At 40.5% G+C, this 100,704-nt stretch carries 74 protein-coding genes, 3 tRNA genes and 3 rRNA genes (1 of these 80 cut by a window edge); 32 read left to right on the top strand and 48 right to left on the bottom strand.

Annotated features, from left to right (window positions below; translation table 11 throughout):
- From KJA58_RS04755 to mnmE, 4 genes are all read right to left on the bottom strand, one after another.
- On the bottom strand, positions 1 to 2,785 hold the 5' portion of the coding sequence (locus tag KJA58_RS04755) for a DEAD/DEAH box helicase (protein ID WP_213358273.1). The gene continues 1,022 nt to the left of window position 1, outside the view; only the first 2,785 of its 3,807 coding nucleotides appear in the window; the start codon lies at positions 2,783 to 2,785; its stop codon lies beyond the left edge, outside the window.
- A gap of 40 nt (positions 2,786 to 2,825) precedes the next feature.
- Positions 2,826 to 4,055 carry a branched-chain amino acid transport system II carrier protein gene (gene brnQ / locus KJA58_RS04760; RefSeq protein ID WP_425513816.1) on the bottom strand — a complete coding sequence of 410 codons (1,230 nt, stop codon included), beginning with the start codon at positions 4,053 to 4,055 and terminating at the stop codon, positions 2,826 to 2,828.
- Between the two features lie 109 nt (positions 4,056 to 4,164).
- Positions 4,165 to 4,800 carry an endonuclease III domain-containing protein gene (locus tag KJA58_RS04765; RefSeq protein WP_213358275.1) on the bottom strand — a complete coding sequence of 212 codons (636 nt, stop codon included), beginning with the start codon at positions 4,798 to 4,800 and terminating at the stop codon, positions 4,165 to 4,167.
- Positions 4,801 to 4,802: 2 nt separating this feature from the next.
- The gene (gene mnmE / locus KJA58_RS04770) at positions 4,803 to 6,146 is read right to left on the bottom strand and encodes a tRNA uridine-5-carboxymethylaminomethyl(34) synthesis GTPase MnmE (RefSeq protein WP_213358276.1); all 1,344 of its coding nucleotides are present in this window, start codon (positions 6,144 to 6,146) and stop codon (positions 4,803 to 4,805) included.
- Positions 6,147 to 6,480: 334 nt separating this feature from the next.
- On the opposite strand from mnmE, the gene KJA58_RS04775 reads away from it, so the two are divergent.
- From KJA58_RS04775 to secA, 3 genes are all read left to right on the top strand, one after another.
- Positions 6,481 to 7,377, top strand: coding sequence for a phosphatidylserine decarboxylase (locus tag KJA58_RS04775; protein ID WP_213358277.1), 897 nt, complete (start codon positions 6,481 to 6,483; stop codon positions 7,375 to 7,377).
- Positions 7,378 to 7,451: 74 nt separating this feature from the next.
- A complete protein-coding gene (locus tag KJA58_RS04780) occupies positions 7,452 to 8,777 on the top strand; it encodes a tetratricopeptide repeat protein (protein ID WP_213358278.1) in 1,326 nt (441 codons plus the stop codon).
- Positions 8,778 to 9,026: 249 nt separating this feature from the next.
- Positions 9,027 to 11,927 carry a preprotein translocase subunit SecA gene (gene secA / locus KJA58_RS04785; RefSeq protein WP_213358279.1) on the top strand — a complete coding sequence of 967 codons (2,901 nt, stop codon included), beginning with the start codon at positions 9,027 to 9,029 and terminating at the stop codon, positions 11,925 to 11,927.
- Between the two features lie 57 nt (positions 11,928 to 11,984).
- Here the strand turns inward: secA and KJA58_RS04790 are convergent, their stop codons facing one another.
- From KJA58_RS04790 to KJA58_RS04820, 7 genes are all read right to left on the bottom strand, one after another.
- On the bottom strand, positions 11,985 to 12,506 hold the full coding sequence (locus tag KJA58_RS04790) for a hypothetical protein (RefSeq protein ID WP_213358280.1): 522 nt from the start codon (positions 12,504 to 12,506) through the stop codon (positions 11,985 to 11,987).
- Between the two features lie 72 nt (positions 12,507 to 12,578).
- Positions 12,579 to 14,078, bottom strand: coding sequence for a ribosome biogenesis GTPase Der (der, locus tag KJA58_RS04795; RefSeq protein WP_213358281.1), 1,500 nt, complete (start codon positions 14,076 to 14,078; stop codon positions 12,579 to 12,581).
- 108 nt (positions 14,079 to 14,186) lie between these two features.
- On the bottom strand, positions 14,187 to 15,419 hold the full coding sequence (locus KJA58_RS04800; protein WP_213358282.1) for a CCA tRNA nucleotidyltransferase: 1,233 nt from the start codon (positions 15,417 to 15,419) through the stop codon (positions 14,187 to 14,189).
- A gap of 41 nt (positions 15,420 to 15,460) precedes the next feature.
- The gene (gene clpX / locus KJA58_RS04805) at positions 15,461 to 16,732 is read right to left on the bottom strand and encodes an ATP-dependent Clp protease ATP-binding subunit ClpX (protein ID WP_213358283.1); all 1,272 of its coding nucleotides are present in this window, start codon (positions 16,730 to 16,732) and stop codon (positions 15,461 to 15,463) included.
- Between the two features lie 8 nt (positions 16,733 to 16,740).
- Positions 16,741 to 17,343: an ATP-dependent Clp protease proteolytic subunit gene (locus KJA58_RS04810; RefSeq protein ID WP_213358284.1), complete on the bottom strand. Its 603-nt coding sequence runs from the start codon at positions 17,341 to 17,343 to the stop codon at positions 16,741 to 16,743.
- Positions 17,344 to 17,546: 203 nt separating this feature from the next.
- The gene (gene tig, locus KJA58_RS04815; RefSeq protein ID WP_213358285.1) at positions 17,547 to 18,881 is read right to left on the bottom strand and encodes a trigger factor; all 1,335 of its coding nucleotides are present in this window, start codon (positions 18,879 to 18,881) and stop codon (positions 17,547 to 17,549) included.
- A gap of 47 nt (positions 18,882 to 18,928) precedes the next feature.
- Positions 18,929 to 19,000: transfer RNA gene (locus tag KJA58_RS04820), tRNA-Gly, on the bottom strand.
- A gap of 213 nt (positions 19,001 to 19,213) precedes the next feature.
- On the opposite strand from KJA58_RS04820, the gene KJA58_RS04825 reads away from it, so the two are divergent.
- The 5 genes from KJA58_RS04825 to KJA58_RS04845 all read left to right on the top strand — a co-directional run bounded on the left by KJA58_RS04825 (position 19,214) and on the right by KJA58_RS04845 (position 29,600).
- The gene (locus tag KJA58_RS04825; RefSeq protein WP_213358286.1) at positions 19,214 to 22,714 is read left to right on the top strand and encodes a DEAD/DEAH box helicase; all 3,501 of its coding nucleotides are present in this window, start codon (positions 19,214 to 19,216) and stop codon (positions 22,712 to 22,714) included.
- 4 nt (positions 22,715 to 22,718) lie between these two features.
- On the top strand, positions 22,719 to 23,819 hold the full coding sequence (locus KJA58_RS04830) for a rod shape-determining protein (protein WP_213358287.1): 1,101 nt from the start codon (positions 22,719 to 22,721) through the stop codon (positions 23,817 to 23,819).
- A complete protein-coding gene (locus tag KJA58_RS04835) occupies positions 23,816 to 25,609 on the top strand; it encodes a phosphoenolpyruvate carboxykinase (GTP) (RefSeq protein ID WP_213358288.1) in 1,794 nt (597 codons plus the stop codon). The genes KJA58_RS04830 and KJA58_RS04835 overlap by 4 nt, the downstream gene beginning before the upstream one ends.
- 170 nt (positions 25,610 to 25,779) lie before the next feature.
- Positions 25,780 to 28,380 carry a CT620/CT621 family type III secretion system effector gene (locus KJA58_RS04840; protein WP_213358289.1) on the top strand — a complete coding sequence of 867 codons (2,601 nt, stop codon included), beginning with the start codon at positions 25,780 to 25,782 and terminating at the stop codon, positions 28,378 to 28,380.
- An 11-nt stretch (positions 28,381 to 28,391) separates the two neighbouring features.
- Positions 28,392 to 29,600 (top strand): CT620/CT621 family type III secretion system effector, encoded by a 1,209-nt coding sequence (locus KJA58_RS04845; protein ID WP_213358290.1) that lies wholly within the window; start codon positions 28,392 to 28,394, stop codon positions 29,598 to 29,600.
- Between the two features lie 62 nt (positions 29,601 to 29,662).
- Here the strand turns inward: KJA58_RS04845 and KJA58_RS04850 are convergent, their stop codons facing one another.
- The 10 genes from KJA58_RS04850 to KJA58_RS04895 all read right to left on the bottom strand — a co-directional run bounded on the left by KJA58_RS04850 (position 29,663) and on the right by KJA58_RS04895 (position 39,406).
- Complete coding sequence (locus KJA58_RS04850) at positions 29,663 to 30,715, bottom strand: hypothetical protein (protein ID WP_213358291.1); 1,053 nt, start codon at positions 30,713 to 30,715, stop codon at positions 29,663 to 29,665.
- Between the two features lie 86 nt (positions 30,716 to 30,801).
- A complete protein-coding gene (locus tag KJA58_RS04855; RefSeq protein ID WP_213358292.1) occupies positions 30,802 to 31,806 on the bottom strand; it encodes an NAD(P)H-dependent glycerol-3-phosphate dehydrogenase in 1,005 nt (334 codons plus the stop codon).
- Positions 31,803 to 33,143 carry a UTP--glucose-1-phosphate uridylyltransferase gene (locus KJA58_RS04860; RefSeq protein WP_213358293.1) on the bottom strand — a complete coding sequence of 447 codons (1,341 nt, stop codon included), beginning with the start codon at positions 33,141 to 33,143 and terminating at the stop codon, positions 31,803 to 31,805. The genes KJA58_RS04855 and KJA58_RS04860 overlap by 4 nt, the downstream gene beginning before the upstream one ends.
- A gap of 45 nt (positions 33,144 to 33,188) precedes the next feature.
- Positions 33,189 to 33,554 (bottom strand): hypothetical protein, encoded by a 366-nt coding sequence (locus KJA58_RS04865; protein ID WP_213358294.1) that lies wholly within the window; start codon positions 33,552 to 33,554, stop codon positions 33,189 to 33,191.
- A gap of 3 nt (positions 33,555 to 33,557) precedes the next feature.
- Entirely contained in the window at positions 33,558 to 34,859 is a 1,302-nt protein-coding gene (locus KJA58_RS04870) for a type III secretion protein ATPase (RefSeq protein WP_213358295.1), read from the bottom strand.
- Positions 34,856 to 35,407 (bottom strand): FliH/SctL family protein, encoded by a 552-nt coding sequence (locus KJA58_RS04875; RefSeq protein ID WP_213358296.1) that lies wholly within the window; start codon positions 35,405 to 35,407, stop codon positions 34,856 to 34,858. The genes KJA58_RS04870 and KJA58_RS04875 overlap by 4 nt, the downstream gene beginning before the upstream one ends.
- A gap of 74 nt (positions 35,408 to 35,481) precedes the next feature.
- Positions 35,482 to 36,639, bottom strand: coding sequence for a hypothetical protein (locus KJA58_RS04880; RefSeq protein ID WP_213358297.1), 1,158 nt, complete (start codon positions 36,637 to 36,639; stop codon positions 35,482 to 35,484).
- A 132-nt stretch (positions 36,640 to 36,771) separates the two neighbouring features.
- Positions 36,772 to 37,587, bottom strand: a complete 816-nt coding sequence (locus KJA58_RS04885) for a NifU family protein (RefSeq protein WP_213358298.1) — start codon at positions 37,585 to 37,587, stop codon at positions 36,772 to 36,774.
- The gene (locus KJA58_RS04890) at positions 37,587 to 38,750 is read right to left on the bottom strand and encodes an aminotransferase class V-fold PLP-dependent enzyme (protein WP_213358299.1); all 1,164 of its coding nucleotides are present in this window, start codon (positions 38,748 to 38,750) and stop codon (positions 37,587 to 37,589) included. Before KJA58_RS04890 ends, KJA58_RS04885 begins: the two co-directional genes overlap by 1 nt.
- Positions 38,717 to 39,406 carry a 2,3-bisphosphoglycerate-dependent phosphoglycerate mutase gene (locus KJA58_RS04895; protein ID WP_213358300.1) on the bottom strand — a complete coding sequence of 230 codons (690 nt, stop codon included), beginning with the start codon at positions 39,404 to 39,406 and terminating at the stop codon, positions 38,717 to 38,719. The genes KJA58_RS04890 and KJA58_RS04895 overlap by 34 nt, the downstream gene beginning before the upstream one ends.
- A 172-nt stretch (positions 39,407 to 39,578) precedes the next feature.
- Here KJA58_RS04895 and KJA58_RS04900 point away from each other — a divergent pair, with 172 nt between their 5' ends.
- Together KJA58_RS04900 and KJA58_RS04905 are read left to right on the top strand one after the other, a co-directional pair.
- Positions 39,579 to 40,277, top strand: a complete 699-nt coding sequence (locus KJA58_RS04900; RefSeq protein WP_213358301.1) for a pseudouridine synthase — start codon at positions 39,579 to 39,581, stop codon at positions 40,275 to 40,277.
- Positions 40,278 to 40,334: 57 nt separating this feature from the next.
- Positions 40,335 to 40,886 (top strand): hypothetical protein, encoded by a 552-nt coding sequence (locus KJA58_RS04905; RefSeq protein WP_213358302.1) that lies wholly within the window; start codon positions 40,335 to 40,337, stop codon positions 40,884 to 40,886.
- Here KJA58_RS04905 and KJA58_RS04910 read toward each other — a convergent pair.
- Entirely contained in the window at positions 40,883 to 41,476 is a 594-nt protein-coding gene (locus tag KJA58_RS04910; RefSeq protein WP_246485732.1) for a biotin--[acetyl-CoA-carboxylase] ligase, read from the bottom strand. The genes KJA58_RS04905 and KJA58_RS04910 overlap by 4 nt on opposite strands.
- Before the next feature lie 99 nt (positions 41,477 to 41,575).
- Here KJA58_RS04910 and KJA58_RS04915 point away from each other — a divergent pair, with 99 nt between their 5' ends.
- Positions 41,576 to 42,706 carry an FtsW/RodA/SpoVE family cell cycle protein gene (locus tag KJA58_RS04915; protein WP_213358303.1) on the top strand — a complete coding sequence of 377 codons (1,131 nt, stop codon included), beginning with the start codon at positions 41,576 to 41,578 and terminating at the stop codon, positions 42,704 to 42,706.
- A 4-nt stretch (positions 42,707 to 42,710) separates the two neighbouring features.
- Here the strand turns inward: KJA58_RS04915 and KJA58_RS04920 are convergent, their stop codons facing one another.
- The 4 genes from KJA58_RS04920 to KJA58_RS04935 form a co-directional block, all read right to left on the bottom strand.
- On the bottom strand, positions 42,711 to 44,732 hold the full coding sequence (locus KJA58_RS04920) for a cation-translocating P-type ATPase (protein ID WP_213358304.1): 2,022 nt from the start codon (positions 44,730 to 44,732) through the stop codon (positions 42,711 to 42,713).
- A 23-nt stretch (positions 44,733 to 44,755) separates the two neighbouring features.
- Positions 44,756 to 45,505 (bottom strand): VIT1/CCC1 transporter family protein, encoded by a 750-nt coding sequence (locus KJA58_RS04925; RefSeq protein WP_213358305.1) that lies wholly within the window; start codon positions 45,503 to 45,505, stop codon positions 44,756 to 44,758.
- Positions 45,506 to 45,526: 21 nt separating this feature from the next.
- Complete coding sequence (serS, locus tag KJA58_RS04930; RefSeq protein WP_213358306.1) at positions 45,527 to 46,810, bottom strand: serine--tRNA ligase; 1,284 nt, start codon at positions 46,808 to 46,810, stop codon at positions 45,527 to 45,529.
- 104 nt (positions 46,811 to 46,914) lie between these two features.
- Positions 46,915 to 48,273, bottom strand: a complete 1,359-nt coding sequence (locus KJA58_RS04935) for a hypothetical protein (RefSeq protein WP_213358307.1) — start codon at positions 48,271 to 48,273, stop codon at positions 46,915 to 46,917.
- A 225-nt stretch (positions 48,274 to 48,498) separates the two neighbouring features.
- On the opposite strand from KJA58_RS04935, the gene KJA58_RS05205 reads away from it, so the two are divergent.
- From KJA58_RS05205 to KJA58_RS04950, 3 genes are read left to right on the top strand one after another with little or no spacing between them, the layout of a single operon-like run.
- Positions 48,499 to 49,140, top strand: a complete 642-nt coding sequence (locus KJA58_RS05205; RefSeq protein WP_246485733.1) for a DUF8085 domain-containing protein — start codon at positions 48,499 to 48,501, stop codon at positions 49,138 to 49,140.
- Between the two features lie 56 nt (positions 49,141 to 49,196).
- Positions 49,197 to 50,555, top strand: coding sequence for an alanine/glycine:cation symporter family protein (locus tag KJA58_RS04945; protein WP_213358308.1), 1,359 nt, complete (start codon positions 49,197 to 49,199; stop codon positions 50,553 to 50,555).
- A gap of 30 nt (positions 50,556 to 50,585) precedes the next feature.
- Complete coding sequence (locus KJA58_RS04950; RefSeq protein WP_213358309.1) at positions 50,586 to 51,038, top strand: YbhB/YbcL family Raf kinase inhibitor-like protein; 453 nt, start codon at positions 50,586 to 50,588, stop codon at positions 51,036 to 51,038.
- On the opposite strand, the gene KJA58_RS04955 is transcribed toward KJA58_RS04950, so the two are convergent.
- The 4 genes from KJA58_RS04955 to KJA58_RS04970 all read right to left on the bottom strand — a co-directional run bounded on the left by KJA58_RS04955 (position 51,035) and on the right by KJA58_RS04970 (position 55,121).
- Positions 51,035 to 51,697, bottom strand: a complete 663-nt coding sequence (locus tag KJA58_RS04955) for an SET domain-containing protein (RefSeq protein ID WP_213358310.1) — start codon at positions 51,695 to 51,697, stop codon at positions 51,035 to 51,037. The genes KJA58_RS04950 and KJA58_RS04955 overlap by 4 nt on opposite strands.
- Positions 51,698 to 51,725: 28 nt before the next feature.
- Positions 51,726 to 52,526, bottom strand: coding sequence for an MBL fold metallo-hydrolase (locus tag KJA58_RS04960; RefSeq protein WP_213358311.1), 801 nt, complete (start codon positions 52,524 to 52,526; stop codon positions 51,726 to 51,728).
- On the bottom strand, positions 52,523 to 54,973 hold the full coding sequence (locus tag KJA58_RS04965; protein ID WP_213358399.1) for an FtsK/SpoIIIE family DNA translocase: 2,451 nt from the start codon (positions 54,971 to 54,973) through the stop codon (positions 52,523 to 52,525). Before KJA58_RS04965 ends, KJA58_RS04960 begins: the two co-directional genes overlap by 4 nt.
- Before the next feature lie 74 nt (positions 54,974 to 55,047).
- A tRNA-His gene (locus KJA58_RS04970) sits at positions 55,048 to 55,121 on the bottom strand.
- Between the two features lie 480 nt (positions 55,122 to 55,601).
- On the opposite strand from KJA58_RS04970, the gene KJA58_RS04975 reads away from it, so the two are divergent.
- From KJA58_RS04975 to rrf, 3 genes are all read left to right on the top strand, one after another.
- Positions 55,602 to 57,151: ribosomal RNA gene (locus tag KJA58_RS04975) — 16S ribosomal RNA — on the top strand.
- Positions 57,152 to 57,379: 228 nt separating this feature from the next.
- A 23S ribosomal RNA gene (locus tag KJA58_RS04980) occupies positions 57,380 to 60,318 on the top strand.
- A 117-nt stretch (positions 60,319 to 60,435) separates the two neighbouring features.
- Positions 60,436 to 60,550, top strand: a 5S ribosomal RNA gene (rrf, locus tag KJA58_RS04985).
- The 16S, 23S and 5S rRNA genes sit together here, the layout of an rRNA operon.
- Before the next feature lie 372 nt (positions 60,551 to 60,922).
- On the opposite strand, the gene nqrF is transcribed toward rrf, so the two are convergent.
- From nqrF to hctA, 4 genes are all read right to left on the bottom strand, one after another.
- Positions 60,923 to 62,215: an NADH:ubiquinone reductase (Na(+)-transporting) subunit F gene (gene nqrF, locus KJA58_RS04990; protein WP_213358312.1), complete on the bottom strand. Its 1,293-nt coding sequence runs from the start codon at positions 62,213 to 62,215 to the stop codon at positions 60,923 to 60,925.
- Positions 62,216 to 62,334: 119 nt separating this feature from the next.
- Positions 62,335 to 62,694, bottom strand: coding sequence for a preprotein translocase subunit YajC (gene yajC, locus KJA58_RS04995; RefSeq protein ID WP_213358313.1), 360 nt, complete (start codon positions 62,692 to 62,694; stop codon positions 62,335 to 62,337).
- A gap of 101 nt (positions 62,695 to 62,795) precedes the next feature.
- Positions 62,796 to 64,031 carry a 23S rRNA (uracil(1939)-C(5))-methyltransferase RlmD gene (gene rlmD / locus KJA58_RS05000; RefSeq protein WP_213358314.1) on the bottom strand — a complete coding sequence of 412 codons (1,236 nt, stop codon included), beginning with the start codon at positions 64,029 to 64,031 and terminating at the stop codon, positions 62,796 to 62,798.
- 133 nt (positions 64,032 to 64,164) lie between these two features.
- Entirely contained in the window at positions 64,165 to 64,530 is a 366-nt protein-coding gene (gene hctA / locus KJA58_RS05005) for a histone H1-like protein HctA (RefSeq protein ID WP_213358315.1), read from the bottom strand.
- 293 nt (positions 64,531 to 64,823) lie between these two features.
- Between hctA and KJA58_RS05010 the strand changes: the two genes are divergently transcribed.
- A complete protein-coding gene (locus tag KJA58_RS05010) occupies positions 64,824 to 67,562 on the top strand; it encodes a hypothetical protein (RefSeq protein ID WP_213358316.1) in 2,739 nt (912 codons plus the stop codon).
- Here KJA58_RS05010 and hemG read toward each other — a convergent pair.
- Genes hemG through alaS form a run of 5 tightly spaced genes read right to left on the bottom strand, consistent with a single transcriptional unit; the run spans position 67,557 to position 77,118 of the window.
- A complete protein-coding gene (hemG, locus tag KJA58_RS05015; protein WP_213358317.1) occupies positions 67,557 to 68,834 on the bottom strand; it encodes a protoporphyrinogen oxidase in 1,278 nt (425 codons plus the stop codon). The two genes, KJA58_RS05010 and hemG, sit on opposite strands and share 6 nt — an antisense overlap.
- Positions 68,831 to 70,219, bottom strand: coding sequence for an oxygen-independent coproporphyrinogen III oxidase (hemN, locus tag KJA58_RS05020; protein WP_213358318.1), 1,389 nt, complete (start codon positions 70,217 to 70,219; stop codon positions 68,831 to 68,833). Before hemN ends, hemG begins: the two co-directional genes overlap by 4 nt.
- Entirely contained in the window at positions 70,200 to 71,192 is a 993-nt protein-coding gene (gene hemE, locus KJA58_RS05025; protein ID WP_213358319.1) for a uroporphyrinogen decarboxylase, read from the bottom strand. Before hemE ends, hemN begins: the two co-directional genes overlap by 20 nt.
- 47 nt (positions 71,193 to 71,239) lie before the next feature.
- Positions 71,240 to 74,521 (bottom strand): transcription-repair coupling factor, encoded by a 3,282-nt coding sequence (gene mfd, locus KJA58_RS05030; RefSeq protein ID WP_213358320.1) that lies wholly within the window; start codon positions 74,519 to 74,521, stop codon positions 71,240 to 71,242.
- Positions 74,497 to 77,118, bottom strand: coding sequence for an alanine--tRNA ligase (alaS, locus tag KJA58_RS05035; RefSeq protein ID WP_213358321.1), 2,622 nt, complete (start codon positions 77,116 to 77,118; stop codon positions 74,497 to 74,499). The genes mfd and alaS overlap by 25 nt, the downstream gene beginning before the upstream one ends.
- 416 nt (positions 77,119 to 77,534) lie before the next feature.
- Between alaS and tkt the strand changes: the two genes are divergently transcribed.
- Positions 77,535 to 79,526 (top strand): transketolase, encoded by a 1,992-nt coding sequence (gene tkt, locus KJA58_RS05040; protein WP_213358322.1) that lies wholly within the window; start codon positions 77,535 to 77,537, stop codon positions 79,524 to 79,526.
- Positions 79,527 to 79,551: 25 nt separating this feature from the next.
- Here the strand turns inward: tkt and KJA58_RS05045 are convergent, their stop codons facing one another.
- The gene (locus KJA58_RS05045; RefSeq protein WP_213358400.1) at positions 79,552 to 80,424 is read right to left on the bottom strand and encodes an AMP nucleosidase; all 873 of its coding nucleotides are present in this window, start codon (positions 80,422 to 80,424) and stop codon (positions 79,552 to 79,554) included.
- Between the two features lie 145 nt (positions 80,425 to 80,569).
- Here KJA58_RS05045 and efp point away from each other — a divergent pair, with 145 nt between their 5' ends.
- Together efp and KJA58_RS05055 are read left to right on the top strand one after the other, a co-directional pair.
- Entirely contained in the window at positions 80,570 to 81,142 is a 573-nt protein-coding gene (efp, locus tag KJA58_RS05050; protein ID WP_213358323.1) for an elongation factor P, read from the top strand.
- 40 nt (positions 81,143 to 81,182) lie between these two features.
- Positions 81,183 to 81,422, top strand: coding sequence for a hypothetical protein (locus KJA58_RS05055; protein ID WP_213358324.1), 240 nt, complete (start codon positions 81,183 to 81,185; stop codon positions 81,420 to 81,422).
- A gap of 17 nt (positions 81,423 to 81,439) precedes the next feature.
- On the opposite strand, the gene KJA58_RS05060 is transcribed toward KJA58_RS05055, so the two are convergent.
- The 3 genes from KJA58_RS05060 to KJA58_RS05070 form a co-directional block, all read right to left on the bottom strand.
- A complete protein-coding gene (locus KJA58_RS05060; protein WP_213358325.1) occupies positions 81,440 to 82,330 on the bottom strand; it encodes a metallophosphoesterase family protein in 891 nt (296 codons plus the stop codon).
- A 12-nt stretch (positions 82,331 to 82,342) separates the two neighbouring features.
- Complete coding sequence (locus tag KJA58_RS05065; RefSeq protein ID WP_213358326.1) at positions 82,343 to 83,911, bottom strand: TCP-1/cpn60 chaperonin family protein; 1,569 nt, start codon at positions 83,909 to 83,911, stop codon at positions 82,343 to 82,345.
- Positions 83,912 to 84,002: 91 nt separating this feature from the next.
- Positions 84,003 to 84,073: transfer RNA gene (locus tag KJA58_RS05070), tRNA-Cys, on the bottom strand.
- A gap of 141 nt (positions 84,074 to 84,214) precedes the next feature.
- Between KJA58_RS05070 and murF the strand changes: the two genes are divergently transcribed.
- The 7 genes from murF (at position 84,215) to murC (ending at position 93,334) form a co-directional block, all read left to right on the top strand.
- Entirely contained in the window at positions 84,215 to 85,564 is a 1,350-nt protein-coding gene (gene murF / locus KJA58_RS05075) for a UDP-N-acetylmuramoyl-tripeptide--D-alanyl-D-alanine ligase (protein WP_213358327.1), read from the top strand.
- 243 nt (positions 85,565 to 85,807) lie between these two features.
- Positions 85,808 to 86,725 carry a phospho-N-acetylmuramoyl-pentapeptide-transferase gene (gene mraY / locus KJA58_RS05080; RefSeq protein WP_246485734.1) on the top strand — a complete coding sequence of 306 codons (918 nt, stop codon included), beginning with the start codon at positions 85,808 to 85,810 and terminating at the stop codon, positions 86,723 to 86,725.
- The gene (murD, locus tag KJA58_RS05085; RefSeq protein WP_213358329.1) at positions 86,722 to 87,996 is read left to right on the top strand and encodes a UDP-N-acetylmuramoyl-L-alanine--D-glutamate ligase; all 1,275 of its coding nucleotides are present in this window, start codon (positions 86,722 to 86,724) and stop codon (positions 87,994 to 87,996) included. Before mraY ends, murD begins: the two co-directional genes overlap by 4 nt.
- Entirely contained in the window at positions 87,993 to 88,748 is a 756-nt protein-coding gene (locus KJA58_RS05090) for a lytic transglycosylase (RefSeq protein ID WP_213358330.1), read from the top strand. Before murD ends, KJA58_RS05090 begins: the two co-directional genes overlap by 4 nt.
- Positions 88,749 to 88,771: 23 nt before the next feature.
- The gene (gene ftsW, locus KJA58_RS05095; RefSeq protein ID WP_213358331.1) at positions 88,772 to 89,899 is read left to right on the top strand and encodes a putative lipid II flippase FtsW; all 1,128 of its coding nucleotides are present in this window, start codon (positions 88,772 to 88,774) and stop codon (positions 89,897 to 89,899) included.
- Positions 89,835 to 90,887 carry a UDP-N-acetylglucosamine--N-acetylmuramyl-(pentapeptide) pyrophosphoryl-undecaprenol N-acetylglucosamine transferase gene (locus KJA58_RS05100; protein ID WP_213358332.1) on the top strand — a complete coding sequence of 351 codons (1,053 nt, stop codon included), beginning with the start codon at positions 89,835 to 89,837 and terminating at the stop codon, positions 90,885 to 90,887. Before ftsW ends, KJA58_RS05100 begins: the two co-directional genes overlap by 65 nt.
- Positions 90,888 to 90,901: 14 nt before the next feature.
- Positions 90,902 to 93,334 (top strand): UDP-N-acetylmuramate--L-alanine ligase, encoded by a 2,433-nt coding sequence (gene murC / locus KJA58_RS05105; protein ID WP_213358333.1) that lies wholly within the window; start codon positions 90,902 to 90,904, stop codon positions 93,332 to 93,334.
- A 103-nt stretch (positions 93,335 to 93,437) separates the two neighbouring features.
- Here the strand turns inward: murC and KJA58_RS05220 are convergent, their stop codons facing one another.
- The 5 genes from KJA58_RS05220 to mqnC all read right to left on the bottom strand — a co-directional run bounded on the left by KJA58_RS05220 (position 93,438) and on the right by mqnC (position 97,533).
- Positions 93,438 to 93,815, bottom strand: coding sequence for a KH domain-containing protein (locus KJA58_RS05220; RefSeq protein WP_213358334.1), 378 nt, complete (start codon positions 93,813 to 93,815; stop codon positions 93,438 to 93,440).
- A 194-nt stretch (positions 93,816 to 94,009) separates the two neighbouring features.
- Positions 94,010 to 94,804 (bottom strand): cell division protein FtsQ, encoded by a 795-nt coding sequence (locus KJA58_RS05115; RefSeq protein WP_213358335.1) that lies wholly within the window; start codon positions 94,802 to 94,804, stop codon positions 94,010 to 94,012.
- Between the two features lie 62 nt (positions 94,805 to 94,866).
- Positions 94,867 to 95,895 carry a tRNA (adenosine(37)-N6)-dimethylallyltransferase MiaA gene (gene miaA, locus KJA58_RS05120; RefSeq protein WP_213358336.1) on the bottom strand — a complete coding sequence of 343 codons (1,029 nt, stop codon included), beginning with the start codon at positions 95,893 to 95,895 and terminating at the stop codon, positions 94,867 to 94,869.
- Between the two features lie 12 nt (positions 95,896 to 95,907).
- A complete protein-coding gene (locus tag KJA58_RS05125; RefSeq protein WP_213358337.1) occupies positions 95,908 to 96,240 on the bottom strand; it encodes an STAS domain-containing protein in 333 nt (110 codons plus the stop codon).
- A 225-nt stretch (positions 96,241 to 96,465) separates the two neighbouring features.
- Positions 96,466 to 97,533: a cyclic dehypoxanthinyl futalosine synthase gene (gene mqnC, locus KJA58_RS05130; RefSeq protein ID WP_213358338.1), complete on the bottom strand. Its 1,068-nt coding sequence runs from the start codon at positions 97,531 to 97,533 to the stop codon at positions 96,466 to 96,468.
- Between the two features lie 85 nt (positions 97,534 to 97,618).
- Between mqnC and KJA58_RS05135 the strand changes: the two genes are divergently transcribed.
- From KJA58_RS05135 to KJA58_RS05150, 4 genes are all read left to right on the top strand, one after another.
- Positions 97,619 to 99,247: a hypothetical protein gene (locus KJA58_RS05135; RefSeq protein ID WP_213358339.1), complete on the top strand. Its 1,629-nt coding sequence runs from the start codon at positions 97,619 to 97,621 to the stop codon at positions 99,245 to 99,247.
- Positions 99,248 to 99,252: 5 nt separating this feature from the next.
- Complete coding sequence (locus KJA58_RS05140) at positions 99,253 to 99,891, top strand: HAD family hydrolase (RefSeq protein WP_213358340.1); 639 nt, start codon at positions 99,253 to 99,255, stop codon at positions 99,889 to 99,891.
- Positions 99,892 to 99,961: 70 nt separating this feature from the next.
- Positions 99,962 to 100,324 (top strand): ribosome silencing factor, encoded by a 363-nt coding sequence (rsfS, locus tag KJA58_RS05145; RefSeq protein ID WP_213358341.1) that lies wholly within the window; start codon positions 99,962 to 99,964, stop codon positions 100,322 to 100,324.
- A gap of 15 nt (positions 100,325 to 100,339) precedes the next feature.
- On the top strand, positions 100,340 to 100,704 hold a 365-nt coding region (locus KJA58_RS05150), incomplete at its 3' end, for a beta-ketoacyl synthase N-terminal-like domain-containing protein (protein WP_281412037.1).

Here is a 100,704-nt window from a genome sequence, read left to right on the forward strand (position 1 = left end):
TGAACATAGAATCTGAAGGCAGGTAATTAGGTAAAATAGTGTCAATAAGGCCTTTAAATTCTAAAATATTGTTTTCTACAGGAGTGCCTGTTAACCCTAATTTCATGCGCGCGTTTAATCGAGCAAGAACTTTGTGTGTCTGGCTGTTTTTGTTTTTAGCCATGTGGATTTCGTCGAACACAGCTACGGTGAAGTTTTTATTAAAGAATAATTGATAATTTTGTCTTAGTGTTCCGTAAGAGGTGAGCACTAAATCTACATCAGGTAGGGAGGAAGGCTTTTCTGGGCCGTGGAAAGAAGCCGTTCTCGCGTTAGGGAGATTGGATTTTAAAATATGTTCCCAATGAGATAACACACTCGTTGGACATACAACTAAAAAAGAAGGTCGAGACTCTTCGTCACAGCTAGTTTGAAATACTATGTCAAGTAAAGCTACGGCTTGGTGTGTTTTCCCCAATCCCATTTCGTCGCAGAGTAATCCGGACAAGCGGTTTCCATACAAGAACCATAACCACAGCAGTCCACTTTCTTGATAGGGTCGCAATTTGTGGTTCACAGAAAATTTATCTGTGGGTAAGGGAGGAAGACAAGAGTCTTTAATTTGTGTTAGTTGTTTAAAAAATTGTAAATCACAGTCTGCTGCTCGTACGTTAGGGGCTAGTCTTAGAGAAGCTAAGGCGTCTAATTTGAAAATGTCTGTAGCAGAGGCTGTGATCGAATTAGTTTTAGGTGAAAAATTCTTTGGTAGAAATTGAGCAAGAAACTGGAAGAGTAAGTTATTTTCTAGATTTAAAAATCCAGCATCAGAAACTAAGAAAGGTTTTTTCTTTTTTAAAGCCAATAAAACTTTGCTTAAGGGGAGCTCCCCTATGTTGGTTTGTAAAGTAAGCTCTAGTTGCAGAGACCTGTTTTCCGTTGTTGACGAAATGCTGGTAACAATTAAGTTATACTTTTGGGGAAGCTGTAACGATTTATCGCTTAGTTGAAAGAAAGAATGTATTGGCAAAATTTCTGTCATGAAGTGAGAGACTTTGTCTGAAGGAATTGTTCCGACATAAGAACTCATGGGCTGCAATTCTTCGGGTATTAGAGAAAAGCCTTTGCCTTCACGGTACAAATAGGAGCCAAAGAGATGATAGGACCCTTTAGAGTAGTCTTTTAGAGTTGGAGTCAAGGATAACTCGGAAGTTTTGTCGTTGAAAGAAACCTCCAGAAGCAGCTTTTCCGATAGTTCTGCTTGAGAGAAAAAGTTTCGAACTTTCGCTAAAGAGTCAGAATTTTCCTCTATAAATTTATGAACATCTTTAGCTTCGACTGTTGTTCCGTCTTGTACTGGTGTGGATAAACTGAGTTTGGGGAAGAACCCATATCCTGAGAAGAAAATCCATTGATCAAAAATAATTTCGGTAGTCTGAGATTCGGTTTCATCCAATTGATAGCGAAAAAGTAGAGTCCCTTGCGATGTCACAGAATAAGTTAGCTCTCCAGGATATTCCTTCTCTTTGTGAACAGTGAATCCTTGAGCTGTTATTTTTTCTCCGTAGGTGTTTAAAAAGTGGTCGACATCAGAAGCTTTCACAATAAGATCTTTCTCTTTTAAAGGAAGTTCTGTGATAGCTACCAACCCTTTCTCCGGGACATGTAATAAGGAATTGCTGATAACTAAGGCGTTCGCCAAATCTCCTGGAGTCGTAAGGTAAGCATTAGCGACCAGAGAGGCGTCTCTTAAAAATTGCATTTCGTAGTGAACAGGAGATGGTGTTTGCTCATATGGTAAGATGGAAAATAATTTTTGCTTTAACTGGCGGGGAAGAATTTCTATTTTGGAAAAAGGTAATGTTAGTTGATTGTCGACGTGACGAACAATGCCTTTTCCTAAAATGTACCTTGTATTTCCGATAGAGATGCTGGGGTTTTCTAGCAGTTTTTCTGGAAGAGGTTCATAGAGCTTCTTACACTGCAGCACTACAGGGTTTTCAGAAATTCGAATGTCAGACAGGGTATAATTTTTTGGCCAGTAAGGGAGGTTAGTTTTTTCAAACAAAATATTAGGAAAAACTTTTTCTGCGAAAGAAAATGAAAGCAAGGAGCCTTTTAAGAAGAAGAAAGGTGATTTTATGGAGAAAATGAAAGGTTGTTTTTCTTCATTTTCTTCTAGTTCTAAAATACCTGTTTTCAATTGATACAAGTAAAAGTGTTTAGCTAAAAAGTAATGAGGGGATAAGGCGTAGTCTATTTCTATTGATGTGTGACCTTCTCTCCAGGCGGAGATTTCTTGCTTAGAAAAAGCTTCTAAAAGTAAAGCTGATAGGGGCGGAGGTGTTGAAGACTCTTTAGAAAAGGTGTCTAGGAGAGCAAAGGCTTCAGAATTACTACAGGATATGAAAAGGGAACATGAGGTGTCGTTAAAGGAGAATGAATGGTTAGGTTCTGGATGTATCGCGATGTTGCGCTCAAATAAATGGTAAAATAGTTGATTCCAAAAAGAGCTTTTAAAAGCCGAGTGTAAGGGAGAAAGGAAGGAAAGTTCTTCTAAAGCTAAATAAGAAGCTAAGGGGTGGAAGCAGTCTTCTCCATCAGGACAGTTGCAGTAAGTAAATATTAGGTCTTCGGGATTCGTTAGATCAAATTTTAAAAAAGAAGTCCAGAATCCGTCAGGAGATTCATCGGAGGGGAAGTGGACTTCGTAAGAATTTCTGATGAAATCAATGATTACGTTATCTCTGTGCGAGTCTAATTGTTCATGAGCCTCACAAGCATGAGCCAGTAAAGAATTTAAAAGCATACGACGTTTTTTTGAAAAATCTGTTGTTTCTCAGAAGATTTTATAGGCATCTTGTTATCAATTCGAGAGCGAGGATCGCGTAAAAAAGAATAGTCCCAACATGGCGCAAGTTCCACAACTTATGACAGATGCTTCCTATAGTTAATCCTATAAGCGCGGGGTAGCAAAACTGCAAGATCGGCAGAAGTAGGTCGCTTATATTATCAAAGTTTAGAGTAGATACTAAGTAAGTTGGAATCAGGGTTAAAACAACCGCTACAGAGAAGGGGGTGTTTTTGGGTAAGCAACTCCTTCTCATAAAGTCTGCAAAAATTCCCGTTAGAGCTATCTCTGTTGTCAAGCAGGCTATGAAGATTCCAAAGGCAGGAATGTATGCTTTATTTCCTAGTGTTAAGTAACAAATTTTTCCGAGACAATCTCCTTTTGGAAGGTATAGAAGAAATCCTGAATGTCTGGAAGCTAGGGCCGAGAATCCAATATAAACTACAGCTAAGAAGAGGCATGCGAGGAGAAAGCCGAGGAAGATAGTCTTTTTAGATTTTTTTCCAAGGGCACGGAACTCTAGAAGTGTATCATCACACTCTTGTTTTGGGTTACTTTCTTGTCTTGATAGCTCTCGTAATGAAACTATGAGAATAGAGCTAAAGAAGAACGATGCTAGGAGATCCATTGTATTAAATCCCTCGACAAAACCAGAAACAAAAGCTTGGGAGCGGGAGGGATAGAGAGCGACTAATTCTGGTGTATGGGCCTCTTGTAAGAGGCCTTGTAATACAGTCCAGCCTAAAGACAAAAGCATTACAGGGGAAAAAATATAGCCAAGCCAGGCTACGAGATTCGAAAGCTTACTCGAAAATAGAAAAATAAGAACACAACAAAGGAAGCTAAACCAAGGTAAGGAAGGTAGCAGACTCGTTTTTGCGGAAAAGGATGCTAATGTTGAGTAAGAAATAGCGATAGCTCTCGGAATCCCTCCGAAGGGGCCTATGAGACAGAGGATAGCGATGAAGATGAAGGCTCCTGGAACTTTTCCTATAGAGTAAAAAAATTTCTTATAATCCCCAGAGTAAAGAAGTATGCTTATCAAGCCTAAGAGAGGCACTATAACGGCAGATACTATCATACCCAAGCTTGCGCAGAAGTAGTGAGGATAATTAACGGCTCCAACAATGATGGGAAAAACGGTGTTTCCTGCGCCGAAAAACATTGCGAAGACCGTTCCAGCAATAGATAAAAAAGAAACCGATGCTACTTGTTTTTTCTTTTTAATATTTTTGCTGGAAAAGCCCATAAGATAAAATTCGAATAAAAAGTGATTTACGGAGGAGTTTACTCTTTCTAAGGTTTAAAAACAAAATAAAACGGGAGAGCAGAGCGAGTCAACCAGTCAGGTTCCTTTTCGATAGATAGGAGCATATAGGACATAAGGCTTGTTGATGCCCTTTTGCTGGGCAATATTTTCTAGCAAATAAAATTAGTTGGAGGTGTAGTTTTTTAGAATTTTTTAGCCCAAAAAATTTTACTAAATCTTTTTCCACTGCAAACGGTGTTTTTGCTTTAGTGATGCCCCACCTTTGGGCTAATCTAAGAATATGAGTATCTACAGGAAAGGTTGGCTTGTTGTATAGCACGCTTAGAAAAACTGACGCCGTCTTTCGACCAACTCCGGGGAGGGATGTTAGTTCTTCCAGCGTTTTTGGGGGCTCACTATGATGATCTTGAATCAATCGTTGACTTAGCGCTAATAAGTAGGAAGCCTTTCTTTCTCCAAGTCCGCAAGGTTTTATTAGGGAGTATAATTGTTTTTGGGTCAGTGTGGACATGGTTTCTGGAGATGGAGCTTTTTGAAAAAGTTTTGGAGCTATTGTGTTGACGGCTTTATCAGTTGAATTACCAGACAATAAAACAGAAACAAGGAATTGAAAGGGAGTTTCCCATCCAGTAAGAGATGGTTGAGGGTCCGGAAATAAACATTCGAGCTTGTTTAGAATAAATTGTTTTTTGGATAAAGGCATGATTATTTACCAATACAAAACTGGCTAAAGATTTCTCCTAAGACTTCTTCCGTAGCTTCTTTCCCTGATAAGACGCCGGTTTCCTGAAGGGCTTCTCTTAATTCTAAGGCAATAAATTCAGGCTCTATACCAGATTGATATGCTCGAAGCGCTGTCTGTAGTTTTTCTGCTACTTTTTTTAAAATATTGTAATGTCTGGAAGAAACCAAAAATACTCTGGAGCTGGTTTGCTGAGAATTTGTGTGCAGCCACTCGCTTATAGCCTGTTTGCATTCACGAAGCCCTTGTCGAGTTTTTGCTGATACCGAGAATTGAGGGATGGTTATTCTAATCCTGGGTATTGGATGATTTAGGTCTGCCTTATTCCAAATAAGGAAGGATGGTTTTTCTTCCAGAATGGCGGGCAGGTCGGCAGTTTCATCCGCAGGGTCTGCCACCCACAGGATGAGCTTTGCGGTTTCCATCGCTTGAAAACTTTTTTGTATTCCGGCTTTTTCTACAGGGTCTTCGGCGTTTCGAGTGCCAGCGGTATCCACAAGCTTAACGGTTTTCCCTCCAATAGTCCAAGATTCGCGTAGCATATCTCTTGTGGTTCCTGGTATGTCGGTTACTATGGCTCGATCTTCTTCAAGAAAAGCGTTCAGTAGCGAAGATTTGCCTGCGTTGGGGTTTCCGGCTAATACGATGGTTGCTCCTTGAGAAAGTTGTTGTCCTTCATTGAAGCTGCCGAGTAGCTCTTGCACAGAGAGGAGAGCCTCAGAAATCCACGCTAGAGATTGATCTGACATGGAGAAGTCTTCGCCTTCCTCAGGAAAGTCTGCCTGTACTTCGAGAAAAGCGAGGGCTTGTATGATCAGTTGGGATATCTGGGATATTTTTTTTGAAAAAGCCCCTTTTAAATGATTTTGAGCAATATCGAAAGCTTCTGAGTTTTCTGCGGCTATAATATTTTGTATAGCTTCTGCTTGTATGAGGTCGATTTTTCCGTTGAGGAAAGCTCTTTGCGTAAATTCTCCTGGAAGGGCTGCACGAGCTCCAGCGTGAAAAAGGGCTTCTAAAATTTTTGTAGAGGCAAAGTATCCTCCGTGGCATTGAAATTCTACGGTGTCCTCCCCTGTAAAAGATTTTGGGGCGCGCATAACGAGGACCAGACACTTGTCAATAATTTTTCCAGAGGGAGCTAAAGCAGAACCGAGATGTACAGAATGAGAATGGTATTGGGATACTGGACCAGAGAACACTATTTCGGAAATTTCTATAGCTTTTGGGCCGGACACTCTTACTACAGAAATGCTAGCTTCTCCAGGGGCTGTAGCTATGGCTGCAATAGTCTCGTTAAGTAGCATGGCGGAAGTTTTATTGTTTTTGAGCCTAAAAATATTTACGTGACAACCTGCATGGATTAGAGTTGCGACTTAGAGAGAGCAGCGGCAACAGCCCCTGAACACAGTTGCGGGGGATAAGATGCAGATCGAAGTTAATCTAAAGTGTTATTCCCTGAGACATTTTAGCTTACAGCAGCATTATTGGACAACAAGGTGTATTGATGGAGCTTAGGGGTCGATAAAATCTTTTTATTTTCAACAAATTTTATGATCTTGGAAACTAATTGTAATAATAGTTTTGAATATTTTCTGCTTTAAAACTATTATCAGAGATTGGGTTTTTCTAAAGGAAGGTATGGACCAAGGGCACTGTTACGTTGACAGAGAAAGTAAGAAAAGACTGATAGAACCCGTTTACTTTGAAAGAACTATGAATGCGGTTTATGGGTCTAGGATCGGACGCTGGCTTGCTAATGTAGCTTCTTCGTATTTGATTTTCTCTCGCTTTTATGGGTGGTTGCAGAGACTTCCTATAACAAAAAAAAAGATCGTTCCTTTTGTGCGTCGATATGAGGTAAATGCCGAAGAGTGTACTAAAGAGTTATCCGCATATCGATCCTTTGATGATTTTTTCACCAGGAAGTTGCGACCAGAGGCGAGGCCTATAGTCCAAGATGAAAATATTGCTGTGGCTCCTGCTGATGGGCGGTATTTAATATACAAGAACGTGTCCGAATTTGGAGAGTTTGTAGTTAAAAGTAAAAAATTTTCTTTAGAAAATCTTTTGGGAAGAAGAAAAGATTTAGTAGAAGAATATTCTCAAGGAGCGATGGTTATTATCCGTTTGGCTCCTTTCGATTATCACAGGTTCCACTTTCCTTTTGATTGCGTGCCCTCCCAAAGTCAGCTTATCTCAGGGAAATTGCATTCTGTGCACCCTCTAGCTATGCGGGATTACTTTGTTCATTTTTGTGAGAATAAGAGGATGCTGACAGTTTTGGACAGCAAAATGTTTGGCAAGGTGTTGTACTTAGAAATTGGAGCTATGAATGTAGGAAGTATCCATAACACCTTTATTCCAGGCAAACTGTATCGTAAGGGTGAAGAAAAAGGTTTTTTTTCTTTTGGAGGCTCGTCTATTATCCTGCTGTTTCGGCCAAATGTAATTACATTTGACGAGGATCTGGTGTGTAATTCTCGGATGGGCTTGGAAACTTTTTGTAAGGTAGGGCAATCTTTGGGTTTTTACTAAAAGCACGTTTTTTAGAGACATTAAAGATTTTTTTTGTTATCGCAAGAGCAGAGTTTTATCTGGATTGGCAGATTATGTGGATAATGGTGTCGTGGACCTTGGTGGGGGGGCTAGTGCTGGCTTTACTTGCTAAAGCCTATTCCCGCGTCGTTACCTTTCGCAAATACGCTGTCCGAGCAATCAAAGAGATTCGGTTTTGTATCGGAATTAAAGATTGGGGGGTGGCGGAGCAGAAGCTGCTTCCTCTTCTAAAGAAGCGGCGGTTCCGCAGGCAGTACCTTATTGACTATGTTAGAATCCTCCGAGAAACGGGGCGGTTCCGTGAGGTTGATGCGTACTTGGATCAGATTCAGAGGTTTGATGCCAAAGATTTTCGATACTATCTAGAGCTAGGATATAGAGACTATCGTAAAGGTAGTTACAAAACAGCCGCGCAACTTTTTTCAAAGATTCGAAAAGAAAATTTGGAAGAGCAGGACGTTGCTAAGTACGCTTCAGCTCTAGTTCATTTGGGGGAGTTGGATCTCGCCTGTAATTTGATAGAGCCTCTAGTTTCCCCTTTATCTCCTCAAGAAACCTTCATTGCTTTAGGACACATCTATTTTGCCTCTAAACGATACGAGGACGCGGCAGAGTTTTACTCAAGAGCTTATTCTTTGGGGTATTGTTCTTCGGATATTATTTATAAGTTTGCCCAAGCTTCGAGATTGATCTCTGATTATGAAAAAGCCAAGATTCTTTTTAGGTCTCTTTTAAAAGAAGCCTTTTATAGAGATGAGGCCTTGTTCAATATAGGACTCTGTGAGCAAAAAATGGGGAGACAGCAACAGGCTCTTCTCATTTATCAAAGTAGTCCTCTATGGAAAAGGGGTGATGCTTTGTTGATGCGGCATGCGGCAGCAGCAGCAATGGCGGTAAAAAACTATCCACTTTCTGAGAGTTGTTGGAAGTTAGCTCTCAAGTGTCCCACTTATTCTGGTAATCCAGATTGTTGTTTCGATTATGGATTGAGCCTGTGTCGACAAAGAAAGTTTGGCGAAGCAGAGACGATGTTTCTAAAGGCTGTGGCGCTGTTTCCTGAACATTTGGGTGCGCTGAAAGCTTTAGCGTGGTTGTCAGGAATAGGATTAGCAACTTTAGTGGCTCCGGAGGAAGGTCTTGCTTTTGCAAGAAAAGCTGTCGGGGTGACTCGCAATACGGAAACTCTTGAGTTGCTGAGTGCTTGTGAGGCCCGTTCAGGCTGTTTTGATGTGGCTTATGAGATACAAACATTCCTCTCAAATTCTGATTCTTCCCAGGAGTCTCGGCGACGCCGTTCTCAGATTCTGAGAAACCTTCGTAGGAAGCTCCCACTAAATAATCAGCTTATCTCAGAGTTTAGTGAGTTGCTAGCCGCTTGATGTAATTTTTTTTGAGAAAAAATTTCTTTCAAAAGATTTTTTTCAGACAGTAGTGTAGGATGGGCTTTTGGTTTTCCGATTTTTTAAAGGCCCCTTTTAGTCTTTTCTTTTCAAGATTCACAGGGAACTTTTCATCGTCTTATTAAGGAAAATGCGTTATGGTAGGTGGAAATTGCAAAACTTTTGGGTACTTCAACAAGCTAGTGCTCATGAGTATCGAACTTCAAGTAAATATAGCGTAATTGGGACATGTTGGGCTTCGTAAAACAATTTTTTGGTTCTTCTCAAGAGAGAACTTTAAAGAAATTTCAAAAAATAGTGGAGAGGGTTAATGCCTTTGATCAGGAGTTTACTCGATTATCAGATGAAGAATTACAGGGGAAAACTCTGGAATTTAAAAATCGAATCTCTCAAGGAGAAACTCTAGATCAGCTGCTTCCAGAGGCCTATGCCACGGTAAAAAATGTCTGTCGACGTTTTGCTGGGGTTCGAATAGAAGTTTCTGGCTACCGCCAGGAATGGGATATGGTTCCTTATGATGTACAGATTCTCGGCGCTATAGGAATGCATAAAGGTTTTATAACTGAAATGCAGACAGGAGAAGGGAAGACGTTAACGGCTGTGATGCCGTTGTATTTAAATGCCCTTAGTGGACGCCCCGTTCACCTGATTACAGTCAATGATTATCTAGCAAAAAGAGATTGTGAATGGGTGGGTTCCATACTTCGTTGGTTGGGTTTAACTACAGGGGTGTTAACTTCTGGGACGCCTTTAGAAAAGCGCAAAGAGATATACTTAAATGACGTCGTTTATGGGACGGCCTCGGAGTTTGGTTTTGATTATTTGCGAGATAATTCTATGGCTTCCACTGCTGCAGAACAGGTTGGAAGAGGTTTTTATTTTGCTATTATTGATGAAGTAGACTCTGTTCTAATTGACGAAGCTCGAACACCTCTTATTATTTCTGGCCCTGGGGAGAAACAAAATCCAGTATATCACGAGCTTAAAGATAAAGTTGGTGAGTTAGTTCGTGTACAAAGAGATTTTTGTAATGCGAAGGCTCTTGCTGCTCGGACAGGACTAGAAAAGTTTCTTGCTACAGACGTTTTGCCAAAAAATAAAAAAGTTTTGGAGGAAATCTCAGAACACTGCCGCACCCTTTGGTTGGTTAGCAAAGGAATGCCTCTTAACAGGGTTTTACGAAGAGTTCGAGAGCATCCGGATCTTAGAATGTTGATTGACAAGTGGGACGTACATTACCACGCTGAGCAGAATAAGGAAGAGGCTTTAGAGCAGCTCTCTCAGTTGTTTATCATAGTTGATGAAAGAAATAATGACTTTGAGCTGACAGATAAGGGCATGCAGAAATGGGTAGAAGGTCTCGGGGCTAGCGATCATGATTTTGTTATGTTAGATCTAGGCGAGATTTTTTCTTCCATAGACGCTGATGAGAAGCTATCTCCAGCAGAAAAAATGGATAAGAAAATAGCCGTATCAGAGGAGGATACTCAGCGTAAGTCTCGAGCACATGCCCTAAGACAGTTAATCCGAGCTCATCTGTTGATGGAGAAGGATATAGATTACATTGTTGAAGATAATGAAATAGTTATTATCGATGAGCATACAGGTCGGCCTCAAGCAGGAAGAAGATTTTCGGAGGGGCTTCATCAGGCAATAGAAGCAAAAGAGCAAGTTCCTATTCGAAAAGAATCTCAGACCTATGCAACTGTCACTTTGCAAAATTATTTTAGGTTGTACGAAAAGCTTGCTGGAATGACGGGAACAGCCATTACAGAGGCAAGAGAGTTTAAAGAAATTTATGGCCTTTACGTATTGCAAGTTCCTACTTTCAAACCTTGTTTGCGGGTAGATTTCGATGACGAGTTTTACATGACGGATAGAGAAAAATACAGTGCTATTGTCAATGAAATTCTTTCCGTTCATGAGAAGGGGAACCCTATTCTGATTGGAACAGAGTCTGTTGAAATTTCAGAAAAACTGTCTAGAATCTTAAGACAAAAACATATTCCTCATACGGTTTTAAATGCCAAAAATCATGCTAAAGAAGCAGAGATTATTGCCGAAGCTGGAAAGCGCGGAGCGGTGACTGTTGCTACCAATATGGCGGGGCGGGGTACAGATATTAAGTTAGACAAAGAAGCTATAGATGTAGGTGGCTTGCATGTTATAGGAACCACTAGACATCAGTCTCGTCGAATAGATCGTCAGCTTAGAGGTCGCTGCGCTAGATTGGGAGATCCGGGAAGCGCAAAATTCTTTCTATCTTTCGAAGATCGTTTGATGCGTTTGTTTGCATCTCCCAAACTCAACGCTTTAATTCGACATTTTCGTCCTCCAGAAGGGGAGGCTATGTCGGATCCTATGCTCACTCGTTTAATAGAGACAGCACAAAAGCGGGTAGAAGGTAGGAATTACACTATGCGTAAGCATACCTTAGAGTATGATGATGTAATGAATAAACAAAGGCAGGTAGTGTATGCCTTGCGCAATGAAATTATTCATGCGTCAGATGTTTTACTTCTGGCTAGAGAAATCCTCGAAGAAGTTGGTAGTGTCATAAGTTACGCTTTATATGATGAGAGAGCAACTACGGGTTTTCAAATGCCAAAAGCTTTAGCTTGGTTGTACCACGCCTTTCCCGTGGATGTGGATATTGATCATCTTAAGTCTTTACGCAGCCCAGAACGTGCCGGAGAGCTGTTAACAGAGCTTTTGGGAAAAACATTCAATACTAAGATGAGTGAAATCATTAATGGATTGGCAGCATCAGGAGAGGTAGCGGATCCTCAAGCACTCCTGGGAGATGTTGTTCGTTCTCTGATGGTATTTCATTTGGATGCACAATGGAAAGATCATATTGTTGATATGGACCTCTTGCGAACAGAAGTAGGGTTACGTACGGTAGGACAAAAGGATCCTCTATTAGAATTCAAACAAGAATCCTTCCTTTTATTTGAAGCTCTTGTTAGAGATATTAGGGTAGATATTGCTAGACATTTGCTCATGCTGGAATTAACCATAGAAAAACCCAAAGAGAAAGTTATTCCTACAGTGGCAACCTCTTTTAACCGATCTTATAATGAAGTTATTCCTACGACATTAACGTTTGCTCCTTCTGGTGAGGAGTAGAGATTCTGGGAAGCTCTCTCGGAGTGAGAGGCCTCCTCTGTCACTTGGGAATAAGATTTAATTAAAGATGTGCCATTCAGACCACCCCTCAGGGATGCTGTAGTTTCGTATCCAGAAGGTTCGTCGATCATCGGCTATAAAGAACTGCACGTAATGGTCTAGAATGGTTCGTATGGAAATGATGATGTTATCTAGACTGGAATTTGCTTTTGGAAAGTCTTTGGGGCCGTTGAATAATTGTTCTATGCCTGAGGTGATTATATAATCTGTGCGCAGAACAGCGTTAAAGTCTAGGCTTTTTATAGGTAACTTTTCTGGGGGAATTTGAAACCATGCAGACCACGTATCCCCTAAGGTTCGAGTATAGGCTAAGCAATTAGAATTGATATAGAATTGTCTTGTTTCGGGTAGTATAGCGTTCCCTAGTACGATAAGTAGATCGCTATCTTCTTCTTGATTTTCTTCTATGTACACACCGGTTTCTGTGTAAAGGTCTAAGGATTTGGACTCATCAGAGTTTTTGCTGAGGTGTTCTTCTAAGTAGGGATCGTATTCTTCTTCAAAGGAATTGTAAGTCATGGTAAAACTCTCTAATTAATAAAATTAATTTTTTAGTTGGTTAATACCAATAATTACAATTAGAATCAAAGTTTAATTATATCTTTTTGGTTTTTCTTTTAATTCTATATCAAAAGGAACGCCGTGGAAATTAAAAGCATCTCTTAGATTGTTTCTCAGATATTGTTCATAGGATTTAGTTAATAAAGATTTAGAATTAATAAACAATAAAAATAATGGAGGAGAAAAGCTTTTTTGCACCCCATAATAGACACGTAATCTTCTTTTAGCGATTAATTGCGGTGGATGTTTTGCTAAAGTATTAACAAGAGTTTTATTTAATAGAGATGTTGGAATTTGTCTTGTGGCTATTCCATATAGTCCCTGGACTGCAGCGAAAATTTTATCTAAATTACGGCGTGTTTTCGCGGAGACGCACAAGATTGGAGCTTCTTGTAAATAGGGATCGGATGCTCGTAGATCGCGAATGTAATGTTCCATTCGGACCTCTTTTACCATATCCCACTTGTTTACTAGGATGATAAAAGGCTTTTTTGCTTTAGCGATGGAAGAGAGAATTCTTTTATCATGGGAAGAAAGCTTTAGTGTTCCGTCTATGACTAACAAGCAGATTTCAGACCTAGCAATAGCTTTCTCTGATCTTGCTGAGGATATCCATTCTACAGGATTTTTTATACTTTTAACTTTTCTTAGCCCAGCCGTATCGATAAATAAGTAGTCACCAGTTTTGTGTGAGTATAAAATATCTACGTTATCTCTTGTCGTTCCGGGAGAGTTATCTATTAGACAACGCTCTTCGTTGAGTAAAGCGTTAATCAGAGATGATTTTCCGACGTTTGGTCTGCCTATAAGAGCTACTTTAACTAATGTTTTTTTATGGGGAGACAAGCTTCTTTGTATGGGGGAGTCAAAGCCTAAATCTGAAAGTTTTTCAAAAGCACTCTCTTGGGATTCATCAATACTTTCTGTGTCAAGAGAGGGGGCTATAGACTCGTAGTCCATGGGTTGGGAGAGTGTTGTTTCAGAAGCTTCTTTTTGTAGGCCGGAAGTATCGTCTTGGATTAATTGTTCTTTCAGAATGGGAGAGGAGAGTTTTGTTATGGTGCGAATCAAAAAATCCATATGTCGGCCGTGGGCGGCGGAAAGAGCTACAATATTTTGAAACCCCAGGCTGTAAAACTCGTATAAGCGTTGTTCATCTTTTTTTGAATCTGCTTTGTTTGCTACTAAAACAACAGGTTTTTTTAGGGGGAGGAGCATCTTTGCTATTCTAGCGTCCTCTTCGGTAATTCCGCAGCGAATATCGGTGACGAGAAGAATAAAGTCGGCTTCTTCAGCGGCTATAAAAGCCTGTTTAGCGATATCTTTTTGGAATTTATCCGGGGAACGTTGATCTACTCCTCCGGTATCAATTAGGAGGGTAGAAAAATCGAACCTTTTGGTTTCAGCTACCAAACGATCTCTAGTAGTACCTTCTTCTTCGCTGACTATAGCTAAAGACCTATTACACAAACGATTAAACAGGGAGGACTTTCCAACATTAGGCCTTCCCAGGATAGCAATGCGTAACATAAGAGATTCCAAGATAAGAGTATAAAATCTATGAAAATGATAAGAGTTAAAAAATTAAATCTGAAGCATTAAAATTGATAGTTTAAGAAAGTTTTTTAGATAAAGATCTTACTTCCAAAAACCGTGAGCTTTAAGTAGGTGTAAAATTTCTTCTTTGTTTTGACAATTTTTTTCTATAGATAGAGTTTCTGCTTCTTTAAGAAGGTCTCCAAGGAGTCTTCCAGGAGCAACGCCCCTAGCGATCAGGTCTGCGGCAACGACGACGGGGCGTTTCGTTTTTATACGCATGGTGAAAGGATAGAGTTCTTGTTTTAATCTAGATGTCTTGGCTGTAAAATCTTTTCTTGATTCTTCCTGCGCAAGAAGAGCTCCGTAAAGAGGAAGGAAAAATTCTGCTTTTGAGGAGGCAAAAAAATGTGCCCAAAAAACTCTGTTAATATTTTTTTTGGAGAATTCTAGGAAAGCCTCATCCCACGCTTCTATGAGATCCAGCTCCTTGGAAGATACTTTTAATCGAAGGAAGATCGCTTTTTTGTCCGCGGTGGATAATCCCGCAAATAATGGAAGATAATAGAGAATAGGTGGGAGGGGCGTTTCTAATCGCTCCAAACACCTCATAGCCTTTTTCACCGAGGTTAGGGGAAGAGTCTTTAATTCAGGAAATACTGTTTGTAAAATTTTTAGTTCTTCTAGGAGAGCCACAGCTTGATAAAGGTTTGGAAATGTCGCGATCTTTTTTAATTCTTGCCATATCCGCTCTGGAGATACTGAAGCTGTGAGAGTATCTACTTCTTTCAGGATAGCCTTTCGTGTTGAGGGTTCTATAGAAAATCCTAACCGAGAAGAAAAGCGTGCGGCTCTCAGAATTCGTAATTTATCTTCTGTGAATCGTACTCTAGGGTGTCCTATAGCTCTAATAATTTTTCTTTCGATGTCTTTAATTCCATCAACATAATCGAAAATTTTGTCTGTGAAGGGATCGTAGAAAAGCCCATTAATGGTAAAATCCCGCCGCAGGGCATCTTCCTTCATGGAAGAAAAAACTATTCGGTCGGGATGCCTGCCATCCGAGTAGCTTCCGTCAGAACGAAAGGTGGCTACTTCAAATAGTGCCCCGTCCTGTTTTACAACGATGATGCCGAAGGCAGCTCCAATAGCGATGGTATCTGGAAACAATGTTGAAATCAGGACAGGTGAAGCGTTTGTAGCTATGTCGATGTCTCCTATAGGAAGACCCATGATCATATCGCGAACACAACCGCCGACGAAAAACGCCTCGCAATCGGCATTTTTTAGAACCGTTATAATTTTTTTTGCCGATTCAAAGCGATCCGACATCATCAGATTCAACCAAAAAGCTTCGTTATCTTAACTAGACTTTACTATGCAATAGCCCGTGGTGTCCTTCGAATAACTTCGGGAAGTTCATTGTTAATAATAGTCTCTTCCCTGATGCAAATCTTTTCGACCGTAGGGTCAGAAGGTATCTCAAACATTAAGTCTCTCAAAAGATTTTCTAAGATCATTCCGAGAGCCCGAGCACCAGTTTTCACTTGCTTAGCTTTCTTAGCTATAGCATACAGGGCTTCTTTCTCAAAGATTAACTTTACGTTTTCTTCCGCAAACAGTTCAGTGTATTGTTTGACAATAGCGTTAGTTGGCTCTGTGAGGATAGCAACAAGCTCATCTAGAGATAGCTCTTCACAATTAACAATACAGTTAAACCTCCCAATAAACTCAGGGATCATACCAAAAGCAATCAAATCTTCTGTTTCGACTTTAGACAATAAATGGTCTTTATATTCCTGAGACAGAGTCGTACTATCATCGGTGAATCCGATAGCTGTTTTTCCTAGGCGTTTAGCAATGATCTTGTCTAAGTTAACAAAAGCTCCACCGACGATAAAGAGCATATTTTCTGTATTTACACGGATACACTCCTGATTGGGGTGCTTTCTCCCGCCTTTTGGTGGTACATTAGCTACGGTGCCTTCGATAATTTTTAACAAAGCTTGCTGTACGCCTTCACCTGAGACGTCTCTAGTGATAGAAACGTTCGCTGTTGTTCTTCCGATTTTATCTATTTCGTCAATGTAGATGATACCTCTTTCAGCCAAAGCAACGTCATAGTCTGCAGCTTGAAGAAGTCTCAATACGATATTTTCTACGTCTTCTCCTACATAACCAGCTTCTGTGAGTGTCGTAGCATCAGCTATCGTAAAGGGGACATCAAGAATTTTAGCTAATGTTTTAGCAATTAAAGTCTTCCCTGAGCCTGTAGGGCCAAGAAGAAGAACATTAGATTTCCCGTAACCGACAGTTTTATTTTGCAACAGAGCGCGTATCCTTTTGTAGTGATTGTAGACGGCCACAGCTATGGTTTTTTTTGCTCTTTCTTGTCCTACAACATATTTGTCTATGCAATTTTTTATTTCTATAGGAGTTAGAACCTTGAGATCCTTGGTCTCAGCAGAAGAAGAGTCGTGTCCTGCAGAACTCTTCTCCGGCACTGCTGAAGGTTTTTTCTCTAAAATTCCCGAGCACAATCTGATACAATGATCGCAGATGTATACTGACGGTCCTGCTATAAGTTTCTCTACATCTTGTTCTGAACGACCGCAAAAAGAACAGAGCGTCAAATTTTTTTTATTCATAGATAAGCTTAAGGTAAAAGGTCTTTGTCTTTTGCTGAAGTAACTACTTTATCTATAAGGCCATAGGCTATGGCTTCTTCAGCTCCCATAAAAAAGTCTCTCTCAGAATCAGCTAAAATTTTTTCTACCGATTGCCCAGTGCATTCGGATAAGATTTTGGAAAGATGCTTTTTTAAAGTTAAAATTTCTGCAGCTTGTAATTGAATGTCTGCTGACGTTCCCATAATTCCTCCGGAGGGCTGGTGAATCATCATACGACTGTGGGGCAAAGCGTGTCTTTTTCCTTTCGTCCCTGCTGAGAGAAGAAGCGCCCCCATAGAAGCTGCTTGACCTATACAATAAGTATTTACATCGCACCCGAGGAAGCGGATAGTGTCATAAATGGCTAATCCTGCAGTGATGTATCCTCCAGGAGAATTAATGAATATTTGGATATCTTTTTTAGGATCTTCGGACATTAAAAATAGCAGCTGAGCAATGACTGTGTTTGCCAGAGGTTCGGTGATTTCTTGACCAATCATCACAATACGATCCTTGAGGAGCCGTGAATAAATATCCATTGCACGCTCGCCTCTTCCCGTATCCTCTACAACATATGGAACTAAAGTCATTCTTCATCCTCTCACAAAATTGTTAAGGGGGTTTGCGTTTTGCAAGAAAACCCCCGGGGATTCTTAAGAACTCTTCATTACCGGACTCCAGAATTGCTAGAAAAGATTTTCTGCAAGAGGTCCTCTGGCAACAAAAGTTCTCTTTAAAATCCCGAATTCTATGATTAAGGCCTTACAGGGTCAAGTTTTTTCCTGAAGAAACCTTACGTAGCAGCTGGCGATGGGAGGGAACAGCATTTTTTCAAAACATGTTCCATAACTTTTTGGTAAGTTAAACGCTCCCGTGCTGTTGCTACCAACTCTTTCAATACGTCATTAGTTATAGCGTCTTTTGGGGGATTAATGCCAAATCGTTCACGAGAACACAGCTCTAGAGCCATTTGAAGCTCTTCCCTTGCAATTTGTAATTTTTCTTGTTGGAAGACGCCGTGGATTAAGAAAGACATCTTTACGATACGAGTAGCTTCTTCTTCCGCTTCCTTCTGTATTTCTTCCTTGCGTTCCTCAAGTTCTGCATCGGAACAGTACTGAATTAAGCGAGCATTCAATAACTTTTCTCGAACAATAGCGTCCAATCGACTTTTGTATAGGGTCTCAGGGAGTTCGAACGTAACGGCGTCTGCTAAAGCTTTTTCTGCTGCAGCTAACTTCTTAGCATGCAAATCATTTTTTGCTTTATTTGTAAGTTGGATTCGTAACTTTTCTTTCAAATCTTCTAGAGACTCAGCATGCACTTGGCGTGCTTTCTCATCATCTAATTCAGGAACCTCTACCTCTATGATAGAATTAACGGTGAAAATTAGAGTGTCTCCTCTGAGGAAGGATTTGATGTCCTCAGACTCTATTTTTTCAACAATTTTTGCTCCTGTAGCAACGTTGAGGAATTTATCTCTGAAAACGTCGCTCATCTCATCTTGAGATAATTTGAAATATTTGTTCTCGAAAACGGGGACTAAAGAGTCCTCCTGGCCGTCAGATCCTTCAGAAACATGTAGAGACAGGGAAATAAAGTCCCCTTCTTGAGAGTTTCTTGTTACAGGAGTCTTCGTTGCAAAAAAGTAGGCAACATTTTCGAGTCCCAAGCGCATATCTTCTTCGGAGACAGAAGGTTCCTCGGGGAAAGCTTCTGCTAGAGAAAGTCTATCTAAATCTACGTTTGGAACAACAGGGAAAGACTCATAGCTCACAGCAACTTCAGCGCCCTGTTCATTGAGGCTTTCGATTCTTATGTAGCGAAAAGCGTGTTCTGATAAAGGGGGCTTCTTAGCGAGATTACAAAGAGACTGATAGGCGGCTCTAATGACAGCTTCTCTTAATCCTTTGTCTAAAGAGGAGGCGTACTTAGAAATCACAACGCTGTCAGGAGCTTTCCCTTTGCGGAAACCTGGCAGGGTAATACTTTTTTTTATATCCTTTATGGTCTTTTTTCTTAGGTCTTCTAGAAGTTTAGGAGAAACGATTACGGAAGCGGTAACGACACATCCAGGCTTTTCTTCTAAGTTTATAGAGAAACTCTCGTTTTCAAATTTCTGAGACACTTAATCACCTTTTATTGTGTAAGAGAGGACTTTTTTCTCAAAGCGAAAGCGGGTGATGAGGCTTGAACTCACGACCTTCACGTTGGCAACGTGGCGCTCTACCACTGAGCTACACCCGCACTAGAAACAAACGCTGTAGGGAGACCATACTAGTGATTTATAGAGTTTTTAGCAAATGTTAGCGTTATTAAAATGTTTGATAAAAGTTTTTTGGTATATTGCAGGGGTAAAAGTGCACTAAAATTTTTCGTTGATTTACACTGTACAAACGAGTACAAGTAAGCAAATTCTGTAAATGCTATTAAAGTTAAAGACTCCAGATTAGAGGGGAAATGCTCAATTTTCGCAAATTACGACGAGATTTTTCTGCAAACGTTCTTCAAGAAGGAAGGGAATTGTTCGATCAAGGAACGGTTCTAAACGGTAAAATCCTGTCTATGGACGGCGAAACAGTTCGGATAGGAGCTCAAGTTCGAGGCCCTTATGATAACGTTTATGAGTGCGAGATTGAGGTGGATAGAAATGAATCAGATACTATCGATTCGAATTGCGACTGCTCCTACAACTACGATTGCCAGCATATCGTAGCCTTACTTTTTTATTTAGAGCAAAATTTCAATGAAATGGTTGTGGCTTACGCCAAAGAAACCGATCTAGAGAAAGATGGCGCTATCGAGGAAGATGTAAAAAGAGAGCTTCAAGAAACTTTCGAAGAGGCTGCAAGTAGAGAGGAAGAAAGAAAAGATCGAGAGCATCAAAAAGAAATTTTAAGCGAGTACATTCATGCTTCTCAAACGCTCAGTGCTAACCCGTTCTTTTTGCCTTTGGAATATCTGGAAAGAGATTCAGCAGAATTGGCAGTACTGTTTACCGGAAACTCCTCTGAAGAGGTTTTTTCTTCAGGTCGCATAGAGTTTCAGTTGGTGCTGAGGATGCCTTGTCGTTCAAAGCCTTTTTACGTCCCAAATATAAAAGTTTTTCTAGAAGGAGTGCTTTATCAGGAGCCAATAGTGTTAAGTGGTAGACGGTTCTTCTTTACTATGCAGTCTTTTTCTCCTTCTGATCGAAAGATGATTGATTTGTTAACTCGGTATGCCAGATACGCTAGTGTGAATAGTGACGAGCGATTGTTAAAGTCTGCTCAACTTTCTTCGGCTTCTCTTGGTGTGATTTTGGCCAAAACATTTGAGCATCAGCTGGCAGAGCGTAGTGGTCAGTCTTCTGAGAGAGAGAGCTTTTCGGGAATTTTTTGTGGCAATTTAGAGGAGCCTCTTTGTTGGTCAGCTACGCCAGCGAAAATGAAATTCCACTTAGATCTATTCGATACTCCGTACAAAGCTGTCCTCATGACTCCCTCCCTTATAGTTGATGAGGAGGAAATTCAGCCGGAGCAAGCTCTTCTATTGGAGTCAGACGCCCCTGGTATCATTTACAAAAATGTGTACAGGAGGTTTTCTTCTCAGATTAAGCGAACACATCTAAGATCGTTTGCTCAGTTGCGAGACGTAACTGTTCCTGAACCATTATTTGGGTCTTTCAGAGAAAACGCTTTGCCTGTCTTCAGGGAGTATGCTGAAGTTTCCAATGTTAATGTTTTGAATTCGTTTGTAACTCTGCCTTTCGTAGAGGAAGTGAAGGCTGTCTGTGACATGAGCTATTTAGATGGGGAGTTGGAGGCCAAGCTACATTTTCTTTACGGTTCGTTGAAAATTCCTGCGTCACCACTGTCCTTACAGTACAAGGATATTTGTGCCTTTGTTAAGGAGGAAGGGATTTTATCAAGAAGTTTAGTAGAAGAACGAAAGATGATAGAAGAAGTCTTCTCTGGCTTTATTTACGATGAGCGCGATGGAGCTTTTCATGTTAAAAGTGAAAAGAAGATTGTCGAGTTTATGACGGAAACTATTCCCAACAACCAACATCGTATAACGTTCAACTGTCCAGAAAATCTTTCTGAGCAGTTCATTTATGATGAGACGGTGTTTGATTTACATTTTCGGGAAGGAAGCGATGTAAACCACTGTGAGGCTGAACTGAAGGTCAATGGGCTGCTCAAAGGCACGAGCATGGACTTATTGTGGGATTGTATTAGTGCTAAGAAGCGGTTCTTGGAGCTGTCTCCTAAGGCAGGACAGGTTAAGGTTGCCGGTAGAAGAAGCAAAACAGCAACAACATCTAGATTGCCGTGTATTTTGGTGCTGGATTTGGAAAAAATCGCCCCTGTTGTACAGATTTTCAATGAACTAGGGTTTAAGGTTCTCGATAATTTTGTTGAGAAATGTCCTTTGTGGAGTTTGACGGGAGTATCTGCAGAGCATTTTTCTGGATTGCCAGTGAATTTCACTATGAGTGATAAGTTGTTGGAAATACAGAAACAAATTCGAGGGGAAGTAGAATTCTCTTCTCAAGAGGTGCCCACGCAAATTCAAGCTACGTTGAGAAATTATCAGACAGAAGGTGTGCGCTGGTTGGAAAGGCTCCGAAAAATGCATCTCAACGGCATTTTAGCTGATGACATGGGGCTTGGAAAAACTTTGCAAGCTATTATTGCGATCACTCAGAGTAAAATGGAGAAAGAAGGAGGGCCTTCGTTGATAGTATGCCCAACTTCTTTGGTATACAATTGGAAGGAAGAGTTTCGTAAATTTAATCCAGATTTTAAGGTCCAGGTTATAGACGGAGTTCCTTTGCAGCGTAGGCGACAGTTAGCTGCTTTACAAGATTACGATGTTGTTATTACTTCCTACAACCTGTTACAGAAAGATGTAGAGGTTTATAAGGATTTTGTTTTTGACTATGTGGTTTTAGATGAAGCTCATCATATCAAAAACAGAACTACACGCAATGCTAAGTCTGTCAAGATGATTAAAGCCAACCACCGCTTGATATTGACAGGAACGCCTATAGAAAATTCCTTAGAAGAGTTGTGGAGCTTGTTTGACTTCTTAATGCCTGGCTTATTAAGTAGCTATGATCGGTTTGTTGGTAAGTATATTCGTACAGGCAATTACATGGGGAACAAAGCGGATAATATGGACGCTTTGAAAAAGAAAGTGGCTCCATTTATTCTTCGTCGAATGAAGGAAGATGTCTTGGAAGACTTGCCTCCTGTTTCGGAGATTTTGTATCATTGTCATTTAACAGAGTCTCAGAAGGAGCTTTATCAATCGTATGCTGCTTCAGCCAAGCAAGAGCTTTCTCGGCTTGTTAAGCAAGAAGGATTTGATAGGATTCATATTCATGTATTAGCTACACTTACCAGGCTTAAGCAGATTTGTTGCCATCCGGCCATTTTTGCTAAGAATGCTCCAGAGCCTGGAGATTCAGCGAAATATGACATGTTGATGGATTTATTGGGGTCTCTGGTAGATGCCGGTCATAAGACAGTCGTATTTAGTCAGTATACGAAGATGTTAACGATTATTCGTCAGGATTTAGAGGCAAAAGGTATACCGTTTGTTTATTTGGATGGTTCTACCAAGAACAGGCTAAGTTTAGTTAATCAATTTAATGAAGATCCGTCATTAGCAGTATTTTTGATCTCCTTGAAAGCTGGAGGGACGGGATTAAATCTTGTCGGAGCAGACACAGTCATTCACTACGATATGTGGTGGAATCCAGCAGTTGAGAATCAAGCAACAGATCGTGTGCACAGAATAGGTCAAAGTAAATCCGTTTCTTCTTACAAGCTGGTAACGTTGAATACCATTGAAGAGAAGATTTTAAGTTTACAAAATAGGAAAAAGAGTCTTGTCAAGAAAGTGATCAACTCGGATGATGAGGTCATTTCCAAGTTGACTTGGGAAGAAGTTTTGGAATTACTGCAGATATAACATTATGATTTCCCACAGAAATCTTTCCAAGATTCGGAATCTTTCTAACCGTTTATACAACAAAACGTTGTGTCGGTTTGATAAGGTCTTCAATTTTTTTTCTGGTAACATAGGTATTGACTTAGGCACTGCGAACACTTTGGTCTATGTCAGAGGGCGAGGTATTGTTCTTAGTGAGCCTTCCGTAGTAGCTGTGGATGCTAATACCAATGAAGTTTTGGCTGTAGGACATAAAGCTAAGGCCATGCTGGGTAAAACGCCTAGAAAGATTATGGCCGTTCGCCCCATGAAAGACGGGGTTATTGCTGATTTTGAGATAGCTGAGGGGATGCTTAAAGCTCTCATTAAAAGGGTAACGCCTGCCAGGAGTATGTTTCGTCCTAAGATTCTTATAGCTGTTCCTTCAGGAATTACTGGAGTAGAGAAGCGTGCGGTCGAAGATTCTGCCATTCATGCTGGGGCTCAAGAAGTTATTCTTATTGAAGAGCCTATGGCTGCAGCAATAGGGGTGGATCTCCCTGTCCACGAGCCTGCCGCTAGTATGATTATTGATATTGGTGGTGGAACAACGGAAATAGCCATTATTTCTTTAGGGGGTATCGTAGAATCTCGATCACTCCGTATAGCGGGAGATGAGTTTGACGAGTGTATCATTAATTACATGCGGCGTACATACAATTTAATGATAGGACCTCGTACTGCGGAGGAAATTAAAATTACCATAGGTTCTGCGCACCCTCTTGGTGATCAAGAGCTTGAGATGGAAGTTCGCGGTCGGGACCAGGTTGCTGGTTTGCCCATCACCAAGCGTATCAACTCTGTAGAAATCAGAGAATGCTTAGCAGAACCTATTCAACAAATTATAGAGTGTGTGCGTTTAACTTTAGAGAAATGCCCTCCGGAGCTGTCTGCAGATCTTGTAGAAAGAGGAATGGTTCTTGCTGGTGGAGGAGCTTTAATCAAGGGTTTGGATAAAGCTTTGACAAAGAATACAGGTCTTTCCGTTATCACAGCGCCACACCCGTTGCTCGCTGTATGCTTAGGGACGGGAAAAGCTTTAGAGCATTTAGATAAATTCAAAAAGCGAAAAGGAAGTATGGTATGAGTACAGAAGAGCTCATTCATCATGAGGGGTTGAAAGCTTGGATTTCTGAAGTGGCGGCTCTCACTCAGCCAGATTCTGTTCATATTTGTTCGGGTTCTCAGGAGGAATTTGATGCTTTAACTGCTGAGATGGTTAAGAGCGGGGAGATGATTCCTCTGAATTCAAGTAAAAAACCTGGATGTTTTTTAGCTCGGTCTGCTCAAGAAGATGTTGCAAGAGTTGAAAAACGAACATTTATATGCACCTCCACTAAAGAAGAAGCTGGGCCAACGAATAACTGGGAAGATCCAACGGTTATGAGAGAGAAGCTAACAAAGCTTTTCAAGGGCTGTATGAGAGGCAGGAAGATGTATGTAGTACCTTTCTGCATGGGGCCTTTAGATTCAGAATTTTCTATTATTGGAGTGGAAATTACAGATTCTCCTTATGTCGTTTGTTCTATGCGCATTATGACCCGCATGGGTAGTTCTGTATTGAAGGCTCTTGGCACTTCTGGAAAATTTCTTCGATGTTGGCATAGTGTTGGAAAACCTTTATCTCCTGGAGAAAAGGATGTTCCATGGCCTTGCAATCCAGAAAACATGTATATAGTCCATTTCCAAGATGACGCGAGCGTCATGTCTTTTGGAAGTGGATATGGCGGAAATGCTTTGTTAGGGAAGAAGTGTATCGCGTTAAGGATTGCTTCCTATATGGCTAAGACTAACGGGTGGTTGGCTGAGCATATGTTGATCATTGGAGTCACCAATCCTGAAGGTAGGAAGAAGTATTTTGCAGCTTCATTCCCAAGCGCTTGTGGAAAGACAAATTTAGCTATGTTACAACCAAGGATTCCTGGGTGGAAAGTAGAATGCATAGGCGATGATATTGCATGGATTCGGCCAGGGAAAGACGGAATGTTGTATGCTGTAAATCCGGAATATGGATTTTTTGGTGTTGCGCCAGGAACATCGGAGAAAACAAATCCAAATGCTTTAGCCACATGTTCTAAGAATACTCTCTTTACTAACGTTGCTTTGACAAAAGACGGAGACGTATGGTGGGAAGGGCTTACGGATACTCCTCCAGAGGGCCTAATTGATTGGCTGGGAAAAGCTTGGACTCCAGGAGGGGCTCCGGCTGCTCATGCCAACTCTAGATTTACCGCGCCACTGCAACAGTGTCCTTCCTTAGATTCCGCATGGAATAGTGCTGAAGGAGTGCCTTTATCAGCAATTATCTTTGGAGGAAGGCGTTCGGATACAATTCCTTTAGTGTATGAAGCTCTTTCATGGCAACATGGAGTAGCTATAGGAGCAGGAATGTCTTCGACTACCACAGCAGCAATTATTGGAGAGCAAGGAAAGTTACGGCATGATCCCTTTGCCATGTTACCGTTCTGTGGTTATAACATGGGAGATTACTTTGCTCACTGGTTATCCTTTGCTAACAACACGAATTTAAAATTACCTAAGATTTTTGGCGTTAATTGGTTTCAAAAAGATGCCCAAGGTAATTTTATTTGGCCTGGGTTTAGCGAAAATCTTCGAGTATTGGAATGGATGTTCAAACGTACAGATGGAGATGAAACTATAGCGCAAGAGACTCCTATAGGGTATTTGCCTGCGAAAAAAGCTTTAAATTTAGACGGGTTACAACTGGAAGATTCTTCTTTGCAGAAGCTTCTGACAGTAGACACTGTCGGTTGGAAGCAAGAGGTGGAGAACATTCGTGAATATTTGAAGCTCTTTGATTCTCATTGCCCTAAAGAGATTTTGGGAGAGCTTGATAGAATATATTCTGCTTTATAGAGTTTTTTAGGAAAAAGGCTCTTTTCTAAAAGCGAAGATTTTTTTCTTCGCTTTTTTTGTTTTAAAGTTACTAGTCTTTTGAGTTTTGTGTTTTTGTTTAAACAAACTTCTTTTTTTCTATTATTTTTATTAATTAAAATAAATAAAAATAGACAAGATAGTTTGGTTTTATGGCTATTGAGCCTAATTATATTTATTACAATAAGAGAATAACAGAATCCTTATTGGGTAATCCTGTTAACTTAAGCGCTAATTTATCTAGGGAAGCGATTCTTTTTCATCAGCTTAATGAAAAGGCTGTTAGTCTTAAAAGTGCTCTAGGATTACTGGAGAATACGATCAGTTTTTATAAAAAACCAGACCCCATTTATCAAGTTACAGAATCCTTTTCGTTAACCAATGATCTTCGAGAGTCCTTACTTCAAGCAGATCAAAGCGTATACGTTAAAGACTCTCAATCGTCGGGATCTTCTTTGTCTCATGTGACAGCATTTCAAAACATCAATAGTAGAGAACTTTCGTACAAAGACAAAAACATAGTCGAGGAGCCAAATAAAGTTTCTGCAGCTGTTTTCATTAATGGCTTAGAAAAAGCTTTTGATTTTTGGACCTCTGATCCTGCTAAAGGAGGGATAGCGCCTTCTGGACAGAAAGAAAGGACTATAGTAACCAAATATCAACAAAAGTTAAAAACTTTGGAATTAGAGTGGGCTTCTATTAATGAGAATGGTGAGAACACTCAATGGTACAAGGATCTATATGCAATCCCTGGTGATTTTATCAAGGAGATAGAGGCTCTGCAGAAGAGTATTCATGAAATTATAACAGAGATAATGAGCCTTGAAGGTAAGAAGCCTACAGTAGAAGAAATAGAAACTTTACAAGAAAAAGTAGGAGCTTTTGAAACTATTCCAGCTTCAGTTAATGAAGACTTGGTAAAGCTCATAGGAAAAAAAGTTACTGTGGAGCTTTTAAAGCCCATCAACGAGCAAATGATAGCTTTTGGAAAAAAAGAGTATCCTAATGTCAATAAGATTAGTGTCTTTTGGCAAGATCTTATGGGCGTGTATCAAGAAATGCTAGCAGCGACTTATCCTGGAGTTGAAGACCTTACAGAAAAGATTTCTGATAACGTAGAATGTATTGATAAGTCCAGAGATTGCATAGGGAAGATCAATAACTTTGTCACCTTATTGAAAGATTTTCTAACTGTAGCGTGGACCCAACCTGGAAAAGAAGACAGTTTTTACGGTAATGCCAGGTACGGAAGCCTTGTCAACAATTATATGTTAATGGGGGATGTATTAAAGCTGCTTTCTGATGGAATAACTAATGATGAAAATTCAAAATGGCCGGATGAAGTTCAAAAGGTATTAAAAGAGTTTCTCAACGCAGCCGGTAGTAGTGACGGGAAGTTTTCCATAGCAAGAACTAAGGAAAATGCCAACATTTCTTGGTCCAAATTTATGGGCGCCTTGTTTGCCTACTATGCTTGTGTAAGAGGGACTGCTTCAACAAATTCTAAACACAGTAACGAATTAGATGCAGAGGTAAAGTACTGGAAAAATCACAACGAAAACCAGTTTGCTAAGTTTGTTCTGCAGGGAGTAGAAGAGGCAAATAATGCTTACCTTAGCATGGTGGGGCAGAATAACAATAGTGGAAAATTCATGTCGTTATCTTATTTTGGGGTGAGGGTTTTTGATGAGACAACAACAGCAGAAGGAGATAAAATAAATCCGCGGTTTCTCCAGCAATTGATGGATTTGGTCAAAAACGATACTACAATTAATTGGGGAGGGTTTCAAGCTATCAAGGATGCAGGAGATAAAGCTGTAGCAGAGATAGAAGCTGAGATTAAGAAAAAAGAAGCGGAGAATGTAAATTTTCTCAAACAAAAAGATCAATTAGTTCCGTCTGCGATGAACTATGCAGAAAGCATGTTGGAGTATCAAAAAGCTTTTATTAGCACCTCTCCTTTACAAACCTCCTACGTTAGTCTTTTGCTAGATAAATATTTCCCTGAGCAGAATCATGTTTTGAAATTAATTGGCGGTCAGATGGTCTTTTCTAATAGGGCTGCTAAGGATTTGAACAAGATTATACAAGACATTACGATGTTTCAGGCTTCGGATGTTTATTACTCGTTATCCTTGTATTTGCGTCAGATGAATTTGCAGGTTGTGGATAATGCGAAAGGAAAGGCTGAAGCGGTTAGGGATAAGGAGTTTGAGAGAACTCAAGCAGATCTAACCAGATGCTATTACATTGATAAAAAGATTGGCGAAATAATAGAAGAGGTAAAAAAAATCTCAGGAGAGGATGATCCCGATCCGGTTAAAAGGAAAGAATTTCTTTATAAGCTGTACCAGTATAAGAACCAGGTAGCTTCTTTACGTCAGAACCTTTGTAACTTAAAAGTATTTTTGCAAGGAATGACTTTTGAGGATGTACCAGAGCCTGGTGCTACGGATAAAGCTTTCAAGGTTTCTATTTATGGTGAACCTTCAGAAACATGGCTTCGTCAGCTAGCTACCTTGGAAAGTTTTGTTGTTGAGGGAGGGAACAAGGGAGAAGTTCCTGGGGGCGAGCAACAGTTTTTGAAAAGTGTTGAAGCTGAAGAACAAAACTACACAACATTTAACCAAAACCAGCAATTGGCTCTGCAAATGGAAACATCTGCTATCCAGCAAGAGTGGACCATTGTAACAACAGGTTTGAGTCTTTTAAACCAGATATTTTCCAAAATCATTCGACGAATTAAATCATAATGCGGGGGATTATGAATAACGATTCTATTAGAAACACATCTGCGACCTCTCGGTTTCCAAAAGTAGAAGAGATGATTAGTCATGTGGATAAGGGCATTCATTCTGAAGTTATCGGAATGGTGGTGGACTACAGTAGATTGCAGCATTATGTTAAAAATCTTAATGAGCTTGTAGTTGTTTTAGAGGGTGCTCAACAAAAGGGTGTCGTAGCAGATAAGCAAGTGGCTAAGAAAGAGTTTTTTAATAATTCAGCGCAATTATCTTCTGTAGCAGTTGTTGCAGAAGAACTTTCTAAAAGGAAGCAGCGTAAAGAGATACAAAAAGCCTTTGAGAAGCATCAAAAACGTTTAGAAGATCTTAGATCGATAACAGCGCCGCAGGCGCTTACGACGGCAGCTCCGATATTTGATGTTCCAGAAAAATCAATTATTACACAGATGCCGTTCCAGTCTGCTTTCGCCTATATTGTTTTGGATAAATATCTTCCTGCACAGGAAGAAGCTCTTTATGCGCTTAGTTTAGAACTTAATTTAGCGGGATATGCTCAAGCTTTGTTCAACCCTGTGGTAGAAACTATTAAAAGTTTCAACTCTGCACCAATTTTCTATAATTTTGGGTCTTACCTGGCGCAAACCATGGGTATGGCTAACTTCAAGGATGGCTACGAAAATGTTTTAGAGAAATATCAAGAAGAAAAGAATTGTGTTGCTACCGATTTAAATTCTATTGAGAATGCTAGTGAGTATTTAAATTCAATTAAAAGAAAAGTGAATGCAGAACCCAATCTGACTCCTGCGCAAAAGTCCGAGCTGAACAAGATATGTGATGAGTATTTGAAGTCTTTAGATGTTTGTTCTAATCAGCTGAAGTCTCTTTTGGTATACCTTAACGGATTAGGATTTATTCGTGGTGCTAGTATTTATGATCCTTCTTATACAGTGATAGGACAAGAATTTTCCTATGTACAAATCCAAGATTTGGAAAATACCGTCGTTGATGGAGATGTTAACGTAGGTACAGGAGAGATTAGCGGAGGACTGCTGACAGTTTTCAATAAGATGGTTTCTGATGTCCAAAGTTATGGTGATTTAGCTCAGACACAACAACTAATGTTGCAGCTGGAGCTTACCGCTATGCAACAAGAGTGGACATTGGTTGCCGCTTCTTTGAAATTACTTAACGGGATGTACAAGGGTTTAACGTCTTCTATTAAGGGGTAGAAAAGAAGTTCTTTGAAAGTCGATAAGGCAGCAAAAGAAGAGATCATTTGCTGCCTGTTCGCTTAGAAGAATATACCGCCGGAGAGATTACAAGCTCTTTGGTATCCCCATCTAGCTTCTACATTGCAGTAGGTTTTGTCTGCGATGAGGTAAGTAACACCTCCACAGATGTTCACTCTATTAAAGTTTTTGAGATTCCTTGTTTTGAAGAAAAAGTTGGTAAACTTTTTTTCTAAGCTAGAGAAACTGATCTCTGGAGCTTCCCATACAGTATTTCCTGTGCTTACAGCTATGTAGGGGATTAGACAATCATTAAAATAGGTGGTGAGACCTATGTTGAAAGCCCATTCTGAGTATCGAATATCGCCTCCGTTGGTGCTGTCAAAGAATATTTCTGGATTAGCCTGATCGTGGACGATGACGTAATCTACGGGACAGGAAGATCGACGATAATCAGCTCCGATGCTTATTAGAGAGACGCCGTCTTTCCATATGACTTTTTTTACGCCGAAATCCCAAGCGATGCCGTAGTTGCTCTTTACTTCGACTAGTCCATTAGTGACTTGCGATTCAGAGGCTAGAGGCGTTTTAGTAAAGTCTCTGTAAGCATTAAGAGGTAACCTATAATAAGTTGCTAGTCCACCCAATTTTGCTGTAAAGGAGAGGTCTAGAAGAGGGAACTGAGCAGGGGAATAATCCTGGAAAGCGACTGTAGCGAATAAGGAGCTAAAGGATACCGAACAGTTTACAGCATTGTAGGTAATATTCTTTGTTGTAGATGTAATTTGAGTGGGGGCAGGAGGCCCTCCAGCTGCTGACGAAGTTGTTGATACAGAGGTTACTACGGGAACGTTTTTGACGGAGGCGCTTTCAGAAAAAATATAGTCGCCGTCGAATCCGAAACGAAAGTTTCCTCCGATGAGAGCGAAAGGATTTATGTCTGGGCAAAGTCTGATCTGCTGACAGCTTGGAGGGTTTGCTGTATAGGGAAGGATAGGGTCGGCAGGATTACCAGCGGGCATGGCTTGTAGAGGCCCACTAGCGAAGATCCCGAAGAAGCTTAAAATGGGGCTAGCTTTTCGTAAAATCCAGGGTCTCAACGGTCTATACAGCATTTTGATGAACATTCTCTTTTCAGTATCCGTGATGCTATCTTTACCAGATGCAGCGAAATAGTACAACGAAAAGTGTAAATTAAATTTTATAAATATTCTTCTTTGGTGTCTCTCTGCATTAACAAAGCGACACCTTCTGCAGGGTCTAAACCTTTGTATAGGACGTGATAAATACCCGAGGTTATAGGCATAGAGATACGATGATGTTCAGCGATTTGATGAGCAGATACGGCCGTATAAGATCCTTCCACAACCATTCCAATTTGTTGCTTAGCTTTTTCTATAGGTACACCTTCAGCGATCAATTTGCCAAACTGATAATTTCTGCTGAGACTGGAGAAGCAAGTTACACATAAATCTCCTAGTCCTGCCAACCCATTGATAGTATCGGACCGACATCCTAGAAGGGTTGCACATTTGCGGATTTCATGTAGACCTCGGGTGATCAATCCAGATTTAGCATTATCTCCAAAACGGAATCCATCAGAGATACCGCATGCGATGGCAATAACATTTTTTAACGCTCCTCCGAGAGCAACGCCTTTGATGTCTGAGTTAGGATAGACACGGAACTTTGGTGTCGAGAAAGCGGAATGTATTTTAGTTAATGTGTCAGTAGAATAGGCGCTTACAACGACTGAACAAGGGCACCCCTGGAGGACTTCAGAAGCTATAGAAGGGCCGCTTAGGTATCCTATGTAGGGACGAGCTTTTTCGCCCAATTCTTCGAGTAAAATTTCACTTAGTAATAACCCTGTATTTTGTTCTATTCCTTTGGAAGTAATAACGAAGGGAACATCAAGGTGTTTGATAGCTTTGATTCTTTTTGCTAAGGAGCGGATACCCGCAGAGGTTACCCCTTCGATAATCATATCTGCTCCATGGAGAGCTTCTTCGAGATCCGTAGTAAAATTAACGGTGTCTGGTACAGCGACATGAGGTGCTTTAGGATGAGAGCGATGGGTGTTTAAGTGATCGACGAGGGAGGGATTTCGAGACCATCCCGTTACCAGAAATCCTTTTTTAGAAAGCAGTACGGTTAGGCAATACCCCCAAATGCCCATTCCGAGATAAGCTATTCTTTGTGTCATGTGGCCTCAATAAAAGATTCTTTGAAAAAAGCTTTATTTTGTCTCTGAGCAAAACTAGAGTGAGAAGCATAATAAAAACTGGCTTCCAATTCAAACGTTGTGTTTGGTGTAACGTCTTTACCTGTGGCGTCACGATACAACTGTCGTTCTCTGGTGTTTAAAGCTTGGCGTACGGTTTCCGGGCTATGGTTTCCTTTTAGATTTTTGAGAGGAGCGAAGCAAACATCTCTAGGGTATACTAAGGTAGAGCAGCGATTGCCGTAGCGGAAAAGATCAAAAATAAACTCTTCAAACTTCCATGCTTGTTCGTCTGAGATCTGTCCTCCAGAAAATTTTTTTGTATATTTACAAGCCTTATGGATGGGTAGGGGGGCTTCTGAAGCTGTTTTGATGAAATCCATCGATAAGCAATAGAGGCCGATGTTTCCTAGGGGATATTTTAATCTGCCTTCACTATTTTGAGCGAAGCGTTCTTGGTCAGGGATTTCAGAATACTCTATGACGGTAGTTTTATTGGTTGCAGAGTCTATCGCTAGTACGCCGATGTCTTCTGTTGGATGATTTCTCAGTACGGTTTTGATTGTGACGTCGTTATTTTCTAAAAAATGGTAGCCAAATAATTCCGGGTCGAAAGGGAGCGCTAGGGGATTATCTATAGGGATGACGCTGACCATTTCTATGCCTTCGGCTTTCCATTGGTCCCAAAGACCAGAAGATAACATCATTTTTGCGAAACAACCGTTACCGTTAGGGCCTAAGGCTATGCTATTGCAGTCGTCCAAAAATAATTTTCCATCTAGATCTAAGAGAGGCCAAAGAGGTTGTTGAAAGAAAGAAACTTGATGAGGGGACAATCCAAAATATTCGTGAGAGTCAAAATACGCTCGTGTTTGTTCGTTATTAATGGGAGAGGTCATAAAGGCCAAAGGGAGCTTCTGCTTGGATAGATGACTAGCAGCTAGAACTTTTTCTGCTATCATTTGGAAGAGAGTCTTGTTTTTTACTGCAGAAATAGGGAAGAGGCCTTTTGGGCCCTTACATTTTAATCGAGAACCTTGTCCTCCAGCAAGAACAACGCACCCGACACGTTTCTCTTTCAATAAACCATTACCAATCCTTTGGAGGTTAGGATCTTTCCCGGATAAGTCAAACGTCTGAGGAGGGGAGAACGCAATCAAAGATGGAGGTTGAGAAAGAGTCTCCAGTTGTTGATGAAGGAAAGAGATATCTAGATTCTCTAGCTGGTGATGAAAAAGTGTTAGATCTTCGGATTTATTAATTTGATCTAGGAGATGATTCTGTGAAATGTCTTCAAGCTTTTTATACAAATGGGTCATTGTAATATACTGTTTAGCAAGAATGTTATAGTTGAGTCCTTGCATTCAGAGGCGGTTTTTCTTTTTGCCGTATTTCCTTTGAGAAAAATTCTCGAAAATTCTTTTTTGTTTTAATTGTTTTTCTAGAAAAGTCTGGTGCTCAGAAAAACCTTGCTTCAATGTTTTAATTTCTCTGTGAGCAGTTCTTTCAAATGCTCGTAGATCTCTCAAGAACCCGTCATAATGAAGAGTTTTTTCTCCTGAGAGAAAGCTTCGCTCTCTATCCTTTAGAGTTTCGTGTATCGTTGCACAAACAGTTTGCAACTGGTTCTCTAGAGCATTTTTTTTGTCCAAAACTTCTTTGGAATTATACAGGCTACCGAATATTTTTATTCTAGACAAAGTAATGAGAAATTGTAACTTTTTTTTCATTCGTTACCAGCTAAGCTTAGTTAAGCGTTGAACGGTAACCCTATAAGGAGATTCTTGCTCTTCCGTCTGTGTAGCGAATTGTTTGAGAGCGGGAAGCATTTGCAACGCTTGGTCCAAATCTGGATTAGTTCCTTGGGTATAAGCGCCAAGTTGGATAATGTCGAGATTTTCTTTGTATACTTTGAGTAGAGACAAGATTATGTTGACTTTGGCTTGGTGTTCAGGAGTTGTTAGCTGGGGGAAGGCTCTCGACAAACTTTTTAGTAAGTCTATGCGAGGGAAAGAAGTCAGACTTTGTTCTTGCGAGGAAAGTGTTATGTGACCATCGAGCAAAGATTTTGCATAATCGACAAAAATGTCTGGGATATCCTGGTAACAAAGCACCGAATATAAAGCCGTTATAGACCCGTTCGAATAGTTTCCTGCTCTTTCGATAAACTTTGCTGTCTGATGAAACACTGATGCTGGGTAGTGATGCTGGGCGGGAGCTTCTCCGAGAGCAAGTCCTATTTCCTGTAGAGCTGCTCCGTAGCGGGATAACGAGTCCATAGTGAATAGCACGTTAAAACCTTGTTGGCAAAAATGTTCTGCTACTTCAATAGCTGTTGTTGCTGCCAAAGCTTTGGTTGTAGCAGGCTCCGATGAAGTAGCGATAACAGCAATGGTCCTCGACTTTTTAGGCGACGATGAAAGCCTTTTTAGAAATTCACATACTTCTCTGTTTCGCTCGCCGATCAAGGCGGTGACGTAAACATCTGCTTCTGAATGTCTAGCGATAGAAGAAAGTAGGGATGTTTTGCCTTGCCCAGGCTCAGAGAAAATTGCCACGCGTTGTCCTTTTCCTAGAGTTAGAAACGAGTCTATAAGTTTGATTCCTGTAGGAAAAACTTTTTCAACGGGAGCTCGATTTTGTGTTAAAGCAGAATTCTTCAGTTGATATGAATTGTATTTGGGAATCGTAGGGCCTTTGTCTAAGGGGGAACCGAAAGCGTTAATGGTTCTGCCTAAAAGAAAATCAATATTAGGTTTAGGTATAGGAGTTTGGGATGGAATAACTTCTGCCCCTGGGTGTAAGTAATGGGTCTCAGAAAAAGGCATCAGTAGAGATTCTGTTCCTCGGAATCCTATGATTTGTGCATGAATTTCTTGGGAGAATTTGTTTCTGATCTTACAGTGCTCGCCAGTGAAACCTTCTAATCCAACAGCATGGATAATGGGTCCTCTAACACAGGATACTCGACCACACTTTCTAATGGGAGTCCAAGTGTTGAGGAGATTAAGTTCTTTCTGAAGGAGGGCTTTCATGAGTTCAACAGGGTTAATAGATTGTCTAGTTCTTCAGAAAGGTTCTGATAGAGTAGAAGAGACCCCATACTAATTTTACAGGATTGATCCGGGAGGCTTGCGTCTGAAGAGAAGGATACTCCTTGTAGTTCTTTGAGGCGGCCTTGAGTTTCCAGCCATTTGGAAAGAGAAGAGTAATCCTTGGGCGAAAGAGAAATAATAATAGAGGATTTTTTATTTTTTGAAGAAAAGTTGTTCAGGATGGATATGAGAAGGAGCTGCAATTCTTCTGGTTTTTCTAATTTTTTCCTCAAAAATTTTTCGCAAACAAGGATTGCTAGTTTTACTAATTCTGGCTTTAGTTTTTCTATTAATGAGTTTGTCGAACAGATCATGTGGGTGGTCAGTTTCCCCAACAGTTTTGTTAGGGCTAACAGTTCTTCTTCTTTTGTGTTTTCTTTGGTTATGGGTGAGTGTTCCGCATTAGAAGGGCTTTCACTAGAAGAAAGAATCTGTCTCGGAGTATTTGGGATTAAAGAAGTATCGCTATCCTGTTGGCAAGCATCCATAAAATCCCTCCCCCTTTTTTTTGATAAAAGTTGCTGGCTTTTATTCTTTTAAGATCTTTATCAGAGCTACACAACTACAGTTTTTTATTAGAACTTCTGAGGATCTCTTCACGCTTCTCTTCAGGAAGAGCCATGAGGATAGCGTTAGCTCTCTGGGAGTCCAAATAGGAAAGTAGAAGGGAAATTTTCCTCGGGTGTTCGTTATGAATTACCTCTACCAATTTAGTCATATTTATTTCCCCAGTTATTTTTGCTCTTTTGTGCAAATATCTTTCTGTGATTCTTGTAAATAAATAAGAATAAGCAGCGATAAGAATAGCTACGCTCAATAGTAAGTAAACAGATCCTATTACCCAAGGAGGAGCAAAATTTGAAGAACTTCTAATGGGAAGAATAGATGTTGTGTCTATGAATAAGCTAGGGAGGACACCATTTGCTAAGCAAAGATCTTCTGTGTACAGTTGAATCAGCTCTTTTTTCTTTGTAAAATCCTCAGCTTTTAATGTGGATACAGCTTTGTGGTCTAGTGAAAGAGTTATGAATCCTTTTAATTCCTCCCTACTATTTGTTGTATGAGAAGCTGTTTCCTTTACTGAAGTGATATGTGGTTGGAGGAAAACAGAAAGAGAAAAACTATTTCTGGGGAAAATTTTCTCGCATTGTTTGGATAGGCTAGAAATTATAAGTTTCTCTACGAGGTCTTTTTCTTCTACTTTGGTGCTGAGCTTGCCCGAATACACTGTGCCATTTTGATCTGAAATGACGACATTTTCTGGGTTTAAACTAGAAATAGTACTGCACAAGTAGTGTGTGATAGAATTCACCAGTGATGAGGAAAGAACTCGAAAATCTGGTTTGGTCTGAACGATAACAGAAATCTGGTTGGGCCCAGATTTTTCTTGGAAGGATGTTTCCTCCTCCTGTGAAGAAAAGGGAAGAGCTACATGCACAGATTCGATAGAATCGAAAGTAGAGAGTTCTTTTTCAAGGCGGGCTTTTAGTGCTAAAGTTTCGACTGTATTTGGATCTTTGAAAGGTGAAAAAATAGACAACTTCTCCCAAGAAGAATGATGCTTGGATTTGGAAGATTCTGTAGAAACTGGAGAGTCGACTGTTTTAGTGTTTATCCGTAAGCAAAGAAATAGAACAGAAGCTGTAGCAACAACGCCCATGGTTGTTGACAGCCATGATCGGATTTTATGGAAGAGCTGAGAATAACGTCTCTCGATCATAGAAATTGATTTATTAATAACAAGTCTTTGTTTTCTGTAACAAAAACCCAATAAATTGACAATGTATCGAGTAGAAAGATTAATTTTTATTAATCTAGAAACTGTTGGAATCTCGACAATAAGAATCTGTTGCTAATGTAATTGAGAGTCCTTTGGAGAGAAAAATAGAGAATCTTCCTTAACTTTTACTGTTATAGAAGAATGTACGTGGGCTTGCAGAAGGTGGAGGATAGAGTTCAGTGTAGTCCCTACGGCAGAAAAACATCCCGAGCAGTTTCCTGAATAAGAGATAAGAACTTCGTCGCCTACAATATCCTCAACGGACAAGCTACCCCCGTCCATAGCTAGATAAGGTGCTATACGTTGCTCAACAACACTTCTGAGAATTTGAAGCCTATCTTCTTTAGAGGCCGTTGCCCATTGTTCGTCTGATAATGGATTTGCATCTTCTTGATCGAGGAATTCTGGAGTGCTGTAGGTAAATCCAGGCACGGTGATATCTGAACATTGTTCAGAAGCTGAGTCCATAGCATCTATGACAAAATGTATAAGGGGCTGATATTCTTTGGGAATAGAATTTTTTTCTGAGGAGTCTCTGAGGTGCTCTTCTATGGCGTTCACGCCTACTTTATAGGATTCTGTGTAAAGTTTGGATGTTACTAATTCACACGACGCTTCAGCAACAGCTATGAGTAGAGCGTGTCCAAAGATTTGAAACTTGGCATCCAAAATTACACCCGTTTCATTGTCTACTAGCCAATAAAGCGTTACGACATTGCCCATGAGTCGATGTCCCTGTTTGCCGATGACGAGGCGAGCATTTTTTGCTTCTGCATCTTGAGATGAGAAGATCCCAGAACAAAATGGAGAGCAAATTTTCTTGAGAATTTTTCGACTAAAAATGCTTGGTAAAAAACCGGGAAACAAAGAAGGAACAGAGGAAAGCATTAAAGAGCACCTTTTGTAATAGTTGTTAGGTGAGCTATATTTTTTTTGATTTCGTTAATGACGGTCGATAAATCTGTTGCAGAAAGGCTTTCATGTAGAGAGAATCCTATAGAAGAATGACAAAGTAGAGGAGGTATTCCGCAACTTTGCAAGACTTGAGATAAAGGTTGAAAGTTTTCATAGCCCATAGCAACGCAAATTCGAGAGTTTTGTAAAAGAAAAGCTAACGCCTCAGCGGGAACGTCAGGAAACGCAGCCAAAATAATGTTTGGTAAGCGATCTATGGTGTCATCGAATAAGTATTGTACTTCTGGGATCTCCTTAGATAGAGAAAGTCGGAACTGGTGATTCAAAGAACCCGTTTTCAATGCAAAAGAGCTTAGTTTTTCTGTCCGCTCTTTGCATGCATTAGAAAAAGATAAAATGGTTCCCAGAGAAAAATTTTGTAATAAAGATTGAGTGTCAGGAAGGATAGGAGAGAGTATTTTACTCAAATGATGGCGAAAGAAGCATCCTCCGACAGCACCGGAACAGCCCAAAGGGAACCCTGAAAAGGTAATAATATCAGCATCAAAAATATCCTCGCTTAAAGGTATTTTGCCCAAAGCATGAGAAACATCTACATGTAAAAGAATATTACGTTCTTTACAGATAACTTTGATTGCTTCTAGAGGTTGGATGACGCCTGTTAGTCCGTTAGCTAAAGATAAAGAAACCATCAATGTTTTCGGAGACAGTGAGTCGATGAAAGACTCTTCTGTAATAATCCCATTTTTGTTTGGTATCATCCAGTCATAAGAAGCCCCTTCAATATGTCTACGACATATGGCTGTGATTAATGTTTGTTGATCATGCGAAGGGACAAGAAAATGCGAGCGCCCTTGAAACAATTGTGAGTGTAAGAGCAAGGAAGAGATTATACTAGAGATGCTTTGGGAGCTTGGTAACGCATAGCTGAATCGAAAAACTTCTTTCGAAGCGGGAACTAGTGTTCGAATGTTCTCTTCGCTTTTTTCTAGCAAATCTTGGATGGAGTGCCCCTCCTCTAGAGAGAAAACGTCAGGTGATGAGGAAGCTAATAGTCTAGAAGCTTCTGTAGGTGGTCTGGCTACTTCGTTGTTTAACCATATTACGGGTTTGGAAGAGCTATTTTTGTGAAACATTGATTTTCTCTTGTATACACGATGGGTTGTCCTGTTGGGACTTCCAAAGAGAGTACTCCTTCTCTACTTAATTTTTCTATATCCATGATGATGGATCTTAAAGAATTACCATGTGCAGATATCAAGACATTTTTTCCGGAGTCTAGGAGGGGTATGATAGTTTCTACGAAGTAAGGAATGGTTCTTTTGGCGGTGTCCTCTAAGCTTTCTCCTGCAGGAGGGGGGACATCGTAGCTGCGTCTCCATAGTTTGACTTGTTCTTCTCCGTATTGCTCTGCCGTTTCTTTTTTATTTTTGCCTTGAAGATCTCCATAGTGGCGTTCATTTAGCGCATTATTTGCGATGAGGGGGATCATGGAGGCTTTTTCTTGGGGATTATCGAAGGCGCTTTGTTTTTTAAGCTCAGCTTCTTCGTGGATGATGTAAGGGGTTTTTTTAGAAGAATGTTTTGTCATTGCTAAAAGAGCTGTCATTATGCTCCGTATAAGCTTGGATGTGAAAATATAGTCCACAGGAAATTCTTGAATAATGGAGCCTGCTTGAAGGGCTTCCTCTACACCTGTAGCACTGAGAGGCACATCAACCCAGCCTGTAAATAAATTTCTTTCATTCCATGCAGATTTTCCATGGCGCAGTAGAATCAATTTTGAGGACATGACCAAACTCCTGTTGACGCTAGGATGCATAAAAACAAACAGTTAGTTTTTAGGCAAGGGTTAAGAAAGCTTTAGAGCGTGGTAAAAAATTTTTTTAGAAGGATATGATGGCATTCTATTTGCCGTCTTAGGCAAAATATATGCATTATCTTATTTGTTACTAGGAAATCGCATGGCCAAGTTTCGTCTAAATAAGTTTTTAGCTTCCGCAGGAGTGGGGTCTAGAAGAAAATGCGATGATCTAGTGTTTTCTGGACAGGTAAAGGTTAACGGAAAAGTAGCCGAAGGCCCCTTTGTTGTCGTTGATGAAAAAGATCGAGTCGAACTTCGAGGTCAGAGGGTTTTCCCTGAAAATAAAAAAGTATACTTCATGCTCCATAAGCCTATGGGGTATCTGTGCTCTTCAGAAAGAAAGTTTGCAGGAAGTAAGCTGGTTATTGACTTGTTCGCTCACCTACCTTACCGAGTTTTTACTGTTGGCAGATTAGATAAAGAAACTACCGGACTAATTTTAGTCACCAATGATGGAGATTTCGCCAACAAAGTCATCCATCCTTCCTTTGGTATTACCAAAGAGTATTTGCTAAAAGTTGCCCAAGATGTTTCTCATGCACAGCTACAACGGTTGTCAGAAGGCGTCGTGATGGACGGCAAACATGTAAAACCTGTTTCTGTCAAAAAAGTCCGAAAAGGGACTCTTAAGGTCGTTGTTAATGAAGGGAAAAAACATGAAGTTCGGATTCTTGCGGAAAATGCGGGGCTGAGTTTGCTAGAGCTTTCTCGTATTCGTATAGGAAACTTGGTTCTTGGGGGGCTTCCCTACGGAGAGTATAGAGAACTAACGGACGCAGAGCTTGCTGTTTATTTCTAAAAGCAAGAATTGTTATACCAAAGGAGAAGTTCTGGTTTTTTCTCGGATCGTCTGCTCATGCTGGTAGTGGTTGCTTTAGTTTCGTTTATTATAGGATTATTATTTAGTTCGTATTGTCGGCTGTACTTGGCCTTGTGTTGTATCACGGACAGCTGGTCTCTGTTGGTAGGCCACGCGATTAAAAAACGTGAAGCACTGATTTCCTTATGTCGTTTGTCTGCAAACCCTGTAGTTCGCTCTCAATACCTGGATAGGTTATTGCAGGAGGAACAATTTCTCAAGAATTGCATTAGCCTAAAAAAAAGAAATTTTTTGAAACAAGCTAGAGAGGCTGTGCCTACTTTTCATGAGATGGAGGCAGAATTCTTGAATAGAACAAAAAATTTGTATTCTCTCCTTGAATTAGCCTTAGGAGAGAGCTTTTCTCAGAAACAGTTTAAAGAGCTTTCAGAGAACTTTTGGGCCGCAGACAATTTATTTTCTTTTGAAACGACAGTTTTTGAACAAGCTGTTGAAAAGTATGAAGACTTACGAACAAAACCCACTTTGCAGCTAGCAAAAGAGGTTTTTCGATTTTCTTCTGTACCTGAAGTAAAATTTAATCGTTAAAAGCCTATGATTTCTTTTATGACAGGTTTAATATGAGTCCGAATCAGCAAACTTAAATGTGATAAAATGCTCTCAGGCTCATAACAGGAGTCTGTTTCTAATAACAAAGAAGTGGCCGGCTGGCCAACATTTTGTAGATCATCTTCAGAAGAGTTTACGTTTAAACCAATACCTAAAATTACTCCAGTTGAAGAGCCTAGGGGAACTGTTTCACAAAGAATGCCTGCTATCTTTTTGTGTTCGACGAGAACATCGTTTGGCCATTTAATGTGCGGTTTTTTTATGCCTAAGGAATTAGCGAGTGCTACAACAGCTTCTGCCCCAGGGCGGACAAGGAGTGCTATGTCCAAGTTCTGCGATGGAATAAAAAAGCAAAAAGAGGCTGTTATGTCCTTTCTAGTAGAAGACCAACTTTTTCCGTATTGCCCGCGCCCTCCTGTCTGGTCCCAAGTATAAACCACTGTGAGCGCTTCCTTGTTTAGTTGAGGAAGAAGTTTTTTAGATAAATCATTGGTGGATTCTGTGGTCGCAATTTCATAAAAGATAACTTCCATGATGACGAGGATAAAAACTAGTCTATCTTTCGTCAATGCTATCTTTCTTTCGAAGAAAGAACAATGAGATTGATGTTCCTTCCCGTTATTTATAGTATAGAGAATATCTGGCTAGTCTTTTCCTTTTAGATCTTTATGCTGAGCTTTAAATCCCTCCGTCACTTGAATTATTGGAGTATAGTTGTCATAAGTTTTCTTATGGTAGTAAGTCTTATTGTTGTCTCCTCCATGGATCCAGCCTCCCTTGGAAGCAGCGTTTTTCTTACAACAAAGACTTGTGTCCAGATGAGACACTTTGCTATCGGTTGGATTGTCTTTTTCTTATGCTCTTGCTTTGATTATTCGAAGCTTAAAACGTGGGCTTTCCCTGTGTATCTATTGACATTACTAAGTTTAGCTGGGTTGTTTTTAGCCCCAGCAGTTCAAAATGTGCATAGATGGTATAGGATCCCTTTGATTCATATGAGTTTTCAGCCTTCTGAGTATGCTAAATTATCTGTAGTCATTATGTTGGGGTATGTTTTAGAGATTTCCAAATATTCAATTTCTTCGAAAAGGACAGCTTTGGTAGCGTGCCTCATAGTGTTTATCCCTTTCGTCCTGATTCTTAGGGAGCCGGATCTGGGGACAGCTCTTGTACTGTGTCCCGTGGCATGGGGAATTTTTTATTTGGCAAATGTTTACCCTCCTTTGGTTCGGATTAGCGGTTTCATAGGAGGTAGTTTATTTTTATTTACCTTGTTGGTGTTTACGGGTGTTATTCCTCATGAAAAGGTAAAGCCTTATGCCTTGAAAGTTCTTAAGGAATACCAGTATGAAAGATTGAATCCTGTTAACCATCACCAACGAGCATCGCTGATTTCCATAGGATTAGGAGGTGTCTTTGGAAGAGGTTGGAAGTCTGGAGAGTTTGCTGGTAGGGGGTGGTTGCCTTATGGCTATACAGACTCGGTCTTTCCTGCTCTAGGAGAAGAATTCGGTTTGGTCGGTTTAATCGGGCTGCTCGGCCTTTACTATTCTTTAATCTATTTTGGATGTCGGACAATAGCTGTTGCTTCGGATAATTTTGGTCGGTTGTTGTCTGCAGGAATCACAGTGTACATATCCATGCATATTTTAATTAATATCAGCATGATGTGCGGTATTTTACCGATAACAGGAGTTCCTTTGGTCCTGATTTCTTATGGAGGATCCTCCGTGATAGCCACGATGGCCTCATTGGGTTTACTGCAGAGTATTTATGCAAGAAGGTTCCGTTCTTACTAAAGGGTCAGTTCTTGAGGAGTCGAAGAGCGTTTAATCCCACGATAACTGTGCTGCCTTCATGAAGGATTACTGCTAACCATAATGGAATAATACCTAGTGATGCCGGAATAGAAACAAAAAAGATTATAGAAAGAGCTAAGGTAATATTTTGAGACACGATGAAACGTGTTTTCTTAGCTTTCCTTAGTAGTTTGGGAAGAGAAGATAAAGTATTGTTGAGTAATACAATATCCGCGGCGTCTATTGCTGCAGCGTTGCCCGCTTCGCCCATAGCAATACCAACAAAAGACTTGGCCAAAGCTGGAGCGTCATTTATGCCATCACCTATCATCATCATCCGGTTAGATTTTGCTAAAGTTTCAATTTTTTTTAATTTGGCTTCTGGAGTTAAACTGGCGTAAATTTGATCGATACCAAGAAGATTGGCCGTATTCTTCGCACTAATGGCATGATCCCCTGTCAACATTACTACTTTTAACCCGTTGTCAGCTAAACCTTTCACAGCTTCTTGAGCATCAGGTCTGAGAACGTCTTTACAATAGAAAATAGCAGAAAAAACTCCTACAGTAGCTAAAGAGCATATTTCCCCACGTTTTTTGGCATCAGAGACGAGAGTTTCAATTTGAGCTAAATTCTCTGGGGCAACATTTTTAATAGCAGTTTCTATTCGCCCAACAAAAACTTTTTCTCCATTGACGCAGGCTTGAACACCTTCCCCTGGCTTAGTTACATATTTTTCTAAGATGGTTGGAGGTATATTTTGTTTTTCTATAAAGCTTTCTATAGCTTGTGCTATGGGATGGGTAGTTGATTGCTCCACACCCCGTACAATGGATAGAAACTTGGTCTTGAAGGAATCTTCACCAAAGAAGTCCCACCCAAGACAAGTTAGCTGTCCTGTCGTCAGTGTTCCAGTTTTATCCATTGCAACCATGCTACAAGCTAAAAGGCGATCTAAAGTAACGCCGCCTTTAAGAAGAATGCCCTGTCTAGCACAGGAGTTGACAGCACTTAGGTACGCTATAGGTACTGCTATAATGAGTGCGCAAGGGGACGCTGCTATTAGAAAGGCCAAAGCACGATAGATGGAACAATTATTTAAATCTTCAACGTTGATAAAAGGCATGGAAGTTAGTAATGGCACCAACAGAGCTATTCCTAAGGATATCGTAAAGATACTAAGAGCATATACGGAAGAGTATTTATCTAAACGTTGCTGGAGCTGGGGTTTTGTTTTTTGTGCTCGAACGACAAGTTGTATAATGTGTTCTAATGTGGAATCTGCTCCAGTTTTTAGCACGCGTAGATCAAAGGAGCCTTCTAAATTTCTAGCCCCAGAGGGAACGGAAGAGCCTTCCTTGCAAAAGATGGGAACTTTTTCTCCTGTTAAATGTGTAAGATTTATTGAAGATGAGCCGCGGACAATAACTCCATCCAAAGGGACTATTTCGCCGCTTTTGACATGGATAATATCTCCGACTTGAATAGACTTTATTGTTTTTCTTTTAAGAATACCTTCGTCATTAAAAATCCACGCTGTCTGTGGTGAAAGTTGCTTGAGAGAAGAAAGAGTACTTTTGGCTTTTTCAGAAACAGATTCGCCCAAAGCTTCTGAAATGGAAAATAAAACTAGTAATAAAGCGCCTTCCAAGCTACTCCCTATAAAAATAGATCCAAAAGCTGCTACAGTCATTAGAACGTCTATATTAAATTCTCTTTCCGCTAGGTCCTCAAAAGACTTTACAATGGCAGGGGTGCCAGCTAGGAAAAAAGTAATTAAAGTAAAAAGATGAGAGAGATGGAGCAAGTGAGTTGCGCTCTCGGGAAAGAACCCCCGGCTGACATATAGAAAAAGAGCAGTCAAATAAGTCGATAACGATAGTAAGGAGGTTTTGAGAGGTAAATTTTTACTCAAAGATCTACCAGACCGAGAAAGTAGAGGACTTTTATCTTCAGACATTCCAGAATCTAGGAAATCTGTCATGAGTTCTGGAGAAAAGGGGGAAGGAAATAGTTTTTTAAACACAAAAGCTCCCAAAAAATTTGAAATTACGCTCCAAAAATTTTCAATAAAGAATACCCAACGCCTAGCGAGGTAATAAAGATAGCTGCTCCCCAGACAGTTTCATTAATGGCGCGATTAGCTATTATTCTAGCTTTGGCGAAGGAGAGAAGGGCTACGGCTAGTACGGAGGATGAAAGTGCTAGCAAAGGATGTTTCAATAACATCAAGGGGAGAAAAATACCTAAACCTAAACAACCCCCGAGAATCGTGGATAAAGACTGAGCTAGGGGATGAGGGAAAGTCTCTAGATCTATATTCAACTCTTCTCTAATCATAGTGTCCAAAGTAAGTTTGGAGTCTGAACTGATGTACTCAATAATTTCTTTTAGTAGAGGTTCCTTAAAACCTTTACTGGAAAAAATAGACTCTAGTTCTTCTTTTTCACATTCGAAATTGTTTTCTATTTCATTTTTTTCTTCATCGATGGATCGATGACAAAGTTCTATGTAGGACCACGCATTTTTAGCTTTCATGCAGGCATGGAAAAAGATAAATGCCAGGCCCATAGAAAGCATTAAGGGAAGATGCTGATTTTGAGGTGTGTTGGAAAAAAGAAAAAGTATTCGTAATAGTCCTAAAAAAAAGGCTAATCTGCAGACATCTTTCAAAGTGCTGTAAGCAAAGCCATGGCGGGTACTGTGAGGCTCTCCCTTACAAACGGCATGCCGGTCCTTAACAATTTTTACATGATCTTTTGCGTTGTGAGATCCAAAATGGGAGTGTGGTTTATCCATAGCAAGTCCTACAGTATAGTATTAATTGGTTGGAGTTAGCAGTGCTTTATTGCCTAGATATGGACGAAGTACTTCAGGAATAATCACAGATCCATCTTCTTGTTGGTAATTTTCCAAAATAGCAACAAAAAGACGGGGCGTAGCTAAGCCTGATCCATTTAGCGTGTGTACAAAATTCATCTTGCCAGCTTGATTTTTGTATCTGGTATTTGATCTTCTAGACTGATAGTCCCCGCATTTAGATATAGATGATACCTCGTAATAAGAGTTTTGTCCTGGCAACCACACTTCGACATCTATGGTCTTTGTTGCTGTAAAAGACATATCGCCTGTAGATAAAAGTGAAAGTTGATAATGTAGGCCTAGTTCTTGAAGTATCTCTTCTGCTACTCCTAAAAACTTTTCAAAAACATCATCTTCTGTTTCTGGTGTAGCAAAAGAAAACATTTCAATTTTGTGGAATTGATGCATACGTACAAGTCCCCGCTCATTGGCCCCCGCAGCTCCTGCTTCCTTTCTAAAACAAGGGGAAAAGGCTGCATACATTAGAGGAAGATCAGAAAGTTCGAGCACCTCATTTGAGTGAAATCCGTTTAGAACAACTTCAGCTGTTGGAATGAGAAATAGCTGCTTATCTCCATTTTCTACGGGATAATACTGCCCGTCAAATTTCGGAATTTGACCGGATCCGAATAAAATTTCTTGCCGAACGGCTAGAGGTGGCAGCCACAGAGTAAATCCTTTGGAATGTTGTTTGTCCAACATATATGACAACAAAGCCCACTCTAAACGAGCGCCTAATCCACGATAGGCTGGCCACCCGGAGCCTGTCGTCTTCGCTGACAAACGAAAGTCCAATAAATCTAGTTTTTGATTTAGTTCAAGATGGTGGAGAGGAGTGAAAGTAAAATTAGGCTTTTCTCCCACGGTTTTAATAACTTTGTTCCCCTCTTTTCCTGGAGAGATAGGAATGCTTTCTTCTGGAATGTTAGGAATTCGAGCTAACATGTCCATCAGCTCTGCCTCAGATTGTGTTAGGGAGTCTTCTAAAGATTTAATTTGATTAGATAGCAAATCTACCTGTTCTAAAAGTGCTGGCAGGGCCTCCGGGTTTTCTTTTTTGGTAATATGAATTTTCTCTGAAAGGACTCGCTTTTTGGCTACAAGACCTTCGGATTCTGTTTTTAGAGAGCGAACGGTTTTGTCTAAAGCTAATAAAGGAGCCAGGGAAATAGAAGAGTCTTTCGATCGTAATCGAGTTTCATATTCTTCTGGGTTCTTTCGAAGCAAACGGATGTCCAGCATATAAATCCCTTCAATCTAAACTAAAAAACAAGGTTCTGATTATAAGAGAAAGTATATAGCTAACAACAGCTTTTTCCTCAGAAGTTTACATAATCCTCAAAAGGTTATGCATAAATGCTTACGGAGCCGTTCAAATGGATGCGAACAAAAATTGTGTCTGAAAAAACATTCAGTCCACCAAAGGTGCTAGCAGTTTCAACAAAATCAAGAACAGTTCCTTTAGGAAGTAATTGCTTTTGAAGCATCTCCTTTTCTGTTTTCAATCCTTTTGCTAACAATGAAAGTGTGGCGGAGAACACCTGTCTAAGACGAGGCTCAACACCAACTATGGTGCTAGGAGTTATTGCTGCAAGCCCAGTGGTCAAGGCCGGAAGACCTCTAATATCGCGCTCCAAATACTCTCCACTACTGGAGTAGAAAGCCGAAATTATATGTCCTAACTCTTCAGAAGAGAGATTTTGAAAACTCCAGAGAAGAGCTGCGGCTTCATTTGGAGAAGAAATATTCATCAGAGAAGCCAGGCGTACAAGAGTCATGTCCGCTTTGGTTTGTCCTTCAAAACCAAGCTTATTGGCGCGGAAGCTCAAATAACGAGAAAAGGCTTCTTCCAAGGTGGAGTTTTGTTGGAGGTAAGCTGAAAAGACTTGTAAGTTTTGATAAAATTCCTCTCGAGGGATCCCAGCTCCGAAGGCATCCAAATTGTAGAGGCATGCATCTAAGAGGACCACTGGGTACTTAGTTCTGCTCAATTGGAGTAGCTTTTTTGACGGAGATTTAGTCAAAGACAGAAGATCGCCGTAATTATCTAGTTTTCTTAGGGAGAGGAAAGCATCTTTTTGCTCTTGAGATAAACGGCTGTAAGAGGGACTCAGCTCTGGAAAAGCTTTTAAAACGAGCATAGCCTTGTCGTAGAAAAGAGCCGGATCATTTTCTGTAAAATAGGGCTGGAATAATTGTCTTGCTTTACGCGAGTATCCAATGTTCTTAAGAACCAAAGATGTTTCTAGAATTTTAACCGAATTATCAAAAGCCTTGGGAGAATTTAGATATTTGACCAGTTGCTTATGCAGAGATTGGAATAATTTGAATGATGGTAAAGCTTCGGTTGGTTTTATCAGTCGAGTTAAGGTGACGTATGACAGACGAGAACCATTCAAAAGAAGGTGCAAATAAATAAGAGATCGGATGGTATCATCAAAACCCGGAGACTCTCTTTCAAACAAAACTTCTGAAGGATGTTGAGAGTTCTCCTCAAAACTAGAGCGTTGGGAGGACAAATTTGCAGGCACGTCCGCAAGCCAAAGAAGCTCAGGATATTGTCGAAGCTTTTGCTCGATCCAGAGTTCAGATCCAATCTTTGTTACAGCTTTTTTTGGAGCAGGGTAAGAGGTGCTAGGAATAGAAAAGGAAGGGAGAGGGACGGTTACTAGTGCCAGGGAAAGACCGCAAAGAAATCTGAACATATCAAAAGAGCCTCTTTTAAATCGACCGACTCCCTAGTTTTAAGCAGAGCCAAATTTAGGGGAGCTATCCTTCATAACAAAATGGCCAATATCAAATCAACTCGAGAAAAACAAGTAATCTTTTGCGTATAAAAATATTTTTATTTTCTCGCTAATTGACTAGTCGAACGATTTTTTTTTCGGAAAGTTGGTATAATTTTTCGAAATTTGTTAGAAAATGGTCTTATGAAAAGCAGTCTAAATGCCAGCTTATTGTTTATTCTTTGTTCTAGCGCCTTGTTGCTTGCCGGATGTGTGAAATCTGATAAGATAGGAGGTTCCACGAAAACCTCTTCTTCTGGTACAATAGAGCGCGTCGAAGGTAAGCCTTTGTCCAAAAAATTTGGGATGACAAGGCTTCTTTCTAGATCTCGAAGAAAGAAAAAGGGGAAACATACCTTGACTGGTAAGTTTAAGGATTACTCGGCTAGTGTTTCTGAGCAGGATAAACGCGACATGAAGTTTGTCGTGTCCTCTGCTGCCGAAAAATCCACAGTGTCCCTAGCCCTGTCTCAAGGGAAAATTTTAGAAGCTTTGGATAGGATTCAAGAAATACATCCTCTGACTCTTCTAGAAACTCTGGCTTCTGACCCCTCCCTAGTCGAAGGACTCGAAAAAATGAGAGGACGAGATTGGGTTTGGAATCTCTTCACGGAAAAATTAGGGGAAGCGTTTTCTATGGCCGCTTCTCAAGGGCTGCTTTCTTCTAGCAACATAGAATCCTTTTCAACAACCCTAGGGTTGGACACCAAGGTTGTCTCCGATCTTGTTCAAGGGGAGAACTGGTCAGGTCTTCTAGACGCTGCAATGACAGCTCAGAAAGCTTAAAAGATTCTCCCCAAGCCACACATAAATATAAAGTAAGTCAATTCAAGAGAAAAGCAATGTACTTTTTAGATGCTCTTAACGAGATAATTTCTTCTTATATCATATTTCCCTTAATTCTATTCTTAGGGGGAGCGCTAACCATAGGATTTCGCGGGGTTCAGTTCACTAGAGCCTTTCAAGGATTCCGGTTTATGCTTAACCAGGAAATGGAGAAAACTGGGGGCACAGGAAATGTTTCTCGTTATGAAGTCATAGCTACAATTTTAGCAGGAAATTTTGGAACGGGAAATATTGTTGGAATGGCGATGGCTCTTAGTTGTGGAGGTCCCGGAGCTATTGTCTGGATTTGGGTCGCCGGTATGCTCGGTTCCGCTTTGCAGTTTTTTGGATCTTATATAGGAATAAGATATCGATACCTAAACTCCCAAGGAGAGTTTTTGGGTGGGCCTATTGGCTGTTTGGTAAAAGGGCTTCAAAGCAAAATGTTTGCGGCTCTTTTCTGCTTTTTTATGATAATTACGGCTTTTTCTGCTGGTAATATTGTTCAAGTGAGCTCCGTAGTATCGTTGTGTTCTAAAGGGTCTCCTCTAACAGCTCTTGTTGTCGGGCTGTTAATTATGCTTTTGGTAATCCCGGTCTTGGCCGGAGGAAATACTAGGGTGATGCGTTTTTCAGCTAAAATAATTCCCTTTGTGGCTGGATTTTACTTCTTCTCCTGCTTATTGGTGATTGGGATTCATGCGGGCAGAATTGTTCCGGCTTTAAAGGAAATTTTTACTTCAGCTTTGGGAGTTAAGGCTGTTGCTGGAGGATTCGGGGGATATTCTTTATCAAGGGTTCTAGCTACAGGTGTTAGCAGAGCCGTTATGGCTACAGATTGCGGAAGTGGAATGGTTTCAGTTTTGCAGTCTAACTCTAGATCTCGTAATCCTGTTATCGATGGTCTTGTTACCCTAGTCCCTCCAGTTATTGTTTTGATTGTTTGCTCGATAACAACATTAACTTTGATTGTTTCTGGAGCTTATGCTTCAGGGGAAACAGGAGCTTTTATGGTCGTTAAAGCTTTTTCTGACTCCCTAGGATCTCTCGGAGTAGCAATCGTTACTTTAGCTATGGCTTTGTTCGGATTTACGACACTATTAACCTGGTTTGTTTGTGCTGAAAAAGGATTGTCTTATTTTTCTTCCAGTCAGACTCTTAATTTTCTGTTGAAAATACTGTTTATTGGTCTCATTCCTCTAGGTGGACTTATGGATGCTCGGTTTGTTTGGGTTTTAGGTGATATAGGCTTTACAGGAATGGTGTTTTTCAATTGTTTGTCAGTTATTGGACTGCTTGGTAACATCATGCCTTTGAAACAGCAGCTGGAAGACCTTTCCAAGGCTGCTACTGCAGTTATGGATGAGGGTTCTTGAGGTTAAGGGTGAATAGAGGAGGGAGGTATTATGCAGCTTAAAGCTCTGTCGTTTCCTCACGGAGGGGATATACCATCAAAACATACTTGCCAGGGGATAGAAGTTTCTCCGGAGCTAGTTTTTTTAGACGTTCCCAAAGAAACTAAAACTTTGGCTTTGATTATGGAAGATCCTGATGTCCCAGAACATATTCGGGAAGATCGATTGTGGGTTCACTGGGTGATATATAATATCTCTCCAGATACCAAGGGCATAAAAGAGGGAGAAGTCCTACCGGCTTGTTTTGGCGTAAATACCTCAGGAACTTTAGTATACCAAGGACCCTGTCCTCCAGACAGAAAACACCGGTATTTTTTTACTTTGTATGCTTTGGATTGTATTTTAAATCCAGAGCCTATGATGACTAGAGACAGGCTTATTTTGCTCATGGATGGACACGTGCTGGCTAAAGCAGAATTGCTTGGGACCTATGAAAAATTTTAGAGTTCTCTGGGTACGAATTCTATCCGCTTTTTTCTGTGTTTCCAGTACAAAGGGCCGTAGTGATAGCAGATTTCTTCTCCCGCTTTTATCGGTTTAATGGACCGAATAATAACGTGAAAGAGCCCATCGTGGAAGACGCCTATGGCTTCTGCGTTTGGGTTGTCGCTATGATTGATAAATCGGGTAAAGTTGCCGTGGTTTCCACTGTCAATAGTAAAATATTTTATCGTAAATAACGGTAAAGGATAACGAAAACAATAGTCGTTTTCATCCATCCAGACAGCTTTCCGCCTCCTTAGTATGCCTGTGTACTCTCCAATGTAACTCCAGGCGGGGATGTTTTTTGAAGCAAAGACCCCGTACCCTATGTAGGAATCAATCCATGAAATCACAAACGAGTTAAAGGACGGAAACTCTAGCTCTTTTTTATGAAATTTTCCTAGCCATTTTGAAGATAAGGAAACTAGATGCTTTCGTTCCGCTTTTTTACAAAGCTGCCTCACAGCTGATTCTACTTTCCAGTCAGAGAAAGTCAGTTCGGAAAGAAATTGGAAATTTAGAAGTTCCGCGGCGCGACCCACTGGATAGGAAGATCCGTTGTCAGGTCCTCCACCGAAAGAAACATTAATGAAATCAAGGTCTGTTGCTCTAGAGAACATTTAATAAAGGATTGGTTTTCTATGGCCATTATAGAGCTGAGATTAATTTTGTCGATTTTTCAAAGAATAATGGTTCAGAAAGTTTATCTTGGTAGGCAATTTTTGGAATTACCTTCGTTGTCTTGGATAGGTAAAAACAGACTTTATCAAAAGCTATTTGCTCAGTATTTGTTTCGGCCGACAGATGAGCTAGGTATAATTCTTTTAACTTGGGCGATGTTATGTGAGAAAGCAATTTACCACATTCATCATTGGAGAGGTGGCCCAATCTACTCAATACTCTGTTTTTGTATACAGAAGGTCGGGAAGATCGAAGTACCAAGTCTGGTTCATGGTTGGCTTCCACCACCAGATAGTCGCAATCCATAAGGTCTGTTATGAGCAGGGATGTAACAAATCCAGTATCGGTGCAGAAACCTAAGCGTTCATTTTGATAAGAAAAGACAAAACCTACCGGGTCTACGGCATCATGACAGACGCTGAAAGATCGGATGGTTAAATCTTGAAACTTAAAAGTATCCCCAGTGGAAAATATTTTGAATTGAGGGTGAAATTCCAGAGAACGACACAGAGCTTTTGCTGTTTCTAAATTAGCTATTATCGGTGTGCCGAACGTCTTTGCAAAACTTTTTATTCCAGAAGTATGGTCTATGTGTTCATGTGTTACCAAGATTGCATGAATATCTTCTGGGTGTACACCTAGCTCTGATAGCTTGGGAAGTACGGAATTTTTGCTGATTCCAAGGTCTATCAAAATTTTACAGTCGGCAGTCCCTAGGAAAAAACTGTTTCCTTTAGAACCTGAAGCTAGGGGGCAAAAACCTATCATTGTAAGTGCTCTGGGGGATGTAATCGTGATAAAATTTTTCTAGGCTTAGCCCCCTCTGAAGGGCCTATAACTCCGGCTTCTTCTAATTGGTCCATCAAGCTAGCTGCTCTGGCATAGCCAACTTTTAATTTTCTCTGTAAGAAAGTTGTAGAGGCGTTACCTGTTTGTAAAATTAAATCTTTTGCTTGTTGAAGAAGGGGGTCTTTTTCAGAAAAATTTACGTCACAACTAAGATCAGAAATATCAAAAGAGGGAACGACATAATTTGTGGGAAATTTTTTGCAGAGATCTTGTATGACTCTGTTGATATCATCATCACGAATATAGGCGCCTTGAGCCCGAATGGTCCCAAAGCTTGAGGGGGAAAGGAACAACATGTCTCCATTTCCCATTAGAATTTCTGCTCCAGGCTCGTCTATGACTATTTGACTATTGATTCTGCTGGAAACTTTGAAAGAGATTCTTGAGGGGAAGTTAGCCTTGATTAATCCAGTAATGACTTCTCTAGAAGGTCTCTGGGTAGCTAGGATAAGATGTATGCCAACAGCTCGGGCCATTTGGGCTAGCCTAACAATAGGTGTTTCAACATCTTGGGATGATGATAGAAGTAGATCAGCTAATTCATCAATTATTCCAACAATAAAAGGCATTTTTGACGGAATCTCTAAGTCCAAAGATCCTTCTATTTCTTCATCTACGGTACGAGAGTTGAAAGATTGAATGTTTCTTAGCCCGAGGCGTCTAAGAATTTCGTAGCGCTGCTCCATTTCTTTGACAAGCCATATTAATGCAGAGTGCGCATCTTTAGCTTCTGTTACGACGGGAGACAGCATGTGGGGTAATTCAGAATATCCTGTAAGTTCCACTTTTTTAGGATCAACAATGACTAGTTTGATGTCCGATGGGTGCGTTGTCATAATAATGGACATGACGATAGCATTGATGCAGACAGACTTTCCTGAACCGGTCGTTCCAGCAATGATTAAATGAGGCATTGTCGCTAGATCTGCCCAGAGATTTTCTCCATTTGCCTTCTTCCCAAGCAAAAGGGGAATTTGAAGCCTGGTTGAGGACTTCCTGTAATCTTCTAGTAAATCTCGAAAACTAACTTCTTGAGGATAGGGGTTGGGTATTTCTATTCCTACAGCGGCTTTTCCAGGAATGGGAGCTATGATCCGAATGCTAGAAGCTTGTAAATTGAGAGCGATATCATTTTCTAAAGCTTTAATTTTTTGAACTTTTACACCCGTTTGAGGCAGGACTTCAAAAGAGGCCAGAGTTGGTCCAGAGCAGATATTTCCAAGAGAAACTTCTATGCCAAAGCTGGACAGAGTATCGTGCAATACTTGGGCCTTGTTTTTCAATTCTTCTTTTAAAGAGAGATTAGAGTTAGAAGTTTTTTTGCTGAGCAGGTGGCAGTCCGGAAGAAATTCCTCTGGGTGACGTAAAGGGGTGGTTTTTTGAGCGGTTATTTTGGGTTGAGGGGTGAGTGGCAGAGGAGTGATTTTAGAAGAATCGGATGGAAAAGGGGTTTTGGGGAAGCTTTTTGTTAGGTCGTGTTTTTTATTTTCTAGAGAAGATTTTCTGGCTGGCGAACTTTGAATAAAACTGTTTAAAGATCTTTCTTGTGGATGAGGTGTAATTAGAAGTAGAGGATCTTTTGGCTTACTGGATGTAGGGAGGGGAGTGCAAGGGGGGGGCGAGGATTCTGATGAAGGAAGGATAGTTGGAATCAGTGGGTTGCCGATTTGCTTAGAGGTAATTTTTATAGAAGGTTTTGGTAGATACTTCCTTTTGTCTAAAAGGTTTGACATAACTTTTTTGAGAAAAGAGAGCAGGGAGTAAAGGCGTTTTTTTACAGAGCTTCCCAGGTTTTTTTTTTTGGCAAAAGCCAGGCCATTACTCAGGTAAAGGATTGCTCCAACTAGAGAAGTTGAAAAAAGTACGGCAGTTCCTACTCTGCCGATTAGGTGCTTTACGCAGATAGATTGTCCTGTATAGGCAATGTAGAACGGGATTCCTCCTAGATAAGAAACGGGAGAATCTAAGCCTATAGAAAATCGAGGTAACTTATTTTCCAAATAAGAGGGTAGTACAGCTGTGGGTGAGGCCATAGACAACAAGAAAGACAAGGATATAAGGGCTATAACTAAGGCTAGGTGTTTTTTTCTAATTAGGTGAAGGGGGGTTTTCTTAAAGTTGAGTACGGAGAGGAGAAAAAGGTATGGAGGAAAGGCTAGGGCTGCGGCTCCGAACGAGTATGTAAGGATTGTGCTTAAGGACCATCCCAGTAATCCTATCCAATTCTGGGTGCATGGTTGATTTGGGTGAAAACTAATCAAGCTCAAACAGGAAAAACAAGACCAAAACAGATAAATAATAGCTTTAGCTAGGGGAGGGAGAGAAGGAAGAATAGAGAACTTTGGGGCTTTTTTTTCCTTAGACATTGTTCGCCTTGGCATAAATAACCGCTCTTGTTGAGTTATAGCAATAAAATCAAAAGAAAAAAAGCACAAAGGAGGGCGAGCGACGGGGCTTGAACCCGCGACCTTCGGAACCACAATCCGACGCTCTAACCAGCTGAGCTACGTTCGCCAAGAAGTTAAATCAAGGGCATTCTAAGGTTTTCTTTTAGATAATTCAAGGAAAAGAAGAGTTTTAGGAAGAAAACCATTGTTGTAGTTAGGTAAAGGTTTTTGCTAAAGGAAACATTAAAGTGGATGAAGAAACGCTAAAAAATTTTTGATAGCAAAGCGTTAAGTGGTTGAGCGGATGTTTTTTTTTGATGCTGATATGTTTTTTTCTTCCTTGCAGGGTGTTTTGGGCGGGGTTTTGGTTTTTTTTGCAAAAAAATCTCAGCATTGTTGTTGCATAAATAAATGGCGTTGTTGTAATATCTCGATTTCTTCTTCGCTGCGATTCAAGCAGAAAGAGAAACACCTCCTCAAGAGAAGGAGTGGCGGCAGCAAGGTTGTCGTCTAAGTCTTGACAATGCAAATGAGATAGAATGCAGGCCAATATATAGAATGCTTGTGAGGATTTTTTAAAAATCCGTCGATTAATTTGATTTATTTTTTTTCTGAGAATTTGATCTTGGTTCAGATTGAACGCTGGCGGCGTGGATGAGGCATGCAAGTCGAACGGAACAACAGCTTGCTGTTGTTTAGTGGCGAAAGGGTTAGTAATACATAGATAATCTGTCTTTAACTTGGGAATAACGGTTGGAAACGACCGCTAATACCGAATGTGGTGCGCAAAGGAGTCTTTAGCGTATTAAAGAAGGGGACCTTCGGGCCTTTCGGTTGATGAAGAGTCTATGGGATATCAGCTTGTTGGTGGGGTAAAGGCCTACCAAGGCTATGACGTCTAGGCGGATTGAGAGATTGACCGCCAACACTGGGACTGAGACACTGCCCAGACTCCTACGGGAGGCTGCAGTCGAGAATCTTTCGCAATGGACGAAAGTCTGACGAAGCGACGCCGCGTGTGTGATGAAGGCTTTAGGGTTGTAAAACACTTTCGCCTGGGAATAAGGGATTTTGGCTAATATCCAGAAAACTTGAGCGTACCAGGTAAAGAAGCACCGGCTAACTCCGTGCCAGCAGCTGCGGTAATACGGAGGGTGCTAGCGTTAATCGGATTTATTGGGCGTAAAGGGCGTGTAGGCGGAAAGGAAAGTTGGATGTTAAATCTTGGGGCTCAACCCCAAGCCAGCATCCAATACTATCTTTCTAGAGGGTAGATGGAGAAAAGGGAATTTCACGTGTAGCGGTGAAATGCGTAGATATGTGGAAGAACACCAGTGGCGAAGGCGCTTTTCTAATTTACTCCTGACGCTGAGGCGCGAAAGCAAGGGGAGCAAACAGGATTAGATACCCTGGTAGTCCTTGCCGTAAACGATGCACACTTGGTGTGGATGGACTCAACCCCATCCGTGTCGTAGCTAACGCGTTAAGTGTGCCGCCTGAGGAGTACACTCGCAAGGGTGAAACTCAAAAGAATTGACGGGGGCCCGCACAAGCAGTGGAGCATGTGGTTTAATTCGATGCAACGCGAAGGACCTTACCTGGGCTTGACATGTATGCGACCGCGGCAGAAATGTCGCTTTCCGAAAGGACGGATACACAGGTGCTGCATGGCTGTCGTCAGCTCGTGCCGTGAGGTGTTGGGTTAAGTCCCGCAACGAGCGCAACCCTTATCACTAGTTGCCAGCACTTTGGGTGGGAACTCTAGTGAGACTGCCTGGGTTAACCAGGAGGAAGGCGAGGATGACGTCAAGTCAGCATGGCCCTTATGCCCAGGGCGACACACGTGCTACAATGGCCGGTACAGAAGGTAGCAAGACCGTGAGGTGGAGCAAATCCCAAAAGCCGGCCCCAGTTCGGATTGTAGTCTGCAACTCGACTACATGAAGTCGGAATTGCTAGTAATGGCGTGTCAGCCATAACGCCGTGAATACGTTCCCGGGCCTTGTACACACCGCCCGTCACATCATGGGAGTTGGTTTCACCTTAAGTCGTTGACTCAACCTTTTTAGGAGAGAGGCGCCCAAGGTGAGGCTGATGACTGGGATGAAGTCGTAACAAGGTAGCCCTACCGGAAGGTGGGGCTGGATCACCTCCTTTTAAGGACAAGGATGGTTGTTTTTAACAACCTGACTAGGTTGGGCAAGTGTTTTATATCCCTCATTCTGTCTCTTTTGCGTTGTCAAGTGTTGCTTTCTTTACATTTGAGAATATTGTGATTAAGTATGTTATGTAAATAATGGTATCAAGTATTTTCACATATAGTAGTAGACGTTTAAGAATACAGTTTATGGTGAAAAGTTGACTTGCATGGATCAATAATTTACAGGCCAAGTTATTAAGAGCTATTGGTGGATGCCTTGGCATCGACAGGCGATGAAGGATGCGTTTACCTGCAGTAATCCTCGGCGAGTTGGTATAAGCTATGACCCGGGGGTATCCGAATGGGGAAACCCGATAGAACTAATATTCTATCATCATGCGTTGAATACATAGGCGTATGAGGCGACACCTGCTGAACTGAAACATCTTAGTAGGCAGAGGAAAAGAAATCAAAGAGATTCCCTGTGTAGCGGCGAGCGAAAGGGGAAGAGCCCAAACCGCATTTAATGCGGGGTTGTAGGGTCGATAACGTGAGATCTTAAGTTTTAGCTGAATATTTCTGGAAAGTTGAACGATACAGGGTGATAGTCCCGTAAGCGAAAAAACAAGAGACTCTATTCGATTCCTGAGTAGGACCAGACACGTGAAACCTGGTTTGAATCTGGGGAGACCACTCTCCAAGGCTAAATACTAGTCGATGACCTATAGCGAACCAGTACTGTGAAGGAAAGGTGAAAAGAACCCTTGTTAAGGGAGTGAAATAGAACCTGAAACCAGTAGCTTATAAGCGGTCGAAGGCCTATGGCTTCTTTTAGGAGTTACGGCTGACGGCGTGCCTTTTGCATGATGAGCCAGGGAGTTAAGTTAAACGGCGAGGTTAAGGGATATACGTTCCGGAGCCGAAGCGAAAGCGAGTTTTAAAAGAGCGTTTAGTCGTTTGATTTAGACACGAAACCAAGTGATCTATTTATGACCAGGTTGAAGCATGGGTAAAACTATGTGGAGGACCGAACTAGTACCTGTTGAAAAAGGTTTGGATGAGTTGTGAATAGGGGTGAAAGGCCAATCAAACTTGGAGATATCTTGTTCTCTCCGAAATAACTTTAGGGTTAGCCTCGGATATTAAGCTTTTGGGGGTAGAGCACTGAATTCTAGCGGGGGTCTACCGACTTACCAACGGAAATCAAACTCCGAATACCAAAAGCGAGTCCGGGAGATAGACAGCGGGGGCTAAGCTTCGTTGTCGAGAGGGGAACAGCCCAGATCGCCGATTAAGGTCCCAAATTTTATGCTAAGTGAGTAAGGAAGTGGTGATTCTAAGACAGTTGGAATGTTGGCTTAGAGGCAGCAATCATTTAAAGAGTGCGTAACAGCTCACCAATCGAGAATCATTGCGCCAATAATAATCGGGGCTAAGCATAAAACCGACATCGCGGGTGCACATTTTTGAGATGTGCGCGGTAGGAGAGCGTAGTATACAGCAGTGAAGATGTATCGTAAGAAGCGTTGGAGCGTATACTAGTGAAGATCCATGGCATAAGTAACGATAAAGGGAGTGAAAATCTCCCTCGCCGTAAGCCCAAGGTTTCCAGGGTCAAGCTCGTCTTCCCTGGGTTAGTCGGCCCCTAAGTCGAGGCGGAAACGCGTAGACGATGGAGTAACAGGTTAAATATTCCTGTACCACCTAAAACTATGGCAATGGAATGACGGAGTACGTTAAGCACGCGGACGATTGGATGTGTCCGTAGCACAATGAGGCTGGTTAGTAGGCAAATCCGCTAACATAAGGCTAGGTTGTGATTAAGGGAAATCTTCGGAGGAACCGATAGTGTGGCGCAAGGCTTTCAAGAAATAATTTCTAGCCGTTGATGGTGACCGTACCAAAACCGACACAGGTGGGCGAGATGAGTATTCTAAGGCGCGCGAGATAACTTTCGTTAAGGAACTCGGCAAATTATCCCCGTAACTTCGGAATAAGGGGAGCCTTTTGGGGTGATTGTCTTTACGGCATGAGCTCTGGGAGGTCGCAGAGAAATGGCCCAGGCGACTGTTTAACAAAAACACAGCACTATGCAAACCTCAAGGGGAAGTATATGGTGTGACGCCTGCCCAATGCCAAAAGGTTAAAGGGATATGTTAGTCGTAAGGCAAAGCATTGAACCCAAGCCCTGGTGAATGGCCGCCGTAACTATAACGGTGCTAAGGTAGCGAAATTCCTTGTCGGGTAAGTTCCGACCTGCACGAATGGTGTAACGATCTGGGCACTGTCTCAACGAAAGACTCGGTGAAATTGTAGTAGCAGTGAAGATGCTGTTTACCCGCAAAAGGACGAAAAGACCCCGTGAACCTTTACTGTACTTTGGTATTGATTTTTGATTTGTTATGTGTAGCATAGCCAGGAGACTATGAACATCTCTCGTCAGGGAGATGGGAGTCACCGTTGAAATACTGGTCTTAACAAATTGGGAATCTAACGTTGCTCCATGAATCTGGAGAACGGACATTGCCAGACGGGCAGTTTTACTGGGGCGGTATCCTCCTAAAAAGTAACGGAGGAGCCCAAAGCTTATCTCATCGTGGTTGGCAATCACGAGAAGAGCGTAAAGGTATAAGATAGGTTGACTGCAAGACCTACAAGTCGAGCAGAGACGAAAGTCGGGCTTAGTGATCCGGCGGTGGAAAGTGGAATCGCCGTCGCTTAACGGATAAAAGGTACTCCGGGGATAACAGGCTGATCGCCACCAAGAGTTCATATCGACGTGGCGGTTTGGCACCTCGATGTCGGCTCATCGCATCCTGGGGCTGGAGAAGGTCCCAAGGGTTTGGCTGTTCGCCAATTAAAGCGGTACGCGAGCTGGGTTCAAAACGTCGTGAGACAGTTTGGTCTCTATCCTTTGTGGGCGTAGGATACTTGAGAGGAGCTGTTCCTAGTACGAGAGGACCGGAATGGACGAACCAATGGTGTGTCGGTTGTTTTGCCAAAAGCATAGCCGAGTAGCTACGTTCGGAAAGGATAAGCATTGAAAGCATCTAAATGCCAAGCCTCCCTCAAGATATGGTATCCCTATGAGACTCCATGTAGACTACGTGGTTGATAGGTTGGGGGTGTAAGCACAGTAATGTGTTTAGCTTACCAATACTAATATGTCCATCGACTTGGCCTTTTTATCATAAACGAAGCCTAGTAGGCTTTGTTGTTGAGTTAAATGATCAAGTGTAAGTCTCCATCATAGACTTTCTTAAGCGTCTATTAGTATACGTGAAAACGATACCAGAATTAGCTTGGTGACAATAGAGAAGAGGACACACCTGAACCCATTCCGAACTCAGAAGTTAAGCTCTTTATCGCCGATGGTACTGTACACAAGAGTATGGAAGAGTAGGTCGTTGCCAAGTTTTCTTTTTTTTATTCCTAACTGTTTCTAGTTAGTTCGAAAGAGAGGTTTTCCCTCTCTTTTTTTTTGTAGTGTTTTTCCGAAAACTAGTCTCCTAAAGGCCTATTTTTTAGCGTTCTATAAAGAAACGTTTTTCTTCGGCTTAGCCTTGAAAATATTTTAAAGCATGTGCTTGTTCTCCCTTTAGTTCGAAAGAGAGGTTCCCTGTTTTTAGAGAACGTTAAACCTTTTTATTTTTAGAATTTTTTATAAAACGGAAGACCTGCTATTTATCGCTTTTCCAATATACATCCGTCGTAATCAAAAGCTTTTTCGAATGGGAAGGGAAGTAGGAAATACTGCCAATAGAAAAAAGGAGCTTGTAAAAGCTCCTTTAACTTCCGAAGTCATCAAGAACTATTGACGATCTTTCTACGCCGTAATCGTCTAGTAATTTTAAAATGCTGCTGTTGTGAAGGGGTGGTCCACAAACATAGTATAAATAATCTTCTGGATTGTCTAGTTTGTTTAACTGTCCTAGTTCAAAGGCTTTGAAAAGAAAATTGGTTTTTACAGGATCTTTAGTATCCCATCCAGCCTCTATATCTTCTGGTAATGGAGAAGAAAGGACTAGGTGATAGTGAAAGTTAGGAAAAGAAGCTTCTAAATCTTTGTATTCTTTTTCATAAATATTTTCTTTTAGTGACCTGGCTCCATACCAGAGAGTGATGTCTCTGGAACTATTTTTATTTTTAAGAAGATCCATGATGTGGCTTCTGCCAAAGGAAGATCCAGCTCCGCCTATAAGAAAAATTAACGGTCGGCTATCTTCCTTCATGAAAGACTCTCCATAGGGTCCAGAAATGAGAATCTTATCACCTGGCTTCAAAGAGAAAATATAAGAAGAACAGACTCCCCAAGGGATATTTTCTTCAGGATAATTATTAACGAAGGGTGGAGTAGCTATCCGGATATTGAACTTGAGTATAGGAGATTCTTTTGGATAGGAGGCCAATGAATAAGCTCTTTGAACTTCCTGATGTTCCAGATTTGTATAATCTATAACGGTATCAAATAAATGAAAATGTTCCCAGTCTGATAAATACCGGGGGTCCATGGTGTTTTTCCAATCAGACGTGTTGGTTTTATAAGGAGGAACGGTTATCTGCAGGTATCCTCCCGGTTTGTAGGGAATACTAGTTTTTTCATCAACTTTAACTACTAGTTCTTTAATAAAGGTTGCAACGTTTTGGTTAGAAATAACTTCAGCTTCCCAAGTCGTTGCATTTAGGTATCGATCTTCTATTTCTAAATCGAGATCGTGCTGTACTTTGTACTGACAAGACAATCTCCAGCCTTCTTCTAGTTGCTTTTTTGAAAACGTAGATCGATCTGTCTCTAGAGGGGCTTCCGCATTTTTGATGCGTACTTTACATTGTTTGCAAGCCGCTTTCCCTCCACATGGGGATGGGATAGGAATTCCTGAAGATAAAAGAGCTGATAGGAGAGACTGTCCGCTATCGACGACTTTTGTTTTAGAGTCGTCTTTATTGATACGTAGCTTGCAGGAGCACACTTTAACAAAGAGTTTCTTTGTAACGAGAATAAGAACTGTTAAAAAAAGACCTATACAAGAAAAAATTAGCCCAGCTACTACTACGACAAATAAGCCCTGAAGCCAATCCATAACTCAGTATATCCCTCAAAGCTAAAGGTATTGAAAGCCGAATTATAGTGCTAAAAATAAAAAAAGCAATGGATATTCTTCTGGAGAGAACCACCCATTGCTCAGGGTTTTGATCTTTATTAAGACTTGGACTTTTCTGGTTTTAAGACCTCATTAACGGCAGCTTTTAAAACTTCAATTTTCCCTGAAGCAATATTTAAAATGACGGTATGCTCCAAGACTTGGTCTACAGTTCCGATAATTCCCATTGCAGTAACTTTATCGCCTTTAGCTAGCTCGCTACGGGTTTTTTCTGCTGCTTTTCTTCGCTTTTGTTCTGGCCGCCAGAGAATAAAATAAAAGAAGAAAATAGCAACGACCAACATCAAAGCTGAGGGCGTAAAGCTCCCTCCGGAGGTTGAGTCTGCTGTTGCTTCAGCAAAGAGTGGAGATGATAAAGCTGATAAAAGGAAAAAAACCGAGAGAAATCGGCGCAGCATAGAAAAACTCCCTATAATATACCAAAGGAATTCAGGATAACATAGAGGAGCTTCTCAAGCAATGGAGATTTGTCTGCTGACAGGACTGTTTTTATAAAATTTTATTTTTTTCTCATAAGGACGATATTCTCTACATGTGTTGTAAAAGGAAATTGGTCGACAGCTTTCATTGCTACTAACTCATAACCTTCTTTTGATAATGTTTCGCACTCCTCGTATTGTGTTTTGGGATTGCAAGAGACGTAAATAATGCAGGGAGGACTAATCCTTAGCAGATATTTTAAAGTTTTTGTTTGCATTCCACAGCGAGGAGGGTCGACGATTACAACATCTGGTTTTTGGACTGTCGAAAATAATGATACTTCTTGAGAAGAGGCTAAGGATCGACAAAAGGTTTTAGCGTCCCCTTGGGCTACTGAAACCTTTTTTTCTAATTGGTTTATCAAAATATTTTCTTTAGCAGAAGTTACGGCGTCAGGGACTATTTCTATTCCTTGTACAGCACACACAGAATCTGCTAGACAGATGCCTAAGGTGCCCGCTCCGCAAAAAAGATCTAGCACCAGTTCCTGGCCAGAGGGCTGTAAAAAGTCATAGATAATTTGAGAAATATGGGCGGCTTGTTTAGGGTTGGGTTGAAAAAAACTTTTGGCATAAACCTTAAACAAGAGATCCCTAGTCTTATTAGCAGCAGGAAGCTTTTGCCATAAAAACCCTTCTCCATAGAGAATTTTTTGAGAAAAAGATGTGGGAAAGCCCTTTTGAACAAGCTTTTCTTCCCATACTATGGACGTGATAGGAAGAGAGCTTTCTAAGAGATGTTCGACAAAAGAATCTTGTTGGTTAGGGGCCACCTTGTATTCAGGCCTCCCAGAGGACGTTAGCATTATAAGAATATCTTCAGAAACATTACTTTTTCTTATAGTGAGGGATATTAGAGAACCTTTGTTTTTGGGGGCAAAGTATGCTGAAATGTTCGGGTGTTTATGCCACCAAGAGCGGACAAGTTCCAGACAGTCGATAAAAGTTTTTCCGGCAATAAAACAGGAATTTATAGGGACCGCGTAGCGAGGTTTTTTATTAGACATTAGCCCTAAAGACTTGTTCCCGTCTACTGTTTGGAAGAAGGAAAACTCCATCTTATTTCTGAAAGCTTGCAACGGCTGTGAACGCACAATTCCTTGAAAAGAGGAAGAGGATATTAAAGGGGAAAAAAGAGAAAGTAGGGCATCTTGTTTTTCCTTTAGGCTAAGCTCATAGGCATCGCGAGGGTACGAACACCCGCCGCAAGAGCCAAAATGCGGACAAGCTGGAGGGGTGTCAGAAGCAATAATCATTACGGAAGACTCTTAAAAAAGAAAGCAGCACCAACGGTAACAGATGGATAGCTTTTCTACAATAAGAGGCTAAAAAAGAAGAGGAATGGCGACATGAAAAACATGTCGCCTAAGGAAGGAGGTCAAAAAGAAGCTATCTTCTCGAAGATCTTTTAGGAGCTTTTTTCTTTTTAGCTCCAGAAACACATTTCTTCGTTGAGCAAGTAGCTTTTTTCTTTACTACTTTTCTCATAGGTCTAGAAGATGTTTTAACTGTCTTTTTCGATGCAGCAACGCGCTTTGTAGAAGCTTTTTTTGCTGCAGGTTTCCTCTTCATCAAACCAGATTTTTCTGCTTTGATAGATTCTTTTCTGTATACTTTGGCAACTTTTTCTAATTTGATAGATTGCGTGCGTACTCTTTGAGCCGCCGCTTTGTTACCATTGTCTGCTTTGGAAAGATCACTTAGAATTTTTTCTAAAAGATCTTTCATTTTTTTTGCCGTGTCTTTGAGCGCCATGAAGAATAATCCTCAAACGGGTTAGTTGTATTAGTTTCAATTTTTTTAATTAGTTTGTTGATAAGAATTCATGCAACTGTTTTTTAGAAAAAAAATGATTAGAGCAGACAAAAAAACTATGGCCTAAGTTATAACCTCTTTGTTTATCAGTGTGTTATTAAAATTCTTTTGTTGTTGAATTTTTTGAAAAAAAATCAGTTTTATTTTTGTTCAAAATGCGTTTTCTTATAGGTGGGGCATCTTATTTTAACGAGGAAGGAGCTTTGTTTAGGCTTTTCATAAAGACTTTTTTTATGCCTTGGTCTCATTGGATCATTATCGTCAGTATTCTCTTGAGTAATCCCTCCAGTTTGCTGGCATCCAGTAGAACAGCGCACACCACTTCTAGTGGGATAAAGCAAGGAAGTAAAATAAAAGCTTCCTCTGGAGCCATTTTGAATGGAGAATTTAAAGAAGTGTTAGAAAGAAAGTCTCTGCAAGAGCAGTTGGCGTTTTTCCAAACTTTTTTAGATGTTGTAAAAGAACCTGGGGCTAAGTTTTCCGTTCAGGAGTTTGTTACTGCGGCAAGCCTTTCTAAAATTCTGGCTTCTTCTTTGGTGAAAGAAGGAGAATCTGACAAAGCCGTTGAAGTTATTAAAAACACTCTGCGGATCCCCGGGCTCCCAAAGCAAGCGCGAACAGAATTGATGGCATACCTCCAAACACTTAATCCGGAAAAACTACCCTTGCCTCAACTTGTGGATAAACTTTTTGGCCTTCCACAGGAAGTTCAAGATAAAATGTCGTGGCAAGATTCCTTGCTGATGAATGTTTGCAAACTTGCTTTATTAGGGGACTACACGAATAGAAAATATGAAGTAGAGCAAGCTTTCTCTTCAGAAAGGTATTCGGAGTGCTCTATGCTAGCTAAAAATCTTTTCGAGGATATATCTACCGGAAAAGTCTATTTGGATCCTCACTTGTTAAAGTTAGAAAAATATTTTCTTCTTAGGATAGACGAAACTTCGAAATTTTTTTTAGCTAAAAAGGAAGGTAAGACAAGCCGAGAATTAATGGGGTTAATCAGTAAAGTTTGTTTGAAAGAAAAGAATTATGCAGACGCTTTGTCTTGTCTATTAGAACTTATAGCAAAGGGAGAGGTTGCCAGGTCCTGGGAGGTAGATAGAATATTGTTTTCTGACGCTTTAAATCGTAGTGTTAGTTCCTTGCGAGAGGCCGTCCAAGAGTTAGAAGTTTTGATAGACCGAGGTCGATACTTATCTGGATCTATTGCTTGTAACGGTTATTTCAAATTGTTGGAATGGTATTTGAAAAGTTGTGAGCAAGCAAGATTAGATAGCTTATTAGAAGCTGGGGAGAAAGAATTTTTTAAGGAGGATTCTCCGTATTATTCTAGCTATTTATTTTTTTTGGGAGCGAGAGCCTATCGACAAGGTTTGTTTGCTGAAGCTGTATCAATTTTGGAAGAAGGCTTGAAGAATTCTCCCAATTCAAGTTGTTTTCTTTCGGATATTTGGGAATGCCTTGGTTGTAGCCTACTCAAGCAGGCTATGAATATAGCTTGTGAAACAACTAGAAAGCAGATGTATTCTCGAGCGGAAGTATTTTTTCTTAAGGCATATAAAAATTGGGCTAGAACGGAAAGCGGAGTGGCTTGGTTTTTATGTAAGGCGTTACGAGGAGACCAACACAGTTGCTTTGATTTCATGCGAAAAGAGGCGCAAAAAATGCCTTTTAAAGAGAAAAACATGATTTTGAGCCTATACGGATTATTTTTCTCCTCTCCGGAAGAATTACATCTGTACCCATTTTCTTTGAGAAAAGAAAAAAATATAAAAGCTTTTTTGCAAAATCGTTTTTCTGTGGAAGAGATGACTTTATACGAAGAGATTTTTGCTTCTTTGCTGAATTTGATGCCTTTTAGTTTTGATTTAGAGCAAAGAGAGGACTTAGAGGTTGTAAAGAATTTATTAGATTTAAATGTGTCTAACAAGAGGCCTAAAGAAGATTTTTGTGCACGGACGTCGTTATTATCGAATGAAATATTCTCCATAGTCGAAGAAGTTGTCGCTTTCGAAAATACGGAAAAGTTAGATAAGAGCCTACAAAAAAATTCTTGGGATAAAACTTCTCGGGAAGCTTTAAAAGTTCTCGTTGCCGTAAGGAAAGGAAACTCTTTTAATGTGGAAGGTTTCGATAATAAATTTCTTTCCATGGCTTCTCAATGTTTTGCTGCATGCACGCAGGGAAGAAAGGTTTTTTTTGATGAAAAATTTTTCTTAGAGGCATCTCCTTTGCTTAGGTCGTATTTTCTTTCTATAGTATCTAGAATTCCGAACTGTTTTAATTTAGATTTTCCCAGACTGTTCGAAACTTTAGGGAAAGTAGAAATCGCTTACGGGGATAGATTGTTTTTTCTACTGCAACCCTATTTCCTTGGGTGTGGCTCTTTGGAAGATATTTATCTGAAAGCGCAACATTTCTCTCAAAAATTTCCTTCCTCGGCGCTGGCATCTATTGCTTATTATTTGTCTAGCCTGGGTAGGACTTCCTTGGAAGAGAAGGAAAAAGATTTGAGAGCTGCTGCATCAAACTTAGTTAATCTTCCCCATGGATTAGGTAGAGAAGCCGAAAGAGCTTATATAAGATTTACTATACGCCGAGCCCTTGTCGAAACTTTAATGGAGAAATGCTCTCCAGCATCTTTAATTGATGCAACGATAGTTCTAGAAGAACTTAAGGAAGAATTTTTTTCATCTACACATCCTATAACAGGTTGTTGGCGTATGGATAATCCCACCACTTTTTACAAAGCAGGGAATCAGATAGGGCTTCTTTTAGCCAAATGTTATGCATTGAGGAATGAAGAAGACGCTTTAATAGATCATTTGGTGGAGAGTATGGAAAATAATCTCTTGTCAGAATCTAGGTGCGGGAAACATTTTGATGGAACCCTAGCAGCATCCTTACAGTTGGGGGAGGTTTTTATTGCCAACTATGGTTCTGTTTTTCCCCAAGAAAGTTTTTCATAGGGTTTGTACAAGGGAGTACGCATTTGCTATACAACGATTAACTCCTGGACCTACAACATGATGGCCTGCTAGTTTGATCGAATGGGGGAGAGTTTGTTCTAAACTTGATAGTTCCTCTGAAAATCCTGGGGTCAGTTGAGGGATGCCATCAGGAGCAAAAGAGTAGGCAAAAGCATCTGGTCTTTGGAATATATTGAGATATTTTTGCGACGCTAGTATTCCATGTTTCAGAGCATCAGATTCCTTTAAGTTTGAATCGAATAAAAGAGCGATTTGAGTCTTTCCTTGAGCTATTTCTGGAAATATTTCTGTAGTCCAGACAATTCCTAAAATTGGTGGTTCATCAGCTATAAGCATCCCGTATCCACGTTTTTTTAAAATATTGGGAGAGTCCCATCCCAACGAGAGGCATGATAAAGGCCGATCTTTAATTTTGTTTAGAAGTCCATCGAAAGGGATGGAAGGAAGAAGGGTGGCTAAGGATTTTATATGGCCAGTGTATATGAGGGTATCTGCAGGGTATAGAGCTTTGTGTGTGAGAATTTGTAGTTGAGGGGAAAGGATGATTTTTTGCACAGCTTCGTTGTACACGGGAGAAAAAGGGAGTTTTTTTAGTAGTCCTTTTATTAATGAAGACATACCTCCTTTAGGTGTTGCTAACATAGGGCTTTTGGTTTTTGCTTGCTTTCGAGGAGAAGAGAAGAAGTCATGTAGGAAGCTTTTTAAGAGAGAGCCGTGTTGTTGTTCCCGTTGTTTTAAAGAGGGAAAGGCTAAGGTTGCTGATAAAACTTCTGGATAGCCGGCACGGATGCCTGTTGTGACAGGAGCTAAGATATTTTGGATCATTTTTGGTGTTGCGTGTCTGTCAAAAAAACTTCGTACAGTCTCTTCAACAGAGCAAGGTTTAACCCTCAGGTCTTTGATAATAGAGGAAATAAGCCCTTGAGATAGTAGGCTGGGGAGCCCTATCTTTCTTGTTTTGTTGTTAAATCGTATGTAGCGTTTTTTTGCAGACTTATTACAAAAGAGTAGCGGGATAGAAAGATCCTGAATTAATTGTTTTGTAAAAAAACCCTCGCCACTGGTTAGAAATCCTTTTGGTCCCAAATCAAAATTAAACCCTTTAGATTGTTTAGACGTAACAAGTCCACCAGGAGTCGAGGAGCGTTCCAAAATAGTGATTTGAATAGCATTCCCGTATTTTTTGTTAAGAAGATAGGCTACAGAGAGCCCTGTTAATCCAGCGCCAATAATTACGAAACGTTTTTTCATATGGATGACGAAAAAATATTTTTAAGAGGGTCTGTTTTTTTTAGAAGATAAGCGTCAAAGGCTGTTGCTATTACCCTGACAAACATTTCTCCTAAAGGAGTTACAGAAAGGGCTTCTTTAGAATTCTGAATAAGACCGGTACTTTCCATCCCGAGAAGTCGATCATAAGCAGAAGCAAAGTATTCATCAAAATCAACTAGGAAAATTTCTGAAAAAATTTTTTTGTCTATTAGGAACGTACACATGATAGTGTGAATAACCCACTTCCTTATCTGATCATCTCGGGAAAGATTCTTATATTTTCGCGTTGCTAAAGAGCCGATGTTTATGGAATGTTCGTAATCGGATAAAGTTTTTGCATTCTGTAAATAGGTTGTACCTATAAGACTAGTGGCTGTCATTCCGAAGCCAATAAGGTCATTTGCAAGAGGTAGAGAATACCCTTGGAAATTACGGATTAAAGTTTTAGCTAAAAAACTTTGCGCTAGATCGTCGTCGGGTAAGGCAAAATGATCCATACCTATCGGTAGGTATCCAGAAGTTGTCAATGCTTTTCGGGATTCGGAATAGATGCGAAACTTTTGCTCCATGTCTGGTAGTTGGTAATCTTTGATGGCTTTTTGGTGCTGTTTTATCCAAGGGACTTTAGCAAAAGAAAATAAAGCTATACGGTTGGGCTGAAGTTCTAGGGTTTTCTCTATTGTGCGAGCGAAGGTTTGAGGAGTTTGTTTAGGAAGGCCATAGATGAAATCCATATTGATGCTATCAAATCCCGCGGAGCGAGCTTCTCTGTAGGTGGATGTAGATTGACTCTCTGTTTGTCGGCGTCTGACAGCTTCTTGTACTTCTGGATTGAAATCTTGAATTCCTAAACTAACACGATTAAATCCTAAAGAACGAAGAAAGTGGGGGTCTCCAGTTGTGCCTGGTAGGGATGTCCTGGGGTCGATTTCTATATTAATTTCCTTTGAGAAATCAAGGTTGAAAGAGGAAACGATCTTGTCGAACAGTTTTTCAAAAAGTTTGGGGCTAATTTTTGTTGGGGTGCCTCCTCCAAAATGTAGTTGAGTTACCCTGCGCTTAGAACCAATGAATTCACAAACAAGATCGATCTCTTTCATTAGGGTATTTACGTATTTTAATTCTACTTCGGGGTTCCTATTAAGGACCACAGAGCAAGCACAGTACAAACACATTGTCCTGCAAAAAGGGATATGAAAATACAGAGATAACGGAGCTTCTTTTCTTTTATCTAATTCTTGCAAGGCCTCTTCTGCTGAAATAGAAGAATTGCAATCGAACCATTCAGGTATGGTTGGGTAACTGGTATAACGAGGAGCAGGCCCTTGGAGGCCTTTAAGAAAATTAAAATTGATTCCGAACATAATCTATTAAGGCTAAAACATTTTCTAGTGGGGTTTCTGGAAGGATTCCATGGCCTGTATTCAGGATGTAGTTTGGGAAGTTTTTTATTTTTTGGAATTGAGGAGCAAAAAACCTCAATAGGTCTTGCTTAGGTAATAATAGAAGAGCTGGATCTATGTTGCCTTGGTAAGAAATGTTTTTATCGTTTTCGGTAAGCACTTCCTCTATAGGCTTGTGCCAATCGATACTGAGAGCTGTTGCTCCAGTTTGTTTTAGACTGTCGATAAAGAAAGATGAATTTCGACAGAAAAGAACCACGGGAACTTTTAGGTGTTGTAGCTTTTCTATAAGTTTGGTGTTAATTTCTATTACATATTTTTGAAAAAGATCTTTGGGTAATCGATGAGAGGTAGAATCAAACAATTGGATGACATCTACTCCGGCTCGCACTTGACCCTCTAGATAAGAAACGATCGCAGAACTCAAGGTTTTCATGAGAGTAAGAAAAAACTCTGGTTGTTCATACCAGGTTTTGGCTGCCTTGTTAAAATCTTTAGAGGAGCCACCCTCCAGTAGGTAGGAGGCTAGCGTGAAAGGAGATGCAGAGAACCCGATGAGAGGAACTTTTAAGGAGCGTTTTAATTCAGAGATGGCTTTGTATAGGTAAGAAAAAGTTTCTTTCGGATCTTCTGTAAAAGTTAAAGGTTTTTCTGTTGAAAAGTTGATGACAGGGCCTGGGGAAAATTTATAGGGGATATTGAAGCCATCGAGAATAGAGAGAATGTCTGCAAAAATTATTGCTGCATCTGTTTGCAAAATTTGAGGGCCTAGAAGGGTTGCTTGTACGATTGTTTCTTCGTCGTGGAAGATAGAAAACAAATCACGGTTTTTCTTTAACCGTTGGTACTCAGGCATATACCGCCCCACCTGTCGCATAAACCAAATAGGTGTAGAGGATGCTTTCTGTGATAGAGCGTCAAGGAAGGTAGACATAAAACCCTCGGCTGAAAAATTTGTTTAGCTCTATCCCGTTAGGAATTTCAAGAAGAAGAGGCTTCTTCTGATAAGGAACTTTCTAAGGGAAAGGCCATACCTATAGCTTTAACGACATCTGAAAACAACTCTTCAGGGTCGGGGGACAGACTGAAGGGCAAAGTCTTGCGAATTTCTTCAGACTTTCCATGCTTCTGGACCACAAATAGAGTGTTTGATGTCGCTTTGATTATGGAAAAGTTGTTTTTTACAGCGAAAAGACGAATCTTTGCAAGAACAAATAGCAGCTCTATGGAGGTATCATAAGGGCCGAAGCGATCTCTTAACTCTTCCTTAATTTCGTCAAGGTCTTCATCGGTTTCTGCATTACCGATTTTTTGATAGAATTCTATTCTTATCGTGGCTGATGGAACGTAGCTTTCTGGGATGGAGGAGTTGTAGGGGAATTCTATTTTGACATCATCACCAAAGATTCCCTGGGTTTTGTTTTTCTTGAGATTTTTCACAGCTTTTTTGAGTAGTTTACAGTAGAGGTTGAAGCCAATGGAAGTAATGTGTCCTGATTGATCTGTTCCTAAGATGTTCCCCGCTCCGCGGATTTCGAGGTCTTCCAGGGCGATTTTCATTCCGCCCCCATATTCTTGTTTATTGAGAGCTTCCAATCTTTTTGCTGCTCTACTTGATAAAATTTCTGCATTTGCAACCATGAAGTAGCAGTAGGCTTTTTTGTTCCATCGACCTACGCGTCCTTTCATTTGGTAGAGGTCTGCCATACCGAACTTATCTGCATTATCAATAAGTATTGTATTAGCATTAGGAATGTCTATACCATTCTCTATTAGAGCCGTTGCCACCAAGACGTTAGTTGTTCCTGCTTTAAAATTTTCGAAGATTTTTGTGAGTTCTTCGGAATTCATTTGACCATGAGCTACGGAAATTTTAGCTTCGGGAATTAATGTGCGGATATTTTCTGCTAAAGAAAAGATTGTTTCTATCCGATTGTGAATAACATAGGCTTGGCCTCCTCGAAGGAGCTCATGTTTGATAGCTGCTTGAATAGTTTCGTCTTTTTTTTCTACGACGAAAGAGCTCACAGGAAGGCGATCATAGGGAGGGACGGTTATGACCGATAAGTCACGAGCTCCAGACAGAGACATGTACAGGGTTCTAGGAATGGGAGTAGCCGATATTGTAAGACAATCAATGTCTGGGTGTAGTTGTTTCAGGTGTTCCTTGACCTTTACTCCGAAACGTTGTTCTTCGTCAATGATTAGCAGCCCAGGGTTTTTAAAAGAAACGTCTTTGCCGATCACTCGATGAGTGCCTATTAGGATATCTATTTCCCCGGCACCCACCTGATTTAATAATTGCCTTGTATTTTTGGTTCCCGAAAATCGGCAGAGGACACCTATTTTTATAGGGAGATCGCTCATCCTTTGACAAAAGGTTTCGTAATGCTGGAGAGCTAAAATGGTTGTGGGAACCATGACAATAACTTGTTTGCCCCCATCGCAAACAGCCTTTACAGCTGCGCGCATAAGAACTTCTGTTTTTCCAAAGCCTGCGTCACCACAGATTAGGCGGTCCATGACTTTGTCGGAAAGCATATCAGAGTAAATACTATCTATAGCTTTCAGTTGATCAGGAGTTTCTTCATAAGGGAAAGACTCCTCAAACTTTCTTACATTCTCGCCATTTGGGGGATAAATGAAGGCTGGTAGGGTGGTTCTTTCTGCCTCTAGCTTCAATAATTTTTCCGCATAAGCGATTAAAGATTTTTCTGTAAGATCTCTACAGCGTTTCCATTTAGAGCTGTTTAAATCATGTAAGTCGGGAGATTTCTCTGAAGAGCCTACATATTTGGATATAAGAAAAGCTTGGTCAGAGGGAACATATAACTTTGCTTTGTTGGCATACTCTATCACCATGTAATCTGTTTCTACGTTTTGGTGATTGGGTTTTCTTTCAACACCTAAAAACTTTCCTATACCGTTCTGCAAATGAACGACAGTGTCTCCTGGTAAAGGAACGTATACTTCTTCAGTTGAAGAAGAGAAGTAACTGCGTTGTTTTTGTCTACGCAAGATTTTCTTATGAGAAAATTCTGACAATGAGATGGCTGCAAAGCCTCCTTCGGGGAAAAAGAATCCAGAAGATAAAGTTCCTTCTCGGGTGCATACAGAAAATTTTTGTGCAGAGGCTTGTAAAAGCGTTGCAGATTCTGTAAGAGTCTTCCCTTTTGCTCCATAGACACAAATGGACGGAGAGAGACCTTCTTGAAGAGAGGGAACAAAATCTTCCAAGTACTTTGCATAAGAGGCTAGAGCATTAGTATTTTCTTCGCTGCTGATGAATTCTTGATCTATTTTCAAAAAAGGAGAAGCGACTCTTTTTATTGAAAAGGTAGAAGCTAATATTTCTATGGAACTTTTATTTAGGGTTTCTTGGGATAAAACCTGTGATGATAAAAAGAGTTTAGGATTGCTTGCAATATTGTTCCATAGCTCGTCAATGGCAAGAAATTGTTTTTTATGAGTTCTGAATACGCCAACTTGATTTGCATAATCTGATTCCAATTCCATAATCTCATCGAAAACGTACAAAGATTGGGAATCAAAATAATCTGTTAATGCCCCAGAAAAGTTTTCTCTGGAGAAATCATTGGCGGGAGTAATATTAACGTTTGAGATTTTACCAGTAGAAAGCTGGCTTTTAGGGTCGTAGATCCTTATGGAAGATAAAGTTTCTCCCCAAAATTCTAGACGTACAGGTTCTGTGGAAGACAGGGGAAATATATCTACGATACCCCCGCGGAAAGCAAACTCACCTTTTTCTATAGCTAAGCTCGAATGTTGATATCCTAGTTCTTTTAGAAGATCTATAACGGTTTCCGAACTAATTTCATCATTGATGGAGAGAGTAATGTATCGAGAAGCCGATTCTTTGGGAGTTGGGGTTTTTTCTAAAATGGCTTTTAGTGTTGTAAGACAAAAGGTGGGGCTGTTTTTTTCTGATAAGGTGTGAAGAAGAGAATCTCTTTTTCCTACGGCGTCAACGTTTACCCATTTCAAAGACAAATCAATCTCTGAAGAAGGAAACTCTTCTGGAGGCTGCCCCAAGAACGTTTCAATATTTCCTAGAAGGTCATCAAAACGTTGTTGAGTTGTTACGACAACTATAGAGTCGCGTCTATCATAAAAGAGTTTTGTTGTCAGGAACGCAACAGCTCCTGAGCCAATATTTTCTATAACTAAAGACTTCCCTTCTTTAAAGTCTTCTTGACAATGGGAGAAGAAGGGTGTGTTTATTTGCTTTGGGTTAAGATCCATTGTTGTACGGTCGAAATAATGTCTTCTGGCTGAGGCTGTTTGGGAGAGCTTCCTTGGGAACAGTTAGCTTTGCCCCCACATTTTCCTCCTAGAGGGAGAAGGATGGTATGTAGTAAAGAGTTTGCATGAAAGCCTTCAGCTACGAGATTGTCAGATATTTTTATTAAAATGGTGTTTTTCTCTCCTTTGCTTGTTGTGAGAATGGAGACAAGGTTTGAGGGGGTTTTGTGGTGAAGCTTGTCTGCATAGGTTCTAATGGCATGAGCATAATTAGAATCTATCTCATGGATAATAAGAGAGATTTTTTCTTCAATTTTACTAGATTTTAGGTGTTCGATGTCTTGAAGAATGAAAAGATCTTCTAGTTTTTTTATGGTTTCTTTGGCTTCAGAAAGTTCTTTGTAAAGATTGTCCAACTTTATTTCCAAAGAGTCCTCGGGAGTTTGTAGTTTTTTCGATAAGGAAGCTAATAAATCTTCCTTCCTTCTCAAAAACTTTAAGGCTTCTTCTCCAGATATAGCTTCTATACGACGAATTCCCGTTCCTACGGCCTGCTCTTTAACGATAAGGAAAGCACCTATGCATCCAGTAGACTTTGCATGAGTTCCTCCACAAAGTTCCTTGGAGAACTCCATGTCAACGACGCGTACGACATCGCCATATTTATCCCCGAAGAACTGCTTGATTTCAGAACAATGGATAACATCGCTGTATAGAGATTCGCGGACGTTGATTTCTAGATTCTCTTGAATCTTTTCGTTAACGATGTCTTCAATAGCTCTGAGATCTTTTTTAGTTAGCGCTTGATGGTGAGTGAAATCCAAACGAATTTTGGATTCGTCAACGTATGAGCCTGCTTGGCGCACGTGAGACCCAAGAACCACTTCTAAAGCTTTATGAAGTAGATGGCAAGAGGAGTGATTAGCGCAAATTTTCAATCTTCTTCCGCGATTAACTTGAGCCGTTATGGCTTCACGAACAGATAAAGAACCTGTGGTCATTTTGCCCTTATGTACTATAATATTTGCTCGTGGAGACTGAGTGTCCTCTACAAAGAAAGATCCCGAAGAAGAAAAAATTTCTCCTTGGTCTCCAACTTGCCCTCCTTTTTCTGAGTAGAAGGGAGTCTGAGAAAGGATAATTTCTCCTTGTTCTCCTTCAGTCAATGAATCAACAGGTTTGCCGTCTTTGAGCAAGCAAAGGATAAAACTTTCAGAAGAAGTGGTTTCGTACCCGCAAAATGTAGAAGAAAAATCAGAATCTAAAAGTTCATAGGAGGAACTGAGATCTACTTTGGTTTTTCCTGCAGATTTTCTAGAGAGATCGCGGGATTGTTGATCCAGAAGAGAGAAAGCCTCTACATCTACAGAAATGTTGTGGTCTTTAGCCATCAGACAAATTTCATCTAAGGGCAAGCCGTAAGTATCCTTCAATTTGAAAGCATCTTCTCCTGAGATGATCCCTTTAGATTGAGAGTGAGCAATAATTTTTTGGAAGAGAGTTCCCCCACGGTTTAGAGTCCGCAAATAATTTTCCTCTTCCCCTGTTAGAACATTACAGATGTGGTTTTCAGCCTCTTTTAATTCTGGGTAAGCATCACCCATGACCTCTATGAGGGAAGGGATAATTTCTCCGAGGAAAGGGTTATTAAAACCGATTAGTTTTCCATAGTTGACAGCTCGTCGAAGAATTTTTCTTAGAACATATCCCCTATCTACGTTTCCTGGAAGCAATCCATCAGCGATGGCAAAGGATAGGGAACGAACATGGTCAGCGATCACCCGGAAAGGGGCTCCTTGGTTAGAGGGAGAGTAGTTTTTGTTAGATAGGCGTTCGATTTTTTCTATAATGTGCCTCAGGACATCTGTTTCAAAGACAGAAGAAGTGCCAGCAAGGAGAGAAACTAGGCGCTCCAATCCAGCTCCTGTATCAATATTTTTTTTAGGCAGCGGGGTTAATGAACCTTCTTTGGCACGATTAAATTCCATGAAAACTAGGTTCCAGTATTCCAAGAAGCGTTCGCCTTCGGGGTCATGTTCTGGAGAGCTTGCTGAGCCAAAAGAATTTCCTCTATCGAAGAGAAGTTCCGAACAAAAGCCGCAAGGACCAGTATCTGCCATAGACCAGAAATTATCTTTATCTTGAAGACGGACTATTCTTTCTGTAGGTAAATATTTTTCCCAAAGAGAAAAAGCCTCGTCATCTTTCTCGTGCACAGTGGCCCAAATTTTCTCAGGATCAAAGTTAAAAACAGAGAGAGATGCTTCCCAAGCAAAAGAGATGACTTCCTTTTTGAAGTAATCACCGAAGGAAAAATTTCCTAGCATTTCAAAGAAAGTTAGGTGTCTTGAAGTATGTCCGACATTTTCCAGATCATTATGTTTTCCGCCTGCTCGAATACATTTTTGAGAGGTAGACACTCTGGTATAGTCAGTGTTTTCTTTGTTTAGAAAAATGTTTTTAAATTGGTTCATCCCTGCATTGATGAAAAGTATAGAGGGGTCGTTATGAGGAAAAACTGGAGACGAAGGGAGGAGAACGTGTCCTCTATTTTTAAAAAATTCTAAAAATCGAGCACGAATAGTGTTACTTAGCATAGCAATAACATTCTTTAGTTACATTTTCGAAAGAAGAGATGAATCTTCAGAAGGGCATTATACTTGTAAGATGTTTTTATATCGCTTGTTTCTTTGCTGTAGGAAGTTTTTTCGTTGCTTGCTTTTTGCAGAGTGATTTTTTATGATCCAAAGATTTCATCTTCTGCTTTGATGTGGAAATAGTTGTTTGCAGCTTGTCTTCGTTGAGCTCGTGCTTGCGAGTTTTTTTATTTTTTCTATTCATTGCAGAGTGTGGGGGCGTTGATAAGCAGGAGAAAATACGAAAGACAGAAAAACTTTCAAGAAAGACGTATCTTTCGATTTCTTGAAAAATTTTTGCTTTTGTTGGTTATGTAGAATAGGTTCTGGATTTGTAGAGCAAAGTAAAGGGTTCTTTCTTTTAAGGATAGGTGGGTATGGTTATCAAGGAATTAGATACTGATATTTTAGAAAAAATTTCGGGGTCTATTAAGCAGCTAAGTATTGAGGCTATTCAAAAAGCCGGTTCTGGACATCCAGGGATGCCTTTAGGATGTGCGGAATTAGCGGCTTACCTTTTCGGCTTTGTGCTAAAACATAACCCTAAAAATCCGAAGTGGATCAATAGAGACAGGTTTGTTTTATCTGCAGGACATGCTTCGGCTCTCCTCTATTCTTGTCTTCATCTAGCTGGATATAACGTTTCTATGGAAGATTTGCAGCATTTTCGACAGCTGCATTCTAAGACTCCCGGACATCCAGAATTTGGTCATACTGAAGGAGTGGAAGCCACTACAGGGCCTTTAGGGCAAGGCGTTGGTAATGCTGCCGGGATGGCTTTGAGCATGAAAATAATGGCCGCAAAGTTTAATCGCCCGGGCTTCCCCATTTTTACGGGAAAGGTTTATTGCCTTGCTGGAGATGGATGCTTTATGGAGGGCATAAATCATGAAGTTTGTAGTTGGGCTGGGAGGATAGGGTTAGACAACTTGGTCCTCATATACGATTACAATGGTATTGTTCTCGATGGATCTATGGAGGAAGTTTCTTGTGAAGACGTAAAAGCTCGTTTTCAGGCTTATGGATGGGAAGTTTTTGAAATAGACGGATATGACTTTCATGGGATGAAAAAAGTTTTTGATGTAGCCAAACACGGCGTTGGTAAGCCCATATTGATTATAGCTAGAACAATTATAGGGCATGGGTCGCCAAAGGCTGGCAGCAACAAAGCGCACGGGGCCCCTTTGGGAGAGGACGGCGTTGCTGAGACCAAAAGGTTCTGGAATTTGGCTGAGGATAAGTTTTTTATTCCTCGAGCCGTAGAGCAATTCTTTTCCAATAAGCTTCAAGAGGACAAGAAATTAGAAGAAGAGTGGACAGATACTGTTCGGGTATGGTCGAAACATTTTCCAGAGCTCCATAAAGAGTTTTTGAGTTTTGTTGAAAGAGGGTTGCCAGAAAACTTAGAACAAAAATTAGCAGATGTAGAGGCTCCTGAAGCCGTTTCAGGAAGAGTTATTTCAAATAAGATTTTGCAAGTGTTGTCAAAGGAGATTCCTAATTTAATAGGAGGATCTGCAGATCTTTCCAGTTCAGACGGAACCTTCCTCTCCAACGAGGATGTCATTGGAATAGGAGGTTTTTTGGGAAAGAACATCAAATATGGAGTCCGGGAGTTTGGAATGGGAGCTGTTATGAATGGCTTGGCTTCTACGAAACTTTTCCGCCCCTATGGGGGAACATTCTTAGTTTTTTCGGACTATCTAAGAAACGCTATTCGCTTAGCAGCTCTTTCCAAATTGCCTGTAATTTATCAATTCACACACGACTCTATCCTCATAGGGGAAGATGGACCTACGCATCAGCCAGTAGAACACATTATGTCTCTACGAGCCATTCCTGGGTTGCGAGTGTTTAGGGCTGCTGATGCTAATGAAGCAAAGGTTGCTTGGCTTTCTGCTTTGAAATATGAGGGACCAACGGCATTGATTTGGTCTAGACAAAATTTGCCCACCTTAGAAGAGACTAACAGGCCTTTTTCTGAGGGAGCATCAAAAGGAGGATATGTCCTCATAAAGGAAAAGCGAACCCCCGACTATACTTTTTTTGCTACAGGATCAGAGGTGCATTTAGCTGTAGAGGTGGCGCATGAGCTATCTAGACTGGGCAAGAGCGTCCGAGTGGTTTCTATGCCTTGTTGGGAAATTTTTGAAGAACAGGATGATTCTTATAAAAATTCTGTAGTGGGAGGAGATTTGGGGAAAAGAGTCTCTATAGAAGCTGGTAGTAGCTTGGGCTGGTTTAAGTACATTGGAACAGACGGTATTGCTCTCAGTGTAGAAAGTTTTGGCCTTTCAGGATCTCCTAAGCAGGTTGCCGAAGAATTCGGCTTTACTGTTCATGGAGTTCTCGAGCAGTTGCTGGTTTAACAGACGGTTCCTTTATAGCGGTGATCTAGTAGTCGGAGTCTTTTGATCCTCCAGAATCTAGATCATCAGCTTCTCCAACCTCCATGTGAGGTAAGTCCCCTTTGCTAGAGGCTTTCTTGTTGAGTAATTCTTCTAGTCTATGAAGGGTAGAGATTCCTTTAGAGATGTGGTCTTCTGTGTATGTCTTAAGAACAAAAGAGCTACTCTGTTTGGTTTTTATTCCTTCTTTGCGTAAGGGTAAATCTGAGATCAGTAGAAGGGCCCCTATAGGAAAATTTCTTCTATACCCAGCGGCAAATAAAGTTGCACACTCCATTTCTGCAGTCTGAGCTTTTGTTTCATAAAGCCTTTTGCGGAACTCTTTATTAAATTCCCAAAAACGAACATTTGTTGTGTGGGTTATCCCGATGTGATAATGAGCTTTGCTTTCTTCCAGAATTTCAGTAGTGGCCTTCTGTACAACAAAGTTGGCAAGAGCTGGAACTTCTGGGGGGAAGTAGGCATCAGAAGTGCCTTCTCCTCGAATACTAGCGACTGGGACAAAGTAATCTCCGACATTATAGTGAGATCGAAGCCCCCCGCACATGCCTAACATTAAGCTGGCTCTAGTGTTTGGTAAGAACGAACATAGGTCTACAGTTAAAGCTGCGCCAGGAGATCCCAGCTTAAAATCCAGTATGGAAATTCGTTGATCAGGAGCATGTGCCGCGGAAAACATAGACCCTTCAGTAATAGGGGTTTGGAACATTTTAGCGAAGACGCGAATATAGTAGGAAAAATTTGTTAATAGTAGGAAAGGGCAGAAGTCTTGAATATCTGACCCAGAGTAACGTTCTAAAGTATCTCTGGCTATCTTTTCTTCATGTTTTCTATCATCAAGATCGTTTTCTGATAACACCGAGTTCACCTTGCATGCTTCGAGGTTTTCCTCAGAATACAGAATTAATTATTTTCTGAGACTAGTTTTCTCTGACATTCTTCTGGACAAAGCTTCGCGTTCAGGAGTAAAATCTAGCACCGATAAAGAAACGGAAGTTGATACTATGGTACGTGTAAGCACGAGTGATTTTAGAGTAGGCCTAAGAATAGAGATAGATGGGCAGCCATACTTGATATTGCAGAATGATTTTGTTAAGCCGGGGAAGGGACAGGCTTTTAACCGTATTAAAGTAAAAAATTTTTTGAACGGAAGGGTCATAGAGAAAACTTTCAAATCCGGGGAAACTGTTGAAACAGCGGATGTCAGAGAACAGCAGATGAGATTGCTATACACGGATCAAGAAGGCGCAACCTTCATGGATGATGAAAGTTATGACCAGGAGACAGTGTTCTGGGAAAAACTAGAGAGTATCAGGCAGTGGTTGTTGGAAGACTCTATCTATACCCTTGTCAGGTACAATGATGAAATTATTGCTGTTGAACCCCCTATATTCATGGAATTGACCATAGTAGAAGCGGCTCCGGGAGTGCGAGGGGATACCGCGTCAGGCAGAGTTTTGAAGCCAGCAGTAACAAATACAGGGGCTAAAGTAATGGTTCCCATTTTCATTGAAGAAGGAGAACTTATTAAAGTCGATACTCGAACGGGCAGTTACGAATCTAGAGTCTCTAAGTAGGTTCTTGTCTAAAAATAGATGGTTTCGTAGAGTGCGGGGTATGAAAAAGAAAGTGTTGATAGCCTCAGAGGAGGCGCTCCTTCTTCGAAAGCTTCGTGATCGAGGGGTTCAAAGAGAAGAGCAGGAAGCAGTAAAACGGGATGCTTGGGTTAAAAAGCTCATAGAAATGGCTCCGCCTTCACTAAGGGATATTGACGCCTCCACCCTGGCCGATGGTAAAGACATCCCGCCAAGCGTGTTGGATCATATTGTTACGAAACTCTTGGAAGAGGGAGTGTAGAGCGGCCTCTCTTCAGATTAAAACTGTAGTTCATAAGAGGACTCTTGTTCCAGTTTCAGTGGAGAATGCTTCTTTCGTAGGCCTTTTATCATTACGGTAGTGGATCGACAGCTTTGATCGTTAAGGTCTATTACATTAAATCGTGCGTTTTTTCTGTCAGATATAGATCCTGAATTTAAAATCAAATTAGGATAATGGTCTTTGCAGCTATAGACGGCGGCAGAGTGGTCGTGTCCGTGTATGTAGATTTTTGCGTTAGGATATTTCTTCAACATATTTTGTAGCAGTTTCCCATTGATGAGGTCGTGGTAAGGTCTGTTCGTTGCTAGCAAAGGGTAGTGGTTGGCTATAATTACTTTTTCCTCAGGAGGGATATTTAAAAAGAAATTTTCTAACACAGAAATTTGCATAAGATCTACTTTTCCATGAGAAGTCATCCATCCATTGGGATACGAGCAATCTAAAAGAACTAGCCACCAGTGCTCATTGATTTTGTTAAAAGAAACTCGTCCTTGTTGTAGTTGAGGGTTGGGGAAAACCTTGTAAAAGACTCCTTCAGCGAAGGCTTTTTTTGTGTAAACATCGTGATTTCCTGGAAGTAAATGTATGGGAACAGAGAGAGTTTCTTTTAGGTGATTGACAAAATTTTTAGCTAATAGAAATTCTTTTTTTGTTGCAGTGAGAGTGAAATCTCCAGTTATACAAAGAGCGTCTACCTTCAGATTAGAAACTAGCTCCGAAAAATGATTAATAATTTTGCGGGTTTCAAATCCTAAAGGACAGAAAAGTTGACGTAACATTCCCTTTGCACGTTTGTTAAAGCAAGTAAAAACATTAAAAGGGAAGCAATAGCAGTGCAAATCCGAGAAATGTAAAAGTCGAAAATCTTTTGAAGATTTAGCAATCATAAGCTCCTCTAACTATTTTTTGCTAATAACAGCCGCAGATCTTAAGATCAAAGAGGCTAGGTCGACGGAATGTCGAAGAGTTTCCATTACGGTCCTATAGGGATCTAAAATTCCTGCAGCAATAAGATCTTCTATTTGTTCTGAAGAACCATTCAATCCCATGACAGGGTTTTTAAGTACGAGCAATTTCTCAATCACCACTTCTGGTTTAAAACCGCTGTTAGAGATTATTTGAGACATAGGTATAAAACAAGCTCTTTGTAAGGCTTGTATCCCTGATTTTACGGAATTGTCTGATTGATTTTTAGAAAGATTTTCTAAAGAGGTTGATGCATAAAATAAAGAGGTCCCACCGCCGGGAACGAAGCCGCTTTCTAAGGCTGTTTCTACGGATAAAATACTTTCTTTGACGGAGGCTTCAAAGTCTAAAGAACTTCTTTTTTCTGTTGAAAAAACATCTATGAAGGCTACTTTTTCTGATAGTCTCTTTTTTCTCCGCATAAGAAAAACTTTTTCTTGTTCGTTTGCAGAGTGTTTGATGTTTTCTTCTAGTCTCTTTATTTGTAATGCGTGAAGATCTGGTTGTACGTTGCTTCCTATGAGGATTAGTTTGTTTGAAAAAATCCTCGCTTGATCACATCTACCCAATGTTTTTATGCATAACGAGGGAAGGTTTTCTTGCCGTATAATAAATGTTCCAGAGAAGAGCGCGGCATCTTCTAGTTCTTCTCTAAAAAATGAGCAAGGGTTTTTGGGAGAGACGACGCAAACGCGCAGAAGGTTTTTTATCCTGTTAATGATTAATGAAGATAAAGTCTGAGAAGAAATAGATTCGCAAATAATAAGAAGATCCCGATCAGTCTCTGATATTTTCTTAAACAACGGTAGAAAAGGGTGTAGGTCCGAAATTTTTGCGTTAATAATGAGAATATAAGGGTTAGACATGGATACGGACATGGAAGAAGTATCCGAAATAAAATAAGGTGAAGAAAATCCTATAGAGAGTCTCAATCCATGAGTATTATTCAATGTGGGACGTTGCTCAGTACTACTTTCAACAAGTATAAATCCTGAGGGGAAGACAGAAGAAAAGGCCGTGTGGATTGCTTTAGCTGCTAAATCATTGCCTCTTGATGAGCAGAGAGCAAGGGCCTTTATTTTGTCTAAATCTTTGACTGGCGTAACTTTTTGTGAAAGTTCCGTTTCTATTTGTTGAACACCCAGATACAGTCCTTCAATGATTTGTTCTGTAATGGCTCCATTCTGTATAGCTTCTAAACTTTCTTTCAAAATAGTTTCTAGCAAAAGAATGGAGGCAATGCCGCCGCCTCCTGTTGTTGCACTTACGGAGTCTCCTAAGGACAAAGCCATTTCCGCTCCAGCGATTTCAAAATCGTTCGTTAATGCTAGACGTTCTACGTGCTCCTCTGACAAGCAACCTTTATGTAGAGAGATAATAGAAGCTCTGGAAGCTGTCTCTGGACCGATGTGAGGGGCTAGAAGCAAGGACAATTTGCTAATGCCTGAGAGCAGTTTATTCGCTGCATCTTTACCAAAAGCGAGATTCTTACCTGGAAACAAGATGAAACCTCCATGAAAGGATACATTGCGTACCTTACCAAGAGAGATTTTACTTCACAACAGTTTGATCTTCTTGAAGAGAGGTTTCCTTAGGTGGCACCCGGAATCGAACCGGGGATAGAGGCTTTGCAGGCCTCGGCCTTACCGCTTGGCTATGCCACCAGGGAGGACGAGAGTCTAACAAATATCAGATTTTAGGGGGCAAAATCTTTTTGTGCGCCGCCATTTTTTCTGCTTTTCTTGCAATCATTACAAAATCTTTCTTATAGTGGGCTGAGAAAAAAAAGAATTTTAGGTAACGAAATGCGTCCTATTCTTCTATCTGAGTGGGTTTCCCTGTTGTTTCCAGATGTTCCAGAGATCCGTTCTTCTAAAATGGTATCGGGAGTAGTAATTGATAGTCGGCAGGTTCAGGCTGGGGACGTGTTCTTTGCTTTGCCCGGAGCTCGAGTTGATGGGCATTCTTTTTTACAGGAGGCTTCGCAAAAAGGAGCTGTGGCAGCTGTTGTTTCTTCTGAGTATTCTGGTGGAGATTTTGGTTTGGAGCTCATAAGAGTGCCTTCTGTTTCGGAAGCTTTGTCTTCAGCTGGCAACTGCAAATATAATCTTTATGAGGGTGTTGTTGTCGGGATTACTGGGTCTTTAGGGAAAACTACTGTGAAAGTTTTTTTGAATGCTATTCTCTCTTCAGCTTATACAGTGTTTTCCACTCCTAAGAGCTATAATACACAGCTGACGGTTCCGCTGAGCCTTTTAATGAGTGGAGGAGATGAGGATTTTCTAATTTTAGAAATGGGAGTGTCTTCTCCGGGGGACATGTCTAACCTTTTAAAGGTTGTTGAGCCTGACGTAGCTGTTGTTACTCAAGTTTCTTCCCAACATACAGCGTTTTTCTCAGACGGAAAGCAAGGGATTTGCCAAGAAAAAACTCGTATATTTGGAGTGAATAAAGCGCAGATACAACTCCTGCCTAGAGACAGTGAGTTTTTTGATTTCATGAAAAATGTTAATCCAATGGCTGAGCAGTTTTCTTTTTCTTTCAGTAATTTTTTGGCAGATTTTCATTACAAATCGATATCTGATAGTGGAGTTATGATAGCAACTCCTTTTGGAGATCTTTCGTTAAATATTAAATTTCCCTACAAGCCTGCTTATATTAATTTTTTGATAGCAGTGTCTTTGGCAACAATCCTAGGAATTTCTCCTGAAGAAATAGAATCTGTCTTACCAAATATCAAATTGCCTCCTATGCGCTTTGAAAGCATGGAGAGTAACGGGATCACCGTTATAAATGACGCTTACAATGCTAGTCCAGAGGCCGTTTTGGCTGCTTTAGAGTCCCTTCCCGAACCAGGGCCTCAAGGAAAGACTGTCTTGGTTTTAGGTCATATGGCTGAGTTAGGAGCCTACTCCAATGAGGGGCACGCTATTGTTGCTGAAGTCGCCCTAAAAAAAGCCCAAGCTATATTCTTCATCGGAGATAAATGGGAACCTGTACAATGGATGTGTAAACAGAGTCCTTGTAACGTTGAATTTCATCCCACCCCTAACTCTTTGGTTGAAAAACTAAAGAAATTGGTTTGCAAAGGGGATGTCGTTCTATTAAAAGGATCTCGGATATTTGCCTTGGAATCTTTGCTTAGTTGCTTTTAGTTTGTTATTATGATCTCCTATCTTTCTCCCCAGAGCGATTCTTTTTCTTCTGCTAGCAGAGTTTTTCCTCTTTTAGTAGGGAGTTTTACTTTTTCTTTACTTTCCTTTTTAGTTTTGGTGAAACCTTTTATCTACTGGCTGAGAAGGGAAAAGATTCAAGATACTCCAGAAAAGGACCATTGCGAAAAGTTAAAGATTTTACATCAAGACAAGAAAAGAACCCCTACAATGGGTGGGGTTCTTATGGCGTTTATACTGGTGGTGGCAAGCTTCTTCGGGCTTGGTGTGCGGTCCGGATTTTTTTGGCTTTTTTCTTTTTCTATTGTTTCCTGGTCTCTTCTGGGAATGGTTGACGATATTGTTAAACAAAAACAAAAAAAAGGACATGGGCTTTCTGCCAAGAAGAAATTTTGTTTTCAATTTCTGATAGCTTTTGTCACGGTCTTAAGTTTCATGCGAATTTCTTCTAGTTCCTGTTTTAATGACGCTTCATCTATGCCACAGCAAGAAAAGGCGGCAACGAGTTTTTGTTCTGATAACTCTTTTTTTCTGTATAAGGTGCCTTTTGTAAAGGAAAGCTTAAAAGGTTCCTCCATCTTAGGAAAGATGACGCTTTTTTGTTTAGCCATAGTAGCTATCGTTGGAACAGCAAATGCTGTCAATTTAACCGATGGATTAGATGGATTAGCTTCAGGTTGTATGTTTTTGGCATCGATTAGCTTCATCATCATGACGGTGCTTTCAGAGCTGCTTATTTCAAAAGTGCTGCCACGAGCATCTATAGAGGTCTTATTGCTGCTTTCAAGTATGGCCGGAGTTTGTTTGGGCTTCTTCTTCTATAACAGGTTCCCCGCGAAACTTTTTATGGGGGATACGGGTTCTATGATGCTAGGAGGAATGTTGGGTACTTGTGTAGTTTTCCTCCGTCAAGAGTTGTTTCTTGTTATTGTCGGAGGAGTTTTTGTTGCAGAAGCTTTGTCTGTTATCATCCAAGTGGCTTCATTTAAGATCCGAAAGAAACGTATCTTTCTTTGCGCTCCGTTGCATCATCACTTTGAGTATAAGGGTATTTCTGAAAATAGAGTGGTTGTTGGTTTCTGGATCGCCGGAGCCATTGTAGGGGTTGTAGGAGTGCTTTCCTCTTTGTTGAGTTTTTTATGAAAAAGTCTGTAGTTATTCTTGGTTTAGGTGTCAGTGGTTTAGCTGCTGCTAGGTATTTAGAAGAAAAAAATATTTCTCTAATAGGAATGGACCGAGAACCAGCTTCAAGGGTCTCAAAAAATACTTTTCCTATCATCTCTGATAAAGATAAGTTGCCAGACAATGTTATTGGAGTGGTTCGTTCTCCAGGAGTGCCCATAGATCATCCGGTAATTTTAGAGGCAGAAAAAAGGAAAATTCCCGTTGTTACAGATTTGGAACTTGCTTTTGGAGATTCTCGGATCAGTAGGCACCCTTGCATAGGTATAACAGGGAGCAATGGAAAAACCACAACAGTAGAATTTTTGACTCACTTGATCAGAAAACAAGGGATTCCTGCGTTAGCTGTTGGAAACATAGGAGTGCCCTTGTTGGATTCGTTGGATTTTCCTGGAATTCGAATTATAGAAATCAGCTCATTCCAATCTGCGATGGCTTTGGAGTTCCCAGTACTGTCTGCGGCTGCTATTCTCAATATTTCTAGTAATCATCTTGATTATCACGGAAGTATGGAAAGTTATTCCTCAGCAAAATACAGAATTATTCGATATCTCAAGAATAAAGAAAATTTGTTTGCAGACGGGGATATTATTAGAGACTTATGTGGCGAGGGGCAGTCTTTGTGTGAATATTATAAAAAGGTTCAGGCTCTTTGGGATAAAGGGAGTGCATTAAAAGATGTTTACTCGCATGATAAAAGGAATTACTGTGCGGCTTTGGCTTTAGCCAGAACAGTTGTTGATGTTAGCGAGGAAGGGTTTGTAGAGGCTGTGAAAACCTTTTGCAAGCCGCAGCATAGGCTGGAGTTCGTTGCAAATGTTTCTGGAGTTTGCTACGTTAATGATAGCAAGGCGACGACTTTTGATTCTGTGATCAAAGCTGTCAGCTCTGTGCAGGGAGAAGTGATTTTGCTCCTTGGAGGGAGAAATAAAGGGGGGGATTTCTCTTTTCTAGTGTCTCAATTGCTTAGGGAAGTAAGAAATAAAATAAGAAAGGTCATCATTTTTGGAGAGAGCAGAAACGAGATTCTCGCAGCTTTTTCAGGTAATTTTGATTTGGGAATGGTTGAATCTTTGAGCGATGCTGTGAAATTAGCCAAGAGTGAGGCTGTTGTGGGCGATACTGTTTTGCTATCCCCCGGTTGTGCTAGTTTTGATCAATTTACTAGTTTCGAACATAGGGGAGAAGTTTTTAAACAGTTAGTGCACAGTTTACGGGAGTCTTTGTTATGAATCGTAGAGATACTGTTATCATTGCGGCTGTTCTTAATTGTGCTTTGCTAGGGGCTTTGTTTATTACCGCAAAGCGCTCTGAGGATAAGAGCTTAGAAATTCCTGCGTCAGCTTTTCGTGCTCCGATAGTGGAGGTTTCTTCTGATCCCGGGGAGTCCTCGACAGGAGGTGTTAAGGGAGAACTAGTTCGTCAGTTCATGGAAGAGCCTATAGTGATAACAAAATCTCCAGAGAGTTCTTCAGAAGCTCAGAAGACTTCTTCCGTTATACAAGTTCAAGAGGGCCAAGGAAAGGCCGCAAGCCAAACCTCTGGAGCTACAGCGCCTGTCGTTTCTATTAGTAAGGAGCTGACTAAAAATCCTGACTTGGGAGTAGCAAAAAAAGAAGCTGCTTCTGTTCAGGAACAAGCTGAACAACTCATCACTATTGTTGTTAAAAAGGGAGACTTTTTGGAACGCATAGCGAAAGCTAATGGAACCACAGTAAACACCATCATGAAATTAAATAACTTAACTTCGACTCAATTGAAAATTGGTCAGTTGTTAAAAGTTCCTGAGCTTAAAGAAGAAAGAAAAATAAATTCGGTGACAGTAGCTTCTTCAGACGACTATTACACTGTGCGTGAAGGCGATAGCGCGTGGTCTGTGGCTTTGCGTCACAAAATGAAAGTAACGGATTTATTAAAATTAAATGATCTCGATGAGCATTCTGCTCGTAGAATAAAACCTGGGGACCAATTGCGTATACGTTAGTTGGAAGGATAGGGAAAAACCCAATGAAGTGGTTTATTGTTTCTTGTTTGTTGGGGATTTTTTCTTTGGGGTTGATTATGGTGTTTGATACCTCGTCAGCGGAAGTTCTAGATCGTTCTCTGACGTACGGTACACACAAAGCCCTCATTAAACAGATTGTATATGTAATCATTGGGTTGTTGGTTGCTGCTGTCATCCGTTTAGTTGGATGGAAAGATGTAGTAAGAGCTAGTCCTCTTATTTTGTCTGTATCGGTCGTTTTTCTTATTCTGGTGCTTGTTCCCGGTGTAGGGGTTTGTCGAAATGGTGCTAGAAGATGGTTAGGAGTAGGACACCTGACTATTCAACCTTCGGAATTTGTTAAGTATCTTGTTCCCCTGGCATGTATAGAGAGGCTGTCTACGCAGATTGTGAGCAGCTTTTCACAATTTCTTCGGTTGGCGTCCTTTCTATGCGCACCGATTCTTCTGATAGCCATAGAGCCAGATAATGGTTCCGCAGCAGTTATTGCCTGTTCATTGATTCCGATATTTTTTTTGAGCTCGTTGAAAATTCGTTATTGGCTGCTCCCTTTGCTTGTTATGATCGTTTTTGGCGGTGCTGCAGCGTATAGGCTTCCTTACGTTCGGAATCGCATACATGTTTATTTGCATCCGGAAGTAGATTTAAAAGGTAGGGGACATCAACCTCATCAGGCAAAGATTGCTGCAGGATCGGGTAGATTATTTGGAAAAGGGTTGGGTGGTAGTTTACAAAAGTTAACGTATTTACCTGAGGCTCAAAATGATTATATAGCAGCTATTTTTGCTGAAGAATTTGGATTTTTAGGGATGCTATTATTAATATTGCTTTACCTTTTTTTCATCTATGGCGGTTATTACATAGCTATGATGTCCCGATCAGAAAAAGGGGCTCATGTGGCTATCAGCATCACATTTCTCATAGCTATTCAGGCTTTTTTGAATTTGGCAGTTGTTTCTGGGCTTTTACCTAGTAAAGGAGTGAATTTGCCTTTCTTTAGTCAAGGAGGTTCTTCCTTGATAGCAAATATTTGTGGAGTAACAGTTTTGCTAAAAGTGTATGAAGATGAAAATAAGAAAAGTTATACTAGCGACAGGAGGAACAGGGGGGCATGTTATCCCAGCTCTTGAGACGGCTCAGCTTCTTCGTCAGCAAGGAGTAGAAGTCCTTCTCCTAGGTAACAATATTTGCAAACATGTTGGACAGAAAGGAGAAGGCTTTGCTATTCATGAGGTTCCTTCCGCGCCAGTTTTTGTTCGCTCTCCATTTACGCTTTTCCGTAATCTGAGAATTCTTAGTAGGGGAATAATTAAGGCTAGGAGCGACATTAAGGCTTTTTTACCCGACTATGTGATAGGTTTTGGTAGTTATCATAGTTTGCCTGTTTTGATTGCAGCTATTTTATCTAGAGTGCCTTTTGTCTTGCATGAACAAAATATTTCTCTGGGGAAGGTAAATCGTGTTTTAACGCCTTTTTCTCAAGGAGTTTGTGGGACGTTTATGAACCCGCCGACAGTTACCTGTAAACAAGAAGACTTGCTTGATGAACAAGCGAGGACAGTGTTTCTAGAAAAATTTTCTGGAGTATATCCTATTATCGTGGTTGTCGGGGGATCTCAGGGAGCAAGAACTCTTAACACCTTGTTGCCAGAAGCTTTAGCTGGTGTACAACACAAATATCCTTCCATGGGAGTTTTTCATGTAGTAGGTTCTCAATTTGTTAAAAAAGATTTGGAGCAGGCCTACAGAAAAATGAATTTGCGTCATATCATTTCGCATTTTGAAGATCATCTTCCAGCCATTATGAGCGCTGCAGACTTAGTGATAGGGCGCGCTGGAGCAAAGACTATGGAAGAGTTAATACGAGTACAGACACCTGCTATACTCGTCCCTTATCCAGGAGCTTATAATCATCAAAAGAAAAATGCAGAATTTTTTACTAACAGTGTTCAGGGTGGAGAATTTATAGAAGAAAGCTTTTTAACTCCTCAAGCTTTGGCCAAAAGTATAGAATACTCATTGTCGTCTCATGTTATGGAAAAAAGAAAATTGGCTTTAGAGCAATATTGGAAGGGAAGAAACCCTAGAACGATAGTACAATTTTTAGAGGACTTATAGATATTGAGGTTTTTGTGATTAGTAACGAGAAGGTATATCACTTTATAGGAATTGGTGGCATAGGTATGAGCGCCTTAGCTCATATTTTATTAGATAGGAAGGTGAAGGTTACAGGTAGTGATGTATCTTTAGGTGCTAATGTAAAAAATCTCGTGCGCAAGGGAGGGCAGTGTTGGCAAGGGCATTCCAAAGATAATATAGCTGATGATGTCGTAGTTGTTTATAGTTCGGGAATCCCAGGTTCTAATGTTGAGTATTTGGAAGCGCTTAATAAAAAGCTTCCGCTCATACATCGTTCTGAGTTGTTAGCCTCTCTCATGGAGGGATCCGAGTCTATTTTGGTCTCAGGAAGCCATGGCAAGACAACGACATCTTCTTTAATCGCAGCCATTTTCACTCAAGCAGGAAAAGATCCTTCATTTGCTATAGGTGGAAATAATCACAATATGATTAATGGAAAGGCGGGAAATTCCAAATATTTCATTGCGGAAGCAGACGAAAGTGACGGGTCATTAAAGTCTTATAAGCCGCACTCAGCGGTGATTACGAACTTAGATTATGAACATTTAGTAAATTATGATCACAACATTAATAACTTGGGAAAAGCTTTCTATAGTTTTATGGAGAAAGTATCGGATAAAACCAAGTTGTTTTACAATGGAGACTGTCCTCTTCTTCAACAATTTAAACCTTCTGAGGGGATTTCTTTTGGATTTTCTTCTCATAATGATTTAGTAGTATCTGATTACAGATGTTCTTCTTGGAATTCGGTTTTTTCCTTCAACTTTTTAGAAAAGACTTATGAAAGTGTAACGTTAGCTCTTCCTGGGAAGCATAATGTATTAAATGCTGCTGCTGCTTTTGGGTTGGCTCTTTCTTATGGAATAGAAGAAAGTTTGATTCGGGAAGCTCTAGAGAATTTTTCTGGAGTAAAAAAACGATTAGAGAAAAAGCCTTCCTCGGAAAAAATAATTCTCCTAGATGACTATGCACATCATCCAAAAGAGATTTTTTGTTCAATAAGTGCTGTCAGGGAGGCTATAGGAGAACGACGTTTGGTTGCTGTTTGTCAGCCTCACAGATATTCGCGCGTAGCAGATTGTAAAGATGCTTACGAGAAGGTTTTTGATGAGGCAGATGTTGTAATTTTTACAGACATTTATTCTGCTGGGGAGACTCCAATTCCCGGGATTTGTTCTAAGAATATTGTGGACCAAATCAATAAGAGATTCTTTAATAAAGCTTTTTATGTCCCTCGTTCTGAATTGGTTGCTTTTTTAAAAAACAATTTGCAGGTGCATGATGTCTGTCTTACAATGGGAGCTGGAGATGTATCTTTAATTCATGACGAATTAGCTGATTATGAAGTGTCGAAGTTAAAGGTAGGGCTGATTTTCGGAGGGAAGTCTCTAGAACATCAGATATCTACTTTATCCGCTAGGAATGTATACAATAACTTGGATCCAAATTGGTATGAGGTGACGGCCTTCGCTATAGATAGAGAAGGGAACTGGATTCCTGGAGCTCAAGATGTTTTAGAAGGAGAAGATATAGATGTTCCTCTAGGGAAGGGAGACACTCCTTTGGCTTCTTCGGTAGCTTCTCAACTAGCTCAATGTGATATGTTCTTTCCAGTGCTTCATGGTCTTAATGGTGAAGATGGTAGCCTGCAGGGTTTTTTTGAAGTGTTAGGGAAGCCTTATACGGGTCCTAGTATAGCCTTTTCTTCATTGTGTATAGATAAATTGCAAACCAAGCAGCTAGTTGCTTCTGCTGGGATTCCTATAGTTCCCTATAAAGATTTTTCACAGTTTCGATGGATAAGAGAGAAAGAAGTAATTTTGGAAGAAATCACTTCAAGTTTTGCTTTCCCTATGTTTGTAAAGGCTGTTCATTTGGGCTCTAGTTTAGGCATTTACGAAGTGAATAATATAGAGGAGCTGTACGCAGGAGTGGATTTGGTGTTCTCTTTGGATACAAGGGCTTCTGTAGAAGAAAAAGTATCTGAAGCTAAAGAAGTAGAGTTTGCTTGTTTAGGAGGGGCTGAAGAGCTTTTTTGTTCTGTAGCTAGAGCTATTTCTAGAAATAGTCATGGAAGATTCATAGATTACAATCATAAATATGGTCTTAACGGAGTTTCTTCTTTTGAAAGTATTTGTGATTCTCAAATTGGTTCTCAAGAAATTCTTCAAGAGGGTAAGGAGCTGGCCAAGTCGGTTTATAAAATTTTAGGTGGAGTCGGTTGCTGCCGTATAGATTTCTTCTTAACAAAAGAAGGTAAATATTTGTTCTCTGAAGTGAATACTATCCCAGGGATGACGATGGCAAGCACTTTCCCGAAAGCCTTTGCCAGAGAGGGAATGGATATGAAACGAATTTGTCATAAACTCATCTCTGAGGGACTTTATCGCTGCCAAATAAAGAAAGTGAAAGGAGTCTACAGCTAGGACATATTGAAGGTAGTTGTTTAGTCCAAAAATTAAAAAAGCACAGTTTGCACAAGATTAAGAGCAAACTATGCTACTGTCCTGACTTGACTTTTGATAGCTTTTAATGCAGATCGCCGTGGCATCCACAGGAATGTTGCAACTGAGGCTCTTCTACAGGTTCCTCTTCCCGGCAACAAGCACCCTCAGAACTACAGCAACTAGAGGAGAACTCTTCGTCCTCTTCCAAGGAGGTTATGCCTTGATTTTCTGGTTGAATTAGGTCTATCTCGACTTTTTTTCTAACTCGAGAAGAGATCCTACGAACAATGGTGCGCAAAGCGTGTATAGTGCTTCCTCGACGACCAATAACTTTACCTACATCTTCTTGAGCGACCCTGATCTCCAGCTTTACGCTATCATTATCGGAAGTAGACCGGATTTCAACGGCCTCAGGACTCGCTACCAAGTTCTTAACAATATATGCTACAAATTCTTCCATGAAAACTTGAACTACGCGAATTATTTTAGTTAGATACGCCCTGCCAGAAACTCCACTATGGGTTTCTCAGACAGGAGACTTTCCAACTAATTATATACTGTAAACTTAAAAAGTCAATGTAGAACTAATCTGTTGTTTTTTTAAAAAGGGTTTAATTTTTTGTTTGAGGTGATTTTTAGGATAGTCGAAGATTTTTAGGAGGCATTTTTAACCAAAATATGCCCAGAAAGTCTTAGATCACAAATCTGCATGTTTGGGAACCGTCTGATAAGGCTGGGATACATTTTTTTATAGAGAAAAATAGCGTCTGGCCAGTTTTTCAAGGGAAGTCTAAGCAGAAGGTTGTTTTGCAAAATAATAACAGCTTCATATGGATACAAATGAGCTTTGGACAGGTCTATGACAGAGATCTGGAATTCTTCAAGAGAAGAAAATATTTCTTTAGCTAGCTGTAGTTGAGATGACGAAATGTTCTGGGTTAAAGATTGTGGCAAATCTGAGGGAGCAAAGAAAATCTTAGGAAGCTTTTTAGGAGAATGGAAAGGTTGGCAGGGGAAACATTTTCCTTTAGCATCAAAGAGTATATTAGAAAAATTGCCGAGATAAGCTATAGGTTGAGTGAGAGAGTATGAGATCACAATGCCTTTGTTATCAGGTGCTTTATCTATGTAGAGGTACTCAAAAAGGTTAGTTGATATCAAGGTTGCTTCAGCTCTTTGTGTAGAGAAATGCTTAAGTAAAGTTGGCGAGTCAGCGTATAAACCTAATATTTCAGAAAAGAATACAGGAGGTAAGAGATCGGAAGTTTTTGGGCAAACAAGAAAGAGATTTTTAATAGGAAATGATCGAGAAGGTTTTAAAGAAAGGTGTGGTAGATACAGCCAGCAGACTAAAGGGGTGCAGATAAGTGTGCTCAGCAATATGTAAGCAAAAGATTTGAGCGGGGGGTACTTGGGGCCGGGGCCAAATATAGAAGAGGAACTTTTCAAAAAAACCCCCTGTTTTATGAAAAATAAAGTTTCTTTTGAGAGTGTTTATTTCTAAAAATGCATCATCCAAATCGAAGGTAGTCGGTAGCTATGATAGAAGCCACTTCCTCGATGTCGAGGGATTCTATGTTGATCTCTCGAAAAATGGGATGCTTTTTAAACCATGTTATTTGATTTTTTGTATATTTCTTTGTACCCCGAATAAAGTCTTCCATGTACTTGCTGAACTGGGTTAATGGTTCATTTTTCTGTAGGTATTCTATCCATTGTTTGTAACCGATAGCGCTTGACGCAGAGGGGTTGCATAAAATGCCCTCTCCTATTAGTTGTCGTACTTCTTCAAGCAGCCCTTCGTGCATCATTCTGTGACAGCGATCAACAGCACCTTGTAATAGGATCTCTTTGGGTTTAGACAAAAACCAAGCTCTTGTGGAGTACTCTATTTTTGGGGTTAATTCTGTCTCCCATTGATGTTCGCTAACTTTCTTTTTCGTGAGTTGGATAATCTCTAACGCGCGTATTATCTTCTGCTTATCATTTTTTGTAATGGAAGCTGCGTATGTGGGATCAATTTCTACTAGTTGTTTATACAGAGCTTCTATTCCAATTTCCTGAAGTAATTTTTCAAGCTCTCTTCGAACATCAGGATCAGAAGACGGGCCTTTTGGTGGACCATTGAGGAACGTATGAAAATAAAAGCCTGATCCACCCACTAAGATGGGAACTTTATTTTTAGCAAAGATAGACTGGCAGGCGTTATAGGCTTCGTGATAAAAATCTACAACGTTAAAAGGTTCTTGTACATGACGTATATCTATCAGGTGATGAGGTATGCCAGCTTGTTCGTGGAGAGAAACTTTGGCTGTACCTATGTCCATGTTCCTATATACTTGCATGGAGTCAACAGAAATGATCTCTCCATTAATTTTGGGCGCCAGAGCCAAAGATACGGCCGTTTTTCCTACGGATGTAGGACCTGCTAAAAGAATAATAGTTCGTTTAAACAGTCTGGAGAAGTGCTTTTGTGTTTCGAAACAAGGTTCTTTTGCTATTGAAGTTTCAAAACAGGAATCTTTGTCGAAGGAAAACATAATCAGGAAAAACTAAAACCTAGCAAAACAATCTCTTTCAGACTCATAAAAAGGCAAAACCTGGTCAACGCCAGATAATTTCATAATCCCAGAAACAGAATCAGGAACGCAGCAAAGTAAAAGCTTGCCCTCAAGTTCTATGAGTTTGTGGTTTAGGAGGAGTAATAATCTAATTCCAGCGCTGCTCATGTAAGAAAGGTTTTCTAAATTTAGAACGAAATTTAACCAACCTTGATTTATTAATTGATTAAAATCATCTTCAAATCCAGGGATAGCTGTAGCATCCATTTTTCCTGAAAGACAAATGACTAAAATATTGCCATGTTCTTTTAATTGAAATTCCATATGTCAACCTTGTGGCGTTCGAAGAAATCTTAAAATCTTTGGAGCTTTGCTATTAACAAGAGACTACTCCAAGGACCAGAACTTACACGTATCTCCAAAACTATTCAAGAAGGCTTTAAAAGTTAAGAGCCCAGAGGGGCTCGGAATTTTTAAGGTGTTTTTAGAAAAAAATTCATGAGAATAAAGCTTCGGGCAGGAATAGAGGATTTTCTAATCAGATGTTCTTTAGATCTCAACGAGATTTTTTTCAGAAGGGATATGGTTATAGAAGGAATCTCTTTCAATTGGAGTATAACCTGCAGAGCGGATAATAGAGCACAGTTCTTCCTTTGAGCTTTCCAAAGACCACCCGGTGCATTTATGAACACTCTCGTCTAAAATGGTTCCTCCGAAATCGTCTGCTCCGTAATCAAGAGAAAGTTTGCCGCAATCTTCCCCTTCAGCAAGTCTGGAAGAAGCTATGTGAGGGAAATTGTCTAAGTAGATTCTGGAAAAAGCCAACAATCTGAAAAACTGCTCAAAAGAAGTTTTTCTCGTGACGAATCGACCTAGGGCAGTATTTTCAGATTTATAAGACCAGGGAATAAAAGAAGAAAATCCACTCGTTTCATCTTGAAGAGACCGTAAAGTTTCTAAGTGAATTAGTATGTCTTGAGCAGTTTCAATATGACCAAACATCATTGTGGCTGTTGTTTTGAATCCTATTAGATGAGCTTCTTTATGAAAGTTTATCCATCCATTTGGGCCCATTTTTTTTGGAGATATTTGCTTGCGTATGTTTTCCGAAAGAATTTCTGCACCTCCTCCGGGAATAGTTCTTTGTCCAGCATCCCATAACAACTTCAAAGCTTCACTATCTGATATGTTAGAAAGTTTTGCAGCGTTGTGAATTTCAACAGCAGAAAAATAATGGGGGTGAATAGAGGGGAACTCTCTTCTCGTTACTTGCACGAGTTCTACAAGGAAGTCTATCCCTACATTTGGGTGCACCCCTCCTTGCAGAAGAACTGTGCGAATGCCGGCATTCTGATATTTTTCGAGTTTTCTGCGATAATCGTCAATGGTAAGCAGGTAAGCGTCTTTGTGATGAGGTTTACGATAAAAAGCACAGAATTTACAGTCGATTCGGCAAACGTTAGTATAGTTAGGATTGGCGTCTAAAACGTAGGTAACAACATTTCCGGGATGCTTTTTTTGTCGCATGTCTTGCGCCAAGGTTTGTAGTTTTTCTAGAGGAAGATTTAGGTACAAGTCCAGAGCTTCTTCATAGGGAATTCTGTAGTGATTTGACATACAAAAACCTGCTTGACTAGAAACTATACAGGGAGCAAACTTAGCCTCTTATTGATTCTTTGTCAATCCCAGCCAGAGTCCTAGTATGAGTAACACGGAAAGAAAACCTTCTTTAGATCAAGGGTCTGGGGTAGATTCCTTGGTGTCTCTTGTTGAAAAAAATGCTTCAGAATCTGTTGTGCAGACTCTTAACTCCATTGATTCTCTAAAAGATAAGTTAACTTATGGGATAGAGGTGATGAGGAAGTTATTGAGTAATACGGCTTCTATAGATTGGAAGATTTTTTGGGATGTAAGGAAGATTTGTTTGCCTCTCTTCCACGATTTAAGCGATTCTGTTATGCGAGCAAGCTTATGGAAGGAATACGTCGAGCTCACTAAGGAAGCTAGACATTTAAAGATCTGTCAGGAAGAAGAGAGCAGTTTCACTATCAGTCAAATTGATTTGGCAATAACATCTTTGGAGAGTGATATAAAATCTTTTTGTGAGGGCGGCGCTCAGTTTTCTGTGGATGAGAAAGATTTCGCGATTTTTTCCGAAACTAAGAGCTTATCGGGGCATTTTTCTTTTTACAAAGAAAAGTATGTTCGCTCAATTTGGTTGGGGAGTTTTGCTGCTCGGATTGCCGGTCTGAGGAGAGAGCTCAGCGAAGTGCCCATCAGGGTAAAGGCTAAGAGCGAATTCTTTCGTCGGTTGTTTGCTCTGGGTAATGTCATTTTCCCTATGCGGAAATCTATCACTGGAGAGGTTAGTGATTTGTTCTCCGAAGATGTAGCTGCTTTTGTGCAGCAGCATTTTAAGAAGGGAGCTTCTAGAGATAGCTTCAAGAGGTCCTTGTTCGCGTTAAGAAGAGAAATTAAAAGCTTACAGAGCGCTGCAAAGTTATTGGCGGTAAATTCTGAAATTTTTTCTTCTACGCGGCTACAGCTTAGCGAGTGCTGGAATAGCTTGAAAGGACTGGAAAAGGAAATTCGCCAAGAGCAGGGAGAATTAAAGCAAGCTTCTGTTAAGTACGTTAAAGAAGTTGAGGACGAATTGGCAAAGATAGTTGCAGACGTAGAGTCTGGGGTGTCGGCTATTCAGTCGGGGAAAGAACTGGATAGAATTAGTCGAAAAATGCGCTCAGCTTCTTTAGTTTATTCCGATGTCCAATTGTTAAAAGCCAAGATAAAGGAAGTTTACGAGAAGATACAAAGTCAAAGAGAAAAAGAAGAAAAGGCTAATGAAGAGGCTAAAGAACGAATTTTGCTGGAGCAGAAAGAGTCTTTGCGAAAGTTTATTGACGGGGTCAAAAGCTTTCGGGAAAAAGTTCGTTCAGAAGGAGAAGCTTTTTCGGCATACGAAGAGTCTTTGGACGAGCTGAGGAAGATGTTTTCAAAAATGGATTTCTTGTCTCAATCGGAAGCTTTAGCTCTTGAGAAAGATTTGAGTGACTGTGAAGAGGAGTTTCAAATTTTTCAGGAAGAAAGGTTGTTGCAAGATGAATCTTTGGAAGATAGTGTAGGCAAGCTTGCTGCGGTTATGGATCTTAAGGAGAATCGACGCAAACAACTAAAACAAGCTCTAGAAGGCTGGAAAAAATTGGTTGGAGGATCAGGACTTAGTTTCGAACAAGCGATCCATTACGGGTCTTTGATTCAAGAAGGAAAAGAAAAGCTGGCGAAGCTGGAAGGAGAGATTTCTTCTTTAAAGCAGAAAATGGCTAATGATTAAGTGGTATGTGTCGTGAGCCAGCGTATATTTTTGACTTGGATGGGACGCTTCTTAAGGGCAACATCAGTGTAGCCTTCTATTTTTATGCTTTGAGAAGGGGATTCTTCCCAAAAAGATCCTTGCCAGTTTTTTTTAGGGAGGCTTTGCGTTTTTTCTTAACCCCGGATATCTCGGTCCTCAATACCAATATTTTCTTTTCTTTGTTAAAAGGATTGAAGTTTGATGTTCTCCTTGATGCGGGGGAAAGTTTCGCTGGGAGCTTGGAAGAGACACAAAGGTATGCTCCGGCTTTTGAAAGGCTTAAGGCAGCTCAGAAGGCTAAAAAATTTACTATGATATTATCCTCTTCTCCGGAGTTTCTTGTGGCTCCTTTGGCCAGGCGTTGGAATTGTTTGGGACTAGGAAGCACTTATCTTTTGGACGAGTTCGGATGCTGCAGAGACATTGATGTGTGTTTGACTGGGGAAGTAAAGGCTCTTCACGTTCTGAGCATGAAACAATCGGGTGTTTTTGAAAAAATAGTTTGCTTTTCTAATGGAACCTCAGATCTTCCGTTTTTGTATGCTGGCGACGAGGCTGTTGTTGTCCGCCCTGACAGAAAATTAAAAAAATTTGCAGCTAAAGAGGGTTGGGATAATATTTAAAAATTCAGAATGAGCCTTATAAAAAAAGCTCGACCTTATCTTGGATAATCAGTTATCCTCTTGAGAGCCTATGGAAGTATTTTGCTTTAATGCACTTAAAATTGTAGCCAAAGCGATTGATGATAAAAAAGGTTGTAATACCGTTGTTTTGGATGTGCGAGCCATCTCGGAGTTGACTGATTTTTTTGTTTTTGCCGAGGGCAACGTAGGTGTACATGTTCGAGCAATCGCAGAGTATGTCGTCAGTCAGTTGAAAGAAGAATGTAAGCTGTCTCCGCTATACGTTGAAGGTTTATCTCACAGTGAGTGGGTGGTCTTGGACTACGGCTTTATTGTTGTCCACTTGTTTACCTCTTCCGTCAGAGATCACTATCGTTTAGAGGAAGTATGGAAGGATGGGGCAGTGATCACATCAAAGCTTTTGGCTTCTTAAGAGGACTTTTGGTTTATGGGAAAGAAACGAGTTGTTGTTACTGGGATGGGAGTAGTGTCCGCTCTTGGAAATGACGTGGAATCTTTTTATGAGCAGTTATTGAACGGTGTTAGCGGAGTTAGAGATATAGTAAACTTTCCCTGTGACGAATGTAGCACTCGTTTTGCTGGCTGGGTAGAAGAGTTTAACCCAGAACCTTACTTGGATAAAAAACAAGCTAGAAGGGTAGACCCATTCATAACCTATGCTGTGGTTGCAGCCAAGAAAGCTATAGCTATGTCGGGATGGGATAAAAATAATCTTCCTGCGGACAGAGAGCGATGTGGAGTCATTATCGGTTCTGGGATGGGAGGGTTAGGAACCTTAGACGATGGCGCTCA

The organism is Chlamydiifrater phoenicopteri (assembly GCF_902807005.1).
GTDB lineage: Bacteria > Chlamydiota > Chlamydiia > Chlamydiales > Chlamydiaceae > Chlamydiifrater > Chlamydiifrater phoenicopteri.

What these genes read in the sequence shown, in the direction of transcription:
- KJA58_RS05125 (WP_213358337.1), bottom strand. Translation starts at nt 96,240, where the DNA reads ATGGAATTTCAATTAAAAGAACATGGCAATATTTTAGTCATTTGTCTT.
- KJA58_RS04900 (WP_213358301.1), top strand. Translation starts at nt 39,579, where the DNA reads ATGGCCAAGTTTCGTCTAAATAAGTTTTTAGCTTCCGCAGGAGTGGGG.
- KJA58_RS04845 (WP_213358290.1), top strand. Translation starts at nt 28,392, where the DNA reads ATGAATAACGATTCTATTAGAAACACATCTGCGACCTCTCGGTTTCCA.
- KJA58_RS05135 (WP_213358339.1), top strand. Translation starts at nt 97,619, where the DNA reads ATGAGTAACACGGAAAGAAAACCTTCTTTAGATCAAGGGTCTGGGGTA.
- murD (WP_213358329.1), top strand. Translation starts at nt 86,722, where the DNA reads ATGAAAAAGTCTGTAGTTATTCTTGGTTTAGGTGTCAGTGGTTTAGCT.
- KJA58_RS04890 (WP_213358299.1), bottom strand. Translation starts at nt 38,750, where the DNA reads ATGTTTCACAAAAATAGCTCTTCCAAACCCGTAATATGGTTAAACAAC.
- KJA58_RS05140 (WP_213358340.1), top strand. Translation starts at nt 99,253, where the DNA reads ATGTGTCGTGAGCCAGCGTATATTTTTGACTTGGATGGGACGCTTCTT.
- KJA58_RS04850 (WP_213358291.1), bottom strand. Translation starts at nt 30,715, where the DNA reads ATGCTGTATAGACCGTTGAGACCCTGGATTTTACGAAAAGCTAGCCCC.
- KJA58_RS05220 (WP_213358334.1), bottom strand. Translation starts at nt 93,815, where the DNA reads ATGGAAGAATTTGTAGCATATATTGTTAAGAACTTGGTAGCGAGTCCT.
- KJA58_RS04830 (WP_213358287.1), top strand. Translation starts at nt 22,719, where the DNA reads ATGATTTCCCACAGAAATCTTTCCAAGATTCGGAATCTTTCTAACCGT.
- KJA58_RS04855 (WP_213358292.1), bottom strand. Translation starts at nt 31,806, where the DNA reads ATGACACAAAGAATAGCTTATCTCGGAATGGGCATTTGGGGGTATTGC.
- KJA58_RS04810 (WP_213358284.1), bottom strand. Translation starts at nt 17,343, where the DNA reads ATGACTTTAGTTCCATATGTTGTAGAGGATACGGGAAGAGGCGAGCGT.
- hemG (WP_213358317.1), bottom strand. Translation starts at nt 68,834, where the DNA reads ATGAAAAAACGTTTCGTAATTATTGGCGCTGGATTAACAGGGCTCTCT.
- mqnC (WP_213358338.1), bottom strand. Translation starts at nt 97,533, where the DNA reads ATGTCAAATCACTACAGAATTCCCTATGAAGAAGCTCTGGACTTGTAC.
- KJA58_RS04865 (WP_213358294.1), bottom strand. Translation starts at nt 33,554, where the DNA reads ATGAAAAAAAAGTTACAATTTCTCATTACTTTGTCTAGAATAAAAATA.
- yajC (WP_213358313.1), bottom strand. Translation starts at nt 62,694, where the DNA reads ATGCTGCGCCGATTTCTCTCGGTTTTTTTCCTTTTATCAGCTTTATCA.
- KJA58_RS05100 (WP_213358332.1), top strand. Translation starts at nt 89,835, where the DNA reads ATGAAAATAAGAAAAGTTATACTAGCGACAGGAGGAACAGGGGGGCAT.
- KJA58_RS05205 (WP_246485733.1), top strand. Translation starts at nt 48,499, where the DNA reads ATGAAAAGCAGTCTAAATGCCAGCTTATTGTTTATTCTTTGTTCTAGC.
- KJA58_RS05010 (WP_213358316.1), top strand. Translation starts at nt 64,824, where the DNA reads ATGCCTTGGTCTCATTGGATCATTATCGTCAGTATTCTCTTGAGTAAT.
- KJA58_RS04935 (WP_213358307.1), bottom strand. Translation starts at nt 48,273, where the DNA reads ATGTTCAGATTTCTTTGCGGTCTTTCCCTGGCACTAGTAACCGTCCCT.
- KJA58_RS04915 (WP_213358303.1), top strand. Translation starts at nt 41,576, where the DNA reads ATGCTGAGCTTTAAATCCCTCCGTCACTTGAATTATTGGAGTATAGTT.
- tkt (WP_213358322.1), top strand. Translation starts at nt 77,535, where the DNA reads ATGGTTATCAAGGAATTAGATACTGATATTTTAGAAAAAATTTCGGGG.
- KJA58_RS04875 (WP_213358296.1), bottom strand. Translation starts at nt 35,407, where the DNA reads ATGGATGCTTGCCAACAGGATAGCGATACTTCTTTAATCCCAAATACT.
- KJA58_RS04950 (WP_213358309.1), top strand. Translation starts at nt 50,586, where the DNA reads ATGCAGCTTAAAGCTCTGTCGTTTCCTCACGGAGGGGATATACCATCA.
- KJA58_RS04835 (WP_213358288.1), top strand. Translation starts at nt 23,816, where the DNA reads ATGAGTACAGAAGAGCTCATTCATCATGAGGGGTTGAAAGCTTGGATT.
- mfd (WP_213358320.1), bottom strand. Translation starts at nt 74,521, where the DNA reads ATGGATCTTAACCCAAAGCAAATAAACACACCCTTCTTCTCCCATTGT.
- clpX (WP_213358283.1), bottom strand. Translation starts at nt 16,732, where the DNA reads ATGAATAAAAAAAATTTGACGCTCTGTTCTTTTTGCGGTCGTTCAGAA.
- KJA58_RS04955 (WP_213358310.1), bottom strand. Translation starts at nt 51,697, where the DNA reads ATGTTCTCTAGAGCAACAGACCTTGATTTCATTAATGTTTCTTTCGGT.
- mraY (WP_246485734.1), top strand. Translation starts at nt 85,808, where the DNA reads ATGGCGTTTATACTGGTGGTGGCAAGCTTCTTCGGGCTTGGTGTGCGG.
- KJA58_RS04960 (WP_213358311.1), bottom strand. Translation starts at nt 52,526, where the DNA reads ATGATAGGTTTTTGCCCCCTAGCTTCAGGTTCTAAAGGAAACAGTTTT.
- miaA (WP_213358336.1), bottom strand. Translation starts at nt 95,895, where the DNA reads ATGTTTTCCTTCGACAAAGATTCCTGTTTTGAAACTTCAATAGCAAAA.
- hemN (WP_213358318.1), bottom strand. Translation starts at nt 70,219, where the DNA reads ATGTTCGGAATCAATTTTAATTTTCTTAAAGGCCTCCAAGGGCCTGCT.
- serS (WP_213358306.1), bottom strand. Translation starts at nt 46,810, where the DNA reads ATGCTGGACATCCGTTTGCTTCGAAAGAACCCAGAAGAATATGAAACT.
- KJA58_RS04790 (WP_213358280.1), bottom strand. Translation starts at nt 12,506, where the DNA reads ATGACTTACAATTCCTTTGAAGAAGAATACGATCCCTACTTAGAAGAA.
- alaS (WP_213358321.1), bottom strand. Translation starts at nt 77,118, where the DNA reads ATGCTAAGTAACACTATTCGTGCTCGATTTTTAGAATTTTTTAAAAAT.
- KJA58_RS04965 (WP_213358399.1), bottom strand. Translation starts at nt 54,973, where the DNA reads ATGTCTAAGGAAAAAAAAGCCCCAAAGTTCTCTATTCTTCCTTCTCTC.
- KJA58_RS04945 (WP_213358308.1), top strand. Translation starts at nt 49,197, where the DNA reads ATGTACTTTTTAGATGCTCTTAACGAGATAATTTCTTCTTATATCATA.
- rlmD (WP_213358314.1), bottom strand. Translation starts at nt 64,031, where the DNA reads ATGATTATTGCTTCTGACACCCCTCCAGCTTGTCCGCATTTTGGCTCT.
- KJA58_RS05055 (WP_213358324.1), top strand. Translation starts at nt 81,183, where the DNA reads ATGAAAAAGAAAGTGTTGATAGCCTCAGAGGAGGCGCTCCTTCTTCGA.
- KJA58_RS04825 (WP_213358286.1), top strand. Translation starts at nt 19,214, where the DNA reads ATGCTCAATTTTCGCAAATTACGACGAGATTTTTCTGCAAACGTTCTT.
- KJA58_RS04870 (WP_213358295.1), bottom strand. Translation starts at nt 34,859, where the DNA reads ATGAAAGCCCTCCTTCAGAAAGAACTTAATCTCCTCAACACTTGGACT.
- KJA58_RS04895 (WP_213358300.1), bottom strand. Translation starts at nt 39,406, where the DNA reads ATGTCCTCAAAATTGATTCTACTGCGCCATGGAAAATCTGCATGGAAT.
- KJA58_RS04880 (WP_213358297.1), bottom strand. Translation starts at nt 36,639, where the DNA reads ATGATCGAGAGACGTTATTCTCAGCTCTTCCATAAAATCCGATCATGG.
- KJA58_RS04765 (WP_213358275.1), bottom strand. Translation starts at nt 4,800, where the DNA reads ATGCCTTTATCCAAAAAACAATTTATTCTAAACAAGCTCGAATGTTTA.
- murF (WP_213358327.1), top strand. Translation starts at nt 84,215, where the DNA reads ATGCGTCCTATTCTTCTATCTGAGTGGGTTTCCCTGTTGTTTCCAGAT.
- der (WP_213358281.1), bottom strand. Translation starts at nt 14,078, where the DNA reads ATGTTACGCATTGCTATCCTGGGAAGGCCTAATGTTGGAAAGTCCTCC.
- ftsW (WP_213358331.1), top strand. Translation starts at nt 88,772, where the DNA reads ATGAAGTGGTTTATTGTTTCTTGTTTGTTGGGGATTTTTTCTTTGGGG.
- rsfS (WP_213358341.1), top strand. Translation starts at nt 99,962, where the DNA reads ATGGAAGTATTTTGCTTTAATGCACTTAAAATTGTAGCCAAAGCGATT.
- KJA58_RS04840 (WP_213358289.1), top strand. Translation starts at nt 25,780, where the DNA reads ATGGCTATTGAGCCTAATTATATTTATTACAATAAGAGAATAACAGAA.
- KJA58_RS04860 (WP_213358293.1), bottom strand. Translation starts at nt 33,143, where the DNA reads ATGACCCATTTGTATAAAAAGCTTGAAGACATTTCACAGAATCATCTC.
- KJA58_RS04925 (WP_213358305.1), bottom strand. Translation starts at nt 45,505, where the DNA reads ATGGATAAACCACACTCCCATTTTGGATCTCACAACGCAAAAGATCAT.
- hemE (WP_213358319.1), bottom strand. Translation starts at nt 71,192, where the DNA reads ATGTCTACCTTCCTTGACGCTCTATCACAGAAAGCATCCTCTACACCT.
- KJA58_RS04780 (WP_213358278.1), top strand. Translation starts at nt 7,452, where the DNA reads ATGTGGATAATGGTGTCGTGGACCTTGGTGGGGGGGCTAGTGCTGGCT.
- hctA (WP_213358315.1), bottom strand. Translation starts at nt 64,530, where the DNA reads ATGGCGCTCAAAGACACGGCAAAAAAAATGAAAGATCTTTTAGAAAAA.
- KJA58_RS04775 (WP_213358277.1), top strand. Translation starts at nt 6,481, where the DNA reads ATGGACCAAGGGCACTGTTACGTTGACAGAGAAAGTAAGAAAAGACTG.
- KJA58_RS04905 (WP_213358302.1), top strand. Translation starts at nt 40,335, where the DNA reads ATGCTGGTAGTGGTTGCTTTAGTTTCGTTTATTATAGGATTATTATTT.
- KJA58_RS05060 (WP_213358325.1), bottom strand. Translation starts at nt 82,330, where the DNA reads ATGATTGCTAAATCTTCAAAAGATTTTCGACTTTTACATTTCTCGGAT.
- mnmE (WP_213358276.1), bottom strand. Translation starts at nt 6,146, where the DNA reads ATGCTACTTAACGAGACTATTGCAGCCATAGCTACAGCCCCTGGAGAA.
- secA (WP_213358279.1), top strand. Translation starts at nt 9,027, where the DNA reads ATGTTGGGCTTCGTAAAACAATTTTTTGGTTCTTCTCAAGAGAGAACT.
- KJA58_RS04885 (WP_213358298.1), bottom strand. Translation starts at nt 37,587, where the DNA reads ATGCTTTCCTCTGTTCCTTCTTTGTTTCCCGGTTTTTTACCAAGCATT.
- KJA58_RS05090 (WP_213358330.1), top strand. Translation starts at nt 87,993, where the DNA reads ATGAATCGTAGAGATACTGTTATCATTGCGGCTGTTCTTAATTGTGCT.
- nqrF (WP_213358312.1), bottom strand. Translation starts at nt 62,215, where the DNA reads ATGGATTGGCTTCAGGGCTTATTTGTCGTAGTAGTAGCTGGGCTAATT.
- KJA58_RS04800 (WP_213358282.1), bottom strand. Translation starts at nt 15,419, where the DNA reads ATGATGTCGGATCGCTTTGAATCGGCAAAAAAAATTATAACGGTTCTA.
- efp (WP_213358323.1), top strand. Translation starts at nt 80,570, where the DNA reads ATGGTACGTGTAAGCACGAGTGATTTTAGAGTAGGCCTAAGAATAGAG.